This window comes from Blautia sp. MSJ-9, from assembly GCF_018919065.1.
GTDB lineage: Bacteria > Bacillota > Clostridia > Lachnospirales > Lachnospiraceae > Blautia_A.
This window is the reverse complement of sequence record NZ_JAHLQG010000027.1, coordinates 1-102511: the sequence shown is the minus strand read 5'-3', so window position 1 is coordinate 102511 and position 102511 is coordinate 1. Positions and strand designations below refer to the sequence as shown.

Annotated in this window: 95 protein-coding genes, 8 pseudogenes and 1 other annotated feature; of the genes and pseudogenes, 82 read left to right on the top strand and 21 right to left on the bottom strand. The window is 41.9% G+C overall.

Annotation, left to right across the window (positions count from 1 at the left end; translation table 11 throughout):
* The 18 genes and pseudogenes from KQI87_RS07480 to KQI87_RS07395 form a co-directional block, all read left to right on the top strand.
* Window positions 1-321 (top strand): annotated as a pseudogene (locus KQI87_RS07480) (glycogen synthase); the annotation flags it as partial.
* A gap of 498 nt (window positions 322-819) precedes the next feature.
* A complete protein-coding gene (locus KQI87_RS07475; RefSeq protein ID WP_117845444.1) occupies window positions 820-1290 on the top strand; it encodes an LURP-one-related/scramblase family protein in 471 nt (156 codons plus the stop codon).
* A gap of 45 nt (window positions 1291-1335) precedes the next feature.
* Complete coding sequence (locus KQI87_RS07470; protein ID WP_117845442.1) at window positions 1336-1554, top strand: aspartate dehydrogenase; 219 nt, start codon at window positions 1336-1338, stop codon at window positions 1552-1554.
* A gap of 26 nt (window positions 1555-1580) precedes the next feature.
* Window positions 1581-1943: a YccF domain-containing protein gene (locus KQI87_RS07465; protein ID WP_059086556.1), complete on the top strand. Its 363-nt coding sequence runs from the start codon at window positions 1581-1583 to the stop codon at window positions 1941-1943.
* 62 nt (window positions 1944-2005) lie between these two features.
* The gene (locus KQI87_RS07460; RefSeq protein WP_253292411.1) at window positions 2006-2239 is read left to right on the top strand and encodes a Uma2 family endonuclease; all 234 of its coding nucleotides are present in this window, start codon (window positions 2006-2008) and stop codon (window positions 2237-2239) included.
* A gap of 115 nt (window positions 2240-2354) precedes the next feature.
* Window positions 2355-2537: pseudogene (locus tag KQI87_RS07455) on the top strand (LPD16 domain-containing protein); the annotation flags it as partial.
* Window positions 2538-2766: 229 nt separating this feature from the next.
* Window positions 2767-3279, top strand: a complete 513-nt coding sequence (locus KQI87_RS07450) for a class I SAM-dependent methyltransferase (protein WP_216459599.1) — start codon at window positions 2767-2769, stop codon at window positions 3277-3279.
* A gap of 72 nt (window positions 3280-3351) precedes the next feature.
* Window positions 3352-4230 carry an AraC family transcriptional regulator gene (locus KQI87_RS07445; RefSeq protein ID WP_330655734.1) on the top strand — a complete coding sequence of 293 codons (879 nt, stop codon included), beginning with the start codon at window positions 3352-3354 and terminating at the stop codon, window positions 4228-4230.
* Window positions 4231-4361: 131 nt separating this feature from the next.
* On the top strand, window positions 4362-4943 hold the full coding sequence (locus KQI87_RS07440; protein ID WP_216459597.1) for a TetR/AcrR family transcriptional regulator: 582 nt from the start codon (window positions 4362-4364) through the stop codon (window positions 4941-4943).
* A 103-nt stretch (window positions 4944-5046) separates the two neighbouring features.
* Entirely contained in the window at window positions 5047-5586 is a 540-nt protein-coding gene (locus tag KQI87_RS07435; RefSeq protein WP_330655733.1) for a GNAT family N-acetyltransferase, read from the top strand.
* 87 nt (window positions 5587-5673) lie between these two features.
* Window positions 5674-6387, top strand: a complete 714-nt coding sequence (locus KQI87_RS07430) for a lantibiotic protection ABC transporter ATP-binding protein (RefSeq protein ID WP_216459605.1) — start codon at window positions 5674-5676, stop codon at window positions 6385-6387.
* Window positions 6380-7111: a lantibiotic immunity ABC transporter MutE/EpiE family permease subunit gene (locus tag KQI87_RS07425; RefSeq protein WP_216459596.1), complete on the top strand. Its 732-nt coding sequence runs from the start codon at window positions 6380-6382 to the stop codon at window positions 7109-7111. Before KQI87_RS07430 ends, KQI87_RS07425 begins: the two co-directional genes overlap by 8 nt.
* A gap of 1 nt (window position 7112) precedes the next feature.
* Window positions 7113-7871 carry a lantibiotic immunity ABC transporter MutG family permease subunit gene (locus KQI87_RS07420; protein ID WP_216459595.1) on the top strand — a complete coding sequence of 253 codons (759 nt, stop codon included), beginning with the start codon at window positions 7113-7115 and terminating at the stop codon, window positions 7869-7871.
* A gap of 14 nt (window positions 7872-7885) precedes the next feature.
* On the top strand, window positions 7886-8548 hold the full coding sequence (locus KQI87_RS07415; protein WP_216459594.1) for a response regulator transcription factor: 663 nt from the start codon (window positions 7886-7888) through the stop codon (window positions 8546-8548).
* On the top strand, window positions 8536-9912 hold the full coding sequence (locus KQI87_RS07410) for a sensor histidine kinase (protein WP_216459593.1): 1377 nt from the start codon (window positions 8536-8538) through the stop codon (window positions 9910-9912). The genes KQI87_RS07415 and KQI87_RS07410 overlap by 13 nt, the downstream gene beginning before the upstream one ends.
* A 193-nt stretch (window positions 9913-10105) precedes the next feature.
* Entirely contained in the window at window positions 10106-10399 is a 294-nt protein-coding gene (locus KQI87_RS07405) for a helix-turn-helix transcriptional regulator (protein ID WP_330655736.1), read from the top strand.
* A 193-nt stretch (window positions 10400-10592) separates the two neighbouring features.
* Window positions 10593-10966, top strand: a pseudogene (gene tnpA / locus KQI87_RS07400) (IS200/IS605 family transposase).
* A pseudogene (locus KQI87_RS07395) lies at window positions 10929-12026 on the top strand (RNA-guided endonuclease TnpB family protein). The pseudogenes tnpA and KQI87_RS07395 overlap by 38 nt, the downstream one beginning before the upstream one ends.
* A gap of 612 nt (window positions 12027-12638) precedes the next feature.
* Here KQI87_RS07395 and KQI87_RS17220 read toward each other — a convergent pair.
* A pseudogene (locus KQI87_RS17220) lies at window positions 12639-12761 on the bottom strand (helix-turn-helix domain-containing protein); the annotation flags it as partial.
* Between KQI87_RS17220 and KQI87_RS07390 the strand changes: the two are divergent.
* The 4 genes and pseudogenes from KQI87_RS07390 to KQI87_RS07375 all read left to right on the top strand — a co-directional run.
* Complete coding sequence (locus tag KQI87_RS07390; RefSeq protein WP_216459592.1) at window positions 12761-13108, top strand: TnpV protein; 348 nt, start codon at window positions 12761-12763, stop codon at window positions 13106-13108. The pseudogene KQI87_RS17220 and the gene KQI87_RS07390 overlap by 1 nt on opposite strands.
* 157 nt (window positions 13109-13265) lie before the next feature.
* Window positions 13266-14315 (top strand): PDDEXK nuclease domain-containing protein, encoded by a 1050-nt coding sequence (locus KQI87_RS07385; protein WP_118247152.1) that lies wholly within the window; start codon window positions 13266-13268, stop codon window positions 14313-14315.
* 95 nt (window positions 14316-14410) lie between these two features.
* Window positions 14411-14599 (top strand): annotated as a pseudogene (locus tag KQI87_RS17535) (helix-turn-helix domain-containing protein); the annotation flags it as partial.
* Window positions 14600-14632: 33 nt separating this feature from the next.
* Window positions 14633-14818 (top strand): annotated as a pseudogene (locus tag KQI87_RS07375) (conjugal transfer protein); the annotation flags it as partial.
* 65 nt (window positions 14819-14883) lie between these two features.
* On the opposite strand, the gene KQI87_RS07370 reads toward KQI87_RS07375, so the two are convergent.
* On the bottom strand, window positions 14884-15207 hold the full coding sequence (locus tag KQI87_RS07370) for a winged helix-turn-helix transcriptional regulator (protein WP_025579182.1): 324 nt from the start codon (window positions 15205-15207) through the stop codon (window positions 14884-14886).
* A gap of 123 nt (window positions 15208-15330) precedes the next feature.
* On the opposite strand from KQI87_RS07370, the gene KQI87_RS07365 reads away from it, so the two are divergent.
* Window positions 15331-15849, top strand: a complete 519-nt coding sequence (locus tag KQI87_RS07365; protein WP_025579184.1) for a nitroreductase family protein — start codon at window positions 15331-15333, stop codon at window positions 15847-15849.
* An 84-nt stretch (window positions 15850-15933) separates the two neighbouring features.
* Here KQI87_RS07365 and KQI87_RS07360 read toward each other — a convergent pair whose 3' ends face one another.
* Both KQI87_RS07360 and KQI87_RS07355 read right to left on the bottom strand, forming a co-directional pair.
* Window positions 15934-16098 carry a hypothetical protein gene (locus KQI87_RS07360; RefSeq protein ID WP_226825030.1) on the bottom strand — a complete coding sequence of 55 codons (165 nt, stop codon included), beginning with the start codon at window positions 16096-16098 and terminating at the stop codon, window positions 15934-15936.
* Window positions 16099-16856: 758 nt separating this feature from the next.
* Complete coding sequence (locus tag KQI87_RS07355) at window positions 16857-18134, bottom strand: sensor histidine kinase (protein WP_216459591.1); 1278 nt, start codon at window positions 18132-18134, stop codon at window positions 16857-16859.
* 143 nt (window positions 18135-18277) lie between these two features.
* Between KQI87_RS07355 and KQI87_RS07350 the strand changes: the two genes are divergently transcribed.
* The 10 genes and pseudogenes from KQI87_RS07350 to KQI87_RS07310 all read left to right on the top strand — a co-directional run bounded on the left by KQI87_RS07350 (window position 18278) and on the right by KQI87_RS07310 (window position 27570).
* Window positions 18278-18949: a response regulator transcription factor gene (locus KQI87_RS07350; RefSeq protein ID WP_118419853.1), complete on the top strand. Its 672-nt coding sequence runs from the start codon at window positions 18278-18280 to the stop codon at window positions 18947-18949.
* 84 nt (window positions 18950-19033) lie between these two features.
* Window positions 19034-21502 carry an ABC transporter substrate-binding protein gene (locus tag KQI87_RS07345; protein ID WP_216459590.1) on the top strand — a complete coding sequence of 823 codons (2469 nt, stop codon included), beginning with the start codon at window positions 19034-19036 and terminating at the stop codon, window positions 21500-21502.
* Window positions 21503-21555: 53 nt separating this feature from the next.
* Window positions 21556-22500, top strand: a complete 945-nt coding sequence (locus KQI87_RS07340; RefSeq protein ID WP_216459589.1) for a carbohydrate ABC transporter permease — start codon at window positions 21556-21558, stop codon at window positions 22498-22500.
* The gene (locus tag KQI87_RS07335) at window positions 22497-23384 is read left to right on the top strand and encodes a carbohydrate ABC transporter permease (RefSeq protein ID WP_242859357.1); all 888 of its coding nucleotides are present in this window, start codon (window positions 22497-22499) and stop codon (window positions 23382-23384) included. Before KQI87_RS07340 ends, KQI87_RS07335 begins: the two co-directional genes overlap by 4 nt.
* 26 nt (window positions 23385-23410) lie before the next feature.
* On the top strand, window positions 23411-24934 hold the full coding sequence (locus KQI87_RS07330; RefSeq protein WP_118419855.1) for an HlyD family efflux transporter periplasmic adaptor subunit: 1524 nt from the start codon (window positions 23411-23413) through the stop codon (window positions 24932-24934).
* Window positions 24931-26016 (top strand): hypothetical protein, encoded by a 1086-nt coding sequence (locus tag KQI87_RS07325; RefSeq protein ID WP_118591273.1) that lies wholly within the window; start codon window positions 24931-24933, stop codon window positions 26014-26016. Before KQI87_RS07330 ends, KQI87_RS07325 begins: the two co-directional genes overlap by 4 nt.
* A gap of 187 nt (window positions 26017-26203) precedes the next feature.
* Window positions 26204-26368: pseudogene (locus KQI87_RS16970) on the top strand (helix-turn-helix domain-containing protein); the annotation flags it as partial.
* Between the two features lie 332 nt (window positions 26369-26700).
* Window positions 26701-27048 carry a TnpV protein gene (locus KQI87_RS07320; protein WP_216459588.1) on the top strand — a complete coding sequence of 116 codons (348 nt, stop codon included), beginning with the start codon at window positions 26701-26703 and terminating at the stop codon, window positions 27046-27048.
* 157 nt (window positions 27049-27205) lie between these two features.
* Window positions 27206-27361, top strand: coding sequence for a hypothetical protein (locus KQI87_RS07315; RefSeq protein ID WP_216459587.1), 156 nt, complete (start codon window positions 27206-27208; stop codon window positions 27359-27361).
* Window positions 27352-27570: a DUF1016 N-terminal domain-containing protein gene (locus tag KQI87_RS07310; protein ID WP_216459586.1), complete on the top strand. Its 219-nt coding sequence runs from the start codon at window positions 27352-27354 to the stop codon at window positions 27568-27570. The genes KQI87_RS07315 and KQI87_RS07310 overlap by 10 nt, the downstream gene beginning before the upstream one ends.
* A 230-nt stretch (window positions 27571-27800) precedes the next feature.
* Here the strand turns inward: KQI87_RS07310 and KQI87_RS07305 are convergent, their stop codons facing one another.
* The 4 genes from KQI87_RS07305 to KQI87_RS07290 are packed head-to-tail and all read right to left on the bottom strand — an operon-like array spanning window position 27801 to window position 30076.
* Entirely contained in the window at window positions 27801-28208 is a 408-nt protein-coding gene (locus KQI87_RS07305) for a DUF3592 domain-containing protein (RefSeq protein WP_330655729.1), read from the bottom strand.
* Window positions 28205-28846: an ABC-2 transporter permease gene (locus KQI87_RS07300; protein ID WP_216459585.1), complete on the bottom strand. Its 642-nt coding sequence runs from the start codon at window positions 28844-28846 to the stop codon at window positions 28205-28207. Before KQI87_RS07300 ends, KQI87_RS07305 begins: the two co-directional genes overlap by 4 nt.
* Complete coding sequence (locus KQI87_RS07295; protein ID WP_216459584.1) at window positions 28843-29700, bottom strand: ABC transporter ATP-binding protein; 858 nt, start codon at window positions 29698-29700, stop codon at window positions 28843-28845. Before KQI87_RS07295 ends, KQI87_RS07300 begins: the two co-directional genes overlap by 4 nt.
* Window position 29701: 1 nt before the next feature.
* On the bottom strand, window positions 29702-30076 hold the full coding sequence (locus KQI87_RS07290; protein ID WP_120123861.1) for a GntR family transcriptional regulator: 375 nt from the start codon (window positions 30074-30076) through the stop codon (window positions 29702-29704).
* Between the two features lie 554 nt (window positions 30077-30630).
* On the opposite strand from KQI87_RS07290, the gene clpB reads away from it, so the two are divergent.
* From clpB to KQI87_RS07270, 4 genes are all read left to right on the top strand, one after another.
* The gene (clpB, locus tag KQI87_RS07285) at window positions 30631-33222 is read left to right on the top strand and encodes an ATP-dependent chaperone ClpB (protein WP_119243866.1); all 2592 of its coding nucleotides are present in this window, start codon (window positions 30631-30633) and stop codon (window positions 33220-33222) included.
* Complete coding sequence (locus KQI87_RS07280; RefSeq protein WP_008706656.1) at window positions 33223-33396, top strand: DUF4250 domain-containing protein; 174 nt, start codon at window positions 33223-33225, stop codon at window positions 33394-33396.
* Between the two features lie 499 nt (window positions 33397-33895).
* On the top strand, window positions 33896-35335 hold the full coding sequence (locus KQI87_RS07275; RefSeq protein ID WP_019162557.1) for a sodium:proton antiporter: 1440 nt from the start codon (window positions 33896-33898) through the stop codon (window positions 35333-35335).
* A 15-nt stretch (window positions 35336-35350) separates the two neighbouring features.
* Window positions 35351-36352: a cytidylate kinase-like family protein gene (locus KQI87_RS07270; RefSeq protein ID WP_216459583.1), complete on the top strand. Its 1002-nt coding sequence runs from the start codon at window positions 35351-35353 to the stop codon at window positions 36350-36352.
* A 124-nt stretch (window positions 36353-36476) separates the two neighbouring features.
* On the opposite strand, the gene KQI87_RS07265 is transcribed toward KQI87_RS07270, so the two are convergent.
* Window positions 36477-37811, bottom strand: a complete 1335-nt coding sequence (locus KQI87_RS07265; RefSeq protein ID WP_055199617.1) for a sodium-dependent transporter — start codon at window positions 37809-37811, stop codon at window positions 36477-36479.
* 173 nt (window positions 37812-37984) lie between these two features.
* Here KQI87_RS07265 and KQI87_RS07260 point away from each other — a divergent pair, with 173 nt between their 5' ends.
* The 9 genes from KQI87_RS07260 to KQI87_RS07220 all read left to right on the top strand — a co-directional run bounded on the left by KQI87_RS07260 (window position 37985) and on the right by KQI87_RS07220 (window position 51630).
* Window positions 37985-38869, top strand: coding sequence for a LysR family transcriptional regulator (locus KQI87_RS07260; protein WP_022381258.1), 885 nt, complete (start codon window positions 37985-37987; stop codon window positions 38867-38869).
* 233 nt (window positions 38870-39102) lie between these two features.
* The gene (locus KQI87_RS07255) at window positions 39103-39576 is read left to right on the top strand and encodes a MarR family winged helix-turn-helix transcriptional regulator (protein WP_216459582.1); all 474 of its coding nucleotides are present in this window, start codon (window positions 39103-39105) and stop codon (window positions 39574-39576) included.
* A gap of 136 nt (window positions 39577-39712) precedes the next feature.
* Window positions 39713-41875, top strand: coding sequence for an ABC transporter ATP-binding protein (locus KQI87_RS07250; RefSeq protein ID WP_216459581.1), 2163 nt, complete (start codon window positions 39713-39715; stop codon window positions 41873-41875).
* Window positions 41872-43710, top strand: coding sequence for an ABC transporter ATP-binding protein (locus tag KQI87_RS07245; RefSeq protein WP_216459580.1), 1839 nt, complete (start codon window positions 41872-41874; stop codon window positions 43708-43710). Before KQI87_RS07250 ends, KQI87_RS07245 begins: the two co-directional genes overlap by 4 nt.
* Window positions 43711-44022: 312 nt before the next feature.
* Window positions 44023-46080, top strand: coding sequence for a HelD family protein (locus KQI87_RS07240; RefSeq protein WP_216459579.1), 2058 nt, complete (start codon window positions 44023-44025; stop codon window positions 46078-46080).
* A 436-nt stretch (window positions 46081-46516) separates the two neighbouring features.
* A complete protein-coding gene (locus KQI87_RS07235; protein ID WP_216459578.1) occupies window positions 46517-47665 on the top strand; it encodes a hypothetical protein in 1149 nt (382 codons plus the stop codon).
* A 163-nt stretch (window positions 47666-47828) separates the two neighbouring features.
* Window positions 47829-48641, top strand: coding sequence for a class I SAM-dependent DNA methyltransferase (locus KQI87_RS07230; protein ID WP_022380950.1), 813 nt, complete (start codon window positions 47829-47831; stop codon window positions 48639-48641).
* Window positions 48642-48758: 117 nt separating this feature from the next.
* Complete coding sequence (hslO, locus tag KQI87_RS07225; protein WP_008706643.1) at window positions 48759-49637, top strand: Hsp33 family molecular chaperone HslO; 879 nt, start codon at window positions 48759-48761, stop codon at window positions 49635-49637.
* A 58-nt stretch (window positions 49638-49695) separates the two neighbouring features.
* Window positions 49696-51630: an NAD(+) synthase gene (locus KQI87_RS07220; RefSeq protein WP_216459577.1), complete on the top strand. Its 1935-nt coding sequence runs from the start codon at window positions 49696-49698 to the stop codon at window positions 51628-51630.
* A 46-nt stretch (window positions 51631-51676) separates the two neighbouring features.
* Here the strand turns inward: KQI87_RS07220 and KQI87_RS07215 are convergent, their stop codons facing one another.
* Entirely contained in the window at window positions 51677-52114 is a 438-nt protein-coding gene (locus tag KQI87_RS07215; protein ID WP_117845532.1) for an FMN-binding protein, read from the bottom strand.
* Between the two features lie 104 nt (window positions 52115-52218).
* On the opposite strand from KQI87_RS07215, the gene KQI87_RS07210 reads away from it, so the two are divergent.
* Window positions 52219-55593: a PD-(D/E)XK nuclease family protein gene (locus KQI87_RS07210; RefSeq protein ID WP_216459576.1), complete on the top strand. Its 3375-nt coding sequence runs from the start codon at window positions 52219-52221 to the stop codon at window positions 55591-55593.
* A gap of 1 nt (window position 55594) precedes the next feature.
* Window positions 55595-59332, top strand: coding sequence for a helicase-exonuclease AddAB subunit AddA (gene addA / locus KQI87_RS07205; protein WP_216459575.1), 3738 nt, complete (start codon window positions 55595-55597; stop codon window positions 59330-59332).
* A gap of 54 nt (window positions 59333-59386) precedes the next feature.
* On the opposite strand, the gene KQI87_RS07200 is transcribed toward addA, so the two are convergent.
* Complete coding sequence (locus KQI87_RS07200) at window positions 59387-60790, bottom strand: RsmF rRNA methyltransferase first C-terminal domain-containing protein (RefSeq protein WP_216459574.1); 1404 nt, start codon at window positions 60788-60790, stop codon at window positions 59387-59389.
* Window positions 60791-61554: 764 nt separating this feature from the next.
* Between KQI87_RS07200 and KQI87_RS07195 the strand changes: the two genes are divergently transcribed.
* The 5 genes from KQI87_RS07195 to KQI87_RS07175 all read left to right on the top strand — a co-directional run bounded on the left by KQI87_RS07195 (window position 61555) and on the right by KQI87_RS07175 (window position 64218).
* Window positions 61555-61875, top strand: a complete 321-nt coding sequence (locus KQI87_RS07195) for a PadR family transcriptional regulator (RefSeq protein ID WP_020993548.1) — start codon at window positions 61555-61557, stop codon at window positions 61873-61875.
* Window positions 61872-62579, top strand: coding sequence for a DUF1700 domain-containing protein (locus KQI87_RS07190; RefSeq protein WP_253292408.1), 708 nt, complete (start codon window positions 61872-61874; stop codon window positions 62577-62579). The genes KQI87_RS07195 and KQI87_RS07190 overlap by 4 nt, the downstream gene beginning before the upstream one ends.
* Complete coding sequence (locus KQI87_RS07185; RefSeq protein WP_253292407.1) at window positions 62576-63544, top strand: DUF4097 family beta strand repeat-containing protein; 969 nt, start codon at window positions 62576-62578, stop codon at window positions 63542-63544. The genes KQI87_RS07190 and KQI87_RS07185 overlap by 4 nt, the downstream gene beginning before the upstream one ends.
* Before the next feature lie 132 nt (window positions 63545-63676).
* Window positions 63677-63862, top strand: coding sequence for a PspC domain-containing protein (locus KQI87_RS07180; protein ID WP_008706626.1), 186 nt, complete (start codon window positions 63677-63679; stop codon window positions 63860-63862).
* 158 nt (window positions 63863-64020) lie between these two features.
* Window positions 64021-64218 (top strand): small, acid-soluble spore protein, alpha/beta type, encoded by a 198-nt coding sequence (locus KQI87_RS07175; RefSeq protein WP_022380942.1) that lies wholly within the window; start codon window positions 64021-64023, stop codon window positions 64216-64218.
* 64 nt (window positions 64219-64282) lie between these two features.
* On the opposite strand, the gene KQI87_RS17215 is transcribed toward KQI87_RS07175, so the two are convergent.
* Window positions 64283-64429 carry a DUF6783 domain-containing protein gene (locus KQI87_RS17215; protein ID WP_319017431.1) on the bottom strand — a complete coding sequence of 49 codons (147 nt, stop codon included), beginning with the start codon at window positions 64427-64429 and terminating at the stop codon, window positions 64283-64285.
* Between KQI87_RS17215 and KQI87_RS17210 the strand changes: the two genes are divergently transcribed.
* The 4 genes from KQI87_RS17210 to KQI87_RS07160 all read left to right on the top strand — a co-directional run bounded on the left by KQI87_RS17210 (window position 64394) and on the right by KQI87_RS07160 (window position 67799).
* Window positions 64394-64495 carry a DUF6783 domain-containing protein gene (locus KQI87_RS17210; RefSeq protein ID WP_334300728.1) on the top strand — a complete coding sequence of 34 codons (102 nt, stop codon included), beginning with the start codon at window positions 64394-64396 and terminating at the stop codon, window positions 64493-64495. The genes KQI87_RS17215 and KQI87_RS17210 overlap by 36 nt on opposite strands.
* Window positions 64492-65460 (top strand): Gfo/Idh/MocA family protein, encoded by a 969-nt coding sequence (locus KQI87_RS07170; RefSeq protein WP_216459573.1) that lies wholly within the window; start codon window positions 64492-64494, stop codon window positions 65458-65460. Before KQI87_RS17210 ends, KQI87_RS07170 begins: the two co-directional genes overlap by 4 nt.
* 326 nt (window positions 65461-65786) lie before the next feature.
* Window positions 65787-66548: an acyl-CoA dehydratase activase gene (locus tag KQI87_RS07165; protein WP_118409031.1), complete on the top strand. Its 762-nt coding sequence runs from the start codon at window positions 65787-65789 to the stop codon at window positions 66546-66548.
* 99 nt (window positions 66549-66647) lie between these two features.
* Window positions 66648-67799 carry a double-cubane-cluster-containing anaerobic reductase gene (locus KQI87_RS07160; RefSeq protein WP_118569090.1) on the top strand — a complete coding sequence of 384 codons (1152 nt, stop codon included), beginning with the start codon at window positions 66648-66650 and terminating at the stop codon, window positions 67797-67799.
* Window positions 67800-67913: 114 nt separating this feature from the next.
* Here the strand turns inward: KQI87_RS07160 and KQI87_RS07155 are convergent, their stop codons facing one another.
* Both KQI87_RS07155 and KQI87_RS07150 read right to left on the bottom strand, forming a co-directional pair.
* Window positions 67914-68837 (bottom strand): TDT family transporter, encoded by a 924-nt coding sequence (locus KQI87_RS07155; RefSeq protein WP_196002847.1) that lies wholly within the window; start codon window positions 68835-68837, stop codon window positions 67914-67916.
* 93 nt (window positions 68838-68930) lie between these two features.
* The gene (locus KQI87_RS07150; RefSeq protein ID WP_196002846.1) at window positions 68931-69455 is read right to left on the bottom strand and encodes a C-GCAxxG-C-C family protein; all 525 of its coding nucleotides are present in this window, start codon (window positions 69453-69455) and stop codon (window positions 68931-68933) included.
* A gap of 296 nt (window positions 69456-69751) precedes the next feature.
* Between KQI87_RS07150 and KQI87_RS07145 the strand changes: the two genes are divergently transcribed.
* The gene (locus KQI87_RS07145) at window positions 69752-70516 is read left to right on the top strand and encodes a hypothetical protein (protein ID WP_216459572.1); all 765 of its coding nucleotides are present in this window, start codon (window positions 69752-69754) and stop codon (window positions 70514-70516) included.
* 147 nt (window positions 70517-70663) lie between these two features.
* Here KQI87_RS07145 and KQI87_RS07140 read toward each other — a convergent pair whose 3' ends face one another.
* Window positions 70664-71551 (bottom strand): C40 family peptidase, encoded by an 888-nt coding sequence (locus tag KQI87_RS07140; protein WP_216459571.1) that lies wholly within the window; start codon window positions 71549-71551, stop codon window positions 70664-70666.
* A gap of 323 nt (window positions 71552-71874) precedes the next feature.
* Here KQI87_RS07140 and KQI87_RS07135 point away from each other — a divergent pair, with 323 nt between their 5' ends.
* From KQI87_RS07135 to KQI87_RS07055, 19 genes are all read left to right on the top strand, one after another.
* Window positions 71875-72429: a hypothetical protein gene (locus KQI87_RS07135; RefSeq protein ID WP_025579787.1), complete on the top strand. Its 555-nt coding sequence runs from the start codon at window positions 71875-71877 to the stop codon at window positions 72427-72429.
* A 5-nt stretch (window positions 72430-72434) separates the two neighbouring features.
* Window positions 72435-73142, top strand: coding sequence for a LytR/AlgR family response regulator transcription factor (locus KQI87_RS07130; RefSeq protein WP_216459570.1), 708 nt, complete (start codon window positions 72435-72437; stop codon window positions 73140-73142).
* A gap of 3 nt (window positions 73143-73145) precedes the next feature.
* A complete protein-coding gene (locus KQI87_RS07125) occupies window positions 73146-74606 on the top strand; it encodes an ATP-binding protein (RefSeq protein WP_055060196.1) in 1461 nt (486 codons plus the stop codon).
* A 24-nt stretch (window positions 74607-74630) separates the two neighbouring features.
* Entirely contained in the window at window positions 74631-74756 is a 126-nt protein-coding gene (locus tag KQI87_RS16810; RefSeq protein ID WP_256444813.1) for a hypothetical protein, read from the top strand.
* Entirely contained in the window at window positions 74747-75583 is an 837-nt protein-coding gene (locus KQI87_RS07120; RefSeq protein WP_216459569.1) for a DUF4135 domain-containing protein, read from the top strand. Before KQI87_RS16810 ends, KQI87_RS07120 begins: the two co-directional genes overlap by 10 nt.
* 826 nt (window positions 75584-76409) lie before the next feature.
* Window positions 76410-77126 (top strand): ABC transporter ATP-binding protein, encoded by a 717-nt coding sequence (locus tag KQI87_RS07115; RefSeq protein ID WP_330575125.1) that lies wholly within the window; start codon window positions 76410-76412, stop codon window positions 77124-77126.
* A 3-nt stretch (window positions 77127-77129) separates the two neighbouring features.
* The gene (locus tag KQI87_RS07110; RefSeq protein WP_216459601.1) at window positions 77130-80912 is read left to right on the top strand and encodes an FtsX-like permease family protein; all 3783 of its coding nucleotides are present in this window, start codon (window positions 77130-77132) and stop codon (window positions 80910-80912) included.
* Between the two features lie 373 nt (window positions 80913-81285).
* The gene (licT, locus tag KQI87_RS07105) at window positions 81286-82122 is read left to right on the top strand and encodes a BglG family transcription antiterminator LicT (protein WP_216459600.1); all 837 of its coding nucleotides are present in this window, start codon (window positions 81286-81288) and stop codon (window positions 82120-82122) included.
* Between the two features lie 41 nt (window positions 82123-82163).
* A complete protein-coding gene (locus KQI87_RS07100; protein ID WP_216459568.1) occupies window positions 82164-82649 on the top strand; it encodes a PTS sugar transporter subunit IIA in 486 nt (161 codons plus the stop codon).
* Between the two features lie 90 nt (window positions 82650-82739).
* Window positions 82740-84206, top strand: coding sequence for a PTS transporter subunit EIIC (locus tag KQI87_RS07095; RefSeq protein ID WP_216459567.1), 1467 nt, complete (start codon window positions 82740-82742; stop codon window positions 84204-84206).
* Window positions 84207-84400: 194 nt separating this feature from the next.
* Window positions 84401-84636, top strand: a binding site (T-box leader).
* Between the two features lie 130 nt (window positions 84637-84766).
* Window positions 84767-87421 carry a valine--tRNA ligase gene (locus tag KQI87_RS07090; protein WP_216459566.1) on the top strand — a complete coding sequence of 885 codons (2655 nt, stop codon included), beginning with the start codon at window positions 84767-84769 and terminating at the stop codon, window positions 87419-87421.
* Window positions 87422-87433: 12 nt separating this feature from the next.
* Window positions 87434-89458 (top strand): LTA synthase family protein, encoded by a 2025-nt coding sequence (locus KQI87_RS07085; protein ID WP_216459565.1) that lies wholly within the window; start codon window positions 87434-87436, stop codon window positions 89456-89458.
* A 193-nt stretch (window positions 89459-89651) separates the two neighbouring features.
* Entirely contained in the window at window positions 89652-90950 is a 1299-nt protein-coding gene (locus KQI87_RS07080; protein ID WP_216459564.1) for a bifunctional folylpolyglutamate synthase/dihydrofolate synthase, read from the top strand.
* Complete coding sequence (locus KQI87_RS07075; RefSeq protein WP_216459563.1) at window positions 90947-91099, top strand: hypothetical protein; 153 nt, start codon at window positions 90947-90949, stop codon at window positions 91097-91099. Before KQI87_RS07080 ends, KQI87_RS07075 begins: the two co-directional genes overlap by 4 nt.
* Before the next feature lie 10 nt (window positions 91100-91109).
* Window positions 91110-92510, top strand: coding sequence for a tetratricopeptide repeat protein (locus tag KQI87_RS07070; protein ID WP_216459562.1), 1401 nt, complete (start codon window positions 91110-91112; stop codon window positions 92508-92510).
* Window positions 92401-92706 carry a DUF6783 domain-containing protein gene (locus KQI87_RS17205; protein ID WP_334300727.1) on the top strand — a complete coding sequence of 102 codons (306 nt, stop codon included), beginning with the start codon at window positions 92401-92403 and terminating at the stop codon, window positions 92704-92706. Before KQI87_RS07070 ends, KQI87_RS17205 begins: the two co-directional genes overlap by 110 nt.
* A 93-nt stretch (window positions 92707-92799) precedes the next feature.
* Window positions 92800-93114 carry an anti-sigma factor antagonist gene (locus tag KQI87_RS07065; RefSeq protein ID WP_216459561.1) on the top strand — a complete coding sequence of 105 codons (315 nt, stop codon included), beginning with the start codon at window positions 92800-92802 and terminating at the stop codon, window positions 93112-93114.
* A gap of 16 nt (window positions 93115-93130) precedes the next feature.
* Complete coding sequence (gene spoIIAB, locus KQI87_RS07060) at window positions 93131-93559, top strand: anti-sigma F factor (RefSeq protein WP_216459560.1); 429 nt, start codon at window positions 93131-93133, stop codon at window positions 93557-93559.
* A gap of 2 nt (window positions 93560-93561) precedes the next feature.
* Window positions 93562-94275, top strand: a complete 714-nt coding sequence (locus KQI87_RS07055; protein WP_216459559.1) for a SigF/SigG family RNA polymerase sporulation sigma factor — start codon at window positions 93562-93564, stop codon at window positions 94273-94275.
* 89 nt (window positions 94276-94364) lie between these two features.
* Here the strand turns inward: KQI87_RS07055 and KQI87_RS07050 are convergent, their stop codons facing one another.
* From KQI87_RS07050 to KQI87_RS07025, 6 genes are all read right to left on the bottom strand, one after another.
* Window positions 94365-94862, bottom strand: coding sequence for a QueT transporter family protein (locus KQI87_RS07050; protein ID WP_216459558.1), 498 nt, complete (start codon window positions 94860-94862; stop codon window positions 94365-94367).
* A 126-nt stretch (window positions 94863-94988) separates the two neighbouring features.
* Window positions 94989-95603: a stage V sporulation protein AA gene (locus KQI87_RS07045; RefSeq protein WP_216459557.1), complete on the bottom strand. Its 615-nt coding sequence runs from the start codon at window positions 95601-95603 to the stop codon at window positions 94989-94991.
* Between the two features lie 6 nt (window positions 95604-95609).
* Complete coding sequence (locus KQI87_RS07040; RefSeq protein WP_216459556.1) at window positions 95610-95966, bottom strand: SpoVA/SpoVAEb family sporulation membrane protein; 357 nt, start codon at window positions 95964-95966, stop codon at window positions 95610-95612.
* A gap of 183 nt (window positions 95967-96149) precedes the next feature.
* The gene (locus tag KQI87_RS07035) at window positions 96150-97280 is read right to left on the bottom strand and encodes a stage V sporulation protein AD (protein WP_216459555.1); all 1131 of its coding nucleotides are present in this window, start codon (window positions 97278-97280) and stop codon (window positions 96150-96152) included.
* The gene (locus KQI87_RS07030) at window positions 97277-97750 is read right to left on the bottom strand and encodes a SpoVA/SpoVAEb family sporulation membrane protein (RefSeq protein ID WP_216459554.1); all 474 of its coding nucleotides are present in this window, start codon (window positions 97748-97750) and stop codon (window positions 97277-97279) included. Before KQI87_RS07030 ends, KQI87_RS07035 begins: the two co-directional genes overlap by 4 nt.
* Window positions 97751-97847: 97 nt before the next feature.
* Entirely contained in the window at window positions 97848-98267 is a 420-nt protein-coding gene (locus KQI87_RS07025) for a stage V sporulation protein AB (protein WP_216459553.1), read from the bottom strand.
* 163 nt (window positions 98268-98430) lie between these two features.
* Here KQI87_RS07025 and KQI87_RS07020 point away from each other — a divergent pair, with 163 nt between their 5' ends.
* The 5 genes from KQI87_RS07020 to KQI87_RS07000 all read left to right on the top strand — a co-directional run bounded on the left by KQI87_RS07020 (window position 98431) and on the right by KQI87_RS07000 (window position 102334).
* Window positions 98431-99147: a tRNA threonylcarbamoyladenosine dehydratase gene (locus KQI87_RS07020; protein ID WP_216459552.1), complete on the top strand. Its 717-nt coding sequence runs from the start codon at window positions 98431-98433 to the stop codon at window positions 99145-99147.
* Between the two features lie 126 nt (window positions 99148-99273).
* Window positions 99274-100212: a UDP-N-acetylmuramate dehydrogenase gene (murB, locus tag KQI87_RS07015; protein WP_216459551.1), complete on the top strand. Its 939-nt coding sequence runs from the start codon at window positions 99274-99276 to the stop codon at window positions 100210-100212.
* A 13-nt stretch (window positions 100213-100225) separates the two neighbouring features.
* Window positions 100226-101113 (top strand): RNase adapter RapZ, encoded by an 888-nt coding sequence (gene rapZ, locus KQI87_RS07010; RefSeq protein ID WP_216459550.1) that lies wholly within the window; start codon window positions 100226-100228, stop codon window positions 101111-101113.
* Between the two features lie 10 nt (window positions 101114-101123).
* Window positions 101124-102083, top strand: a complete 960-nt coding sequence (gene whiA / locus KQI87_RS07005; RefSeq protein WP_216459549.1) for a DNA-binding protein WhiA — start codon at window positions 101124-101126, stop codon at window positions 102081-102083.
* Complete coding sequence (locus KQI87_RS07000) at window positions 102080-102334, top strand: HPr family phosphocarrier protein (RefSeq protein ID WP_216459548.1); 255 nt, start codon at window positions 102080-102082, stop codon at window positions 102332-102334. The genes whiA and KQI87_RS07000 overlap by 4 nt, the downstream gene beginning before the upstream one ends.
* The last annotated feature ends 177 nt before the right edge of the window (window positions 102335-102511 follow it).

Below are 102511 nucleotides of genomic sequence, written 5' to 3'. Positions count from 1 at the left end.
CCATCAAGATTTGAACCATGTGGACTTACACAGCTTATAGCCATGAGATATGGTGCAGTTCCGATTGTAAGAGAGACCGGAGGACTCAAAGATACGGTTCAGCCTTATAATATGTTTGAGAATACAGGAAACGGTTTTACATTTGACAGATATGAAAGCGGGCTGCTTTACGATGCGATCAACAGAGCAAAGACTCTCTATTTCGAGAACAGAAAATCCTGGGATGATATGGTAATCCGCGATATGAATAAAGATGTTTCCTGGGAAAAGAGTGCAAAACAGTACAAAGATATGTATGTAGGATTAACACCAAGAGATTAGAACGTGTTTGAAAAATGCTTTACGCAAGATTTTTTGGAACAATATTAAAAATGAATAAATGCAAAGTAAGGTGTGAGTCATAGAAATATGGCTTGCGCCTTTTTTTTTGCTCTGAAAGGAGAGCGATTTTTGATTAAGTACAATACAATGGAGATTGTGATGTAACCGGATGGAAAGCTGATCGGACAGATTATCTTGATGGCATAACTGGAGAGGATGAAACACCTGCAGGATATTTTGTGGATGAAGCAGAAGCAGAAGAGTTTGATAAGGGTTTTATTTACAAAGAGAAACTCAAGCTCCCAGGACAACTTTTCTAAACGGAAATTAATCTTAGGATGGTGGGGAGATTTATAGCTATAAATATATGTTTTATCATAATCTGTGCAATAAGATGGGTTAATTTTTCGATTTGCATATTTTTTAAAGTGTTCTGGCATGGTATTATGGTACTTATAAAGAACCAATTATATCTGTTGGAGAGAGTGGTGAAAAGTTATGAAGCTATTGTTTAAACAAAGGTTGTTTTCATGGTTTGACAGTTATGATATCTATGATGAGGCAGGCAACACTGTTTATGTAGTAAAAGGTCAGTTGTCCTGGGGACATAAACTTGTAATTTATGATGCCTATGGAAATGAAGCAGGAATGGTTGTTCAGAAAGTTCTTACCTTCCTTCCTAAATTTGAGATTTATAAAAACGGCAGTTATACAGGATGCCTGAGCAAAGAATTCTCATTTCTGACGCCACATTATAATATTGATTACAATGGATGGCAAATTGATGGAACCATTATGGAATGGGACTATAGCATTCTTGATCAAAGCGGATATTTAATTGCACGGGTCAATAAAGAACTGTTTCATATGACTGATACATATGTCATTGATGTACAGAACCCAGGAAATGCGTTGGATGCTCTGATGTTTGTACTTGCGATTGATGCAGAAAAATGTTCCAGAAATTAAAAAGTTGATCTTGTTGTCGAAGATATTCGGAGATGGGGAGGTAGCATGGGATTATTCAAAAAGAAAATCGTGAAAAAAACATATGACCGAGAACATATGAAACCAGTTATTCGTGTAAGTATATGTACCGGAGAAGAAGTAGCAGGATTCAAAGACATACGGACTGGAAAAATCGAAGAAATCATGCTGATCAGATCTCCAGAGGACTTAGAAAAATTCAAAGAGATATATGAGATAACAGAGGAAATTGCAAAAGAATATTAGACATTGGATAAGGAGGAGATGTTGTTATGAGAACTATAGGTAATATCCTTTGGTTTATATTTGGAGGATTACTGGGCGGACTGGCATGGATTTTTGCAGGTTGCATATGGTGTATTACAATTATTGGAATTCCGGTAGGTCTGCAATGCTTTAAATTTGCAACCTTGGCATTCTGGCCGTTTGGAAAAGAAATCGTATATGGAAATGGCATGTTTTCGTTTCTGGTAAATCTTATATGGATTATATTTTTTGGATGGGAAATGGCACTTGGAAACCTGATAGTGGGTTGTATTTGGTGCATTACGATAGTTGGAATTCCATTTGGAAAGCAGTTCTTCAAGATGGCAAGACTCTCTTTCATGCCATTTGGTGCGAGTGTGATAGGGTAGAATGTGTAAGGCCTTATTGATGAAAAATGAAATAATATTATTTACGGATGGTAATATTAATATTGAAGCTTCTGAAATATCGTTCCGCAGGTGTTAAGGAATACTGGATCATTTCACCAAGAGAGCGGGCTGTAGAAATCTATTATCTGGAAAATGGTAAATATGACTTGAAATACAGTTACATTCTTCAGGATGATCCAGAAGAAGAACATTATAATACAGATACAGTGGTGACACTGAAAGACTTTCCTAACATTTCTATGACACTGGCTGAAATGTTTGAGAATATAGAATGAGTATCATAATTTAATATGAGACAGTATGAAAGCCCTCGGGAGTTAATCCTGGGGGCTTTTGGTGTGAAATCTGGCAGATGCATTGAGACAGGCAGATCAAGAAGGTGTAGAGGATTTGCTGGATGACGGGGAAAAAGTAACTGCTCATTTTGTAGACAGTATCAGTTTTGAACAGTTGGATTCTTTCCTGAATCTGGAAGAACAGGTTCTTGGTGAACTGGCATATGAGGTGGAAGAACGACATTTTGCTATTCAGAGAACAGAAGAAGGATATGATTATTCCTTTTACGATGAAGATTTGTGAGAGAAGATAAAACCAGATAGTAATTGGGGCGTGGGATAAATATCCTGCGTCCTTTTTTGCGTTTTCTTGCATCTTGGTTCATATATTATGCATTTTGGTAATGCTCATATAGACATATAGATAAATATACGATAAAACAAAATCAGATACATAAAATCTATATCAATGTTGTTGCTTCTGCTGTTAAAAATTGTAGAGCAGGTTGAGAAAAAAGGAGAACAAAATGGGATCAGATATCATAAAAATAAGTCATCTAACCAAGAACTTCGGTGATGTAAAAGCTGTTAATGTTCCTTGTGATCTGGCAGATCCGGAATGGAAGAATAAGCTTTTAGCATTTGGGTATGAGAAGGGTTCTAAAGCATTTGGCAGCCTGTTAGGAATCAGTTACTATCTTGAAAAGAGGGACTTCGAGCAGTTAATTAGCGGAGTGAGTAAAGTTATGGAGAGTGAATCCGCCATTTGTTTTGATTACCCATCTGTGGACGAAAGCTCTGAAACAAGGAAAACACAGATGCTGTCAACAGCAGCAGGAGAACAGATGAAAGCACGCTATTCCTATGAGGAAATGGATATGCTTTTGCGGAAGTATGGATTTGAACTGATAGAGCATTTGGATGCTGAGAAAATGACTGATAGATATTTTAAGAAATACAATGAAGCAAATTCAGGATATCAGATGAGGTCGCCTAATGGTATTGGGTATGTGTATGCAGTAAAGAAAACCGAAATTTGAAGAAGTGCAAGAAAAGTCGAGAATGCTTTCTATCCTTAAGCTATAATGGCTTCGTCAGGAGGTAATGATAAAGTGACGGAAAAGGTTTTGGCAGTTCAACAAATGCAGGACTATATCGCAGTGCATCTTTCAGAAAAGATCACTCTCTGTGACCTTTCTTGCACAGCCGGATACTCTCCTTTTTATTGCGCGCGAATATTTAAGGAGTTGACAGGGATTACACCTGCAGCATACATCAGGCGGCTTCGATTGTCCAGTTCAGCATTGCGCCTGCGTGACGAACAGTGCAAAGTGATTGATATGGCATACGATGCCGGCTATGACAGCGGCGATGGGTATCAACGGGCATTTCGCAATGAGTTCGGCTGCAACCCCTATGAATATGCAAAAGCTCCTATTCCACTCCCACTTTTCACCGCCTACGGCGTTAAATTCAAAACACTATGGAAGGAGCAAAAATCAATGGAACATATCGCAAGCGTCTTTGTTCAAGTAGTTGAGAAGCCCGAGCGTAAGGCTATCATAAAGCGAGGAAGAACAGCAAAAGAGTATTGGAGTTATTGTCAGGAGGTAGGCTGCGATGTCTGGGGTATTCTCACCAGCATGAAATCTCTTTGCGGAGAACCGGTTTGTATGTGGTTGCCAGAGAAATATCGGGAACTGAACACATCTGAATATGTGCAGGGTGTTGAAGTAACAATGGACCATACCGGCATTATCCCGGATGGGTTCGATGTCATCACCTTGCCTGCGGCAAAATACTTGATGTTTCAGGGAGAACCGTTCAGGGAGGAGGAATATTGCCAAGCAATCGAAGCAGTGCAGCTTGCAATAGAACGATACGACCCATCGATAATCGGATATGTATGGGATGAAACAAAGCCACGTATTCAGTTGGAGCCTCGGGGCGAAAGAGGGTATATCGAATTGAAAGCAATTCAATCAAAATAAGGGAATACCAAAGCTTCTGTTTATGGTATATCAGGAGATATTTTGTAGATATATGACTTGACAAATAAACGACCGTTTACTATAATTTGATTGTGAACGGTCGTTTATTTTATGGGACAGGAGGTTGGGGTATGTCAAAAACTACAAAGGAAGATATATTGATTGTTGCATTACATTTATTTGCGAGAGATGGATATGAAGCAGTTTCTGTCAGTCAGATTGCGGGTGAGCTTGGTATGACAAAAGGTGCATTGTATAGGCATTATGAGAATAAGAGAGATATTTTTGAACATATTGTAAAAAGGATGGAGCAGGGGGATGGCGAACAGGCAGAGGAATATGATATGCCTGCTGATAAAAAGGAAAATGAATCTGAACAGTATGAAGAGATTTCTGCGGACAATTTCATGGAATACAGTAAATCTATGTTTTCGTATTGGACAGAAAATGATTTTGCATCGTCATTTCGAAAGATGCTTACATTAGAGCAGTTTCGGAATGAGGAGATGCAGGCATTGTATCAGCAGTATCTTGTGTCCGGTCCGGCAGGATATGTGAAGGATTTATTCAAGAGCATGGGTGTTGTGGAGGCAGATAAAAAAGCAACCATGTTTTATTCCATCATGTTTTTCTATTATAGTCTGTATGATGGAGCAAAGGATAAAAAAAGGATAAAAGAGCAGTTTGAAAAAACTATTAGTTGCATTATATAAAGAAATGGAGAAAAAGAAAATGAAGGAAAATATTATCATTCGATTGGAAAGAGAAAATGAATACCATGAGGTAGAAAATCTGGTAAGGTAGAGTTTCTGGAATGTGTATCGACCAGGCTGTCTGGAGCATTATGTACTCCATCAGCTTCGCAATGATCCGGCATTTGTTCCAGAGTTGGATTTTGTCATGACATTAGATGGACAGCTGATTGGACAGAACATGTTTATGAAGGCTGTGATTGCAGCCGATGATGGCAGAAGTATTCCCATTATGACTATGGGACCGATCTGTATTGCACCAGAGCTTAAAAGGAAAGGGTATGGAAAGATTTTACTGGATTATTCTCTGGAAAAAGCAAAAGAGCTTGGATGCGGAGCAGTATGCTTTGAAGGAAATATTGATTTTTATGGAAAAAGTGGATTTAAACAGGCAAGTGAATTTGGTATTCGTTACCATGGATTGCCAGAAGGGGAGGATGCTTCCTTTTTCTTATGTAAAGAACTGATTCCAGGTTATCTGAATGGCATAACAGGTGAATATGCAACACCAGCAGGGTATCTGGTAAATGAAAAGGAAGCAGAGGCATTTGATAGAGAGTTCCCGTATATGGAGAAGAAAAAACTTCCGGGACAGATTTTTTAAAATATAGCAAACTTCATCAAATCTTTATGTTTTTCTGTTAGGTTATATTTCAGTGAGAAATGAAATATAGAAGGAAGGATGGCAAAGATGGAAATGATGTTGCAGACACAAAATCTATGTAAATATTTTGGAAAACAGAAAGCGGTAAATAATGTTTCACTTAATATAGATAAGGGACAGATTTATGGACTGCTTGGACCGAATGGTGCTGGTAAATCTACCACATTGAAAATGTTGACTGGTATGATGAAACCCACTGCAGGAAAGATTTACTTTGATGGAAAACTTTGGGATAGGAAAGATTTATCAAAAATAGGAGCGTTAATTGAGAATCCGCCTATTTATGAAAATCTTTCCGCCAGAGAGAATTTGAAGGTAAGACAATTATTGCTTGGTACAGATGAAAACAGAATTGATGAGGTCTTGCAGATTGTATCACTTACAAACACCGGAAAGAAGAAAGCAGGACAGTTTTCTTTGGGAATGAAGCAAAGACTAGGCATTGCAATGGCATTGCTTGGAGAACCGGAACTTTTGATATTGGATGAACCTACGAATGGATTAGATCCAATAGGAATCGAGGAATTACGAGAGCTGATTCGGTCTTTTCCGAAACAGGGAATCACTGTAATTCTCTCCAGTCATATTCTCTCGGAGGTACAGTTACTTGCAGATAAAGTCGGGATTATTTCAGGTGGAATCTTAGGATACGAAGGAGCATTAAAGCATGGAGATAATCTTGAAGATTTGTTTATGAATGTGGTAAGAAAAAACCAGAAAGCAGGTGAAATCCATGGTTAATATTATAAAAGCAGAACATCAAAAAGCCAAAAGAACCATGCGAAAAAAGTTTATCTGGGGATTTCCTCTTCTTACATTTGTCATGGCATTTATATTTACTCTTGGGATGACAAATGCTTATGCAGAAAGTGTTTGGAACTGGTGGTATACACTTTTGCTGCCGGGGATGATTGCTCTATTTTGTTATCTTTCTGTGGCGCAGGAGAAAAAGATAAAATACTATCATTTAACGACTATTCCCACAGACAGAAGCAAATTGTTGCTGGGGAAAATTGTTTATATTGGGTGCATGATTCTGTTTTCCAATGTGATTGTATTTGCAGGAGCATCGTTTGGAGGTTTTCTTCTGACGACACATGTTCCGGTGGGAGGAGCGTTGATTGCAGTATTGTTTCTGACTGTTTCTGAGCTATGGGAGATTCCGGTAGCTTTGTTTTTAAGCGAACGCTTTGGAATGATTGTAAACCTGATCGTCTGCTTGTTTATTACCGTCAGCGGTGTAGTGATATCACAAACCAGAATCTGGTATGTACTTGTTTCGGCAATCCCTATGCGAATGATGTGTCCGTTACTTCATATTTTACCGAATGGTCTTGCTGCAGAATCGGGGAATCCTTTTTTGAATACGGGAGTCATTGCTCCGGGGATCTGCCTCTCAATGATCTGGTTTGTTCTTGCAACGCTTCTGTTTCTGAAATGGTTTGAGAAAAGAGAGGTGAAATAGGATGCTTGGAAGGTCTCTGAATGCAGACTTGCGAAAGATGAAAGGAACATCTGTGATTCTGGCACACTTACTGATTCCGATTATAACCAGCGTTATATTTTTAATATATTACCTTTTTTCACCATGGAATGAAAATATGAAAGTGATTGCATTTTATCAGGCAATAGGAGCAGGACTTCCGGTACTTGTTGGAATTTTTACAGCAAGTGTGATGGAACAGGAACAAAATGCAGGTAACTTTCAGAATATGTTATCCTTATCGAAAAAAGGAGTGGCATTTATATCGAAGCTGCTGCTGTTACTGATGCTTTGTCTTGGCTCTGTCTTACTGACTACTTTGATATTTGGAACTGGATTTGGAATGATATCAGCAAGTGGTAGCTGGAGTAACAGCAATATGGAAATTGTAAAAATATGTGTTGTTGCTGCATTGCTGCTGTGGGGAAGCAGTGTTCCACTTTATCTGTGGCAGCTGATTCTGGCTTTTCAGTTTGGAAAAGGGGTATCCATTGGAGCAGGGATTATATCAGGACTGATCAGCGCATTGATGCTTACCGGACTTGGAGATTATGTGTGGAAATATGTATTTGTCTGCTGGACAGGAAGAATACCATATACTTATCTGCAAGCTGCGTTTGGGGAAGCCGGTGCAGGCGAATGGGTGTCTTTCATACCGGGATATTTAATGTTTACAGGGATTAGTATGATATACTATTTTTGGTGGGCAAGCCACTGGGAAGGAAATCGAATATCGGAATAGAATTGAGGAAAACTATGGCAAAAATATTGGCAGTTGATGACGAACCGGCAATCCTTGAAATGATAGAAAGCATTTTGACTAAGGATGGACATCTGGTTACAAAAGTAAGTAATCCGCTAAAAATTCATATGGAAGAATTGCATCTTTATGACTTGATTTTACTTGACATTATGATGCCAGGAATAGATGGATTTGAATTATGCAAAAGAATCAGGACGCTTGTGGATTGTCCAATTTTATTTCTTACGGCAAAAACGGAGGAAAGCAGCCTGGTGAACGGGCTTTCGTTGGGAGCAGATGATTATGTTTCAAAGCCATTTGGAGTGATGGAACTTCGGGCAAGGATCCATGCACATCTTAGAAGAGAGCACAGGGAACATTCTGTGCGTATGGTTTTAGGGAGAGTCTGCATTCAGATGTCTCAAAAGAAACTGTTGATGGATGATAAAGAACTTCCACTTACGAAAGCAGAGTATGAAATCTGTGAATTTCTGGCTAAAAACAGAGGGCAGGTTTTCTCCAAGGAACAGATATTGGAAGCGGTCTTTGGTTTTGATAGTGAGAGTAATGACAGTACCATTATTACACATATCAAAAATATAAGAGCAAAATTTGCGGATTATGATTATACACCGATAAAAACAGTCTGGGGGATTGGATATAAATGGGAAGAGTAAAGAGAAGCAATGCACTCAGCAGGATTTTTATGAGATATGTACTGGTCATGCTTGGATCATTAGTAGGTTTGGTGATTGTTGCTTATCTGCTGCTTTACCTTTTGATTAGAGTGGGCTGTATCTATCCGGCGAATTATGCGGAGCAAAAGATTAATGAAGCATATGATACGATTTTACGTGCGGATAAAGTGACTGCTGAGATGATTCCCGCACTTTGTGATTATGTAATCTTTTCAGAGAATGGAGAGAAAATAGGTGGAGATCTGTCAGAACAATACGAACAGATAGCATGGAATGTTGCAAAGTACGGAAACGCATCCGGGAAATATTTTTATAAAGTAATTGTAAGGGAAAATGAATATGTTGTATTGCAATATCGCCTGACACCTCAATATCATTCAGCTTTTTTGAGGGAGCATTTTATAGGACCACAGAATGTGATGAGTATTATGTCTGTGATTGGCGCAATAGCGATTATCATCATTCCGTCCATACGTTTTGGAAAAAGAATCAAAAGGCAGATGCAGCCTGTGTTAGATGCCATTGATCAAATAAAGAATCAGAATTTGGAGTATGAGACATCTGGTTCCGGTATCAAGGAGTTTGATGATTGTTTATCGGCAATCGATGATATGCGAGATGCATTGCGGGAATCTTTAGAAAAACAGTGGAAAACAGAGCAGGAAAAGAACCGGCAGATGTCTGCTTTGGCGCATGATATTAAAACACCTCTTACGATTGTACGGGGAAATGCAGAACTACTTTCAGAGACTGAACTGACCACAGAACAGAAGAATAATATCACTTATGTTTTGAACGGCACAACACAGATACAAAGTTATGTAAAACAGTTGATAGATGTCACAAAATCATGGAATTGCAGTGATGTTACCTATACAACGGTGAGGTTAGAAGATTTTTTCGCAGATATAAAGGAACAGGCACTCGGACTGGCAGAAATCTATCACCAGAAAATAGATTGGAAGGCGGGACAAAGTGATAAAAAGGTGACGATTGCTTATGATCCAATGTTTCGATCCGTAATGAATGTGATTCAGAATGCAGTGGAGCATACAAAAGAAAATGGAATCATTTATATTGACGCAAAGGAGCAGGATGGTCGGCTGACATTCATTGTGGAGGATAGCGGATCAGGATTTACAAAAGAAGCATTATTGCATGGCACAGAGCAGTTTTTTATGGATGACACAAGTAGAAATGGCGAAGTACATTATGGGATTGGGCTATTTTTTGCAAAAACTGTGGCTGAAAAATATGGCGGAGGGATTAAACTTTCAAATTCTGAAAATACAGGTGGGGCGAGGGTAGAAATATTTTTCCTGAGTAGTCAGGAAACACGCTAAATAGAACGCAATTAAGCTATGTAAAAGAAATTTTACATGCTTTTATCTAATATGTAAAAGCCTTTTGATAGACATTACTACTACGTTTGCTGTAATCTCATAGAAGAAAGGGGGCATACAGAATTATGATAGCTGATAAAATTAAAAATGCTCGTACTATAAAAAACTTACACAGGAACAGGTTGCTGAAGATATCAATGTTTCCAGGCAGACTATTTCTAACTGGGAAAATGGGAAATCACTACCTGATATTGTAAGCATTATAAGAATGAGTGAATTATATGATTTAAGCCTGGACGAATTATTGAAAGGAGATGCGACATTGCTTAATAAAATTGAAAGAGACATGAAAGTAGCCAAAGCTGAAAATAACGTTATCAAATTTGCATGGATATCTATCGTAAGGAAGGCCACTAAAAAAGTCCTTTTTGCGTATAAATTAACACAAAATAAAGTACATCAATCAACTTTGAGACACTGTATATAGTATGAAAAAACAGTTTTTCAGTGGCGTCCTTCAGGTGGTGAGAAGAATTGCACATTTGAGCATATCTGCTCAAAAAAGTCCTTATAGTACCAAAGAAACACTTGTTCTCTATCCCCTGATATAGTATACTGAAAAAGAACAATTAGTTCGTAAATACATATCAGTCGATATAAGAAAAAGAGTGATAAATACAATAGAATCAGACCATAATTCCAATTCAGTATTTCTGCTATATTATCACCTTGGTTATAAAATACAGAAGAAAAGTACTGAATGACGAAATATCCGAAAGAGCAAAAGAGATCTTTGAGTATATCGCACCCGGATACGGGATCGTACTGGAAGAATGGAATCACGATACAGACCATGTTCATGTGATGTTCTGCGCACAGCCAAAGACGGAACGCCGTAAATTCATCAATGCCTGTAAAAGTGCCAACCACAGACTGCTGAAGCTCTTGTCTGCTCAGTGCAGGCGGGGCGCCGATTGAAACGATACGGCAGTATATAGAAAGCCAGGGTGAAAAAAATGAACCGCGCCATAAAAATAAGGATTTATCCAGATAAAGAGCAGAGAATTCAGATAGAGAAAACAATCGGCTGCAGCCGCTTTATCTATAACCAGATGCTTGCGGACAAGATCAGCTATTACCAGAAAGAAAAAAAGATGCTCAGGAACACACCGGCCGGATATAAGAAGGAATATCCCTGGCTGAAGGAGGTGGACTCCCTTGCCCTGGCGAATGCGCAGCTGCATCTGGAAAGTGCGTTCCGGAAGTTTTTCCGGGAACCATCCTGCGGATTTACCCGCTATAAATCAAGAAAACATTCAGGAATTTCTTATACGACCAATGCAGTAAATGGGAATATCCTTTTGCAGGATACCCATTTGAAGCTTCCAAAGATGTCTGCCGTAAAAATAAAACTTCACCGCCAGATCCCGTCAGACTGGAAACTGAAATCGGTAACGATAAGCCGTGAGTCATCCGGGAAATATTATGCAAGTCTTTTGTTCTGCTGTGAGAGCCAAACAGTGGAAAAAAGACGGGCAGAGAGATTTCTCGGGATCGATTTTGCCATGCAGGGAATGTGTGTATTTTCTACAGGAGAAAAATCCGGGTACCCTATGTTTTACAGAAAAGCAGAGAAAAAACTTGCAAGGGAACAGAGAAAGCTTTCCCACTGTGAAAAAGGAAGCCGGAACTATCAGAAATAGAAGAAAAAGGTAGCTTTATTTCATGAAAAGATAAAGAACCAGAGAAAAGATTTCCAGCATAAGCTCAGCAGGGAGCTTGCTGAAAGATATGATGCAGTATGCGTGGAAGATCTGAATCTGCAGGGAATGTCCGGAGGGCTGCATCTTGGGAAAGGCGTGCAGGATAACGGGTATGGGCAGTTTCTGTCCATGCTGGGATACAAACTGGAAGAGCGCGGAAAACATCTTATAAAGGTAGACCGTTATTTTGCATCGAGCAAGATTTGCAGTGTATGTGGACATAAGAAAAAGGAACTGGCATTGTCGGACAGAATGTATGTCTGTGAATGTGGAAACAGGATGGATCGGGATGTGAATGCAGCAGTCAATATCCGAGAAGAAGGAAAAAGGATTTATAAAGAATGTGCCTGACGGCGCAAGAAAAAAATCCGTAACCGGATGAACATAAAAAACAAAACCGCGGGACACGTGGGGATAGCCTGTTTTAGCTTTGCCTTAAAAGGCAATCGAGCAGGAAGCCCCCACTTCAAAATCGTAAGATTTAAGTGGTGGGAGCATGTCACTTGAAAGGGACAAGCTGCGTCAGTATATTGAAAATCCATATCTTTATTCACGAGTACAGCATACGCAAACACTTCCACAGGAACAACGTGGGCTTACTATACCGGCGGAAATGAGTTCCTTGTTTCCAAAATCCAGTATTCTTTGGCAAAAAAAGGTAAATCGATATGTAACTTTTTTGCTGAGGGAAGAAGTGACAGCTGGTTTTCCCAATAATCTCTACGAACACTTATCACATATTCAGGAATCGTACCGTACCGGTGCAATCATCAGCCGCTTTTTGCTCTGTGCACAGGAAAACGGAAAAATATATGATTTTTATAAGACGTTTGTAGAAATTATATGAGGTACAATATTTGTAGTTACTGTGAAGGCACAGACCAACTGCGAATGAGTTTAAGAAGACCGAAATTCAGAGTATGATGGTGAGTTTCGGTCTTTGGATTATTTGTATGAATTTTTTCACTGCTTTGACGGTTCCCGTTTACCGCAATCATCACAAGTCTGCGGCCAGTTGATTTTCCATTCAAAATATTCATCTCTGGTAATCTCGCCGGATTTTAGTTCTTCTTTTCTAAGAGTCCATGAAACTGACTTATACAAATGTGAATGGATATCTGATTCCGAACCTTACTTATAAATCAGGTAATCAGATGGAGCAGCTTGGCAAGTATGGATTCTTACGCAGAGATTATCTGAAGAACCATCGTAATTCCCTGTATCAGGTGATGCTTTTGCAGGATACGATTGGTGAGCATCTGCTGGAAGTGGACAAGGCAGCCAGGGAACGAGAAGAAGTCATTCTGAAACAGTTAGAGGAAAAAGAGCCTTTGCCGGATAAAGAGAAAGATCAGATGGCATGGGTCAGAGCTGCCAATCAGCACAGAGCTATTGCAGAAGAGATTATCCTGAAAGAATTGATTTATCTTTAAATGAATGTGATGAGGTCGTGGAATGCGACCTCATTGTTGTATGAGAATATAAAATTGCAGTAGGCAGAACGAGAAAAATAGGGTAATATAACAATAACCTGTTGGTACGATTTTGAAATGCCAAGTTGGTATTTTAAATTATAGAAGGGAATCAATAATGAAAAAAGAAATAATAGTAGCAAATAATATTGATAACATTTACGATGAAATAAATGCATTGATCAGAGAAAAGAAAACGGATGTAAAGAAAGTTGTGAACGATGCCATTATCTCACTTAACTGGGGAATTGGGAAAAGACTTAGTGCGGAGTTCACCGGAGATAATAAGCCTGAGTATGGAAAAAAAGTTGTTGCAGAAGTCAGTAAACGTTTGGAACAGGAGTATGGTTCTGGATTTGATAAAACATCAATTTCGAGAATGATTAAATTTTATCAGGAATTTCCTGACTTCGAAAAAGTTGCGACACTGTCGCAACAATTGACCTGGTCACATTTTGTAGAGATTTTGCCAATACACGACGAGTTAAAGAGAGACTTTTATGCTGCAATGTGTATGCAAGAGAACTGGTCAGTGAGGACATTGCGTGAAAGAAAAAAATCTATGCTTTATGAACGCACTGCAATATCGAAGAAACCAGAAGAAACAATAAAAAATGAGATTGCCGAATTACGGGATGATGGAAAAATGAGTCTGGATCTTTTTTACAGAGATCCATACATGCTTGATTTTCTTGGTTTACGTGATACTTATAGTGAAAAAGATTTGGAAAATGCCATTCTTGCGGAATTAGAAAAATTTATTTTGGAAATGGGATCGGATTTTGCGTTTTTGGCAAGGCAGAAGCATTTTGTGCTGGATGGTAAAGACTATTATATGGATTTATTGTTTTATCACAGAGGTTTGAAAAGGCTGGTTCTTGTTGAGTTAAAGCTTGGAGAATTTGAACCGCAAGATAAAGGACAAGTTGAACTGTATTTGCGATGGTTGGAAAAAAATGAAAGAGTAGAAGGTGAAGAAAGTCCGGTTGCTCTTATATTATGTGCAGAAAAATCGCAGGAAACCATAGAATTAATGCAATTGGATCATGGAAATATCCATGTGGGACAGTATATGACTAAAATGCCTCCAAAAGAACTTTTAGAACAGAAGTTATCCCTTGCTATTGCAAATGCGAGAGAGCTGTTGGAACAGAGGAAAGAAGAATAAAGGTTTTCAATTTAATAATGAAATTCAGAACAGGCGTGAGTCATAAAAAATATGACTTACGTCTTTTTCTTTTTGCAGAAAGAAAGTGAGAGATAATGTCACAGATTTTTCGTGTGGAGCGAACAAAAAATTATACGGTAATGAGTAACCATCATTTTAAAAACAAGAGTCTGTCATTAAAGGCAAAGGGGGTGTTGTCTCTGATGCTGAGCCTGCCGGATAACTGGAATTATAATATCTCCATTTCGGAACTGAACCGTATCTATGAGCAGTTAGAAGAATTACCAGATTACCTGTTGGACGACTTGGACAGTTTCGTGCTTGCTCCTGTATCCGGCGACTATGTATTTTCAGAACTGGTAAACCCTGTCTTTACCAAAGATGGCGACAATCTCAAAGTCAGTGTGCCCGTAAAGTATCTGGATAACAAGTCGAAAATGACACAAATCTCACAGTATGAGCTTGTGCTTCATAAGGACGATAACTGGAAGATTGTAGGATAAGTTTGTAAAAAATGCTAAAAGAATGTCATGGTAAATAATTTATAAAAAGTTATTTACCATGACATTTATTTTTGAATCAAATATTGTTCTCCCCAATTACATAGTTCATCAAGAATGGGTGTCAGTGTTTCCCCGAATTTTGTTAAAGAATACTCTGTTTTTGGAGGAACAACTGGATAAACCTTACGGTTAATAAGTCCATCTTTTTCAAGCTCTCGAAGCTGTTGAGCTAGCATTTTATCAGTTGCTTTCGGAATTAGTTTATGAATTTCATTGTACCGTAACGTTTTGTTCATTAAATGCCATAAAATAACAGCTTTATATTTTCCACCAATAAGTTGAATGGTTGCCTCAACTGGACAGCTAAAACCACAACAATTATTTCCCATAATATCTTCACTTCCTTTTTGGGTAGTATATTACAAAATAGTGCGTTCTTGTACAAAAATACTATTTCAGATAGAATTATAGTATAGGTTGACCTAATATACAAGAATTAAGGAGATTTTAATATGTCATTATTAGATATTGCTAAGAAAAGATATTCTGTTAGAAAATATGAAGATAAACCAGTTGAAAAAGAAAAGTTAGAAAAAATACTTGCTTGTGCTCATGTTGCACCAACTGCGGCGAATTTACAGCCGGTTAAATTGTTAGTGGTACAGGACAAAGAGCGATTAAAAAGCATTGCTAAAGCTGGAAATATTTACAATGCTCCACTGGCAATTATCGTTTGTGCAGACCATTCAAAGGCATGGACAAGACCTTTCGATAATAAACAGACGACAGATATAGATGCTTCTATCTTAACAGATCATATGATGTTGCAGGCGACAGAATTAGGATTAGGAACTGTATGGGTATGCTTTTTTAAACCAGATGTAATCAAGAAAGAATTTCAGTTACCGGATAATTTAGAGCCTATCAATATTTTGGCTATCGGTTATGGAAAAGGTATTGCAGAAGATTCAGAACGTCATTCAGAAACACGTATTCCTATGGAAGAATTAGTTTCTTATGATTATTTATAAATTTGGACAGAGATTATAGGTTGGGACAAAAGGCTTGCGTCATACTCTATATAGTATGCTCCGCAAGCCTTATTTCCATATATTCTATTTTGTTGTAGCTTTAAAAAGTCGTTCTGTACCGCTAATTTCAGCTAAGACAATATCCGTCATACGTTGTAGATTGGCAACATGATACGGATTGACCTGTTTTTCCCATTCGTTCGTATCTTGTTTTTGAATACCAGAAAGATACTGCTGTAAAACTGTCATACACTTTTCCAGCAGTATCTTTCGTTCTTCTTGAAAAAGCTCATAATTACAATGGGCATATCGAACGATATTAACGGAAAAGTTGACAAAGTACATTTCTAGAAAGATGAATTGAAACACCATATTTTGATAGAATTAGGAGTCAAAAGATATGATAGGGATTAAAAAAAGAGATTATAAACAGTTACAGTTAAATATGAATCAGGGAATTAAGGGCATTTAGGGCAAAATAAGCAAAAAGAAATGTTACCGGAGCAGGAGAAATAACAAAGATAGCTGCCAGAGTACATAAAATTTTACTTTTTTACACTGACTGCCCTTTTTTATGTATCAACATTTTAGCTGATACAAATATAAGTTTTCCCGAATTTGGGAGAAAGTCAAAAATAAACATTAAGAAAGTATAACGGCATTCCGATATAACATCATGAGAAGCTTGTTCTATTATCTGAACCGGAGAAGCCAGAAGAAAAGCTATAATTGGATAGAATTTCTAAATATGCTGGATAACAGCTATCCACTGGTAAGACCCCGGATATATGTCAATATATACGAATGATAATGTGAACGATTCGTTTCGCAAAGAGCCGGATGCGGGAAAGCCGCACGTCCGGAGTTCTGTGAGGGGTGTACGACCGTAAGGGGTGCACCTACTCGACCTATGAATCCATCAGAGGAATGAATATTAGAAAACCGGAACGAATATGCGGGGAGGCCGTATGTTCGTTCCGGTTTTTATGTTACAGAAAATTACTGTGTTATGCCAACGGCAGAGAAATCTGAAAAGTAGAACCACCGCCCGGGGTATCCAGTACAGAGATTGTTCCTTTATGAAGTGAAATGATCTCATACGCAATACACAGTCCCAGACCAAAATGCTGCCTGTTATTTCTGGCAGAATCTGCCCGGTAAAAACGCCGGAAAACAGAAGTCTTGGCAGAATCCGGAATACCGGGTCCGTTGTCTTTGACGCGGATAAGAAAGTGCGTTTCGGTTTGTGAAAGGGAAAGAATAATTTTCCCGTTTTCGGGGACATAACTGATGGCATTGTCAAGAAGGATTCCAAGCACCTGACTGATCCTTTCCGGGTCACAGGGACAGGGAGGGATTTCCTCTTCCGGAAGTTCAATGAAAAATTTCATATGGTGGTCCTGCATCAGGGGTTCATATTTTTCGTAGGTATCCAGAAGTAAAGTATCCAGTTCACAGGAAATCGGATGCATTTTCCAGGAATGGTTATCTGCATTTGACAGAGAGAGCATATCATTTATCAGGAGGGACATTCGCGTCCCTTCTTTTTCTATGACTGAAAGAAAATGTTCCTGTTCTTTCGGATCTGCCTTTTTCATGGCAGAGATTCCGGACAGGATTACTGCCAGAGGGGAGCGAAGCTCATGGGAGGCAGCAGCGATAAATTCGGTCTGTTCCTGCCTGCTTTTTTCCAGGGGAGTGATCATTCTTCCGGTAAAGAACCAGGAACAGATACTCAGAGCCAGAATTGCCAGAAAAGCTGCGCCGGAGAATGCAAGTCTCTGTAACAGAATCTTGTGTTTTACAGAATCCAGGGAATACAGGATGATCATACTGACGGTTCCGTGGCTCTTGGGGATCAGAGCAGTGGAAACATAGAAATCTTTCATCTGAAAAAAGATCCGTTTTGTCAGTTTACTGACCGCACCGGGATTGGAAAGATCAAGTGCATAGGAATCAGCAGAGATTTCTTCTGCCTTCCGGAAAATCGTTTCATCCAGAGAATCCGTCTGTAGTTTTTTCAGATAAAGAGAATTTCCGTTGTCTCTGATATCCATGGAAATATCATAATTTTTTTCTGCCTGCAAAATCCAGTCACTGCTGATGATACTCTGCGTTTCCAGATGAGAGATACAGGAGATGGCGTTGTTCTGAAAGGTATTCCACGCATTCTGGCGTGTGCTGTTTTCTGCGATGAAATTACAGGCAGTTGTCATAATAAAAATGACGATGCCGATGATCAGAGCAGAGAAAAAAGTCATTTGAATATGAAGTCTGCGAAACATGAAATATTTACTCCTTTATGAGATTGTATGGTAATTGTATCATGAAAACCTGTAAATAATCTCTAAAAAAATTCCTGTAACCGAGTATAGAGACAATTTAGAGAAAACTCATGTATAATGAAAGATCAGGAGGATGAAAACAGATGAAAATTTTACTGATAGAGGATGACAGGGAACTGGCAGAGAGCATGAGATTTCAGCTCGAAAAAGAAGGCTATGAGACAGATATCTGCGATGACGGAGAAGAAGGGCTTTATTATATGAAAGAACGAAGCCATGATCTGGTGATTCTGGACCGGATGCTCCCGTCCATGGATGGCATCACTGTTTTGCAGGAAGCCAGAAAGAATCATGTTTCCACACCGGTGATCATGCTGACTGCACTGGGAGAATTACAGGATAAACTGACCGGACTGAAAGGCGGCGCAGATGACTATATGGTGAAGCCGTTTGCCTTCGAAGAACTTCTGGCAAGAATACAGTGCATGGTTCGAAGACCCGGAAGATGGGAGAACACGGCAGTATTATCGCTCGGAGATCTTATTTTTGATCCCGAAAGCGGCAGACTGGAAGGAAACGGAAAGGAATGTACCCTTTCCAAACGGGAAGGAGCACTTCTGGAGCTGATGCTTCGAAACGCCGGTCAGACACTTCCGAGAGAGGTGATCCTCAACCGTGTCTGGGGAGCAGACAGTGAGGTGGAGGATGGAAATCTGGATAATTATATTCATTTTCTGAGGCGAAGATTAAAAAGTGTCAGAAGTACACTGAACCTGAAAACCGTCCGGGGAATTGGATATCGGCTGGAAAATTAGAGAAAGTTTAGAGATTTGCCTGTTACAATCCATTTATCCTGAGAGGGACAGAAAGAAAATAAAAACATGGAGGTATATCCTGATATGAGAAAAATAAAAAGATGGAAACAGGGAATCGCCGTTGCCGGAGTGATCGCACTTACCGGCAGCCTGTTTGCCGGATGTGGCGGTGCAGATGGAAAAAATTCCGGAAGCAAAGGAAAAACAGGAAGCAGCAATCAGGCAGGAAATGCAGATACAGCAGATCTTGTGAATGTAAATACTGACAATTCAGATGGTAAAAAAACAAAAGATGAGAGCACAAAAGCAATGGGACGTTTTCTGGAAAATGATCTTACAGTACCTGAAAATAGCCAGTTTCTGAGAGATGTCAAAGTACTCGACTCAGGTGCATTGCGCATGGTTTATTACAGTACAGCAGATAACTGTTATTATGCAGCAGATTCTGCAGATAATGGAGAAACCTGGACGAATGGAAAAAGTCTGGAAGAACTGTTGGGGCTTAAGGAGAATCTGGGAGAATATATCAGCGTTGTCTCTGCAGCAGCGGATGGAAGTATATTTGTCGGGGCAGATCTGTCTCCTGACAGGGACAATGAAAATGCACAGACAACAGCCGACAGTGGGGAAGAGGATTCTGCGTATGACAACCTGAAAATGGAATTTTTCTATCTTTCCCCTGATGGAAATGTACAGAAAGTTGATACCGGAGATACGATTCAGTCTTCCTATACATTTCAGGCATGTTTCACAGAGAATGGGACAGTTCTTATCGTAGATCCCGGCAATGGCGTAGCAGAGATCAATCCTTCAGATGGAAGTCTGGTGAGAAGATATGAGGAAGGAATCAGTGTTGATTTTATCGGAACAGCAGGAAAAATGTTGTTTACCATTCAGGATCAGACTCTTCACGGATATGATCTGGATACTGGAAAACCACTGGACAATATCAGCGCGCTTACAGAGCAGATCCAGTCTGATGAGCAGGATGTCAACTGGACAACAACCAGCAGTTTTCCGCTTATGTTCTTAAAGGGAGATGAGGATAACAGCCTTTTTTATATTGATCATACCGGTGTTTACAGATATGTTCTGGGAGGCAGCACAGTGGAACAGATAATCGATGGTTCCTTGAATTCGCTCAGTTCACCGGATACAGGAACTGTAGCATGGGGACAGGACAGCGATGGAAATTTCTATGTGGGCTGCAATGCAGGCGAGGATATCAGAATTTATTCCTATGTATATTCCAAAGATACCCCAACGACACCGGATACAGAGCTGACAGTTTATTCCCTGAAAGACAGTGACTTCATAAAACAGGCAGCAGTGCTTTTCCAGAAAAAATATCCGGATATTTATGTGAATATTGAGGCGGGAATGTCAGGAGATGATTCCGTCACAGATACGGATGCGCTGAAAGTGCTCAATACAGAGATCATGGCCGGAACAGGACCGGATGTTCTGCTGCTGGATGGAATTTCAGAGGATACCTATATAGAGAGAGGAATGCTGGAGAATTTAAGCGGGGTATTAAAAGACGAAGATATCCTGCCAAATATCAAAGATGCATATACAAAAGAGGATGGAAGCATTTATACCATGCCTGTCAAGTTCGGCATTCCGATGATAGAGGGAAATAAGGATATCATCGCCGGAATTACGGATCTGACAACAGAGGCTGATGCAGCGGAAAGCCAGAAAGACAGCTATGGAAAACTGAAATTTTTCAGCTCTTTTTCCATATCACCGTCCGGGCTGATACAGGGAACCATAGACAATAGTACACCGGCATGGATGAACGAGGACGGAACCCTCAAAGAAGATGCACTGAAAGAATATCTGGAGCAGGTAAACAGGATCTGGCAGACTCAGAAGGATGCGATAGAAGAGACAAAGAAAGCTTACCAGATGGGTGATGACTGGGCGAATTCAGATCGTTCCGGATATACAAATATTGCAGGATCGATAACGGATCTGCTTGTAAAAGTCAATACAGTGGCGGCAGGCGGTCTGCTTTCACCGGAGGGTCTGGTGTATCTGGATTCTGCAAAAAAAGTAGATCCGGATCTGGATTACAGACTTCTAAACGGACAAAGCGAGAATTGTTTCTATCCAAGGAGCATTGTGGGAATCAGTGCAAAGGCATCTGAAAAAGAAGCGGCAGAGAAGTTCGTAAAGTTCCTGTTTGAAGAGGAATCCCAGAGAGCAAGCAATGATGAAGGACTGGCTGTAAACAGCAAGGTTTATGAAGATATGGCTTACTGGAAAATGGGAAAATCCAGTGGAGATACCATTGGCTCGATCGGAACCTCTTATGATACGGGAGATGGTAATATCAAACAGCTTGAGATGGACGAGATCATTCCGGAAGATGAAGCAATACAGAACATCATGGATCTGGGAAAAACACTTACTGTACCTGCAAAGAGTAATCAGATCATCCGAAATGCAGTAACGGAATCCGGTGAGAAATACCTCAATGGAGAAACGGGGCTGGATGATGCTGTGAAAGAGATCATGCAGGAAGTAAATCTGTATTTATCTGAATAAGCGGCTGTCTGCTGCTGATTACCCAATACTGCAAGGTAAGGGAGTTTAAGAGAATGAAGATTAATTTAAAAGAACACTTATCTTTAACAGAGAAACGGAACGCAAAATCAGATTTGCTGTTTAGTCGGAAACGAAATCGCAGAAGATGTGCAGCTTTCAGAAATACACAAAAAGGTCTGGCTTTTATTCTTCCGAGTTTTGCAGGTGTCTGCATTTTCTGGCTGATCCCGTATGTGGATGTGATCCGCAGATCTTTTTGCGGGGCAGTGAATGGAGAATTTGTGGGGATAGAGAACTACAGGACGATATTTGCAAACAAAGCGTTTCGTCTGGCAGCAGGCAACACACTTCGGTTCTTCGGAGTGTGTGTGCCGCTGCTGGTGGTATTGTCTCTGATCATAGCAGTCCTGCTTGCAGGGCAGAAAAGATTTACGAAGATTCTGAAAAGTTTCTTTCTTCTGCCAATGGCAATCCCTGTAGCATCAGTGGTACTTCTGTGGAGACTGCTTTTTGACGATCAGGGCTTATTGAATCACCTGCTTCATATGTTATCTGTTCAGACGACTGACTGGATGAATACAGGTGCTTCTTTTTATGTACTGGTGATCAGTTATATATGGAGAAATCTTGGATATGATGTAGTGCTCTGGATGGCAGGATTGTCTGCCATTCCGGCGGCACTTTACGAGGCGGCAAAAGTGGACGGGGCAGGGGAGTGGAAATGTTTTACGAAGATCACACTCCCGAATCTGCTCCCGTCCCTTTTTACGATCGTGGTACTTTCTGTACTCAATGCATTTAAGGTTTTCCGTGAGGCATATCTGGTGGCCGGTGATTATCCGCAGGAAAAAATGTATCTGCTTCAGCATTTGTTTAACAACTGGTATAGGGACCTGTCGCTGGATAAGATGTCGGCTGCGGCAGTGGTGACCGGACTGGTGATTTTTCTGCTGATCCTGGGATTGTGGAAAGCCTGGGGGAAAGGCGGGGCAGAATGAGAAAAGTTATGCAGATATTCCGTATCAGGAAGATAGGAAGCCTGCTCCTTGTACTCCTTGCACTGGTGGCAATATTTCCGGTATTTTTTTCAGTTACAGGATCACTGATGGGGCAGAAGGAATTAAATGATCTTCTGGGGGCGGTACTGACAGCAGACAGTGGATCTGCTTCCGGTCAGGCAGTCAGTTATGTATTCTGGAGAGTACTTCCACTTTATCCGACGCTGAGATCCTATGTGAAAGTCCTGCTGGATTCTCCGGAGTTTTTTGTGATGTTCTGGAATTCCGTAAAGATTACTGTCGGAGTTCTGGCAGGGCAGATCCTGGTGGGAGTACCGGCAGCGTGGGGATTTGCCAGATATCGTTTTCCGGGAAAAAATCTGCTGTTTATGATCTATGTGGCATTGATGATGATGCCCTTTCAGGTAATGATGCTCAGTAATTATCTGGTTCTGGATCAGATGAAACTTCTGGATCATCTGTGGGGGATTATTCTTCCGGCGGCCTTTTCCACGTTTCCGGTTTTTATCATGTATCGTTTCTTTGAGAGTATTCCGGAGGCACTGATGGAATCTGCGCGGCTGGACGGGGCGGGTGAGCTGCTTATTTTTATCAGAATCGGAATCCCTCTGGGTTCTGCGGGTATCATTTCGGCACTGGTTCTGGGATTTCTGGAATACTGGAATCTGATCGAACAGCCAATGGCATTTCTGAAGACCAAAAGTCTGTGGCCGCTGTCTCTGTACCTTCCACAGATCGATATCTCCCAGACAGGAAAGGCATTTGCGGTATCTGTTCTGGTTCTGATCCCGGCAGTGATCGTTTTTCTGGCAGGGCAGGATTATCTGGAACAAGGGATCATATCCACGGCAATCAAGGAATAGAGCGACAGAAACGAGAGGATTTATCTATGAAGAAAATAAAACTGATAAAAATTCTGGCAGGATTTTTTGCCCTGATGCTTTTATTTACTTTTCTGTCCAGGGCGGCAGATTCGGTGAATGTAGCACAGGTAGAGACAAAAACAGCTCAGAATCAGGTGATCACGCATGAGGTGACCGGCACAGGTAAAGTGATGGGAACCAGAGAACGGGCAGTTTTTACCCAGGAGGGACAGAAGGTGGAGCAGGTTTATGTGCAGGAAGGACAGAATGTGAAAAAAGGGGATGCGCTGCTGAAGTTTTCTGTAAAATATCTAAAAAAAACCATAAAGGAAAAACAGGATGCCATAGATGTTCTGCAGGGGAAGATCAATGATCTGATCAGTGCAGAGTCTGTGAATCAGCAGAAGAGAAATAATGAGTTTTCAGATGCACAGGAAAATTATAACAGTGCGGTTTCCAGCGGAAATTACAGTGTGCAGGCGGCACAGAATGAGGCAGCCATAGCCAGACAGAAGCTTCAGGATTATTACGCACAGCGGGATGCGGCGCAGAATGACGTACAGGATAAGATACCGGATGAGGAGAAGTTCAGTGATTCCAGCGAGTTTGATGATCCGGGAAATACAGACGATTTCGGGAATACAGATGATCCGGAGAACTCCGATGATTCCGGAAATACGGATCGCACAGATGGCGAAGGGAATAAAAATACATCAGGAAACGGCGACAATTCGAATGCGCAGGACAATTCTCAGGAGCAGGCATTGATTGATGATATCCGGACGAAAGAGGAGGCGGTCAATGAAGCCATGCTCAGCCGCAGAAGAGAACTTCAGTCAGCAGAGCAGGCAATCCGGGATACGCAGATCGGTGATGCTTCGGATTCCACGCTGGAGAATACGCAGGCGGAACTTGAGACTGCGCAGAAAGATCTGGAAACGTTGCAGAAAGTGCTGGCACGAAAGGGAAAAGTGAAAGCACCCTGTGATGGTGTGATAAAGAGTCTGAGTGCAGTGACAGGAAGCCAGACAGGAGCGGAAGCTGCGGTTGTCCTTTATGAATCCAAAGGAACCTTTCGGTTTCAGGCAGAGGTCAGCAAAGATGATCTGAAATACATAAAGAGTGGCGGAGAGGTAATTTTAAAAGGTGCGGATGAAAAAGAGATTACAGGAGCGAAAGTGGAGTCTGTGAAAGAGGACAGCAGTAATGAAAATCAGTACATTCTTTCTGTACAGGTACCGGAGGGAACTCTTTCCATAGGAGATACTGCGGAATTTACAATTTCTCAGGATGCAGGTCCTTTTAATGTCTGTGTTCCGCTGAGCGCATTGTATGAGGAAAATGGCAGATACTATGTTTATGTGACAGATACACAGAACACCGTCCTGGGTGAGGTATTGGTAGCGCGAAAAACGTATGTGAATGTGAAAGATAAAAATTCTTCCACTGCTGCGCTGGAGAACGGGGATTTATCAAGTGACCAGAAAATCGTGACTTCCAGTGACAGAGAGATCAGCAGCGGCAGCCGGATCAGGCTGCTGGAGGAATGAGTGTCAGAAGTCAGAGTGCCTTTTTAAGGAAAGCCGGTACTCTGACTGTGTGGCTGATTATTTTCTGTATTTATTTTCTGGGAGTCTATAATTATGTGCAGATCAGAAATGATACAGCAGTATCGGTGTTTCTGTCCGCAGCTTATCCTGACAGGAAAGGAGCAGAAAATATCCTGAAGCAGGAAAGAAAAAGTGAGAAGCCTTATGATGTATGTTTTTATGCAGATGCAGGGTTGAGGGAGATTTCTGCGAAAGAAGGAAACCGGCAGGCACAGGCGATGACTGTGTATCTTAAGGGAAATCCCGCAGGGTATGACTGGCAGGCAGCAGCTCTGACAGAAGGTGATCCGGATGGTTGCGTGATTGATGGTACAACTGCCTGGGAGCTCTTTGGCAATAAGGTTCCGGGTGGTCAGATTCTGTTTCAGGGACGTACTTATACTGTCAGGAAAGTTGCGGACTGGGGGCAGAAAATTTTGGTTTTCGGGGCGGCTTCTGCGGATGATACCGAGACGGAACTTTTTTATAATCGTTTGTTTATCAGAAGGAGAAATGGAGAAACCGAAGAAAGTACAGTGAACGGATTTCTGATGAAATACGGACTTCAGGGAACTGTGGTATCCTCGACTTTACCGAAAAATGCAGGACTGGCGGCATTACTGCTGCTTCCGGCGGTTCTTTCTGGCAGTCTGTGGACGGAAATAAGCAGAGAAAAAAAGAACTATACAGTGAAAGATACAGAGTACTGGTTCTGCAACCTGCTGTACAGTGTAATGGCAGGGACGGTGGTCTGGCTTCTTTTTACACATCTGACCTGGCCGGAGGGATGGATTCCGTCAAGGTGGTCTGACTTTGGGTTCTGGAAAGAAAAGGTGGATCAGGCTGTGGCAGAATTTAAGCTGTATCTGATGCTTCCGAAGACGGTATCCCAGACGGAAGGTATGATTCTTGGCGGGAAAACGGTTTGTGCAGGAGGGGGTTCCTGTTTTCTGTATTTGTTGTGGAAAGTATATGAAAAGGGATATGACAGAATCTCTGACAGAGGAAGGCGAGGGAAGGATTTTCCAGTGGAGCAGAATTAAATCCGTGAAAATGTCAAAAAAAGAACTTAAACTTGAATTATTCACGGAACAGTATCTGAACTGATAACTGTACCATGAATCTAAAAATTGATCCATAAAGGTGGCTTGCGTCTTTTTCTGTCTGGAAAGGAAGTGGGGGAGAATAGCACAAGTCTTTCGTGTAGAGAGAAACAAGAACTTTACGGTAATGAGCAACCATCATTTCAAGAACAAAGATTTGTCATTAAAGGCAAAAGGACTGTTATCCCTGATGTTAAGTCTGCCAGAGGACTGGAATAACAACATGCGGGGGCTGGTATCTCTGAGCCGGGATGGAATTGATTCTGTAAGGTCAGCGATTAAAGAACTAGAACACTACAGGTCTGTGGCTGGGTGATTTTCCATTCAAAATATTCATCTTTGGTAATCTCATCGGATTTCAGTTCATCCATCCGAACTACCCATTCTTTCAGAAAATCATTCAGAAATTTCCGAGGGGCACAAATTCTTTACAAAATATTAGCATTCGCCTCTTGATAATGGAAGTCGATTTTTGTCCTGTCTTGTGTATCCCGGAAGTGCCTGTTTTACAGGCTTTCCGGGGCATCAGCCATTTTGTCTGGTATTGTAAAGCAGTGTCAGATTTGTCGTAAATGTCGTAAATTTGTGGTCAAAAAATGATGAGAAATGGAGAGTGCTAATAAAATGGAATTAACGTATACAAATGTAAATGGATATCTGATCCCGAATCTCACCTATAAATCCGATGAGCAGATGGAGCAACTTGGCAAGTATGGTTTTCTTCGCAGAGATTATCTGAAGAATCATCGAAATTCAACTTATCAGGTGATGCTTCTGCAGGACACCATTGGAGAGCATCTTCTGGAAGTAGATAAGGCAGCCAGAGAACGGGAAGAAATGATTCTGAAACAGTTGGAAGAAAAAGAACCACTGCCGGATAAAGAAGCAGATCAAATGGCATGGGTAAGAGCTGCTAATCAACACAGAGCGATTGCGGAAGAGATTATTCTCAAGGAATTGATTTATGTTTAAATGAAGGTGATGAGGTCGTGGAATGCGACCTCATTATTATATGTGACCATGAAAAAGCAGTAGGCAGAATGAGAAAAATAGGGTAATATAACAGTAAGCAGTTGGGACAGTTTTGAAATGCCAATTTGGCATTTCAAGTTATAGAAGGGAATCGATAATGAAAAAAGAGATATTAATAGCAGATAATATTGATAATATTTATGATGAAATAAATGCGTTAATCAGGGAAAAGAAAACTAATGTAAAAAAAGTTGTGAATGATGCCATTATTTCTCTTAATTGGGGAATTGGAAAAGACTTAGTGTGGAGTTAACTGGAAATAATAAGCCTGAGTATGGAAAAAAGGTTGTTGCAGAAGTCAGTAAACGGCTGGAACAGGAGTATGGTTCGGGATTTGATAAAACATCAATTTCAAGAATGATTAAGTTTTATCAGGAATTTCCTGACTTCGAAAAAGTTGCGACATTGTCGCAACAATTGACCTGGTCGCATTTTGTAGAGATTCTGCCAATAATGGCATAGCTCCGCGTTGATCGTCCGGCTTTTGTCTATTTATAAGTATATTCCAAAAGAGCCAATGGACTACAATTTCTCATAGTTCATCGGCTCTGTGACTGTGTGTCAGGCTCTTTGATAATTATTTTTTCTTATTGTTCTTCCATATTTTGTATATAACATTGGAAACAGGAAGTAAAACACATATAGCTACAAACCAATCTGGAAAATGTGGCATAATCTCAATCCTCCTTATCTTATACAAGATTGAATATAGCCGCTGCAATGCAGATAGCAGCAACAATAAGTGATACAATAATTCGTAAAATAGAAAAACTATACAATTTTTCCGGATTTTGCATGTCATAACGCACGGTAATGGTTGTTCCAATCTGTGACGCCATTGGTACTTGTATGCAGTTTTGGGACTGATACGTTCTTCCATTCACTTTATACGAAACGGTCGCCCATTTTGAATTACGAAATTTTGAGTTTTCTGGATTTATTGTTTTGAAAGAAATAATCGTACCGACGGTTTCTGCCGTTTTGTTTCTTTTTAAAAAAAATTGAAAACAGTTTATCAATCCAAAACACAATGTTATCACAGTAATGACATAAAGAAAAATAGTATCCCTATCCATAGTCCCACCTTCTTTCTTTATCACGCCAAGTCTGCTTTATCGTAAATCTTTATAGACAAAGATGCTGATATTGCTAAAATCGCAAAACCAATAAGGACAATACCGCCATAAACAAGGTATGGTGAAAACATAGAGAGGAAGTTTAAGTTTAGACTTCCCGCTCTCATAAGCAGTGGCAGAATAAATGGCGAAGCCATAATAATCACACCAAAGGCAAATTTTGTTTTTTCATATCCAAACTTATACTGTATTGGCAAATAAATACCAATAAAAACAGATACTATAAGAAACATAAATGCAAACAGCTTTATATCTGATGTTCCTAATTCGGGCATAAACAAGGTTTCAAGTTCAAAAACGATACAACAGATTGCATATATAGCCATGCAAAAAATGTATTTTGATGAAACTATTGCTTTCCGTGAAAATGGTGTGGCACATAGTAATGTCACAGCTTTTGGAAATTGATACTCTTTTAGGGATACATATTGCAACAGCATGAAAACGCCAAAAGTGACAGAAAGAATAAATCCAAAAACTCCCGTAAACTCCGGTGTCCGCCAACGCATGACAGGTGGGATAAGCGCAATAACTACAAGCATAATCAGCACATATTTTTTTACAATCAGAAAATCCTTTTTTAGTAGGGCGAACAACATCATTTTTCACCTCCGATATTTCCAAGCATAATATCCTCAATCGTCGGACGCTCAACCATAATGTTGGGAATATAAGACCGTACTTCGGATATTTGCTTTGTAATTCCTGTAAATCCAAAATCAGTTTCCGATATAGATAAAAAGAGCTTGCGAGCATCAGTTGTTAAAGCCCCGCTATCACCTTTGACAAGCCGATATGTGTCAAGCAAGGTATCCTTTTCCTCTCGAAAGACGATACGCCCGTTATCAATCATAATGAGCATATCGGCAATCTTATCAAGGTCAGAGGTGATATGTGTCGAAAAGAAAACACCTTTGCCGCCATTTTCCATGTACTCAGTTAAGATTTTCAAAAGCTGCCCCCTAACTAAAGGATCAAGTCCGCTTGTCGGCTCATCCATAATCAAAAGTTCTGCGTTATGAGAAAGAGCTAAAGCAAGAGCATACTTCATTCTCATACCTTTGGAAAGGCTATTGATTTTTTGCTTCGGGTCAAGCGAAAACATATCCATGTACCGCTTAAAATCCTGTTCAGACCATGAAGTGTACGCAGATGAAATAATTCCTTTCATTTCACCGAGCGAAAGTTCTTCGTAAAATCCCCCACCGTCTAAAACTATACCAATACGGTCTTTGATTTCTCTTTCATTCTTATCCATGTCAAGACCGAAAAACTGAATTTTGCCGGATAGCTTGTTCGTCAGACCTAAAAGCGTCCGCAGCGTTGTTGTTTTACCTGCGCCATTGACACCAACAAAACCTGTGATACACCCCTCTGGCAAAGAGAATGTCACATCTTTCAAAGAAAAATCGTCATACGACTTATTTAAACCGCTGACTGTCAAAATATCGTTCATTTCAAGCCTCCTCGTAAAGAATATCCATCATGGAATTAAGTTCTTCCTTACTGATTTTCAGTGATTTTGCTGTTTGTATCATATCCGTCATTTTTTGTTCTACAAGCCGTCGCTTGGAGTCGCGGAGTAATTCAAGATTGCTTGTAGATACAAATGTCCCAATTCCTACTTGACTTACAATAAATCCCTCCTGTTCTAACTCCTCATATACCCGTCGAATTGTTAAGACGCTCACTTTCAAATCATTAGCAAAAGCCCGAATAGAGGGAAGTGCGTCCCCTTCAACCAATTCTTCTTTTAATATGGCGTCCTTAATCTGGTCTTTTATCTGTTGGTATAAGGGAGTGTCAGAAGTATTTGAGATTAGTATTTTCACAAAGCCCCTCGCCCCTTTCTTTTAGTGTGATGTAACTACATACACATTATAAACAACAAGCACATTATTGTCAATATAATACTGAAAACAAACAGATAGAGAGGAATTACAGGATTTTTCTTTACTCTCTTTTGGCAAATGGGGCTTTCCGTTGTAGTAGATAACAAGGGATAAAACTTTCATAGCAAGCATAGGAAATGAGTACCCACTTCCGTATTTTGCCCTGCAAAATTGCTTGTTGGGAAGTGTCCCAAACCCTCGATACGAAAGGAGCGCTTGGATAAAATTAAATATACAGTGAATAAAAGTATTATATGGAATTGCATTGATAATTATTGGTACAAATGTGGTCAAATCAAGAAAAACGAGTGCGAAAGTAAGTGAAAAATCCCTGTGAAGCCCGTTAAATCAAGGCTTAACAAAATCTTCACAAAATAATTAGCACTCACCTCTTGACAGTGCTAATAACGTGTGTTATATTACATGCAGAACAAAGAAAACAACATATTTCTCCCGTGGGAGAGATATTTCTCATATAAGAGGAGGGTTAGCCTATGAATATCAGTAAATTTACACAGAAATCCGTACAGGCTGTCCAGGATCTGGAGAAGGTTGCTTATCAGTTTGGCAACCAGGAGATTGAAGAGGAGCATCTTTTATATGCTCTGCTGGAACAGGAAGACAGCCTGATTCTTAAACTGATCGAGAAGATGGAGATAGATAAAGATTATTTCAGAAATTCTCTGAATCAGGCACTGGATGCTAAGGTTAAGGTATCCGGCGGTGAGCTTCGTTTCGGACAGTATCTGAACAAGGCTCTGGTCAGTGCAGAGGATGAAGCCAAGGCAATGGGAGATGAATATGTCTCTGTAGAGCATCTCTTCCTTGCTTTATTAAGATATCCAAGTCCAAGCATGAAGAAACTGTTTCAGGAATTTGGTATTACCAAGGAACGTTTCCTGCAGGCACTTTCTACAGTACGAGGCAATCAGCGTGTAGTCAGTGACAATCCGGAAGCTACTTATGATACTTTGAATAAATATGGTGAGGATTTAGTCGAAAAGGCACGTAACCAGAAGCTGGATCCTGTGATCGGACGTGATGAGGAAATCCGTAATATCATCAGAATCCTTTCCCGTAAGACCAAGAACAATCCTGTACTTATCGGTGAGCCTGGTGTAGGTAAGACTGCAGCAATCGAGGGCCTTGCACAGCGAATCGTGGCAGAGGATGTGCCGGAAGGTCTGAAGGATAAGAAGATTTTTGCCCTGGACATGGGTGCTCTGGTAGCAGGTGCCAAATACAGAGGTGAGTTTGAGGAACGTCTGAAAGCAGTCCTTGAAGAAGTAAAAAAGAGTGAAGGAAACATCATTCTTTTCATTGATGAGTTACATCTGATCGTCGGTGCAGGTAAGACTGACGGAGCCATGGATGCCAGCAATATGCTGAAGCCTATGCTTGCCAGAGGTGAGCTTCACTGTATCGGTGCCACAACTCTGGATGAGTACCGTCAGTATATTGAGAAAGATGCCGCTCTGGAACGTCGTTTCCAGCCTGTTATGGTAGATGAACCTACAGTGGAGGATACCATTTCCATCCTTCGTGGTCTGAAGGAGAGATATGAGGTCTTCCATGGTGTTAAGATCACAGACAGTGCGCTGGTTGCAGCGGCTACACTTTCACATAGATATATCACAGACCGTTTTCTTCCTGATAAGGCCATTGACCTGGTGGATGAGGCCTGTGCCCTGATCAAGACAGAGCTGGATTCCATGCCTTCAGAGCTGGATGAACAGCGCCGTAAGATTATGCAGCTGGAGATTGAGGAATCTGCACTGAAGAAAGAGACAGATAATCTGAGTAAGGAACGTCTGGAAGCACTTCAGAAGGAGCTGGCAGAGCTTCGTGATACCTTTAATACACAGAAAGCACAGTGGGATAATGAGAAGCATTCTGTAGAGAAATTACAGAAGCTTCGTGAGCAGATTGAGGATGTGAATAAGCAGATCCAGAAAGCAAAACAGAACTATGATCTGGAGAAGGCTGCACAGTTACAGTACGGTGAACTTCCGAAATTACAGCAGCAGCTGGAAATCGAAGAGAAGAGTGTCAAAGAAAGTGACAGAAGTCTGGTACATGAGGCAGTTACTGATGATGAGATCGCAAGGATTATTTCCAGATGGACCGGTATTCCTGTAACAAGACTGACAGAAGGCGAGAGAGCGAAACTCCTCACTCTGGAAGATCAGCTTCACAAGAGAGTTGTAGGTCAGGATGAAGGTGTGAAGAGGGTTACAGATGCAATCCTTCGTTCCAAAGCCGGCATCAAGGATCCGACCAAACCTATTGGTTCTTTCCTGTTCCTTGGTCCTACAGGTGTAGGTAAGACAGAGCTTGCCAAAACTCTGGCAGAGAATCTGTTTGATGATGAGCAGAATATGGTCAGAATCGATATGAGTGAGTACATGGAGAAGTATTCTGTATCCAGACTGATCGGAGCGCCTCCGGGATATGTAGGATATGAGGAGGGCGGTCAGCTTACTGAGGCAGTCCGCCGTAAACCATACAGTGTTGTACTTTTCGATGAGATTGAGAAAGCACATCCGGATGTGTTTAACGTACTGTTGCAGGTACTGGATGATGGCCGTATCACAGATTCTCAGGGACGTACAGTTGACTTTAAGAATACGATTCTTATTATGACCTCCAACATCGGTTCTCCGTATTTGCTGGATGGTATTGATGAGAATGGGGAGATCAAACCTGAGGCTCAGAGTCAGGTTATGGATGACCTGAGAGGTCATTTCCGTCCGGAATTTCTGAACCGTCTGGATGAAATAATTATGTTTAAGCCCTTGACAAAATCTAATATTGGTAAGATAGTAGATTTGATGGTCAGCGAGCTTGACAAACGTCTTGCAGACCAGGAGCTTTCCCTGGAACTGACAGAAGCAGCTAAGAATCAGGTTATCGAGAATGGCTATGACCCGGTATATGGTGCACGTCCGCTGAAGCGTTATCTGCAGAAATATGTGGAGACTCTTGCGGCACGAAAGATTTTGTCCGGAGATGTTCATGCAGGTGATACTCTGGTGCTGGATGTTCAGAATGGGGAATTCATTGTTACGGTAAAGGACGGAAACTAAATGATACCCAAAGATCCAATGATTCTGCTGAGTTATGTGAATACTCAGCTCAGGGATTACTATGATTCCCTGGAAGCACTCTGTACATGCAGAGGACTGAAGAAAGACGAACTGGTGGCGAAGATGCATTCCATCGACTATGAGTATGATGAGGCAACCAATCAGTTCATATAAGAAATATGCGAAATGCTCTCTGACAGCGGGAATTGCTGTCGGGGAGCATTTTTCGTGTTATAGGAAATATGTCGCTGAAGCGACCCGTCGCAGGCGGAGAATCCTGCAAGCAGGATTCTTTCTTATATAAGAAAGTTTACTGCGCTAATTGCGAAAAAAGTAATAAACTGTGGAGCTGTTATTGGGTTATGTGTTTCAAAATCAGTACAATTTTAAAAAATATATAAGACGGAGTGGAAAATAGCTGAAAAACAGATTATCTTGTTAAAAAATAAACGAAATTTATCAGATAATATGTTAAAAATGCATAAAAAAACAGGGAATAAAGTATAAATATTCAATATCCCTACAATTGATTTTTGTATGCTGTATGATATAATTGCATCTGTAAAAAATCGAATGCATTTATAATAGGAAGAAACACCTGTTTCAAGTCGAACCATTTTTCTGACTGCTATATCTGCATTGAGCGAAAAAATAAAATATGGAGGTGGCAGTTTTGAAAAAGTTGGTGACCGTACTGGGTGCTTTTTTTGCAGTTCTTCTGGCTTGTCCGTTGAGTGTATTTGCGGCAGAAGGCAGCAAAGCACCATCTACAGTACCTGTATGGCTTTGCATTCCCTTTGCAGGGCTTTTGTTATGTATTGCAGTGATGCCTCTGGTAAAAGCGGAGTGGTGGGAGTCTCATCAGCCACTGGTTGTTGCCTTATGGATCATTCTGATGGTGGTTCCATTTGCTTTCGTTTATGGAGCCGGAAAGACTGCAGAGACAGTTCTGGACTGTATTGTGAATGATTATCTTACATTCATCATTCTGTTATTCGGCCTGTTCTGCGTATCAGGTAATATTACCATGGAGGGTGATTTCGCAGGTTCTCCCCGTGTTAATGTAGGTCTGCTTGCACTGGGAACTCTTCTGGCAAGCTGTATCGGCACTACAGGTGCCAGTATGCTGATGGTACGTCCGGTAATTAAAATGAATTCATGGAGAAAGAGAAAAGGACATATTATGATCTTTTTTATCTTCATGGTTTCCAATATGGGTGGATGTCTTACCCCGATCGGAGATCCGCCGCTGTTAATGGGATTTATGCGAGGTGTTCCATTCTTCTGGAGTCTGCATCTGTTCCCTGTACTGATCTTTAATATGGTCATTTTGCTGTTTGTATTTTATCAGATTGATAAACGTTCCTACAGAAAGGATATTGCAAATGGACGTAAACCGGATATCCGTAAACCGGGTACTCAGTTCCGTCTGGATGGACTGCACAATATCATCTTCCTTGTGATGATCGTTGGCGCGGTAATTTTAAGCGGTGTACTTCCGGGAATGTCCGCATTCCAGGATGCAGCAGGCAATGTAAGAGGCATTCATCTCTTTGGAGAAGTAACCCTGACATTCCCGGCTCTGATCGAAATCGTGATCATTCTGCTTGCTGCTTTTCTTTCCTTTAAGACAACAGATAAGCAGATCCGTATCAGAAACCATTTTACCTGGGGGGCGATCCAGGAGGTTGCGGTTTTATTCATCGGTATTTTTATCACTATGCAGCCCGCATTGATGCTTCTGAAAGCTGTAGGGCCGAATTTGGGAGTTACTGAACCGGCAGAGATGTTCTGGGCAACCGGTGCGCTTTCCAGTTTCCTGGATAACACACCTACTTATCTGGTATTCCTTACAACAGCAGGAACGCTGGCATTTACCAATGGAATCACAACCACACTGGGAACTGTACCTACCAAGATTCTGTCTGCCATTTCCTGTGGTGCAGTATTCATGGGTGCCAACACTTATATCGGAAATGCCCCGAACTTTATGGTAAAGGCAATCTCTGATGAGAACGGTGTGAAGATGCCATCATTCTTCGGATATATGCTCTGGTCTGTTGCATTTCTGGTTCCGGTGTTTATTATCGATATGTTTGTATTCTTTTTATAAGGAGGGAGGATCATTATGCAGGATAATCAGGAAAAATGTAAAGAACTTGCAATACGCATTTATAACCTGGACGAAGAAGTTTATAAATGTGTGGGTTCCTCTCTGGGACGTACATTTACAGGACAGAAAGAAACAACCATCCGTCATCTGGCAGCACTGATGTATACCAAGCCGGACGGACATCTGCTCAGAAGTGAACTGGCGCTGATCAGTAACATGGCTCGTACCATCAGGGATAAGAGCGAGAGAAGACGTCTTATGATAGAGTATGACAGTATTCTGAAAGAGATCGAAAGTCTTCCGGATACATTTGGACAGACAGATATTGTAGATAAAGAACGTATCAGTCTGAATAATCTGATCGCAAGACGACAGAATGAGATTTCCGAAAATGATCATCTGATCATCTGTATCAGCCGTACACAGGGAAGTGGCGGTAATGATATCGGATTTGAACTGGCAGATCAGCTTCAGATCAACTATTATGATGCAGAAATCTTTGATCAGGTTATGAAGCGTCTGCAGGCAGATAAAAGTGTAGTTAGTGATACAGGTAATTTTGAGAAATTTGATAAATACAGAAAGAAAAAACATACAGATCTGAAAACCTGGTTCAGGGAATTCAATCGTTATCACGGACTTCCGAAACAGGATGCGGTTTTCTTTAATATGAGTGATTTGATCTGTGAACTGGCAAAAAGTGAAGACTGTGTGATCATGGGGCGCTGTGCAGATATGATTTTGAAGAATAATCACATTCCGCATATCAGCCTGTTTATCAGTGCTCCCTTCCAGGTTCGTGTGCAGCATGTTATGGATATCCGTAATATGAATCTGAAACAGGCAGTACGTTTTCTGAAGCAGATGGATAAGCAGCATAAGAAATATTATGAATTTTATACCGGTGAGAAATGGGGAAAACCGGAGAATTATGATTTGTGTATCAACAGTGCCAACTATGGACTGAAGGATACAATTGAATTGATCCAAAGAATGCTGGATCAGAAAGTTCACTGATCAGAAGGAGATTTATCTGTCTGATTTAACCGAATCAAGTAAATAGCGAAGCGGATTGCGAATATCCGCCTGACAAAGAAAATAAGCTCTGTGGATAAAAGAAAAATCCACAGAGCTTATTTTTTTATTTCCAGTTGAATGTGAACATTCCATAAATATAGATAAAGGCAATCATAATCGGAAGTACAAACCGGAAGAGCGGTTTCATCCAGCTTTGTACTTTTAAACCCTTACCGGTATTGCTCTCTTTGATAAAGTTATCCCATCCCCAGCCGAACTTATTACAGCAGAAGAGTGCAAGGATGAGAGAGCCAAGGGGTAAAATATTGTTGGAAACAATAAAATCCCAGAAATCAAGCCAGGTAGTTCCTTCCGCAAATGGCTGGAAGTGGAAAACGCTGAAACCAAGGGCTGTGGTAAGTGCCAGAAGAAAGACACCTGTGCCGCAGACCACGCTGCCTTTTGGACGGGACCAGCCGGTAAGCTCACGTATCATTGCCAGGATGTTTTCGCACACTCCCAGAACTGTTGACATAGCTGCAAATACCATGAACAGGAAGAATAAGGAACCCCAGATGCGACCTCCGGACATGTTGTTAAAAACTGCTGCCATTGTATCAAACAGAAGGCTCGGACCTGCATTTACTTCCAGATTAAAGGTAAAGCATGCAGGGAAAATAATAACTCCTGCCAGAAAAGCAACCAGTGTGTCCAGTGTGATCACATGAATAGCTTCCCCCATCAGAGAATGTTCTTTACCAATATAGCTGCCAAAGATAGCCATGCCACCCATACCTGTAGACAAAGTAAAGAATGCCTGATTCATTGCCCCTACGATCACCGAACCATCAATCTTTGAGAAATCCGGTTTCAGATAAAAGGTCATTCCCTCACCAGCGCCTTTCAGAAAAAGACTGTGCACAGCGAGAGCAAGCATCAGTACCAGCAGTGCAGACATCATATATTTTGTCACACGTTCCAGTCCTCCCTGAAGATTGAAGGAAAGGATGAAAAATGCAATGACTACAGTGACCAGTAAGAAGAATACATTCACAGAGGGAGAGGAAATCATAGCTGAAAATCCCAGTGAACCGTTTTTACCTCTGAGAAACTGTACAAAATAATAAATGATCCAGCCGCAGACAACAGTGTAAAATGCCATCAGGGCAATGTTGCCAAGCAGACAGAACCAACCGAAAATCCCCCATTTCTGTCCTGGCTTTTCCAGCTTACGGTACATGAAAAGGGGACTTGTCTGAGCCGCTCTTCCGATGGAAAATTCCAACACAAGAGCCGGGATTCCCAGGATGACCAGACACAGAAGATAGATCAGCATAAAGCTGCCGCCGCCATTTTGCCCGCACATCCACGGGAATTTCCATACATTTCCGCAGCCAATGGCGCAGCCGGCGGAAAGCATAATGAAGCCAAGCCGGCTTCCAAGCTGTTCACGTTTCATAAGATAACGCTCCCTTCAGAAGTTCATATAAGGGATATTATAAGATAAAAAACAATATTTGTAAAATTGATTGTTTTGTTGTATATTATTGAAAATATCGTTTATATAAGAAAAATAACGCTTCTGCGTTTTGATGGAAAAATATTGAAAAAAATATGGGAAAGGAACGAGAAATGGATACAAATGTGTTAAAAACTTTTATTGCAGTATGTGAATATTCCGGATTTTCGGCTGCTGCAAAGGAACTGGGATATACGCAGTCTACAGTTTCTTCACAGATTAAACAACTGGAAAAGGAACTTGATGTCAGGCTGTTTGACCGTTATTATCATAAAATCAATCTTACGGAAAAGGGTGTTTTAGTTTTGCAGCAGGCTCGAAACATTCTGAAGGCACAGGCGAAAATGCTTGATTCGCTGAATTCGGCTGAAAGCATTGAAGGCGAGATCCGGTTGTCTATGTCTAGTTCTGTCTGCAGCAGATATTTTAAAAATGATTTTCTGCGTTTTCATCATCAGTATCCGGAAATAAAAGTGGAGATAACAGAAAACGGTACAGAGCAGATGTTTGATAAATTACGGAAGAACGAAACAGATCTGGTTTTTACTCTGGACAGGCATATTTATGATTCGGATTTTATTATTTGTGCTGAACAGGAAGAACAGGTTCATTTTATTGTAGCGGCTGATAATCCTGTTGCAGGCTGTTCATGGAAATTAAGTGAAATCTCTCAGAATGAGTTTGTGTTAACAGAACAAGCCATGAGCTACAGAAAAATACTGAATGAAACCCTTGCGTCCCAATCACTGGAAATCCGTCCGGTTCTTGAAATCGGAAATCCGCTTCAGATATGTGAACTGGTAAAAAACAGCAGCCTGCTTTCCTTTCTTCCGGATTTTATTTCGGAGAAATATGTGAAAGACGGACAGATTAAAAGACTGGATGTTGCCGGCTGCCCGGTAACTGTATGGACACAGTTGCTGCTCCACAAAAATAAATGGCGGTCTCCGGCAATTAATGTGTTTATAGAATTTTATAAAGAAGTTATGCAGAGATAGAGCTTGAAGAATATTGGAAATTTTATTCGACCTGGGATGAAAAAAATTAGCCGGGCAAAATAAAATAGAATATTTATAAATTGGAAATATCAAAGTTGAATCTAAAATAATTATAAACTGCACAAAAAACACTTGCATTTTTTGTCTAAAAGTATATTATATATGATTAGTCAGGCTAATTAAAGAATAATATCAGACCTGAAAGAGGACAGAGGCCGGAAAGGAGTGAAGTTATGTGGTGCCCGGAAGATGAGAAGAATGAGAAAGAGAAACGGGAAGAGAAAAGCATGCCTGCTCTCTTTATGGAAATCAACCGCCAATATGGTATGAGATGTATGCAGCGTATACGGGAAATCGGTATCCAACAGGGACAGATGCCGATCATTATGATCGTATACAGACATAACGGCTGCAGCCAGAAGGAGATTGCAGAGTGGATGGGTGTAACACCGCCCACTGTAAATGTAAGTATCCAGCGTCTGGAGAAAGCAAACATTGTCTGCAGGAAACGTGATGATAAAGATCAACGCATCATGCGTGTATATCTGACAGAAAACGGAAGAAAAATCGTGGAGGAGCTCCAGCAGGAAAGCAAAGCTGTGGAGAAAGTGATGTTCAGCAATTTCAGCGAAGCGGAACTATGTCTTTTACGAAGGTTTTTTGGGCAGATTCTGGATAATATTTCGGAGATACCTGTCAACAGGTAGAAACTGAAAAATACATGATGGAGCAGATTGAGAAAACTGTATCAGCATGTTCAGATAAAAATATTGTCTGTGAAAGAACTGACCTATGAGTTTGACACAGACATACATTAAAAATAGGAAAAGAGGGAATCAAGCAATGATTAAACTGATGAAATATCTGAAGAAATCAGCGGGATACATTGTCCTGATCATAGCACTTCTGTTTCTGCAGGCGTACTGTGATCTTTCCCTGCCGGATTATACCTCCAAGATCATTAATGTAGGTATCCAGCAGAAAGGTATTGAAGACAGTGTGCCGGATAAGCTTCGGGATTTAACCTTGCAGAATCTTCAGATTTTTATGGAAGAGGATCAGAAAAAGGAAGTTTCACAGAATTATACACAGAAAGATGATACCTGGGTATTAAATGATGATATTTCCAAAGAAACCAGAGAGAATTTAAATGAGGATTTCTCCAAGGCAATGATGATGGTATCTGCCTTTTCCGAAGACAGTGAGCAGGGGCAGGCAATGGTTGCACAGATGGGTCTTCCAGAGGGAACAGATCCACTGACAGCACTGGCGCAGATGCCGGAAGAAGCAGTACAGCAGATCATGAGTCAGGTGGATGAGAAGCTGAAAGATATGCCGGAGTCTATTGTGACACAGGCTGGTGTTTCTTTTGTTGCTTCAGAATATGAAGCACTGGGAACAGATGTGGATGCCATCCAGATGCGTTACATCCTGATGTCAGGTATCAGAATGCTTGCTATGGCATTGGTAATCATGCTGGCAGCCATCAGTGTTACATTTATTTCAGCCAGAGTGGCAGGCAGACTTGGTCATGACCTGAGAAACAGCATTTACCGTAAGGTTATGAGCTTCTCCAGCAGAGAATATCACAAATTCTCCACAGCATCCCTGATCACACGAAGTACCAATGATGTGCAGCAGGTACAACAGGTTATGGCAATGATGTTCCGTATTGTTCTGTACGCGCCGATCCTTGGTATTGGTGGTGTGATTAAGGTATTGAACACAGATTCTTCCATGACATGGATCCTTGGTGTGGCAGTTGGCCTGATCCTGATTGTGATCTTTGTGCTGTTCCAGGTGGCAATGCCTAAATTCACTATCTTACAGACTCTGATCGACAGACTGAACCTGGTATCACGTGAGATCCTGACAGGTATTCCGGTTATCCGCGCATTCAGCCGTGAAAAGCATGAGGAAGAGCGTTTTGAGAAAGCAAACCTGGATCTGACAAAAACAAACCTGTTTGTCAACAGATGTATGACTTTTATGATGCCTATTATGATGCTGATCATGAATGGTGTATCTGTACTTATTATTTACAGTGGTGCCCATGCAGTAGACAACGGAACCATGCAGGTTGGTAATGTTATGGCATTTATCCAGTATGCAATGCAGATCATTATGTCCTTCCTGATGATCACTGCAATGTCCATTATGCTCCCGAGAGCAAATGTTGCAGCGCTTCGTATTGATGAGGTTCTGAAAACAGAGGTTTCCATTCAGGATCCGGAAACTCCGGTACATCCGTCAGAAAGTGTGAAAGGTGAGATCGAATTTGACCATGTATCCTTTGCTTACCCGGAAGCAGGTGAGAATGTACTGACAGACATTTCCTTTAAAGCAAAGAAAGGTCAGACGATCGCAGTAATCGGAAGTACAGGAAGTGGTAAAAGTACCCTGATCAATCTGATCCCAAGATACTATGATGTGACAAAGGGTTCTGTTAAAGTGGATGGTGTGGATGTCCGCGACATGACTCAGAAAGAGCTTCGTGATAAGCTGGGATATGTGCCTCAGAAGGGTGTACTTTTCTCAGGTACTATTGATTCCAATATCCGCTATGGTAAGCCGGAGATCACTGATGCACAGGTGAAAGAAGCAGCAGAGGTTGCACAGGCTACAGAATTTATTGATACCAAACCGGAGAAATATAAATCCCCTGTATCACAGGGAGGTACCAATGTTTCAGGTGGACAGAAACAGCGTCTGTCCATTGCCAGAGCCATTGCAAAGGATCCGGAGATCTTTATCTTTGATGACAGCTTCTCTGCCCTTGACTTTAAGACTGACAGTCAGTTAAGAAAGGCATTGAAGGAATATACCAAAGATGCAACTACTGTGATCGTTGCCCAGAGAATCAGTACCATCCTTGGTGCAGACCAGATCATTGTACTGGACGACGGACATATGGCAGGCATTGGAACTCATAAGGAACTGATGGCAAATTGTGAGGTATATCAGCAGATTGCAAGATCTCAGTTATCAGAGGAGGAACTGGCATGAGCGAACAGAGAAGAAGAGGTCCTATGGGAGGACATGGACGTATGATGTCCGGCGAAAAGGCGAAAGACTTCAAAGGCTCCATGGCTAAGCTTTTCCGCTATATGGGACGATATAAATTCCGCTTTATACTGATGTTTATCTTTGCAGTAGCGGGAACTGTGTTTAGTATTGTAGGGCCTAAGATTTTAGGTAAGGCGACAACAGAGCTGTTTAACGGCCTGGTTGCTAAGGTAAACGGAACCGGTGAAATCGACTTTGGAAAGATCGGGATGATCCTGTTATGGACACTTGGATTGTATGTGTTAAGTGCATGCTTTTCCTTTGTACAGGGATTTGTAATGTCAGGAATCTCCAATGATGTCACCTATAATCTGAGAAAAGATATTTCAAAGAAAATCAATAGACTGCCTCTGAATTATTATGAGAGCAGAACAAACGGTGAGATCCTCTCCCGTATCACCAATGATGTGGACACTTTGCAGATGAGTCTGAACCAGAGTCTGACACAGCTGATCACATCAGTGACAACCCTGATCGGTGTATTTATTATGATGCTTTCCATTAATGTGTGGATGACTCTGGCAGCACTTCTGATCCTGCCGGTTTCCATGTTCATCATCCAGACTGTCATGAAGCATTCCCAGAAATATTTCCAGGATCAGCAGAGCTATCTGGGTAAAGTAAACGGTCAGATCGAAGAAAACTTCGGTGGTCATAATGTGGTCAGAGTTTTCAACAAAGAGAATGATGTAGTAGAGGAATTTGAAAAAGACAATCAGAAGCTTTATGAATCTGCATGGAAATCTCAGTTCTTCTCAGGAATGATGATGCCGATCATGCAGTTTGTAGGTAACCTTGGATACGTAATGGTAGCTCTTCTGGGCGGTGTGTTTGTAATCAAAAAAAGTATTGAGGTCGGTGATATCCAGTCCTTCTTCCAGTACATCCGTAACTTTACACAGCCAATCCAGCAGATCGCACAGGTCACTAACCTGTTACAGTCCTCTGCTGCAGCTTCCGAGCGTGTATTTGAATTCCTGGAGGAGCCGGAAGAGAGCCAGAATGAGAAGAACCCTGTAGATATTGATACACTTACAGGAGATGTTCAGTTTGAGCATGTAAAATTCGGTTACAATCCGGATAAGATCATTATCAATGACTTCTCCGCAGATGTGAAGGATGGTCAGAAGATTGCCATTGTAGGTCCAACAGGTGCAGGAAAGACAACGATGGTGAAATTGCTTATGAGATTCTATGATCTCAATGGCGGAAGTATTAAGGTAGACGGTTATGACATCAAAGACTTTAACAGAAGCAGCCTGAGAGAGATGTTTGGAATGGTGCTTCAGGATACCTGGCTGTTCTCGGGAACCATTATGGAAAATATCCGTTACGGACGTCTGGATGCTACAGATGAAGAGGTGATCGCAGCAGCAAAGGTAGCCCATGTGCACAACTTTATTATGCAGCAGCCGGGCGGCTATGATATGGTTCTGGATGAAGAAACCAGCAATATTTCCCAGGGACAGAAACAGCTTCTCACTATTGCCAGGGCAATCCTTGCAAATAATAAGATTCTGATTCTGGATGAGGCAACCTCTTCTGTAGATACCAGAACCGAAGTGCGTATCCAGAAAGCCATGGACAATCTGATGAAGGGCAGAACCAGCTTTGTGATCGCGCACAGACTTTCTACCATCAAGGATGCAGATCTGATCCTGGTTATGAAAGACGGTGACATTATCGAGCAGGGAAATCATGAAGAGCTTCTGGCTAAGAAAGGCTTCTATGCAGACCTGTATAACAGCCAGTTTGAGAATAAGGCAACTGCATAAAGTTATTATAAATCCCTCAGGGGTATTTGTGAAAGAGAATATATTCGGCTCCAGGTTAATGCAGATATTTCCTTTGCCAGAAAGATATAGGATCACACAGATACCGGCTGAGGGATTTTTGTCTGTAAATTCACCTGTAAATTTGCCGGATTTTTGCCTTTTCTGTTAGCTGGTAATATGTTATAATTAAAAACTAACTTACGAAAAATGATAAATTTTATCATAGAAACAGAAGAAAATGATAACAATAATAAGGAGTATTGTAGCTGTGAAGTTACTGAACAGCTGCAAATATCAGAGGATATTAACAATATGACAGATAAGAAAAACGGCAGAGAATATCTGGGCTATGTGCTGGAAAAATTAAAAGAACGTATCACAGAGATCAGCCTCTCTCTGGTGGAAGGCCAGAAAGAGATTGAGGGAATGCATGAGTATTACTGGGAAAATTATACAGAGATGGACCAGTATGGCTATGAGAATTATGATAATCAGCAGGCATTGTTCCGCCAGATTTCCGCAAATGAAGAGCAGCTGATTCTGAAACAGAGATTTCGCAGAATGGCAGATTCTCCATTCTTCGGAAGAGTGGATTTCATTTACGAAGGAGAGGACGAACCGGAGATCTTTTATATTGGAATTGGAAATTTTGCAGAGAAAGCAGGGCATATTCCATTAGTATACGACTGGCGTGCTCCGGTAAGCGGTCTGTTTTATGACTATGACAAAGGACCGGCTTCTTATGAGGCTCCCATGGGTGAAATCCATGGTGAGGTTGCTTCCAAATGGCAGTACAAGATCCGCAACGGAAAAATGATCTATGAATTTGAAAGTGATGTAAAAATTGATGATGAGATCCTGAAAGCAGAACTGGGAAGTAACGGTGAGGTACAGCTTAAGAACATCATCCGTACCATTCAGAAAGAGCAGAATGCCATCATTCGAAATACCAAAGACAGGATCATGGTAATCCAGGGTGCGGCAGGAAGCGGGAAAACTTCTGTTGCACTTCACAGGATTGCCTATCTTCTCTATCATGACAGACAGAATCTGAAGTCTTCCAATATTCTGATCCTGTCGCCAAATGGAGTGTTTTCCGATTATATCTCCCATATCCTTCCTGAACTGGGAGAAGAGAATATTAAGGAAATGAGCTTTGATCTTTTTGCCTATAAGCAGCTTAGGGATACAGTTTCTGACTGCGAAGACCGCTATGATGAAATTGAACGCAGAATCCGTTTTCCGCAGAAAGCTTCTCTTGCAGAGGAGAAACAGTCCATGGAATTTATAAATCTTATGGAACGCTATCTGGTGGAACTGGAAGACCGGCTGATGAATTTTAAAGATGTGGAATATAAGGGATTTGTAAAGACAGAATCAGAGATTATTGAATTGTTTTATTTCAAATTTCAGGATTTTCCGCTTCTTTCAAGAATGGATGCAGTTGCAGATTATTTTATTGACGAGGTGGAAACCCTGCGGGATCGTGATCTGGCGGATGATGAGAAAGACCAGATCCGTGAGAAATTCATGAAACTGTATGTGACCGGAGATCTTTATGTGATCTACAGTCAGTTCCTGAAAGAGAACGGATACAAAGGACTTCCGCGTGTTTCTTATGAGAAAAGAAAGCTGAAATATGAGGATGTTTATCCTGTTCTTTATCTGAAATATCGTTTGCAGAGCCAGCAGGGAAGAAGCAATATCAAGCATCTGGTGGTAGATGAGATGCAGGATTACTCAAGGCTTCAGTATGAAATCCTGCAGAGGATTTTCTCCTGCAAAATGACGATCCTGGGTGACCGGGCACAGACTATGGATGACAAACAGCAGGATGTGCTGAAATTTCTGCCGAAGATTTTCGGGAGAGATATCCACAAGATCATTATGAATAAGAGTTACCGTAACACCATAGAGATTGCGTCTTATGCAAATCAGCTTGCGGGTATTGAAGATATGGAACTCTTTGAACGTCATGGTGCTCCGGTGGAGGAGAAAATATTTGCAGATATGAGCCATGCTGCGGAAGAGATTGCAGAAACTCTGAAACTCGGCGAAGAAGAATATGAAACAGCAGCGGTTGTCCTGCGTACAGAGAAAGAAGCAGAACATATGTGGCTTCTTCTGAAGGAAATTCTGGGAGAAAAAGGATTTGATGTAAAAGAACGCCTGTCTTATCTGGACAGAAACAGCACAAGCTTTAAGAAGGGTCTTACAGTTACGACATTCTATCTGGCAAAAGGTCTGGAATTTGATCAGGTATTTGCAGTATTTCCGCAGAAAGACCAGACACCGCTTGTGCGTCAGGCGAGATATATCGCTGCAACAAGAGCCCTTCATGAACTGCATATGTATGAAGTGGAAAAATAAAAAAGTAATCTTCCAGTTACAGAGAAAAAAAGATAAATGGTATGATGAAGCAGAAAAATGGCGTTATGATAGACTGTTACTGTTCACACGCCACTATCCCGCGAGGTGTTTTGGCATGAATATGCCAAAATCCCGAGACATACAAGCCAAAATTCCATTGCCGCAGGCAATCTGGAATGAATTTTGGCTATGTTACTGTGAACGGAGTGAACAGTAACGATAGACTATGTAAAACGCAGAAGGCTGAGAAATCGACATTGACATCTATGTAATGAAACTGTAAAATATATAATGTCAGTGGCAAAATACCTTTTGTCCCTGACACCATATTTTATAAAGTACGGAACAGTTATAATAATATCAGAGAGAGGTTTCCTCTCCTGACCTGATATCAAATATTACCTGAAGACTATATATCTATTCTAAGGAGGATATTATGAAAAATAAAAGAGTACTAATGTTATTGGCCTTAACAGCTGTATTATCTGTTTCCATGACTGCATGTAACTTTGGAGGCGGCAGTGACGAGGATTCAAGTGTGGTACAGGTAACTCCTACACCGGAGCCAACCAAAGCAGCGAAAGCAACTCCTACCCCTGCATCGGCCAATGCCCAGAATACTACCTATACATCTAAGAACAAAGCAGTATCCATTAAACTTCCGGATGCGACATGGGCGAATAAATCAGATTCTGACGATATGTTAAGCTTCGAGTCACCGAAACAGGGCAAACTCCTGATCCTGCATGGTTCCGGTGATGAGGATATGTCTGTGGCGATCATTCCAAGCTCACAGGATACAGCCTCTGCACTTGTAAAGGCAGATAATCTTGTAGAAGGTACAGATTTTGAGATCCAGGATTATAAATCAGAGGAAGTCAGCGGTGTAAATGTTTACAGCTATACAGTTCATTACCTCACTGATAAGAGTGACTATAAATATGTTGTAAATAAATATTTCACAGATAATACAACAGAATTTTACAGTGTTGCAGGTTCTGTAAAGGATGAGAAAGCACTGGCAGGAATCAAGACTTCTGTTGATTCATTCACTATTTCCGGTGATTCTGTACTGAAAGTAGCAGCAACAGGAAAAACTTCAGGAACTACAGCAGGTACAACTGCGGACGGCACTTCAGGAACTACAGGAACAGCGGCTGCAGGTACAGACGGAACAGCATCCGGCAGTTCATCAGATGGAAGCTCTTCAGCAGGCACAGACGGTTCTTACAGTGATACTTCATCGGGCGGTTCATCAGATTACAGTTCTTCAGACTATACTTCTGATGGCAGCAGTGACGGATCTTATGATTATGACGATGGTTCTTCCAATGGATATTATGCAGACGGAACACCTGTAGGAACAGATGATCCGGACTATGATACAGATCAGACAAGAACTATTTACAGAAACTCCGACGGATATCCGCTTGTAATTTATCCGAACGGTGACGGTACATGGTGTGATGATGACGGAAATACCTATGATTTTGCTAATGGTGAGGACGTTTATGATGAGAATGGCGTTGACTATTACTATCATGGAGAGCCGGCATATGTCCGCTATATGCCTAAGAATCAGTAACAGAAAAGTTGAAAAGGACGGCTGCTGTAAAAAAACAGTCGTCCTTTTTTGCGCTGACAGAGAACAACCTGTTATTTACATAAGAACGGATATTGTGATAGAATAGCAGAGAAAATATGTGTTGCTGTGAACAGTAAAACAGGTAGATAATGAGGGCTGATGAATGGAATCATATGGAAGATTTGCCGGTGTTTATGATGTTTTCATGGATAATGTAAACTATCGTGAATGGGCAGACTATATTATAGAAACACTGGCTCAGGACGGGATCAGGGATGGTCTGGTTCTGGAGCTGGGATGTGGAACAGGTACTGTGACAGAGATGCTTGCAGATGCCGGATACGATATGATCGGTATCGATAATTCTGAGGAGATGCTTGCAGAGGCTATGGAGAAGCGGGCGGAATCCGGTCATGATATTCTGTATCTTTTGCAGGATATGCAGGATTTTGAGTTATATGGTACGGTTCGTGCTGTGATCAGTGTCTGTGACAGTATGAATTATCTGACGGACGAGGAAGATCTGGAGTATCTTTTTGCGCTGGTAAATAATTATCTGGATCCGGGCGGACTGTTCATTTTTGATATGAATACGGTCCATAAATACCGGGATGTGATCGGCGATACGACTATTGCTGAGGACAGAGAGGACGGAAGCTTTATCTGGGAGAACAGTTATGACAGGGAAAATGCCCTGAATGTATATGAACTGGCACTTTTTCTTCCAAGAGAAGACGGATTGTATGAGAAGTGTGAGGAGGAACATGTACAGAAAGCATATTCCATAGAAGCAATCAAGGCTATGATTGTGAAAGCAGGAATGGAACTGGTGGCAGTCTGTGATGCATATACTCATAATCCGGGTGATGAGAATTGTGAACGTCTGACTTTTGTTGCAAGAGAGCATGGAAAAAGTGCACAGAACGGATATCATGGAAGGATTCCGGAGAAACCTGAGACACATCGCGCGGATTGATGCGATTATAGCAGGCCTCTTAATTAATGCATTATTTACGGGAATTGCTATTGATTTGACGTTAAGCCATGGACAAAATGGAAATAATATGAAAGAAATAACAGGAGTAATAAACGAATGAACGATTATATTATTAGAGCAATTGCAGCGAATGATCAGATTCGTGCATTTGCGGCAGTTACTACAGAAACAGTAGAAACAGCGAGACAGGATCATAATACAAGCCCGGTAGCCACAGCAGCACTGGGACGTCTTCTTACAGCAGGTGCCATGATGGGTACCATGATGAAGGGGGATAAGGACATCCTCACACTTCAGATTAAGGCAGGAGGTCCTCTGGAAGGAATTACTGTGACAGCAGATTCCAAAGGTCGTGTAAAGGGATATGTGGGAAATCCTGATGTATGTATCCCGGCAAACAGTAAGGGAAAACTGGATGTTGCAGGTGCTGTCGGTGTAGGATTTATGAACGTGATCAAGGATATGGGACTGAAAGAGCCTTATGTTGGACAGGTTGCGCTTCAGACTAGCGAGATCGCAGAAGATCTTACCTATTATTTTGCTACAAGTGAACAGGTACCGTCAGCAGTTGGTCTTGGAGTTCTTATGAATAAAGACAATACGGTACGTCAGGCTGGCGGATTTATCGTGCAGCTGATGCCGTTTGCGGAAGAAAGCACAATTGCGAAGCTTGAGGAAAATGTGCAGAAAATCACATCTGTCACAAATCTTCTGGAAGAGGGGCATACTCCTGAGAGTCTGCTTGAGAAAGTCCTGGAGGGCTTTGACATGGAGATCAATGAGAAAGTTCCTACGGAATTTTACTGTAACTGCAGCAGAGAAAGAGTGGAGAAAGCCCTGATCAGCATCGGAAGAAAAGAACTCAATGAAATGATTCAGGAAGGTAAGTCCATCGAGATGAACTGCCATTTCTGTAATAAGAATTATGAATTTACAGTGGAAGAACTGAAAGAAATCCTGCGTAAATGTAAATAAGAGATGTAAATGTACTGACAGATGGATCTGCCGGAGCACAGGGAAGAAGAGGTAGAAAATGAAAAACGGTTATATCAAAACAGCGGCCGCAACACCTTATATCACAGTTGCAGACTGCAATGCCAATGGAAATGAGATTATCAGACTGATCCATGAGATGGAAAAAGAACATGTGAAGGTTATGGTTTTTCCGGAGCTTTGTATCACAGGCTATACCTGTCAGGACCTTTTCCTGCAGAGACGTCTTCTCGACAGCGCCTGGGAAACTTTGCTGAAGATCACAAAGGAAACTGCTGATGTGGATGCCCTTGTTTTTATAGGTGTGCCTTTCAGAAATCATGGAAAATTATATAATGTGGCAGCGGTTTTAAACAGAGGTGAGATCATTGGGCTGGTTCCGAAAACTTATCTTCCAAACTATGGAGAGTTTTATGAGCAGCGCCATTTTGCATCAGGTCTTGGATGTCTGGAATATGTGGATATTGAGGGAAAGAGAGTTCCTTTCGGAACAGATATTCTTTTTATCTGTGAGGAGGAGCCGGAGCTTGTGGCAGCAGCAGAGATCTGTGAGGATTTATGGGTGACACTGCCGCCAAGCGTTCTCCATGCACAGGCAGGAGCGAATCTGATTGTGAATCTGTCAGCCAGCAATGAGATGGTCGGAAAGGACAGCTACCGCAGAGATCTTGTTTCCGGACAGTCTGCACGTCTGGTGTGCGGATATGTATATGCAAATGCAGGAGAAGGTGAGTCCACACAGGATCTGGTCTTTGGCGGTCAGAATATGATTGCAGAGAATGGAGTGATCCTTGCGGAAGGAAAACGTTTCCACAATGGTATTGTATACAGTGAGATTGATGTGCAGAGGCTGAACGATGAGAGAAGAAGACTGACTACTTATCAGCCGGCTGACGACAGTGATCACATTAAAGTGTGCTTCCATCTGAATGTGGAAGAGACAAAACTGACCAGAAAATATTCGCAGTATCCTTTCGTACCTTCACGAAAAGAAGAAAGGGATATGCGTTGTGATGAAATCCTGAATATCCAGGCAATGGGACTTAAGAAACGTATGGATCATATCCATTGCCACAAGGCAACAGTGGGACTTTCCGGAGGTCTGGATTCCACACTGGCACTGCTTGTGATCGCAAGAGCCTTTGACCTTTCCGGCGCGGACAGAAAGGATATCCACTGTATTACCATGCCATGCTTTGGAACCACAGACAGAACTTATCAGAATGCCTGCAAATTAAGTCAGTGTCTGGGTGCGACTTTAAGTGAGATCAATATCAAAGAAGCAGTAAATGTACATTTCCGGGATATTGCTCATGATCCGTCTGTGCATGATGTGACTTATGAGAACAGCCAGGCAAGAGAGAGAACGCAGATCCTGATGGACAGTGCAAATCAGGATGGCTCGATTCTGGTGGGAACAGGAGATCTGTCTGAGCTGGCTCTGGGATGGGCAACCTACAATGGTGACCATATGTCCATGTACGGCGTGAATGCTTCAGTGCCGAAAACTCTGGTGCGTCATCTTGTACGTTATTATGCGGATACCTGCAAAGATGAGAAGCTGACAGAGGTTCTTCTTGATATTCTGGATACACCGGTAAGTCCGGAGCTTCTGCCGCCTAAGGATGGCAAGATCGCACAGAAGACAGAAGATCTGGTGGGACCTTATGAACTTCACGATTTCTATCTGTACTATATGCTTCGTGCAGGATTTGAACCGGAGAAAATTTACAGGCTGGCATGTGAGACTTTTGAAGGAATGTATGATAAGGAGACAATCTTCAAATGGCTGAAAACCTTCTATTGGAGATTTTTTGCACAGCAGTTTAAACGTTCCTGCCTTCCGGATGGCCCGAAGGTGGGAAGCGTTGCGGTTTCACCGAGAGGTGATCTGAGAATGCCAAGTGATGCAAGTGCAGGAGTATGGCTGGAGCAGCTTGAGAATATGGATATTTATAGCAATCCTCGTAAATAATGCATTATTTTAGAGGATTGCTATAGAATCACAAAGCGGAGAACGATCAATTGTTCTCCGCTTTTTTCAGTGCTGTTTCAATTGCATTCAAAAGAATCATGGAAGTATACTTCTGATCTTCGGAATATTGGATATTTTCCAGCGACTGGGAGGTATAGATCTGGCTGGCCAGTGATTCCAGAGCCGGTTCCATGAGAGGAAACATGGCTGCAGTGCTTTCACTTAAATTTACCAGACGGATGGAAGTTACCCTGTCAGAGTCAACGGTTACTTCCAGGTCAAAGGTGTTTTCATTCAGGTCGATGGAGGAAGTATAAATTCCCGGTTTGTACCGGCTTTTGGCATCAGCTGAGGTACTTTTTTTCTGACCGGGTCCAAACATGAAAAAAAGTACAATAGCCAGGATGACAGCAAGAAGGAGGAAAATGCCAGTGTATATAACTTCCTTCATATGTAGGACTATGATTTTTGTTTTTGCACTCATGGTACACGCCTCCTGGATGGTTTTGTATATTCTATTACAGAAGTACTTAAATTATGATATACTGAAGTACTGAATGTTGAGTAACTGACAGTAAGGAGAGAAGAATGTCATTAAAGTTTATAATCGGCAGCTCCGGAGCCGGAAAATCATATTTTGCATATAAAAGGATTATTCAGGAATCACTGCAGCATCCGGAGAAAAATTATTATGTGATCGTACCGGAGCAGTTTACCATGCAGACACAGAAGACGTTGGTGGAAATGCACCCGGGAAAAGGAATCCTGAATATTGACATCCTGAGCTTTGAACGTCTTGCGTACCGTGTATTTGAAGAAACCGGCGGAGATAACAGAAAGGTTCTGGAAGATACGGGAAAAAGCATGGTGCTGCAGAAAATGGTGCAGCAGCACAGAAAGGAACTTGCCTATCTGGGAAGTCAGATGAATAAGCCGGGATATCTGGATGAGGTGAAGTCTCTGGTTTCAGAATTTATGCAGTATGATATCAGAGAAGAGAATCTGGCAGAAATGAAAGAGAAGGCCAAAGATCAGCCATTACTTGAAATGAAGCTTAAGGATGTGGGAATCCTTTATCAGTCATTCAGGGAATTCCTGAAGGGGCATTATATGACAGGGGAAGAGGTGATGGATGTCCTGCTTAAACAGCTTCCTTTTTCCGAGAAACTTAAGGGAGCGGAATTTCTCTTTGATGGATTTACCGGATTCACGCCAATTCAGGTCAATGTGCTCAGGGAACTTCTGGTCATTGCTGACCGCATAAGTGTTACTGTGACTATGGACGAACGGGAGGATGCTTTTTCTGCGGGAAAACCTTATCAGCTTTTCTTTATGAGCAAGCAGATGATACGGACACTTGCAGGGCTGACCAGAGATCTGGAGGATCCGGTGTATCTGAAACCATCCGGACAGTCCCGGTTTGCACAGGCACCTGCCTTACAGTTTCTGGAGAAAAATATCTTCCGCTACAGAAAGGGCGTGTATGCCGAAGAACAGCAGGAGATAAAAATATTTACTGCGCCATCCCCCCTGGAAGAAATGCGGGAGGCTGCCAGAAGGATGTCAGAACTTGTGCGTACCTGCGGATACCGCTATGGTGAGATTGCAGTGATCACAGGAAATCTGGAAGAATATGCAAGACTTGCAGCACAGGTATTTGAGGAGGCGGATATTCCATATTTTATTGACGAGAAGCATTCGGTATTGATGAATCCTTTTGTGGAGTATCTGCGTGCTGCCATGGAGATGGCAGTGCAGGGCTTTCCTTATGAGAGCGTTTTCCGTTATCTCAGATGCGGGATGTCAGAAGTTACCAGAGAACAGGCTGATAAGCTGGAGAATTACGTGCTGGCGCTGGGAATCCGGGGATATAAGAAATGGTCTGAAAAATGGGTTCGTGTATACAGAGGAATGGAAGCGGAGAAGATACAGGAACTGAATGAGATCAGAGAAATCTTTGCGGAAGAAGTAAGGGAACTTGCACAGGGATTTGGTTCCGGGAAGAAGACAGTGGAAGAGTACTGCCGGATTCTCTATGAGTTTATCCAAAAAAGCAATGTCTGGCAGAAACTGAAACGACAGGAGCGAAAGTTTAAAGAGTCAGGCGATAAAGCAATGGAAAAAGAATATAACCAGATTTATGGAATTGTGATGGACCTGCTGGATAAGATGGTTGAGATTCTTGGCGAAGAAACGGTAAACAGACAGGAGTTCCGACAGCTTCTGGAATCAGGACTTTCTCAGGCAAAAGTAGCGCTGATCCCGCCGAGCATAGATCAGGTAATGGTGGGTGATATGGAACGATCCCGTTTAAAGGAGATTAAGGCGTTGTTCTTTGTTGGCGTGAATGAGGGTAATATTCCAAAGAGTACACAGACAGGAGGAATCTTATCAGAGCTTGACAGGGATTTCTTCCAGGAGCAGGGAGTGGAACTGGCACCGGGGCCTAAAGAACTGATGAATATGCAGAGGTTCTATCTGTATCTGAATATGACGAAACCGGGAGAAAAGCTGATCCTTTCCTATAGTGATACTAATGCAAAAGGAGAAGGCATAAGTCCGGCATATCTGGTTGGAAGCATACGCAGTCTGTATCCGAAGCTGGAAATTGAGGGTGGAGCCGGGGTCAGACCCCATAAAAATTCTATAAACAATTATTGTTATCCGGAAAATCCGGAAGCTGGGATTGATCTGTTTCTGGAGAAGCTGGTACAGGAGACAGAGAAAGAACATGAGGATATTCTGGAGCAGGCAGATGAGACGGATGCAATGTTTGGAGAGCTTTACAGCTGGTATCTGCGGAATCCGGAATACAGAAGCAGAGTACAGAAGCTGGTACAGTCGGCTTTTGCCGGAAAACCAAAGGACATTATCAGTCAGAGTGTGGCGAAGGCATTATACGGAGAGGTTTCGCCTTACAGTGCTACCAGACTGGAACGTTTTGCAGCCTGTGCATTTGCACATTTCCTTCAGTATGGAATGAAGCTTACCGAGCGTGTGGAATATGAGTTTAAACCTATGGATATGGGAAATGTTATGCATGAAGCACTGGAAAGCTTTGCAGAAGAAGTGCGAAAAAGAGGCATGAAATGGACAGAGCTGACAGAACAGGAACGGAATGAGATTGCGGACCGGTGTCTGGATAATATTGTGGCAGATTATGGAAATACAGTACTCAAAAGCAGTGCCAGAAATGAATATATGATCGAGAGAACAAGGAGAATCCTCAGAAGGACGGTATGGGCACTTCAGAAACAACTGGAACAGGGAGAATTTCAGCCGGAAGGATTTGAGGTAACCTTCGGGGGAGGAAGAATTGACAGAGTAGATATTATGGAAGATCAGAATAAGGTGTATGTGAAGGTGATTGATTATAAAACCGGAAATACATCCTTTGACCTGGTTTATCTGTATCATGGCCTGCAGTTACAGTTAATGATCTATCTGGATGGTGCCTTGCGTGTAGAACAGAAGAAATATCCGGATAAGGAGATTATTCCTGCGGGAGTTTTCTATTACAATATCAAGGATCCTATGATCCAGGAGAAGATAGATGCGGATGTGGAAGCAGTCAGTGCAGGTCTTATGAAAGAACTGAAGATGAATGGGCTGGTTCAGGCAGATCCGGAGCTTGTGTACAGGATGGACAGCAGTCTTGGCTCCATTCCTGTCGCATTTAATAAGGACGGAAGCTTTCGCAAAAATTCTTCTGTGGCAGATAGAACACAGTTTGCAGTGCTTGGACGGTATGTAAGGACGAAGATTGAGAAGATAAGAAGTTCTATTCTGGAGGGAGATGCAGAGGTTTCTCCCTATGAGCTCGGAAAAAAGAATGCGTGTACTTATTGTCCGTATATGACGGTATGTGGATTTGACCGCAGGCTGTCAGGATATGAATTCCGCAGACTGAAAAACTTCTCTGATGAGGAATTATGGAAAGCATTTGACAGGGAGGCAGAATAAGATGGGCGTACAGTGGACAAAGGAGCAGCAGGAGGTTATACGGCTGCGGGACAGAAATATTCTGGTCAGTGCGGCAGCCGGGTCCGGAAAAACGGCAGTACTGGTAGAACGTATCCTGAGTAAGATCACAGATAAAGAACACCCTGTGGATATTGACAGACTGCTGATCATGACATTTACAAGAGCGGCAGCAGGTGAAATGAAAGAGAGGATCTCGGCAGCTATTGAAAAAGCACTCTGTGAAGATCCCGATAATGAGCATCTTCAGAGACAGACAACCCTGCTTCATACTGCACAGATTACAACTATTGATGGTTTCTGTGCCTATATTATCCGAAATTACTTTCATCTGATCGGACTGGATCCGGGATATCGGACGGCAGATGAGGGGGAACTGAAGCTTCTGCGGGGAGATGTTGTGAAAGCGTTGCTTGAAGAATATTATGCCAGGAAAGATGAAAAGTTTCAGAAATTCGTGGAATGCTTTGCAACGGGAAAGTCAGATGAAAATCTGGGAAACCTGATACAGAAATTATATGAAATGGCTATGAGCAATCCTTTTCCGCAGGAATGGCTGTCCAGCTGTATGGATGATTACAGGATTGATTCCCTGGAAGAGTTAAGAGAGACTGAGTGGATGAGGATGCTCTGGGATGCAGTGAAGGATGAACTGCAGGAATCGAAGCTTCTGGTGCAGGAGGCTCGAAGAATCTGCTCAGAGCCGGATGGTCCGTATCTGTATGATGAGGCACTGAGCAGTGATCTGCTTCTTATAAGGAGTCTGCAGGAACTGGCAGAGAAAAGAGATTATAATACAACTGCAGAAATACTTATGAAACCCTCATTTGCCCGGCTGAGCACAAAGAAGGCTTCGGATGTAGATGAACAGAAGAAGCAGAGAGTGAAAGATCTCCGGGATGAGGAAAAGGGGATTCTGAAGGAACTGGGGCAGCGATATTTCCAGAGTACAGAGAAGGAACTTCTGGAAGTGATCAGATATATCAGAGGCCCAATAGAGATGTTAGTTGAGCTGACTGTGCAATTTAAAGAGCAGTTCGGAGAGGCAAAGAGAGAAAAGAATATTCTGGATTTTACGGATATGGAACATTTTGCCCTGCAGATACTGATGACGAAAGAAGGGGAAGAAATCCATATGTCCCAGGCTGCGAGAGAACTTTCCGCAAAGTATGATGAAGTCCTGGTGGATGAATATCAGGACAGTAACTTAGTACAGGAGCTTCTGACAACAGCAGTATCCGGGTGGATCAACCAGAAAAAAAATATCTTCATGGTAGGAGATGTAAAGCAGAGTATCTATCGTTTCCGTCTGGCAAGGCCGGAGCTTTTCATGGAAAAATATAAAAGTTATTCCACAGAAGAAGCACAGGAGCAGAGAATTGACCTGCACAAAAATTTCCGGAGCAGGGAACAGGTTCTGGAGAGTGTAAACTTTATTTTCCGACAGATCATGGGGGAAGACCTGGGAGGGATTACCTATGACAAAGATGCAGCCCTTTATCCCGGAGCTTCTTTTCCGGAAGGAGAGTCAGAGGAATTTGTAAAGACAGAGGTTCTTCTGGTCGAGAGAGACGGAGAAGAACTGTCTGATGTACAGGACTATGAAGACGCAGGTGCATCGGGAAACCGCAGGGAAATGGAAAATCAGACCGGGCAGGAACTGGAGGCGCTGGCCATTGCACAGAGAATTAAAGAAATTGTGGGAAAAGAACAGATCGTAGATAAAGAGAAGAAGGAATACCGGTCTGTGGAATACGGGGATATTGTAATCCTGCTGCGCACTGCCTATGGATGGGCAGAAACATTCAGGGAAGTGCTGGCATCTCAGGGGATTCCCGTATATTGTACATCAAGAACCGGATATTTCTCTGCAACCGAGATTGTGACTGTATTGAATTATCTGAAGGTGTGTGACAATCCGCTGCAGGATATTCCGCTTATGGGAGTGCTTCGTTCACCGATCGTCGGATGCACTTCACAGGAACTGGCAGAACTTAGAATACAGTATCCTGATGGTCTGCTCTATGAGAGTGTTTCTGCATATGCAGGAGAAAATGAAAAGAATTCCCTGAATATTAAATTAAAAGGATTTCTGAGCCTCCTGGAAAAGGTAAGAAATATGGCTGCATATACGCCGGTTCACGAACTGATTCTTTATGTGCTGAAAGAAACCGGGTATGGAGATTATGCAAGGGCACTTCCGGGAGGGGAGCAGCGTTTTGCAAATCTTACCATGCTTGTGGAGAAAGCTATGGACTATGAGAAGACAAGCTACAGGGGTCTGTTTAACTTTGTTCGTTATATCGAACAGCTACAGGCATATCAGGTGGACTATGGAGAAGTCAATCTGACAGGAGCGGGCAATACCGCAGTGGAGATCATGACGATCCACAAGAGTAAGGGACTTGAATTTCCGGTAGTATTTGTGGCCGGTATGGGAAAACAGTTTAATTTTCAGGATATGAATGCAGGTCTTTTGCTTCACCCGGAACTGGGAATAGGGGCTGATGCTATCATACCGGAGAAACGGGTGATCGCATCTTCGCTGAATAAGCAGGTGATCAGAAGACAGCTTCTGAAAGAGAGTCTGGGAGAGGAACTGAGGGTACTTTACGTTGCCATGACAAGAGCAAAAGAGAAACTGATCCTTACAGGAACAGTTGGAAAGCTGGAAAAGCAGATGTTGTCGCTGTCGCGTTTTCTGGATGAGGAAGAAGAACTGCTCCCACTGGGAACCAGAATGAAAGCAAAGAATTACTGGGCTTTTGTACTGCCTGCGCTGGTGCGGCATCGGGCCATGAGTGAACTTCTGTGGGAATATGGAATCCTCATGAAGAAACAGCCGGGGATTTACGATGATATCTCTGAGTTTGTGATAAAAAAGATCACTGTCCGTCAGATGACAGAAAAGGCAGTTCTCATCCAGGCAGGAAACCAGATGCAGGAGGAATATCTGAAGAACTGGGATGAAAATAAAGTGTATGATGAGGCTGTGAAGGAAGAGATAGAGAAAAGATTTTCCTTTGTATATCCGTATAAATATCTGGAAGATATTCCGGTTAAAGTCAGTGTTTCGGACCTGAAAAAGAGAAGCTGGCATGATGAAAGTGAACTGGAAGAGAATATCAGTGTGTCTGCCGAAGAGCAGGAGGAAGAACAGGAAGCACCGGTTCCCGCATTTATGGCAGAGAAGCAGGAAGAGTATAAGGGGGCTGCCAGAGGTACTGCTTACCACAGAGTAATGGAATGTCTGGATTATGCAGAAGCAGATACAGAGGAACAGCTTCGGGCTCAGTTAAAGAGACTTCTGGAGAGCCAGAAAATGACAGAGCAGGAAGCGGAATGTATTCGGATCCGAGATATCAGGAGGTTTGTGGAGTCCAGACTGGGGCAGAGAATGAAGAAGGCTGCCATGAAAAAACATCTTTACAGAGAACAGCCTTTTGTGATCCAGAGAAATGCTTCTATGCTCGATGATGGTTGGAAGAACGAAACAGTGCTGGTGCAGGGAATTATCGATGCCTATTTTATGGAAGAGGAAGAGATTGTTCTTGTGGACTATAAAACGGATAGAGTGAGGAGAGGACAGGAACAGAAGCTGATCGATCTGTATCATGTGCAGCTTGAGGATTATGCCCGGGCATTGGAGCGGATGACGGGGAAAAGAGTGAAGGAAAAGATCATTTATTCGTTTACATTGCAGAAAGAGATATTGCTGTAAGCGGAATAAAAATTATTATTGTGAATTCAAATATCCGGCAGGGATAAGCGCGTGTTATACGCGCCACCCTGCCGGATATTTGTTTTTCAGAATCTGGTTGACCAGTTTGCCGAAGCCAATGGGATATCCATCTGCACAGAGGAGATGCCAGCCTTTTTTGTGAGCTGCTTCTTCGGGTTCGATATTTAAGGTTTCGCCCTTTAAATATCTGGTAATCCTTTCGTCAGAAGTGGAGAGAGAGATGACTGCTTCTGCTTCATTTTTGCGGATTGCCAATGCAAGTGGCTGAGACGGCTCGAAGCGGTTTTTCTTCAGGTCACCGAGATAGAGACCGTTTCTTAAGAAGGTGATGCCGCGGAAGTTGTGGGCAACAGGGGGAAGATAGTAGGCTTTATCACCGCGGATTTCCACACGTTCCCAGTCAAACGGCTGGCCACAGAGAGTTTTCAGACCGATTTCGTTCAGAAATTCCTCAATCAGTGGAAATGCGTTTTTGTCCGGTTTTGTGTGAGGACGGGAGTTTTCCCGGATTGCCTGTCCTTTTTTACGGAAGAGCGCAAGGAAGTGTCCCTCTCCGTTCATTTTGTGTGGGAAAATCCGGATGCATTTGATAAGTTCAGGATTTTTGTTTACCCATTCAGGAACTCCATGGGAGAAGCCTTCATAATCTTCCATTTCTGCCAGTTCCATGTCAGGACGGTTTTCCAGAAGCCAGGAAACAGTTTGTTCGTCTTCAGCAGGCGCGAATGTGCATGTAGAGTAAAGCATCAGTCCGCCGGGACGGAGCATATCGGCTGCCTGGAGGATAAGCTCTTTCTGGATTTCGGAAAGCTCCATGGATTTTTCAGGAGTCCAGTCTTTGGCAAGGGCTTCTTCTTTACGGAACATTCCTTCTCCGGAGCATGGAGCATCCAGGATGATCTTGTCAAAGAATTCGGGGAATGCTTTGGTTAACTTTGCAGGTGTTTCGTTTGCTACGAAGACATTTGGGATGCCGAAGAGTTCCAGGTTGCGAAGGAGGGCTCTGGCGCGGGAAGTGCTGATATCGTTTGCTACCAGAAGTCCCTGTCCCTGAAGTGCTGCGCCTGCTGCAGTTGCCTTGCCGCCCGGGGCTGCACAGAGGTCCAGGACTCTGTCACCCGGCTCGATGGGGATGCGGGAGGCGGGGGTCATGGCGCTGGGTTCCTGAAGGTAGTAGAGGCCGGCCTGGTAGTATGGGCATCTGGAAGGACGGATGTCTTCATCGTAGAAGTAGCCGTTTTTGATCCATGGGATCTGACGGGTTGGAAATGGAGACAGGTTTTCGAAGTCTTCGCAGGTGATCTTGGAGATGTTTATGCGCAGGCCGTAGGTTCGGGGGGCGCTGAAGCTGGAGAGAAAGGCGGGGTATTCGTTGCCGAGCATTTCTTTCATTCGGGTGAGGAAGGCTGGGTGGAGGGGTGTTGTATTTTCGTTCATAATGGGTTGGGTTCCTTTGCTGTAGTTTTGATTGGTGGGTGGGGGACGCGCAGGAAAATATATCTGTCTGAGTGCGGTTTCGGCATCTAAGATCTTCTAAGTCGGTAAAAATCTGCTAAAAGCATGGAGAAAAATGCAAAACTCGCTTCGCTGCAGGCTTCGCTCAGACAGGTTGCGATTTTTCTCCATAACGCAGATTTCTACCGGCTAAGAAGATCTAAGATGCCTGCAAATGCACTCAGACAGATATATTTTCCTGCGCTGTTTACTGAAAATAACTGTAGTATAACGTGAGGTTTATGGAATATTAAGTTTATGAAATACTATAGCAATGCCATAAAATAATGCAATCAAGACAGTTCAGCAGGACTTCACGCTATGATGGACTGGATTGTTTGCAGTAATTTATGAAATAAGAAATTGATATATAGCAATGCTTTTAAATACATTATTTATGAGGAGTGCTATAGTAAACCGGAAGACGTTAATGAGGTATTTTCGGTAAAGGTATCAAAATGATTATAAAGTATAAATGATTTTTACTAAATAGTATTGACAAAATCATATTATACATCATATAATATCGTTAACAAAACAATATTGATGTTCTGTATAGTATGTGAACAGGATGGAATAAATGTATCAGATGTGAAATGGCGTTTACCTTTGGTATAGTCTGGAGCATTTTTCAGACACGCTCTAAGGCTGGATTGCAGAGATGATGCTGTCTGTACAGAACATAATTGAAACGAGGGAGTGAGCATATGGTTTTTAATACGGGTGCTGCGCTTCTGGATGCGGTTGTTCTGGCGGTTGTTTCTAAGGAGAAGGAAGGGACTTACGGGTATAAGATCACGCAGGATGTGCGTGGAGTTCTGGATGTTTCGGAGTCTACTTTGTATCCGGTGCTCAGGAGGCTGCAGAAGGATGATTGTCTGGAGGTTTACGATATGGCGTATGCAGGACGTAACCGGCGTTATTATAAGCTGACGGACAGAGGTGCTGCGCAGCTGGAGTTTTATAAAGCTGAATGGAAAATTTATGCATCCAAGATAAGCGGGATGTTTGAGGGAGGAATAGGATGATGGACAGGGCGCAGTTTATGCAGGAGCTGGAGAAGCTGCTTGCTGATATTTCCGAGACAGAGAGGCAGGATGCCCTTGATTTTTATAATAGTTATTTCGATGATGCAGGAGCTGAGAATGAAGCTTCGGTGCTCAGGGAACTTGGAAGTCCCGAGAAGGTTGCAGCGATTATCAAGGCGGATCTGAAAGGTTCGGCAGGAGGCTATGAGTATGGAGAATATACGGAGCATGGCTATGAGGATGCCCGGACTAAAGAGAGAGGTCAGATGCCTGAGAAATATGGAGAAGAGTCGGGAACAGGGAAGCGTTTTTTCAGAAAGGGGAATCAGGCGGTGCTGATCCTTGCGGTGATTCTGCTGGTTTTTATCTCTCCCTTTGTTAAGGGGGCTGTTGGTGGGATTCTGACATTTGCAGTTGGAATCTTACTGCTTCCGTTCTGGCTGATCGTTGGATTGGGTATAGGCGCTGTGGCTTTACTGGTTGGCGGGCTTGCAGCTGTTGTGGCTGGAGCAGGGCTTTTGACTGTAATGACCGGAACCGGGATCATGACAATAGGAATTGGATGTCTTATGATTGCTCTGGCAATCCTTATGGTATTGGGGCTGATCAGTGTCGCAGTACGTATTGTGCCGAAGTGGTTTCGGAAGATTACCGACTTTTTTAACAGGGTACTTTACAGAAAGAGAAAGGAGGCGGTTAAATGAAGAAGTTTACAAAAGGAATGTTGATCGCAGCGGGGATTTTTGGTGCTGTGGGAATCGGGCTGACAACTGCCGGTGGTGTTATGGGAGCCAGTATGTCGGAACTGACAGGGGTGAAAAGTCTGAAAAGGGTGCTTCTGGTGGCAGATGGGGATTATGATTATGATGACAGCGATGATTATGATGACGATGATGATTATGACGATTATGATTATGATGACAGCGATGACTATGACAGCGATGATTATGACGACAGCGACGACTGTGACGACAGTGAGGATTATGCCCGCGCTGTTGATGAGAATGAGGAAGATGGCACTGTATATCAGTTGAAGTATCAGCCCACAAAGCTGGATATAGAGCTGAAGTACGATGAGCTGATTCTGGAAGAGGGCGACAGTTTCTGTGTCAGAGTTTATGATGACAGTGGGAAGAATGTGACAGTGAAGGAGAGTTCGGATACTCTTAAGGTCAGAAGCACGAAAAAACTGTCTAAAAACAGAAAGGTGTGTATCTCCTATCCGGAAGATGTTAAGCTTCAGGAGCTGGAGATTGAGATGGGTGCAGGTACTGTTTATCTGAACAGAGATATTGAGACAGAGAAGCTGAGTGTGGAGATGGGAGCCGGGGAATTTGAAAGTAAGAATCCGGTGACTGCAAGGGAGGCAGATCTGGAAATCGGAACCGGAAGTATGACATTTGCAGATCTGAGCGCCAGGAAGACAGATGGAGAATGTGGTCTGGGTGAACTGGATCTGACACTGACCGGTACGCAGGAGGATTATAATTATGATCTGGAATGTGGAGTGGGAAATCTGGATGTAGGTTCTGATTCCTACAGCGGACTTGGACGGGAGAAAAGCATTTCCAATAAAGGCGCAGACAGGAAACTGGATCTGGAGTGCGGTATGGGAAATATATCAGTAGATTTCTCCGGGAAAGAGCACAGAGATTTGCAGATATCCTGAAGAGCATATACTCTGACGTGCAGAAATAAAAGTGGTATTTAACCGAATCAGGAAGTTATTCGGTGTAGAGTAAGTAGCGAAGCGGATGATTTTATCTGCTTGACTAATCTGGGTTTAAGGAGGAAATGGAACATGGGTGACAAACGTTTATACAAATCATCAGAAAACAGTATGCTTTGCGGTGTATGTGGAGGAATCGCAGAATATTTTGATATTGACCCTACGCTGGTGCGTCTGGCATGGGTGATCCTTACCTGTTTTGGCGGTGCGGGAATCTGGGCATATATCATTGCGGCAATTATTATTCCGAAAAGATAACAGAATCTCAGAATCCAATCTGTAATAGACAGAAGTTTAACCGAATCAAGCAAGCAGCGAAGCGGATTGCGAATATCCGTTTGCATGAAATACAGTGAAATACAGTATAAAAATTAAGAAAACAGCCCATACTCCAAAGAAAAGGAGTGTGGGCTGTTTTGGATAAAGAAAAGGAAATAAAAGCTTATCTTGATGGAGAATTATTGCCGGAGGTCAGAATGAAGTATGAAATTGCAGAGGAAATGGGACTGCTGGACAGGGTATTGAGTGATGGATGGAAAAGTCTGTCTGCGAAAGAGACCGGAAGGATTGGAGGGTTGATGACGAAACGAAAAAAAGAGAAACTGAAAAAATAAATGAATGATATGGGATAAATATATAACGGAATAAACTTGTTCTCCGGGCGATGATGCTGTAAAATTAAGAATAGGTATTAGAGCGTGTTTGAAAAATCATTCCCACAATCTGCACGCCCCATTTTGAGGTATATTTTTCCCGAATTCGATTGTCGTAGCCCGCTATGACGCCCTTATTCGAACAAAATCTCCCACAAATTGTGACGCACATCTTGCAAAAAGCCTTTTTCAGACACGCTCTGGAGTAGCGAAGAAATATGGGAGGACAATAAAATGAAGTTAGGTATTCTGGGAGCAGGAGGTATTGCTTCTACTATGGCGAAAACAGTGGCAGGAATGAAAGGTGTGGAGGCGTATGCGGTTGCTGCCCGTGATCTGGAACGTGCCCGGGTATTTGCACAGAAATATGAAGTAAAAAAAGCATATGGATCCTATGAGGAAATGCTGGCAGATGATGAGGTTGGACTGGTTTATATCGCAACTCCTCATTCACACCATTATCTGCATGCAAAGATGTGTCTGGAAGCGGGAAAGCATGTGCTTTGTGAAAAGGCATTTACTGTAAATGCAGAGCAGGCACAGAAATTATTTGATCTTGCAAAAGAGAAAAAGCTTCTGATCACAGAAGCAATCTGGACAAGATATATGCCGTCCAGAAAGATGATCAACGATATTATTGAAAGTGGTGTGATCGGAGAAGTTACGGCAGTTACCGCGAATCTCAGCTATACAGTAAGTCATGTGGAACGTATCCGTAAACCGGAGCTTGCAGGAGGTGCTCTTCTGGATGTAGGCGTATATCCAATCAATTTTGCCTCCATGGTGCTTGGCGATAAGGTAAAGGATGTAAAGGCTACTGCAATCTTTCAGAATGGAGTGGATATTCTGGACAGCATTGCCATGGTGTTTGAGGGAGACTGCATGGCAACCCTTCAGTGTGGAGCAAGGGAAATCTCAGACAGAATGGGAAGTATTTTCGGAACCAGAGGATATATGCAGGTGCAGAATATCAATAATCCGGAAAAGATTACAGTGTTTGATACCGAACATAAAGAAGTGGCTTCTTATGTTGTGCCGGAACAGATCTCAGGATATGAATATGAGGTAGAATCCTGCATGAAAGCAATTCATGAGGGAAAACCGGAGTGTCCGGAAATGCCTCATGCAGAGACAATAAGGATTATGAAAATCATGGACAATATCCGTAAATCCTGGAATTATGAGATTCCCTGTATCGAATAAAAAGTGTGGAATAATCTTATAAAAAAGACCAGTAATGTTTTTGATATATACCCGAAACGTTACTGGTTTTTCTTTTCTGCTATAATGGAAATGTAACAAAAATCTATTGTGTCTTGATTTTACCAGATAAATTTATAAAGAGGATTTTATCATTATCTGTCGTGTATCATTGCTTGTTCGTGGGGTAAAAATCATTTATAGCTTTTTTAAATAAATCTCCTGCTTTTATTGTATTTTTGAATTTTTGATTATTAATGGGAAAGGGTATAATAGAAGTTACAGTAAACAGAATGGATAAAAATACCAAAAAAAGCAGGTGAGAAAAGTTGTATTATGTTGGAATTGATATTGGTTCGACTGCTTCGAAGACAGTTGTGACTGGTGACAGGGAAATGAAATTTGTGCTGCCTACAGGGTGGAGCAGTAAGGAGACGGCTTCGGAGATTGCTTCAAGGCTTCTGGATCAGGGGATTGATGTAATGAGTGAAGGGGTTCGTGTAGCAGCTACAGGATATGGGCGTGTAGCTGTGGATTATGCGGATTTTGTGATTACGGAGATTACCTGCCATGGAAGAGGTGGCAGAGAACTGGCGGGAAATGAATGTGCAATTATTGATGTAGGTGGTCAGGATACGAAAGTAATCTTGATAGATCAGGGAATGATCCAGGATTTTCTTATGAATGATAAATGTTCTGCCGGAACCGGGAAGTTTCTGGAGATTATGGCGAATCGACTGGGAGTTACCATTGCGGAACTGTTTGACCTGGCAGAACAGGGAACTGTGGTACCGATCAGTTCGTTGTGTACGGTATTTGCGGAATCTGAGGTAATCAGCATGATTGGTGAAGGGCGAAGCAGAGAGGATATAGCTGCGGGAGTGGTAAATTCTGTAGCGGAGAAAGTTGCGCAGCTTGCCAGAAGAAAGCAGCTTCCGGGGACAGTGCTCCTTACGGGAGGATTGAGTGAATGTCCGTATTTTGCAGAAATTCTTTCGGAAAAACTTGGATGTGCTGTTGAAGCTATGAAAGACGGAAGATATGCAGGAGCGTTTGGGGCATCATTGCTTGCCGGAGAAAAAAAGAAATAAATAATCAACTGTAGAGGATAATAAGGACTGCAACAGTTGGCGAATGGTATGAAAGAAGTAAAAAATAATATAAAAACGATAGAAAGATGAGGCACAAAGATGGAAATAATTAAAGATTTACCAGAAGTATTTGAGGAGTTTGCGGAGCAGAGGAAGAATTCATTTCTTGCTATCAAGAAGATTAAGGATCAGAATATCCCGGTAATTGGTTCTTACTGTACATATTTTCCACAGGAGATTGCAATGGCCATGGGAGCTGCTTCTGTAGGTTTATGTTCCATGTCTGATGAAACAATCCCGGTAGCCGAGCAGACATTGCCGAAAAATCTCTGTCCACTGATCAAGGCCAGTTATGGGTTTGCAGTGACAGATAAATGTCCATTCTTTTATTTTTCAGATGTTGTAGTTGGTGAGACTACCTGTGACGGAAAGAAAAAAATGTATGAATTTATGTCCGAATTTAAGGATGTATTTATTCTGGAGCTTCCTCATAAACAGACAGAGGCTGCACTTCAGTACTGGAAGAGTGAGATTATCCGTTTCAAAGAATATCTGGAGAAGAAATTTGAGGTGGAGATCACAGAGGAGAAGCTTCGTGAGGCAGTCCGCATCAGCAATGAGGGACGTCGTGCTTTGAAAGATTTCTATGAACTGATGAAACAGGATCCGGCTCCAATGAAGGGTGAGAATCTTTATAATGTATTGTATGGAACTACCTTTAAGTTTGACCGTTCCAAAGTCCCGGCAGAGATTGATGCACTGACAGTGAAGCTGAAAGAAGAATATGCAGCAGGCAAAAACGAAGGAAAGAAACATCGTATTCTGATCACCGGATGTCCAATGGGCGGAGCTACCATGAAAGTAGTAAAAGCAATTGAAGAAAATGGCGGTGTGGTAGTTGCTTTTGAAAACTGCTCCGGTGCAAAGAGCGTAGACAGACTGATTGATGAAAATGATCCGGATATTTACGAAGCAATTGCAAGACGTTATCTGAATATCGGCTGTTCTGTTATGACTCCGAATCCGAACCGTTTTGAACTGTTAAATGAACTGATCGATGAGTACCAGGTAGAAGCTGTTGTGGAAATGACTCTTCAGGCCTGTCATACTTATAATGTGGAAGCCGGTAAAGTTGGCAGATTTGTAAGAGAAGAGAAAAAGATTCCTTATCTGCATGTGGAGACAGATTATTCTCAGTCTGATGTTGGACAGCTAAATACACGTATTGCAGCTCTGATAGAAATGTTATAACTGTGAAGATATTATAAGATTATAGAAAAGGCAGGTATTTTTCATACCTGCTTTTTCCTGTAATACTCAAAGTTAAAAAAGAACTACATTTCTATGACTTACGTTTTTTCTTTGCTATTTTTTCTGTCCAAACAGGAATCCCATATAGCGCACAAACGTATATACTACTAAAAGTACTGCAATTACTGTTTCAATCAGCACTACATATTTTAAAAACGGAAGAGGTTTTCCCATGTTTGCAGCGCATGCCATAGTCTGTTTGGATGCAATTGCACTGATTACAAATGGGAATGTAAATGCAGCATAGCTTGGGTAAAACGGCATTTTCAGATATGTAATTGCCTTTACCAGTGAAAAAATATAAATTGCGGTTGCTGCTGCCAGCATTCCTGTAAGAAAGCCATATGACTTCGGCATTACTGACTGTACATATCCGGCAATACAAAGACTTGTCGGTGCTGCGTAAATGCAGATGAGCGGTTTTGCGGGATCTGGTACTTCTTTGAATTTTACGTATCTGTAGGTTATCAGAATCAGAAGCAGGATCAGTGTGACAAAACCAAACCAGAATGCTGCTGTTCCGATAGAGGCTGCCTTTTCATAAGCAGGGGCTGTAACAGATGCTACTACAATTCCTACATATACAATAAAATAGCTTGCGAAAACTTTTGGCATCTGTAATTTCAGTAAGAATTTTACTGTAAAATATATGATCAGAATTATATGGAGACAGATTGCCAGAAGCCAGATAAAATAAGCTGCTTTGCCGATAAATGGTTTTACATAAACACTGAGAAGCATTAAAGCCATGGGAAATGTTCCGGATACGCTTGCCATGATGGGATTCTTCATGTCTTCCCTGACCATTTGTGGAAACATGATTAATTTCAGTAAAACAAGTATGAGCAAAAATGCTGCCAGGATTCCGCAGATATAGCGGATTCCTTCTGAGTAACTCTGTAAGAGATTTCCCAGTGCCGCCAGACCAAGCATTACACCGCAAAGCGGGATAGGAATTTTTTTAATTGTGTTTTTCATTGTTGTCTTATCCTTTCCTGTTATATAAGCAGATATTTGTGATTAGTTTTGCTGCTTGATCATAGTCAAATATCTGCCCGCAGTCTGATTTGACTAAATTTCTTCAATGGTACGTCTCTCTGCCGGTTCATCAATCTCATCCTGATTTTTGATTCCCAGCTCGCGACAGACAATCTGGGCTACTTTCCATGCACATAACCCTGTAAAATAGATACACTGTTCTTTGTGTTCGCCCTGTCCCATATTGAATTCTTTTGTCAGAATACGACAGCAGATTGCATTTTTTCCATTTGCTTTTTTAAACCAGTCGTGAAGTTCATGTGTCAATTCCATACATTTGATACTCTTTGGATCTGTTGGACCATTTTGTCCGGTTCTGCCAAAAAACATTCCCAATGCAAGAATTCCTCCGTTAAATGCACCGCAGATACATCCTGATTTTCCTGCTCCTACTGCCATACCAGATGCCATTGCGATAACTTCTTCGGGAACGTCAAGTTTGAATTCCTCTCTGATCGCACTGATCAATGCTTCGCAGCAATAATAGCCGCCTTTAAATTTTTTTTCTGCTGCCCGCTGAATTGCTCTTGGACTTGCTTCTGTTACTCCGATTTTCATAAGTAACTTCCTCCCTTTTTTATTTACAGTACTTTTCTGATATTCCGTATTTTCCTAAAAATATTTAAGGTACTGCCAATAAACTTATTATACTCAAAACTTGTCTGGATTTGAAATTCATTGTGCAAATAAATACCAGTGTTTTATTTGTTTTATCTATAAATAATAATGTCCTTTTTATGACAGATAAGGGACATATGAGGCATCGAAGCCTGTGAAGTATGTCATAATGAACAGGAAAAGCACATTATGATAAAGGCAGTGACATTTTTAGTAAATGTAGAAAGGACAACAAAATGAAGCAGAAAAAGATTGTAATTATTATGGCAGGGATTTTAGCAGCAGCGGCTGCTATGACTGGCTGTGCGGAACAGAATAAAACAGCAACACAGGTTGATTATACGCAGAACGCACAGGGGAAATCCGAACAGGCAAAACAAAAAACAGCAGAAAAATCTCAGCCGGATAAAAAACAGGTAAATAAAAGTACATCCGGTGGAAAAGAAAATTCAAATCAGACTGCGGATAAGAAGACGAAAGTATTTGCCTCATCCAATAATGCGGGCGATGTACAGAATTCAGGGAATGGAACAGACGGCACTGCAGGAACTGATACAGACGATTCCCAGACCACAGGGGTGGACACTTCTGCATCTGAAGATAATGGTTCAACAGGTAATGGTGGTACTCAATCTGACCAGAGGGCAGATCAGGCAATGGTATATGACAGTGAGGGAAATGGAAGGCTGATTTCTCAGGCTGACGATGGAAACTGGTACGACAGTGACGGAAATTATTATGGAAGCTGGGAGGATATTGGTGATGCTATGGTGAATGGGGATGGTGTCACGGATCAGGATGGCAATAAATACTACTGGACCTGGACCGCACCTGATGATGCATCAGAAGAAGTAAGTGATCCGTATGACCTGTATTCTTGGGATCCGGGAACTAATTCCTATATACACTTTCAGGCTGCGGAAACTGATTGCGGTCCTATAGGCAGAGGAAACGGTTGGTATTATTATGATGAAAACAGCGGTGAATATGTTCCGTGGTAGAATGTAAAAATGCGAAAAGAAGCAGTTTTGAGACCATTTTAATGGGGGTCAAAATTGCTTCTTTTTGTTATATACAAGAAATAGTGAAGGGGGTATATCCGGCAGAATCAGAGGAAAGGATTCTGCCGGATATTTATCTGCCAGAAATTAGTTGATAAGTTTCAGGAAAGTGTTTCTGTCACAAGTTCCGGAAACTGTTAAGCCCTGTGCTTTCTGGAATGCTTTTACAGCTGAAAGAAGACCAGAGCCAAAGGTACCAGGAATTTCCACACCATTTGGATCATAAGCACGTAAAAGAAGGAGAATCTCAGCGGCAGTTACCATATACTGGGTTTCACCGCTTTTTACGTAATGTTTACCAAGGGCGTTGCTTGTGTTAGTTCCCCAGATACCGTCTACATCCAGACCGGCACCATAATCTTTGTTCAGAGCTGTCTGAAGAACTTTAATAGCTGCTTTCTTAGTGGCAGCATCTCTTTTCCCGGTAATGGAGATGCCAGTATTGGCAAATTTATTGGCATAACTCTGACCTTTGCGGATTTTGGCATTTCCAGTAGTTGGCTGTGGTTCTGGATCCGTAGATGTAGAATCTTCATTATAACGAAGAACACAATCCCACGGGCAGTTGTAGTAATTCTGGATTTTAATTTCGTTGCCATTCTGGTCACCCGGAGTACCACCGTGGGCTCCACCATTTTCATTTATACTGGCAGAAACTACTTTGCCGTTGCCGATATGCATAACTGTATGGCGTGCAATGTTTAACAGTACATCACCGCGTTTCATACCGCTTCCGTTGTCAAGATTAACACTGGAAGTAACGTCTTTGAATCCGCAAGACAGGAAAACAGACTTCATACTTTTGGTATTATAAGCTCCTTTTGTTTTTACAGGTACACCAGCCTGCTGCCATGCAGAGATTACCAGTGAAGAACAATCGTAGTCCGGTCCCCATCTGTTATCCTGATCATATCCGTGTGCCGGATCGTTTGCGATTTCAATTGCCCATGTTACTGCTTTTTCTGTTTTTGTCATTTTTTTATCCTCCTGAAATTTGATTATTTATTTGCTCACCGGTGATACATCTTATAAAGAGTGAGAAAAGGGAAAAATGTAAACATGAAACAGAAAAAAATAAAAAGCATTTCCTGATTGTTGCTTCGAGGTCAGAAAAATGCTTTTCGAGGACAAAAACACGAAAATTGTCGAATTGTAATTATATTTAATCCTGATTTTTCATAAATAAAAATCCTTTCCTTTGATAAAGTTTAACAGACGGAATTAAATATGTATAAGGATATAAATGACAAGCGACTAATCAAATTTGATATGTTTTATGACAGGAGGAATATAGGAATATGGACGAATATACAAAGGATTTGTATACCATGATGTTTTCTTTGCAGACTTTGCAAAATCAGGGAATTACAATCAGAGAAACTGTATATAAAAGCCTGGACAAATTACTGTTATGGAATAAAGAATCTGAAAACAGTAAATATCTCGAATTAGCGTTGCTTCATATGCAGGCTTATGCTAATATGGGATTTGCTTTAGATGAAGAAAATAAGACAATACGTGAGATATTAAAAAAGACAGGAAAGACCAGAGAAGACTTTTTCCCGAAAGGATATCTTCTTGGAAAGAGAATTAAACTGACCAAGTCACAGGTTCGTGGTATGATTGGAAGATGGAGACCTTCCAGAGACAGTCCGATGACAATCGGAGAACTGGTGGATGATATCATCAGAAAGGTAAAAAACCATGAGGAAGGCAGATACATTTATCAGTATCACAGAACTGATGTGACAACCAAAGGGGATATCGAGGTTTATGAGCTGGTCATCAATAAGGATGAAAGTTATTTTTATGATGTGAAGAAATTCAGATTTTATACATTCATGGAGGAATAATTGCTATGATAAGAATAATGATTCTGGATGATGACGAAATGTATCTGAAAAAAGAAAAGGAGATTACAGAACAGTATTTTGCAGAGAAAAATATAGATTGTACGGTAACGACATACCAGAATGTGGAATGGTTTCTGCTGGGATTGAAGGAAGAAAAATTCGATATGTATCTTCTGGATATCCGGATGCCGGGAGAAAACGGAATAGAGGCAGCAAGAGAGATACGCAGACTTTATCCGGATCCGGTTATTATATTTATTACAAATTTTGTGGATTATGCAATAGAAGCATATGAGGTAAACACCTATCGTTATATCCCCAAAGAGTGTCTGAAGGAAAAACTTCCGCAGGCTTATGATGCGCTTCTTCCTGTAATTATGGAGAAAGAAGAGCGGTACTATATCATAAATAAAAGAAACGAAGTTGAAAAACTGGCATATTCTGATATTTTCTATATGAAAAAAGAAGGAAAATATGTGATTTTTGTGCACAGGCGTGGGGAAGTAAAGATCAGAGCAAGTCTGTCAACAGTAGAAAAAGAACTGAATTCAAAAGAATTTATTATATCTGACAGAGGATATCTTGCAAACATCCAACATGTGATGAAGATGAAAGGAAGGGATCTTTATATGCGGGACGGTAATATTATTACAGTTGGCAGAGAAAGATTCAAAGGTGTCAGAGAAGCAATTCTGAATTACTGGGGGGTATGAAGAATGCTGAAAGTTTTATTGTATGGACTGGCAACGTTTATGGAGACTGGGATAGGTGTCTGGATATTTGGACAGATGTTTCCGAAGCGGAAGCTATTGGAAAAGAAGCATTATATTTCGAAAGGAGTGATGTACACTTTATTGTTTGTTGGTGGATATACTTTATCATGTCTTTTTTGGGGAAAAAACAATGTAGAAAAACTAAGAAATTGTTTCATATTTTTATATATAAGTTTTGGAATGATTATGTGTTTTTATAAAAGAATAAAAAAGAATTCGAGAGCATGTGGAACATTTTTGTTTATAGCTATGGTCGTTTGGATTGAAGGACAATACTGGGATATGTATCAATCTATTACGATGATTGGATTAGGAAATATTTTACCGGTATTGTATTTATATTTGTTTTACGAATCTACATTATTGCAAGCTTATATATGGGAAGTTTTTTATTTGGCAAATATTGCAATTGCTAAAGAAGTATACATTGCTTATGTTGGAATATTTGAACAAAAAAAATTTGTGGATTTTTTGCATTACCCGAGATCACATTCGTATAGTGAAATTATTTATTTGATTGTATTGTTTTGCATAATGCTTATTATGAATAAGATATTTGAAATATCAAAAGTAATGAAAAATGCGTTATGTTTTAATAAAAGCATTGTTTGGGGCATTGGTATGTTGGAAATCGGGATATTAAGTGTATTCATTTTTAGTGAAGATAAGATATATGAAAGTAATTTAAAGGGAACTTTAATTATCTTTGGAATTCTGATTTTTTTATTTTTGTCCTTGACTATGAGATACCAGAAAAAGATGAATGATGCTCAGTGCGAAATTTTAAATATCCGATATGAAACTATGCAAAAACAGTATGAAGAATTAAATTGTGCTTATAATAAGTACAGATGTATTATTCATGATGAAAAACATTTGCTTTCATTTTTGGAAGAATGCCTTGAAAACGATAAAATAGAAGAGGCGTTGATGTTCATTAAAAATTTTCAAAATAATAATTTTACTTCCGATAATTTAGTTTGGACGGGAATACCTATTGTAGATTTTATGTTAAATATCAAATATAGGAAAATAGAAAAATATAACATTGCATTTAAGGTAAATGCTGATTTTGAGAATATTCCTTTGGAAGACTCGGATGTTATCATGATATTGGGAAATTTATTAGACAATGCAATAGAAGCCTCAATGAAAAGTAAAAAGAAAGAGATAAAGTTATATATTGCGAATAAAAATGATATGTTTATTTTGAAAGTTATAAATACATATGAAATCGAACCAGTGACAAAAGGTGAGAGGTTTATAAGTAACAAAAAAGAAAAAAATAAACACGGATGGGGAATTGAAAGTGTAAAAGAAATCGTTAACAAATATGAGGGAATGGTTGATTTTAAATTTCATAAAAATATATTTGAAGCAAATCTCATGATTGAAATCAAATGAGTATCTAGCTGGGAAGGAATTATTATGGACGAACAAAAGATGAATGGAGACATTTTAAAGGAACTAGAAGAGATAGAAAAAATAGAAACAGAGGATATAGAAGCTGTACATAGTATGGGGCTTGGTGTAGTATCAATTATATGTTGTTAGAAAAATCAATATATTGCAATGAGGAAATATTAAAAGAATATCTTGTGATTCGTATAAAAATTTTAGATATTTATGAACAAAAGGTAAGGGGAAATCTAAAAGGATGTACGCCAAAAGAACAATATGATTATTATGAAAAAAAATATCTTAACAATGCAACATATGTAAAATCTTTACTGCAGGAATATCCCGAGTTAAAACGTCTGCTTGAATTAAAAAATAACTCTATCCAGAGAGCAGAATGTGAAATCAGGAAATCTCTTTATGCAGAAAAAGAACAGATACAAAAAATATTCTGTGATGGAAGAAAGTTTTCCGGGACTGTGGGAATTTACATGTCGAAAGGCGATACACACAGAGGAGGACGAAGTGTGGCGAAGGTAGAATTGGATAATGGAACAATTCTGTACTATAAGCCACATAGTCTTGATAAGAATATAAAATATCAGGAACTTTATAACTATTTATGCAGAAAAACAGGAATTTCCTGCAGGACGGTACAATATTTATCTCATGATTCCTATGGATGGGAAGAAAAAATTGAGAATATTCCCTGTAAAAACGAAAGTGAGGTGGAGCATTATTATTTCAGAATGGGCATACATCTGTTTTTGGGATATGCCCTTGGAGCAACAGATCTTCATGGTGAAAATATTATCGCACATGGAGAATATCCTGTGATTATCGATATGGAGACATATCCGGGATATTTAAAACAACAATCAGAAAAAGACGGAAGTAGTGTAGAAGAAAAAATAAACAAAAGTACAGAAATAAAATTGGCAAATTCGGTTATACATACAGGAAGGGAAAAGCCTCACTTTTAAGTCGGCAAAGGTAAAAGGCACATAGGGATATATTCTGTACAGATATGATGAAAATGCCTGGAAGTAAAGAAAAATCAAAACTATAAAAAATAGGAGTGTTACATCTTATATAGATGAAACCGGAAAATTAAATAAGAATGAAAATTATTATGTAAGAGCATACTATACAGCTAAAGATGGTACCAGATTATATGGATGGTACTGGGCGTAATATCTTAAGGCGGTGTATCTGAAAACACACTCGGATAATTTGAGCTGATGCAGAACAGGTTCAGACAAATGTTTCTGAATTTAATCCTGCAAGAGCGAACCTTATTCGTTCCGGGATTCAGGTGACAATCGAGTATTATGTAAAAGACGGAGTAAATATAGCCACAAAATTAACTTCAGATGGGGATGAAAAAGAACCTTACGGAAATTAGGTAAGAATAAAAATAAAGATTCGAGGTCAGATGATGCATGTTTATTCCTTTTTTATATTTTCTGCATCAGTTTAATGTAAAATAATAACGGGTAAAGAAGATATAAGATGTTCTGGTACATACAATTAAGAAGAAAGGAAGCTTGTGCTGTGCATAGTCAAAATGATGAACCGCTTGAGATGATCAGGCGGTTTTGGAATATCTGGATTTTTTATGAATATTTTATTTTGAATTATAAGTATAATGTGTTACAATAAATATAACCATTAAGACTACCAGGCAGGTCAGAATTTGACCTGCCTGTAAATAAATACGGAAATAAATCGGGGTCAAAAGAATCGTTAATAATTGTAACAAAATAAAATTACCAGTGTAGCAAAAATAAAATTACAGGGGAAATGCGGATGAATGAGATGACAGATGCATATGTAAAACTGGATAAGGTTTCCAAGATATATGGAACAAAGGAAGTAAAGATCGTTGCAGTGGATGAGATCAGCTTTGAGATTGCCAAGGGAGAGTTCGTAGTGATCGTTGGTCCCAGCGGTGCGGGCAAGACGACAGTGCTGAACATTCTTGGGGGTATGGATCAGGCTACCAGCGGAGAGGTTCTGGTGGATGGAAGGAATATTGCCAGATATAACAGCAGGCAGCTTACCGGTTATCGGAGAAATGATATTGGATTTGTATTCCAGTTCTATAATCTGGTGCCTAATCTTACAGCGCTGGAGAACGTAGAACTGGCATTGCAGATCTGTAAAAATCCGCTGGATGCCAGGGAGGTTCTGGAGGAAGTGGGACTGAAGGACAGACTGACCAATTTCCCGGCACAGCTTTCCGGTGGTGAGCAGCAGAGAGTTTCCATTGCCAGGGCACTGGCGAAGAATCCCAAGCTCTTACTGTGTGATGAGCCCACAGGTGCACTGGACTACCAGACTGGTAAGGCAATCTTAAAGCTTTTGCAGGATATGTGCAGGGAGCGTGGAATGACAGTGATTGTCATTACCCATAACTCGGCGCTGACACCTATGGCAGACCGTGTGATCAAGATCAAGAACGGCAAGGTTTCCAGGATGACAATGAATGACCATCCTACACCCATAGAGGAGATAGAATGGTAGGTGATGAATATGAAAGCAATGCATAAAGATTTCTGGATGGAGATACGCAAAAGTAAGGCCAGGTTTATTTCCATATTTATGATCGTTGCTCTGGGAGTTGCATTCTTTTCCGGAATACAGGCGTCGTCACCGGATATGCGCTTCTCAGGTGATGCCTATTATGATGAAACCAATCTTATGGATATCAAAGTAGTGGGAACTCTGGGACTGACGGAGGATGATGTAGCTGCCATTAAGCAGGTGGATGGAGTAGAGAATGCAGAGGGCGCCTATGGTACAGATGTAATGTGTGGAGAAGGCGAGAAGCAGAAGGTACTTCATGTGGAAGCTGTGGATCAAACCATGAACCGGATCTCAGTGACAGAGGGAAAAGCTCCGGAAAAAAGCGGAGAGATTTTCCTTGATTGTATTTTTGCTGAGAGCAATGGATATAAGGTGGGTGATCAGATTACCCTGAAAGAGGGCGGAGACAGCGAACTGCTGAAAAAGACAGATTACACAGTTGTGGGTTTAGGTGAGAGTCCGCTTTACATATCCTATAACCGGGGAAACTCTACTCTTGGTTCCGGTGAGGTTAATGGATTTGCTTATGTGCTCCCTGAGGATTTTGACCAGGAGGTTTATACACAGATCTATGTGCAGGCTCATGGGGCACAGGATCTGATCAGCTATACAGATGCTTATGATTCCCTGATAGAGCGAGTGCAGGAGCGAGTGGAGGGGATTGAGGCAGAACGGTGTCAGGTCAGATATGATGAGATTGTAGAGGAAGCCAATGACAAGCTTGCAGATGCCAGACAGGAACTTGAAGACGGAAAGAAGGAAGCTAATGAGAAGCTTGCGGATGCCAGACAGGAACTGGAGGACGGCAAAAAGAAGTTAAAAGATGGCAAGAAGGAATATAAGGATGGCAAGAAAAAGCTTGCAGATGCAAAAAAGGAACTGGAGGACGGAAAAGCCCGGCTTGCAGATGCAAAGAAGGAGTTAGAGGATGGCAGATCCCAGCTTGCCAGTGCGAAAGAGCAGCTTGCCAGTGGCAGAGCACAGATCGCATCTGCAAAGGAACAGCTGAATGCAGGATGGGCGGAGGCTTCAGAGAACCAGGCAAAGCTTGATGATGGAAAAGCACAGCTTGAGGATGGCAAGAATCAGTTAAGCGCCGGTGAGAAGCAGATTGCGGATGCAAAGACGCAGCTTACCCAGAGCCAGCAGGAACTTGACAATGGAAAGGCGCAGATTCAGTCAGGCAGAGAGCAGATTGCAGCAACCAGACAGGACTTAAATGCCAAAAAGGAAAGCTGCAATCAGGGACTTGCCCAGATTGAGCAGCAGGAGGCCCAGCTTTCCGAAGGAGAGGCTCAATTAGAGAGTGCCAGAAGTCAGCTTGCAGCATTGCAGGCACAGTATGAGCAGGCACAAGCTTCAGGCACATATTCTGAGGAAGACCTGGCGGCTCTGGCAGCACAGGTTTCTGCTTATCAGGAGCAGGTGGACAGTCAGGCTGCCCAGCTGGAAGCATCCAGAAACCAGATCGCAGCAGCGAGAAGTGAACTGGAGAGTGGGTTAAGCCAGGTGGAGAGCGGACTTGCCCAACTTGATACAAAGGAAGCGGAATTAAACCAACAGGAGGCTGCGCTTCCCGATGCTCAGGCAAAGATTGATGCAGGATGGAAAGAAGTAAAGGCTCAGGAGAAGAAGCTGGAGCCTGCTAGAAAAGAGATTCAGGAAAAAGAAGCCCAGCTTGAGTCAGCACAGGAACAGATCGATGCTGCAAGAGCAAAATTAAATTCCAGTCAGGCTCAGTTAGAGGAGAAGGAGGCAGAACTTGCTTCAGGAGAAGCACAGATCCGGGAGAATGAAGGGAAGCTTGCTTCCGGTGAGAAAGAGATTGCCGACAATGAGCAGAAGCTGAGGGATGGCGAGAAGGAAATCTCAGAGAACGAGCAGAAGCTGAAGGGTTCCAGAAAGGACATCAAAAAAGCGGAGAAGGATCTGGAAGAAGGTAAAAAAGAATACGAAGACGGTAAGAAGGATGCAGAGAAAGAAATCGCAGACGGTGAGAAGAAGATTCAGGATGCTCAGGATGAAATCGATGATATCAGTATGCCGGAATGGATGGTAACGGACCGCAATGATCTGCCGGAATATTCAGATTATGGGGATAATGCAGACAGAATGAGAAGTATCGGACAGGTTTTCCCTGTTATCTTTTTCCTGGTGGCTGCACTGGTAAGTCTGACTACCATGACACGAATGGTGGAGGAACAGAGAACCCAGATCGGTACAATGAAGGCTCTGGGATACGGCAAGTATGCGATTGCATCCAAATATCTACTGTATGCCTTTCTTGCCACTGTGGGAGGCAGTATTCTGGGAATTCTGATCGGAGAGAAGATCCTGCCGTTGGTTATTATTAACGGGTATGGCATTATGTACAAGGGCATGATGAACAATATCCAGATCCGTTATGAGTTTAAATTTGCAATGATAGCAGCAGGTGCGGCAACTGTGTGTACTGTCGGAGCCACCATTTTCTCCTGTTACAGGGCACTGGCGGAAACTCCGGCATCACTGATGCGTCCTCCTGCTCCCAAAGAGGGTAAGAGAATCCTGCTGGAACGGATCCCGCTTTTCTGGAAGCACTTGAATTTTACATGGAAATCTACTCTGAGAAACCTTTTCCGATATAAAAAACGTTTCTTTATGACGATTTTCGGTATTTCGGGAAGTATGGCGCTGATGCTGGTAGGTTTTGGACTCAGGGATTCTATTATGGATATTGCCAGACGGCAGTATCAGGAGCTTCAGCATTATACAGGAACGATCATTGATGATGAGGAGGCAACGGATAAGGAGAGACAGGAGCTGGATGAGTTTTTGAAAAATAACAGTCAGATTGAGAGATATACTCATGTCCAGTTTACCAAGATGAGTGTTCCCAGAAATAAATCCAATATTAGCGTATATGTTTATGTGCCTGAGAATCTTGAGACCTTTAATAAGGATGTAACGCTTCAGGACAGAAAGACAAAAGAGAAGTATAAGCTGACGGATGCAGGTACAGTGATCAGTGAGAAGACGGCAACCCTGACAGGACTGAAGGTCGGGGATACCATGACCATCACAAAGGATGGAAAAAATTATGAGACAAAGATCGCAGCAGTGACAGAGAATTACATGGGACATTATATTTATATGACAGGAAATGTCTATGAACAGACCTTCGGGGAGAAGCCGAACTATTCTGCAACTGTATTCACGGTAAAAGAGGAATATAAAGAATCAGAATCTGAGGTGGGAAATGAGATCCTGAAGTATCCGGCTGCGTTAAGTATCAGCTATACCAGCAGTCTGGAGGCCCAGCTTCATAGAATGCTGGGAGCATTGGATACGGTGATCATAGTGCTGATCATTTCTGCGGGAATGCTTGCTTTCGTAGTCCTGTATAATCTGAACAATGTCAATATTACGGAACGCCAGAGAGAACTGGCAACCCTGAAGGTACTGGGATTCTATGATAACGAAGTTTCTGCCTATGTATACAGGGAGAATGTTATCCTTACCCTCATCGGCGTGCTGACAGGGGCTGTATTCGGAATCTTTTTGCACAGATATATTATCCGTACTGTGGAAGTGGATGCGGTCATGTTCGGAAGAAATATTAATCCTGTCAGTTTCCTGTACTGCGGACTGCTGACAATTGGATTCTCCATGATCGTAAATCTGTTTATGCATCAGAAATTAAAGAAGATTGACATGGTAGAATCCCTGAAAAGTGTGGAATAAACGATTTGTCACTTTATTGCAGGAAAGAAGAAATAGAAAAATACAGGATAAAATGTGAAATATATCAGATAAAACACAAAGAAGAATGAAAATACAATAGCGATTTTTGACAAAATAAAAAAGTGGGGTTGACGTATTTTTGTAACTTTGTTATAATGGCTTTATTAATTAAAAACATACGGATTGTTACTGTTAGGCAGGCAAAACCAGAATCTATGGCTGAGAAAATCAGTCTGTAAATTCTGGTTTTTTTATGTTACAGGGAAATTACTTCGTAATGTTCCTGTAAGCAGGATTCTTTCTTGTTACGTTACAGGGAAATTACTCCGCTGTCAGGAAACATATCGTTTGGAAAAGGAAAGACATGGATAATATCATAATTGAAAAAGTGATCAATAACAATATTATCTCGGCATATGAGAAATCCGGTGCAGAAGTAATTGTGATGGGACGGGGAATTGGTTTCAAAAAGAAACAGGGAGAAGTGGTTCCTGCTGATCAGATCAGTAAAATCTTTCGCATTAAAAGCCGGACACTGGCAGAACAGTTCAAGGAACTGCTGGCGAATATGCCGCTGGAACGTGTGAGGATTTCAGATGAGATCATCTCTCATGCAAAGGATCATCTGAAATTAAAACTGAATCAGAGCATTTATGTGACACTGACGGATCATATTAATTTTGCAATTGAAAGAGTGAGTCAGGGAATAGAACCGCAGAATGCATTATTGTGGGAAATCAAGCGCTTTTATCCTCAGGAATTCCAATTAGGAATTTATGCATTGGAGCTGATCCAGGACAGACTTGGTATTCTTTTGCCGGAGGATGAAGCAGGATTCATTGCTCTTCATTTCGTAAATGCAGAATATGGTACAGATATCCGGGATGCAGTGAAGTTTCCGGATCAGATGCAGGCAATCGTGGATATTGTGGAACGTGATCTGGGAATACTGTTGGATGAATCATCTTTACATTATGAGCGCTTTATGACACATATCAAGTTTCTGATACAGCGGATTTACCGGAAGGAGCTGCTTTCCAGCGAGGACAGAGAGCTGTCCCTGTTGATGCAGCGGAAATATCCCAGGGAATATCAATGCAGTGTAAAGGTTGCAGAATATATCATGCAGGCAACCGGCAGCAGATTGTCTGAGGAAGAAATTATGTATCTGTCTGTGCATATCCGCAGAGTTACTACTATAGATTTATAAAATGATAATTATAAATGTAAAAAAGAAGGAGGCTTTTAAGTATGTTTGATTTTTTTAAGAAGAAAAAGGCACCTGAACTGATCATTGGATCTCCGGTGAAGGGGAAAACAGTTCCTCTTTCCAGTGTAAATGACCCGACCTTCAGTGAGGGGATGCTGGGAAAGGGTGCAGCGATCCTTCCGTCAGACGGAAAAATTTATGCGCCTGCAGACGGAACAATTGAAACACTGTTTGATACCCTTCATGCATTCAGTCTTACTACAACTGATGGTGTGGAGATTCTGGTCCATGTGGGTCTGGATACAGTCAAAATGGGCGGTGATGGATTTACAGGCCATGTACATTCCGGTGATGCAGTAAAGAAGGGAGATCTGATTCTGGAGATTGATCTGGAAAAGGTCAAAGCTGCAGGATATGATATCAGTACACTTGTTGTTATCTGTAACACAGATGACTATGGAGATGTCCGGGGGCTGGATAACAAAGAGGTACAGCCCGGTGATGATGTGATTGTGATCACAAAATAATAATCATGTATTTTTTCCGGAGGTGTCCGGATAAAAATAAATAAAAGGGGATTTGAAAGAGTAAATCATTCTATCTAAGGAGGAAAAAGTATGAAGTATTTACAGAAATTAGGAAAAGCCCTGATGTTACCGGTAGCTTGTCTTCCAATCTGCGGTATCCTCATGGGTATTGGTTATTTGCTTTGTCCTGCAAGTATGCAGGGTGGTGATATCACCGGATTTGGTCCGATGGTTGGTATTTTCCTTGTAAAAGCCGGCGGTGCCCTGATCGAGAATATGGCACTGTTATTCGTAATCGGCGTAGGTGTGGGTATGTCAGATGACCACGATGGTACAGGCGGTCTTGCAGCCCTTGCTTCCTGGCTTATGATCACAACACTGTTAAGCACAGGATTTGTTACCACACTGTTCCCGTCTATCGCAGACAATGCAGACAAAACACTGGCATTTAACAAAATCGCCAACCCGTTTATCGGTATCCTTGCAGGTGTGATCGGATCTACATGTTACAACAAATTCAAAAGCACAAAATTACCGGACTGGCTTTCTTTCTTTAGCGGTAAACGTTGTGTAGCGATCATCGCAGGTGTTGTATCTATTCTTGTATCCGTAGTTTTACTGTTTGTATGGCCAATCCTCTTCGGTGTACTGATTTCCATCGGTAACGCAATTTCCGGAATGGGAGCTCTTGGAGCTGGTATCTATGCATTCCTGAACAGACTTTTAATTCCTACAGGTCTGCATCACGCATTAAACAATGTATTCTGGTTCGATACGATCGGACTTGGCGACCTGACTCATTTCTGGGCAGGTGAGACATCTGCAGATGTAAGCTGGAGCCTTGGAATGTATATGTCCGGCTTCTTCCCATGTATGATGTTTGGTATTCCTGGTGCAGCTCTGGCAATGATCCAGTGTGCAAAGGACAATAAGAAAAAAGTTGCCATTGGTCTGGTAGCTTCCGCAGCAATCTGTTCATTTATCTGTGGTGTTACAGAGCCATTCGAATTTGGTTTCATGTTCCTGGCTCCTGGACTCTATGTTATTTATGCATTATTATATGGTATCTTTACCGTTGTCACAGTATTATTAGGATTCCGTGCAGGCTTCTCATTCTCAGCAGGTGCAACAGACCTTCTGTTCTCAGCATCTCTGCCTGCAGCACAGAAAACATGGCTGATCATTCCTCTGGGAATCGCAGCATTCATTGTATTCTATGTGGTATTCAGATTTGCAATTCTTAAATTTGATCTGAAGACTCCTGGAAGAGAAGATGATGATACAGATGAAACAACTGTAAAGCTTGCAAACGATAACTTTACAGAAGTTGCAAAAATTATCTTAGAAGGTGTTGGCGGAAAAGAAAACGTTGCATCTATTGATAACTGCATTACAAGACTTCGTCTGGAAATCAAAGACTATACAGCTGTTGATGAAAAGAAAATCAAATCAGCCGGTGTTGCCGGTGTGATCAGACCTGGTAAAAATTCTGTTCAGGTTGTAATCGGTACGAAAGTTCAGTTCGTAGCAGATGAGTTTAAAAAGCTCTGTAAATAATATAGCAGATAAAAATCCCTTTTTAAAAAAGAACATAGTTAGGATTTCTTTTACAGCGAGTAAACAAAATGTTTGCTCGCTGTTTTTATGAATTCTTGCGGAAAGTATTTTTTAAACACACTCCGGCATAAATTTGTGAAATCCCATGAAACATCCTTGACAAAAAAAGCTTTTTTCATTATAGTAGAATCCAGAAAAAGGCTGTGAAAAAGAGGAGTAGGCGGTAATGCCCCACAGAGAGGGAAGCTTATAAGCTGGAAGGTTTCCCGGGAACAGAAGCGCTGAAGGTAGCTTTGGAGCCGGGAGGCTGAAGTGAGTGGTATGATAATACTGAGATTTATATACGCGCATGGTAGGCTTTCACGTATCCCGCGTTAAGGGAATGAGAGATATAAACTAAGGTGGTACCGCGATCTATGTCGCCCTTTGCACGTATAATGCGTGCAGAGGGCTTTTTTAATCGAACAGGCTTATTTAATAATGATAGAGCCGTGGGCTGCTTTACAGCGGAGTGATCCGCAGATACTTTTATTACAGATATAGAATATCAGGAGGACATTATGAGCAAAGAACTTGCAAAAACTTACGATCCTAAGGGAATCGAAGAGCGTCTTTACACAAAATGGATGGACAATGGATATTTCCATGCAAAAGTAAATCCGGACAAGAAACCGTTTACTATTGTTATGCCGCCGCCAAACGTAACCGGTCAGCTTCACATGGGACATGCGCTGGATGAAACTATGCAGGATATCCTGATCCGTTTCAAGAGAATGCAGGGCTATGAAGCATTATGGCAGCCGGGAACTGACCATGCAGCAATTGCTACAGAGGTTAAGGTTATCGACAAGCTGAAAAAAGAAGGTATCGACAAACACGATATCGGCCGTGAGGAATTCTTAAAACATGCATGGGCATGGAAAGAGGAGTACGGTGGAAAGATCATTAATCAGTTAAAGAAACTGGGGGCTTCCGCAGATTGGGAGAGAGAACGTTTCACAATGGATGAGGGATGTTCCAAAGCAGTACAGGAAGTATTTATCAAATTATACGAAAAAGGCTATATCTACAAAGGTTCCAGAATCATCAACTGGTGTCCTGTATGCCAGACTTCCATCTCTGATGCAGAGGTTGAGCATGAGGATCAGGACGGATTTTTCTGGCACATTAATTACCCGATCGTAGGGGAAGAGGGACGTTTCGTAGAGATTGCAACTACACGTCCGGAAACCCTGCTGGGTGATACTGCTGTTGCCGTAAATCCGGAAGATGAGCGCTACAAAGATCTCATCGGCAAGATGCTGAAGCTTCCTCTCACAGACAGAGAGATTCCGGTGATCGCCGATGAATATGTAGACAAAGAATTCGGAACAGGATGTGTAAAGATCACACCTGCTCATGACCCTAACGACTTTGAGGTTGGACGCCGTCACAATCTGGAAGAGATCAACATTATGAATGACGATGCGACCATCAACGAGCTTGGCGGAAAATACGCAGGTATGGACCGTTACGAAGCACGTAAGGCAATGGTCGCTGATCTGGATGCACTTGGACTTCTGGTAAAAGTAGTTCCGCACAATCACAGTGTTGGAACACATGACCGCTGCGGTACAACGGTAGAGCCAATGATCAAACCACAGTGGTTTGTAAAGATGGACGAGATGGCAAAGGCTGCGATCAAAGCTCTGGATGACGGAGATCTGAAATTCGTTCCGTCCCGTTTTGACAAGACATATCTTCACTGGCTTGAGAATATCCGCGACTGGTGTATTTCCAGACAGTTATGGTGGGGACACAGAATCCCGGCTTATTACTGTGATGAGTGCGGTGAAGTAGTTGTTGCAAGAGAAATGCCTGAGAAATGCCCGAAATGCGGATGCACACATCTTCATCAGGATGAGGATACACTGGATACCTGGTTCAGTTCTGCATTATGGCCATTCTCCACACTTGGCTGGCCGGAGAAAACACCGGAACTGGAATATTTCTATCCGACAGATGTACTTGTTACAGGATATGACATTATCTTCTTCTGGGTTATCCGTATGGTATTCTCTGCTCTGGAGCAGACTGATCAGGTTCCGTTCCATCATGTACTGATCCATGGTCTGGTACGTGACTCCCAGGGACGTAAGATGAGTAAGTCTCTTGGAAACGGTATCGATCCTCTGGAAGTTATTGATAAATACGGCGCAGATGCTCTTCGTCTTACTCTGATGACAGGTAATGCACCTGGAAATGATATGCGTTTCTACTGGGAAAAGGTAGAAGCAAGCCGTAACTTCGCAAACAAGATCTGGAATGCTTCCCGTTTCATCATGATGAACCTGGAAGGCAAGACAGTGACAGAGCCGGAGAACTTAAATGATCTCTGTGCAGAGGATAAATGGATTCTGTCTCACTTAAATACAGTGATCCGCGAAGCTACAGAGAACATGGAAAAATATGAACTTGGTATTGCAGTACAGAAAGTTTATGACTTCCTGTGGGATGAACTCTGCGACTGGTATATTGAGATGGCTAAGGTTCGTCTGTGGAAGGCAGAGGAAGATCCGAAGGCTGCAAACGATGCACTCTGGACATTAAGAACTGCACTGACAGAAGGTCTGAAGCTTCTTCATCCATATATGCCATTTATTACAGAGGAAATCTACTGTACACTTCTTCCGGAAGAAGAGTCCATTATGATCTCCGACTGGCCTGTATACAGAGAAGAGAGAAACTTCCCGGATGCTGAGAAAGCAATCGAGGGCTTCAAAGAGGTTGTAAGAGGTATCCGTAATACCAGAACAGAAATGAATGTTCCGAACAACCGCAAGACAAGTCTGCATATCGTAGCAAAAGATGCTGACACAGCTGCTATGTATGAAAGCAGTAAGAAATCCTTTGTAAATCTTGCATTTGCAAAAGAGATCCTGGTACAGACAGACAAGAACGGAATCAGCGATGATGCAGTTTCTGTAGTTGTTTCCAATGCAGTTGTATACATGCCGTTAGAAGACCTGATTGACAAAGATAAAGAAATCGAACGTCTTACAAAAGAAACAGAACGTCTCACAAAAGAGATCGCAAGATGCGAAGGTATGCTGAATAATCCGAACTTCGTAAACAAGGCACCTGCTGCCAAGGTGGATGCGGAGAAAGACAAGCTTGCAAAATACAAAGAAATGATGGATAAGGTTAAAGGACAGTTAGAGCAGCTTAAGAAATAAGGGAGTGTTTAGATGAAATTGTACAAGATTTGTAACAAAATCTCCCTTTTACTCCATGTACTTGCCAGCGCAGCGGGATATTTTGTTATGGAGGCAATCTGCCGTCACTCGTTTATAGAAGCATGGAATTATATGACACAGAAACCATTGGTTTTTGCATATAATACAGCATTCATTTTTACCTCGTCACTGATTGTTTATCTGTTTCACAGGAGAGTATTCTGGAGAGTACTGGTTACGCTGTTCTGGCTGATACTGGCCATTATTAACGGTGTTCTCCTGCTGAACCGTGTTACACCTTTTACCGGACCGGATCTGCATCTGATCACAGATGCAATGAAGATTGCCAACAAATACCTGCCTGCTGCAGGTGTTGTGGCAGTCTGCATCCTGTTTGGAATTTTGGTTATTTTACTTCTGATCCTTTTGATCAAGGGACCGAAGTATAAGAATAAGATTAAGTATCGTTATAATATTCCTCTGATCCTGCTGGCAGTTGCTCTTTTTGCAGGAAGCACACAGCTGGCACTGGAGAAGAGGGTACTTTCCAATTACTTTGGAAATATTGCTTTTGCATATGAGGATTATGGTTATCCTTATTGTCTCGCAACTACAATTTTTAACACAGGTATCAGCTGTCCGAGGGATTACTCTGAGAAGGAAATCCAGAGGATTGAGAAGACGGAAAAGAATCTCCCGGAGACACAGGAAGAAAAGCGCCCGAATATTCTGTTTTTACAGTTGGAATCATTTTTTGATCCTACATTGGTAAATTATCTGAATATTTCTGAAGACCCGATTCCGACATTCCGTAAGCTGATGAAAGAATATTCTTCCGGATATTATAAAGTTCCGTCTGTCGGTGCGGGAACTGCAAATACGGAGTTTGAATCTATCACCGGAATGAGCATGCACTATTTTGGACCGGGTGAATATCCGTATAAGAGTATCCTGAAAGAAACTACCTGTGAGAGTGCTCCTTATGTACTGAAGAATCTGGGTTATACCACTCATGCAGTTCATAACAATGAGGCGAATTTCTATGGAAGAAGATCGATTTTCCCGAACCTCGGATTTGACACCTTTACTTCAGAAGAGTATATGGCAAGAGAAGATGAGAAAAATCCAAATGGCTGGGTGAAGGATGAAGTTCTGACAGATGAAATTCTGAAGTGTCTGGATTCTACAGAAGGACCGGACTATGTGTATACGATTTCCGTGCAGGGACATGGAGCATATCCGGATGAGCAGATTCTGGAGGATCCGGAGATCACGGTTTCCGGTGCACCTACAGAGGAAGAGAATAACAAGTGGGAATACTATGTAAATGAGATCCATGAGATGGATAATTTCGTCAAAGAGCTGACAGACAAGCTGGCAGATTATCCTGAGGATGTGGTTCTGGTTATGTATGGTGATCATCTGCCGACTATGGGACTGACCGTTGAGGATCTGGATAACAAATATCTGTTCCAGACAGAGTATGTGATGTGGGATAATTTTGGACTTCAGAAGAAGGATGAGAATCTTGCAGCATATCAGATGGCAGCAGAGGTTATGGATCGTGTAGGTATTCATGAGGGAACGATTTTCCGTTATCATCAGGCAAGAAGAAACACCAAGAATTATCAGGTGGATCTGGAAACTTTACAGTATGACCTGCTTTACGGAGAGCGTTATTCTTATGGCGGCGAAAGCCCTTATCTGCGTACCAGAATGCGGATGGGAATCTATGATGTGACTCTGGATTCTATTCAGTGCATCTCAGAGGCGGATCATACATACTACATTAAGGGAACGGAATTTACGCCGTCCAGTGAAGTGAAGCTGAATGGAGAATGGTATGATACGGTTTATATCAATCCGACCACACTGATGATCACAGGTACGGAACTGAATGATTTCGACAGGCTGGCGGTAATTCAGAGAAGTAACAGTTCGACCAGGAAACCGTTGAGCAAGAGTTATGACCGTTCCTGTTATGCACTTTATTCAAGTAATAAATGGAAATTAAGTGAAAGTACGGATGCGGAATAAATATTCGTCTCCAGATTTTGTCGGATAAAATATTACGATTGGTACTGGACATCTTCCACCACTATTATATAATGTTAGAGTAACTAGAAAAGTTGCGGGGGTTACCCCGATATCTACGGATTGCTCCGTTGTTAAAACAGTTTTGCAATCTTGGATATCTCAAATACATTATAGATAAGTGGTGGAATTTTTTATGAATTACGAAGAAGCAGTTGCTTATATTGATGAAACTCCGAAATTTACAAAGAAGAACAGTTTGGATCACACAAAGGAATGCTTAAGGAGACTTGGCAATCCTCAGGATAAATTTAAGGTGATCCATGTAGCAGGTACGAATGGAAAAGGCAGCACATGTGCATTCCTGACTTCCATTCTGCGTGAAGCAGGATATTCCTGCGGACTGTTTACTTCTCCTCATCTGGTTGAGATCAATGAGAGATTTCAGATCAATGAGGTAAATATTGACAATGATACATTCCTGAAAGCTTTCGAGAAAGTAAAAGCACTTTCTGATGAACTGGTTGCAGAGGGAAGTTATCATCCGACTTACTTTGAAATGCTGTTCCTGATGGGAATGGTGATCTTTGCAGAGGCAGGTGTGGATTATGTGACTCTGGAAACAGGACTGGGCGGCAGAATGGATGCGACTACAGCAGTAGAGAATCCGGTGGCATGTGTCATTACTTCTATCAGTCTGGATCATATGCAGTATCTGGGTGATACTGTGGCGAAGATCGCAGGAGAGAAAGCGGGAATTATCGTACCTGGCGTGCCGGTGATCTATGATGGAAATGATCCGGATGCGGCAGCCGTGATTAGCGCAAAGGCAAAAGAACTGGGAAGTCCGGCTTATGAAGTAAAGAGAGAAGATACGGAAATTATCAGAAATACTTCTGCAGGCATTGATTTTTCATTCCATAATGATTATTATGGGGATACAGTTTTTTCTATTCCGTTTATTGCAAAATATCAGGTGATGAACAGTGCACTTGCATTAAAGACCATCGAGATTCTGCAGAATGTAATCCCGGTATCTATGGATAAGATCCATGAGGGAATTGAGAGAACACGCTGGCAGGGAAGAATGGAGACTGTACTTCCTGGCGTGATCGTGGATGGTGCGCATAATGAGGATGGGGTAGAGAAGTTTGTGGAGACAGCAGAGCATTTCCAGAAAGAATGTCCGCTGACTCTGCTTTTCTCAGCAGTGGATGACAAAGATTTTACAGATATGATACATACGATCTGCAGCAGGATCACATTCCGCCATGTGGTTGTAACTTCAGTAGGCGGATATCGTGAAGTTCCTGCGGAGAGATTTGCGAAGCTTTTTACAGAAGCAGGTGCAAAATCTGTGGAAGCAGTTGAGGATATTGAACAGGCATTTGCCAGAGCTCTGGAAGCAAAGGGGGATGACGGTATGCTCTTCTGTGTGGGTTCACTGTATCTTGTTGGTGAGATTAAAGATGTGATCAGGAGAAATAAGAAATGATAGATTACGAAGAAGAATTGAAGAAATTTGAGCCATGTCTGGATGTAGCAGATGCGGAAGGGGCGATTTATGAGAGAGAACTGACAGATATCCTGGATGTTCTCCAGGAAGTTCTCCGTGAGGCAAAGAGCGGCAGACGGGTGAAATAAGGAGAAACACATGAATTGTATGAATTGTGGTGCGTTCCTGGTGGACAAGGATCTGGACTACTGCCCGAAATGTGGATGTAATGTGCTGATACAGAAGAAAGTGGATTATCTTTCCAGACAGTATTACAACCAGGGGCTGGAGAAAGCCAGTGTCCGTGACCTGTCAGGTGCGATCAATTGTCTGAAACAGAGTCTTATGTATAATAAGCATAATATTCAGGCAAGAAATCTTCTGGGTCTGGTGTATTTTGAAACCGGTGAGGTTGTGGCGGCGCTCAGTGAATGGGTGATCAGCAAGAATCTGCAGCCGTCCAGAAACCTGGCGTCGGAATATATCAATAAACTTCAGGCAAATTCCAATAAACTTGAGGCAATTAACGAGACGATCAGAAAGTATAATGATGCGCTGAATCTCTGCAGAGAGGGTCATGAAGATATGGCAGCGATCAGACTGAAGAAGATTCTGACTCAGAATCCGAAGCTGATCAAGGGCTACCATTTACTTGCTCTGGTTCAGATGAAAGAGGGAGAGTACAATAAGGCTCGAAGAACTCTTCGAAGAGCAGCAAAGATTGATAAGACCAATACAACAACTTTGCGCTTTTTAAGTGAGATTGATGAGCAGACCGGAGTATCGACTCGTCTGGACCGTCAGAAAAAGAGTCGCTTTGGAAATAAAAATTCCGAGGAAAAGGATATTGGAAGTATCAGCAAAGACATGGTGATCCCGACGGCTCCATATAAGGAGAAGTCAAGGGTTTCATTGTTCTTTACACTGGTTGCCGGATTTGCTGCAGGCTTACTGGCGTTTTATCTGCTGGCTGTTCCTGCGATACGACAGGGAATTTACAGAGAAGCAAATCAACAGATTGTGAAGTACAGTGATGCAGTATCCAGCCAGGGCGCAGAGCTGACAAAAGCACAGAGTCAGGCGCAGGAATCCGGAGATACGGTTGAGGCTGCTTCCAAACAGATCGAAGAAGAGAAGAAGAAAAGCAGCAGCTACGAGGCACTTTTGGAAGCATATGCGGCATTTCAGCAGCAGAATATGGATGAAGCTGCACTTAAGATTCAGAATGTGTATGCGGATTTACTGTCTGCAGACCTTAAAGGAATTTATAATACGATCTGTAACAGCACAGGAACAACGGGAATTGAGGGAACAACAGACAGCACATCGTCAGATGCGTCATCTGATGGAACGGATAGTACAGGTGGCACGGATAACGGAGACAATGCAGATGTTGCAGGCGATGTGTATTCAGATTCCGGAGATGACGGAAGTTATGATGACAGTTCTTATGATACCTCAGGTTATGACGATAGTTCCTATGATAATGGATCTTATGACAATGGGGATTATGATGGTGGTTATAGCGATGATAATTCCTATGATGATTCAGAGTACTAGAGAGTGTTTGAAAAAGCATTCCCGCAGTCTGCACGCCTCACTTTGCGGTATATTTTGTACGAATTCGGTTGTCGTAGCCCGCTACGACGCCCTCATCCGAACAAAATCTCCTACAAATTGTGACGCACATCTTGCAGAAAGCCTTTTTCAAACATGCTCTAGTGGACAGATTAAGACTGGGATGTTTGTTTCATGAAAAGAGAATATTAATAATGAAGATACAAAAGAGATGCATGAAATTCATGTGTCTCTTTTTTCTTACAAAAAATCAGTGAAAAGGAGGAGTTTTATGGAGAACAGATTTGAAATACAGGGAAATTGTCTGATCATTCACCTTCCAAAGGAAGTAGATCATATGGTGACAGACGAAATACGGAGAGATTCTGATGAGATTATCCGAAAGAAATATATTCGGACAATTACGTTTGATTTTTCGGGGACTGCGTTTATGGACAGTTCGGGAATTGGACTGATCATGGGACGATATCGGGCAATGGGAATGCGCGGCGACTGTATACAGGCAACAGGAGTAAGTTCATACATAGAGAAACTGCTACATTTGTCCGGAGTATACAAATTTGTTGAGATATGTGGGAAAGTTTGAGGAAGGGGGAGGGAATATGAAGCAAAACACCAATGAAATGAAGCTGGTATTTGACAGCCGCCCTGAGAATGAAGGGCTTGCGAGGGTTACAGTTGCAGCTTTTTGTACGCAGATGAATCCTACACTGGAAGAAGTGGCAGATTTAAAAACAGCGGTATCTGAGGCGGTAACAAACTGTATTATCCATGCTTATGAGGGAACCGTACAAAAAATAGAGGTTTGTTGCAGAATGCAGGAAGAAACACTCTGGGTGGATGTAATTGATCAGGGAGTTGGAATCAGTGATATCCCGAAAGCTATGGAACCTCTTTTTACAACCAAGCCGGAGAAAGACCGCTCAGGAATGGGATTTACGTTTATGGAAGCATTTATGGATGAAGTGACCGTAGAGTCACAGGTCGGAAAAGGAACCATAGTTCATATGAAGAAAACAATCAGGAGGTAGGAATGGATCATACTCTTGCTCTGATCATAAAATCGCAACAGGGAGATAAAGAGGCAAGAGATACAATATTTGAGGAAAATGCAGGGCTTGTGTATAGTGTGGCAAAGAGATTTCTGGGACGTGGAGTAGAGATGGAGGATCTGGTGCAGATCGGGAGTATTGGACTACTTAAGGCAATAGATCATTTTGACAGATCTTATGATGTGAGATTTTCAACCTATGCAGTTCCTATGATCCTAGGAGAGATAAGGCGTTATCTGAGGGATGACGGAATACTGAAAGTAAGCAGAAGTCTGAAGGAAAACTGTGTCAGGATTTATTCGGCAAGGGAGAAGCTGGAGAAAGAACTGGGACGTGAGCCTGTGCTGGAAGAAATTGCGGCAGCTGCGGAGCTTTCTGTGGAGGAAGCACTGATATCGCTGGAATCCGGAGCTGAAGTAGAGTCATTACATAAGATTATCTATCAGGGCGACGGAAATGATATTTCATTGATGGACAGGCTTCAGGAAAAAGAAAATGGACAGGATCTGGCATTGAACCGGATTTTTCTGGATGAGATTTTACAGAAACTGAAGGTAAAGGAACGACAACTAATTTACATGAGATATTTCAAAGATATGACGCAGACGGAGATAGCAGCAGAACTGGGAATTTCACAGGTCCAAGTTTCCAGAATGGAAAAAAGAATTCTGAAACAACTAAAAGAACAGTTATAGTGAACGACGAGAACATAACAGAGCGGGGGAGATATAAAAAGAGTGTGCAGACAGGATGATCTGCACACTCTGTGATCTATGGATCAGCTTTATAAGGCTTTCTGTGATCTGAAAATAACATTCTTGTATTTCAGAAGCGCGGTCTGAAGAATCAGTCCGACAATTGCACAGGAAACTACTTCACCGATACCTACAGTCAGCATCATAAGTGGGATTGGAAGATTAACTCCGTATCCAAAGCGAAGTACAAACGGCACGATTATGGCATTTGCTGCGATTGGCGGAATTGGTGCAAGGAAGCGATTACTGTTGCGAAGCTTGTAAGTGAATACTGCTCCGATCAGAGTTGCAATGCTTCCGAAAATGATATCTACCGGAATCGCACCTCCAAGAAGATTGGCAATGATACATCCGATAAACAGTCCGGGAATTGCTGCCGGGGTAAAGAATGGCAGAATAGTCAGAGCCTCAGAAAAGCGGATCTGAACTTCGCCAAAACTTAGTGGTGCAAGCAATAAAGTCAGAACTACATAAATTGCTCCGATCGCTGCTGCTTCTGTCAGAAACTGGGTACCTTTGTTTTTCATATTCAATAATCTCCTTTAGTATTTTTTTTACGAGTGGAAGGTCTCGAACACTCGGTTACCAGATTTAAAAGGACCTTATTGGCTGATGCGGTATGTTCATCAGAAAATCCGGCATCTGACAGTGTATCACTTTTGTTTCATGCGGTCAATATCTTCGATGATAGTTGTGTTAACATCGTCTTCGTACAATCGCATCTGTATCTGCATAGGCGTCGGATCTGTAGTGATCTTCATATGACCGAAATGGTTAAAGAAGAACAGGACACCAAGACCGATGCCAATGGAATAGGTGATCTCCAGAACAGTAAAGTTATTAGAGGGTTGTCCGGTGACCTGAGTATAGATGCCTGAGAACAGGCTGCCCAGATCTACATCGTTGTTAAAAGTCATGATCGAGAATCCTGCACCGAAAAAGGTTGCCAGTCCGACGAAGATGATTTTGCACCACTGCCAGATAAGTCTGGGGCCGGGTTCGTTTTTGTATGTGATGATAAAATTAGATTCTCCGATAGGATTGATTTCGAGGTCGGGTTCTCTTTTCTGGATTTCTGTGATCAGATCCATAACGGACATTACATAGCGGCCTGGTTTATCAGGAGAAAGATTTGCAACAGGCATTACCCGAAGACGGTTCAGGACTTTGCTGTTGCTGCAGGAGAGGCTGGCAATATCCTGAAGATAGATATGAGGATGTTCTACCTGAATATTCTGATCTAACTGTAAATAAAGAGTGTCACTCATTTTGAATCATCCTTTCATTTTCGGCTTGAAAACCAGACTTGCAAGATAGGAGAAGATAAGCGCTGCGGAAACACCTACTGCGCATGCAGTGAAACCGCCCATGAAGAGTCCGATCAGACCGTTTTCGTCGATGGCTTCTTTTATTCCTTTCCATAATACATTACCAAATCCCAGAAGAGGAACAGATGCACCTGCTCCTGCAAAATCTGCAAATGGCTGATAAATACCGATGGCGCTGAGGACAGAGCCGGCGCAGACCAGAAGAACCATGATCCGGCCGGGCATGAGCTTTGTCCTGTCAAGTAGGATCTGGACCAGGGCACAGATGAGCCCGCCAGTCCAGAATGCGTTAAAATAATCCATGAATACTACCTCCTGGTATCAATTTATAAATTATATTTTAATCAAATCAAGTAAGTCCTCTGCTGCAATTGTGAGAAGCAATAAGCAGTTGTTAGGTTATGAACAGGCCGCAAAGAGGATGATTTTATCCGTTTGATTCGAGTGAAGTAAGCAATGGCTGCGGAGTGAAACTATATACATGATTCAGGGAATATTTGGAAGCTGATACTGTTCAATAATAACCGCATGTGCAATGCCGGGGATAGAATCGCCTTCATTAAAGCTGACCTTGGATAACAGTGCACCTGTAGGTACAAACAGAATCCGTTTCCATGTTCCGTTTATAATATTCGGCAGGATATGGCCTGCCAGAACAGTTGCGGCACATCCACACCCGCTTCCGCCGGAATGGGTATCCTGAGTCTGCGGATCATAGATCAGCATTCCACAGTCCTGATGTCTGGAAGAAATATCGAAGCCTTTTTCTGACAGGAGATCAAAGAGAATCTTCTGTCCTACCATTCCCAGATCCCCAGTGAAGATGGCATCATAATCTTCAGGTTTACGATTGAAATCTTTAAAATTCTGTGCAATGGTATCGCAGGCAGCAGGTGCCATACAGCCACCCATATTAAAAGAATCTTTGAAGCCGAAATCAATAAGCCTGCCTGTGGTAAGGCCGGTTATGACGGCGCAGGTATTGTTGTCTCTGAGAGTGCCGGGATATCTGACAGAGTTTCCGGCAGAAGTTGTATCGGAAGCTGATCCGGATATTTTGGCAGAGTCGCGTGTCGGCGGATTGCATCCGAGTACACAGGCTCCGGCGCCAGTGACTGTCCAGGTAGCAGATAAGGGTCTTTGATTCCCGTATCCCAGGGGAAAACGGAATTCCTTTTCTGCGCTGGCAAAGTGACTGGAGGTTGCACATAAGATATGACTGCCATACCCTCCGGCAATACACATGGAACCCAGAGAAAGAGATTCGCCCATAGTAGAGCATGCACCGAACAGTCCGTAAAATGGAATCCCCAGTCCGGCTGTTCCAAAAGATGAGGCAACGGTCTGTGCCAGCAGATCGCCTGCAAACAGAAGACGGATATCTCTGTTTTGAAGACCTGCTTTCTGAACTGCCAGTGTAGCAGCCTGCTTCTGCATCGTACTCTCAGCTGCTTCCCATGTGTCTGCTCCGAACATGGGATCTTCATTTATAATATCAAAGCATGTTCCAAGCGGTCCCTCACTTTCTTTCTGGCCGGCAACACAGGCACAGCTCTGGATAAAAACAGGATTTCGAAAAGCGATGCTTGAGGCACCGCATGTCATTTGTCTGTTCATAAAAGGCCTCCTGCAAATTTGAAAATATAGTAGATAACACCGAGAATCCAGGAACACAGGATCCCGTAAAGGATCACAGGTCCTGCAATGGTAAAAATCTTACAGCCGATGCCGAATACCTGTCCCTCTGCTTTGTATTCAATAGCAGATGCTGCGACGGAATTGGCGAATCCGGTAATCGGAACAAGTCCTCCGGCTCCTCCGAATTTCCCGATTTTGGAATAGAGATTACAGCCGGTGAGGATGACACTGATAAGTATCAGGATAAGAGAACACCAGGAACCGGAAGTCTCTTTGTCAAGCCCGAGCTTTCCGGCATAATTTAGGATAAACTGCCCCAGAACACAGATGATCCCGCCTGTGAAAAATGCTTTACACATGTTAAGGCCAAGGCTGTGGACGGGAGTGATCTTTTTTACATAGTCTTCGTATTGCTTTTGTTTCTGCTGAGATGAATGATTGTCTGACATAAGAATGTTCCTTTCTTTTAGGCTGGCAGATATGATTATCCGATTTGCTGTCTGATCATATTAAGAATATTTGCCTGACGATAAATTCAACTGGAAATTATGGAATCCATCCATTATAATAGTAAATCAGCGAGCCGATAGTCTTTCCGAATGCAACGCACAGGATTGTAAAGGAAAGTCCGCGCTGGAAACGGATCCTGCGTGCAAAGATGGGAAAGATGTCTGCCATTTCTGCAAGTGCCATGATCCATCCTCCGAGAAAGATTCCGGAAAAGAGTCCATACAGGATCAGAAACGGAGTACCGAGAGGGATTTTCCAGTGAAAAAGGTAGAACAGATTTCCAAGTTCTGTCCCGAGCAGAGTGATATCTTCATACAGCATCATATGGTCAGCAGTATGAGTAATGCCTGCATATCTGGGAACAATAGAAAGACCGATCAGAAGACCGACCAGTCCTCCTGCAATGATAAAACCGGAACAAAGTCCGAGAAATCCGAGAAAAATCTGCTGTAGCATAGCTGCCTCCTGAGTTGTTCTGACTAAAAGATTGTGATATGTATTATGGCGGAATTATAAAATAATATGCGTCAATTCTAAAGAATCTATGAAGAACTGTACTTTTGAGCACAGAGATAGTATAATGTCCTATACAGATAATGATTCGTAGGAGGTTTTTTGTATGCCGGATGCTTTTTCCAGAATGGAGATGCTTCTTGGAGATACAGGTGCTGATAAGCTGAGCCGGGCAAGGATCGCTGTTTTTGGACTTGGCGGGACCGGCTCTTTTACTGCAGAGGCTCTGGCCAGATGCGGGGTTGCGAGTCTTGCGCTTGTAGATAATGGAACGGTGTCTGTTACGGACATCAACAGACAGCTGTATGCACTGCGGTCCACTGTTGGCAGAAGCAATGTTCAGATTGCCAAGATGAGGATCAGAGATATTGATGAAGGTATTTTGGTACACACATATGAGACGTTTTATAATGCCGAGACTGCAGGGATGTTTGATCTGAAAAATTATGATTATATAATAGATACAATGAATACTGTAGAGTCTAAGGTTCTGCTGATCGAGAATGCGAAGGCCTGTGGGGTGCCTGTCATATCCTGCATGGATCTGGAGGATAAGCTGGATCCGTCAAGGCTGGAGATTATGGATATTTCCAGAAGCAAAATGTGTCCAATGGCAAAACGGATAAGAGCGGAGCTGCGCAGAAAAGGGATCCGCAGAGTGAAAGTGCTGTGTTCTAGGGAGAGAACTGCGGATGTACAGACGCATGGAAGTATTTCTTTTGTACCGGGAACAGCGGGGATGCTGCTTGCAGGTATGGTAGTCAGGGAACTGCTGGGAAAATCAGGAAGCATATCCCGGATAAAATACAGGAAGATAAGATGATGTAGACAATACAGGAACTTAAAAGAGCAGAAAGCTGCTGTTTTCAGGATATTTTAGCTGTGAATGATAATAAAAGAATATAAAACAGAACAGGAAATAAGATAGAAAGATAGAGGAATAAAATCTGTGAATCAGAATGTAATAGAGAAATTTAATAATCTGCTGGGAGAAGAGAAGGTTAAAGCAGATGAACCAATGAAGCGCCATACAACATTTCGCATCGGCGGTCCGGCAGATTACTTTTTAATGCCATCTTCTCCGAAAGAGGTGAAAGGGATCATTGAGATATGTAAAGAAGAATCACTGCCGTATTTTATCCTTGGCAATGGAAGCAATCTTCTGGTCAGTGATGAGGGATACAGAGGTGTGATCATACAGCTTTACAGAAATTACGGCGATATTTCTGTTGAGGGAAATGTGATCCGTGCAAATGCGGGTGCTTTGCTTTCCCAGATAGCATCAGCGGCTAAGAATGCATCACTTACAGGTTTTGAGTTTGCAGGCGGTATTCCAGGTACACTTGGCGGTGCGGTCGTGATGAATGCAGGTGCATATGGCGGAGAGATGAAAGATGTGCTGAAAGAAGTTACGGTTATGACTGGTAACGGAGAGATTCTTACTCTTCCGGCAGAGAAGCTTGAGATGGGATACCGCACAAGTGTTGTAAAAACAAACGGTTATCTGGTGCTGGGAGCAGTAATCGAGCTTGAAAAGGGTGACCAGGAAGCAATAAAGACCAGAATGAAAGAACTGACTGAGCAGAGAGTCGGCAAACAGCCTCTGGAATTTCCGAGCGCAGGAAGTACATTTAAGCGTCCGGAGGGGTATTTTGCAGGCAAGCTGATCATGGATGCAGGTCTGAGGGGATATCAGACGGGCGGTGCACAGGTGGCTGAGAAACACTGTGGATTTGTGATCAATAAAGACAATGCAACTGCAGCAGATGTGTGCAGACTTATGAAAGATGTACAGGATAAGGTAAAAGAACAGTTTGGTGTAACTCTTGAACCAGAAGTGAAGTTTCTGGGAAATTTCGGAGATGCATTTGGACTGAATATAAAGTGACAGGAGATAAGAGATGCGTTTTGTAATAGTTACAGGAGTATCAGGGGCAGGAAAAACAGCAGCTTTGAAGATGCTGGAAGATGCAAATTATTTTTGCGTAGATAATCTTCCGATTCCACTGCTGGAGAAATTCGCGTCACTGATGCCGGAGATACATGGAGAGGATGTGCAGAATGTGGCACTGGGGATCGATGCGAGAAGCGGTCGCTCCCTGGATGAACTGGAAATTGTTCTGGACAGAATGAAAACCGCAGGATATGATTTTGAGATTCTGTTTCTGGATGCAGAGGACAGTGTGCTTGTCAAGCGATATAAGGAAACACGAAGAAGTCATCCTCTTGCCATGGGTGGAAGAGTAGATGACGGCATTCGTCTCGAGAGAGAGAAGATGCGCTTCCTGAAGAATCGTGCAGATTATATCATCGATACCAGCCATCTGCTGACAAGAGAACTGAAGCAGGAGATTGAAAGGATCTTTGTAGACAATCAAGAGTTCTGTAATATGATGATCTCTGTATTGTCATTTGGTTTTAAATATGGAATACCGGCAGATGCAGATCTCGTGTTTGATGTGCGTTTCCTGCCGAACCCATATTATGTGGATGAACTCAGACCGCTGACCGGTTTGGATGACCGTGTTTTTAATTATGTAATGGACTGCGATACAGCGGTGGCATTTGCGGATAAGCTGGAAGATATGATCACTTTCCTTATTCCAAATTACGTAAAAGAGGGAAAGACAAATCTGGTGATCGCAATCGGGTGTACAGGCGGCAAACATCGTTCTGTTACACTGGCACGGGAACTGTATTCCAGACTTTCAAAGAATACGAAATATGGATTCAGGCTGGAACACAGAGATGCGGAGAAGGACCGCCTGCTAAAAAAACAGGAAGGATGATACAGGAGAGATGTCTTTTTCGGGGATGGTGAAAGAAGAACTTTCCAGACAGATTGGAAATGCCAGGCACTGCAGGATCGCAGAACTGGCAGCTATCATAGGTTCCTGCGGGAGAATGGGGTATTTTCCACAGGGAGATATACTGAAGATCCAGACGGAAAATGAAGTAGTTGCAAGAAAGTGCTTTACATTATTGCAAAAAACATTTAATATAGAGACAGAAATATCTGTACGTGAGAACAGTCAACTGAAACGGGTAAAGGTATATGTAATTGAAATATCTGAGCCTAAAGAGATCCAGGTAATCCTTCAGGCTTTGAAACTGACCACGGACAGTGTTGACCACGGTACGCTTATAGTGGCAGATATGCTGGTGGCACAGCAGAATTGCTGTAAACGGGCGTTTATCAGGGGCGCTTTCTTAGCGTCGGGTTCAATCAGTGATCCTGAGAAAGGATATCACTTTGAGATTGTTTGTCCTGATGTAAGGAGAGCGGAGCAGTTACAGACGATCATCCGCAGTTTTTCGGTAGATGCTAAGATCGTGCAGCGAAAGAAATCACATGTGGTCTATGTGAAAGAGGGTGCACAGATTGTTGATATGCTTGCTGTTATGGAAGCCAATGTAGCATTGATGGACCTGGAGAACATCCGCATACTGAAAGAAATGAGGAATTCCGTAAACAGAAAAGTTAACTGTGAAACTGCGAATATTAATAAAACAGTAAATGCAGCTGTCAAGCAGATGGAGGATATTAAGCTGATTCAGCAGAAACTGGGATTTGAACAGCTTAATGAAGGACTTGCACAGATTGCAGAACTCCGGATGCAATATCCGGAAGCTACATTAAAAGAATTAGGAATGATGTTGAGCCCGCAGGTGGGCAAATCGGGAGTCAATCACCGTTTGAGAAAACTGAGTGCAATGGCTGACGAACTGCGGGAGAAACAAGGAGGAGAATTATTATGATCAAAAAACCAGTCACCATTAATTTATCCACAGGTCTGGAGGCACGTCCTGTAGCACAGCTGGTACAGGTTGCAAGCCAGTTTAACAGTGAGATTTATGTAGAGATTGGAAAGAAGCGCGTAAATGCCAAGAGTATTATGGGCATGATGACTCTTGGACTTGATGCAGGAGAAGAGATTACATTATCTGCAAATGGTGATGACGAAGAAGCTGCAATGACAAGTATTGAGCAGTATTTAAGCAATCAGTAATCAGAATTCAGATTTCTTGGAATATAAGACACATCCGAAAGGGAAGACCGCTTTTCGGGTTACTGTTCAGAGGTATGCATAGGCCATTGTAAAAAATGACGAAATTTATATTTTTATTTCTGTGGAAATATTTCCAGGTCAGCAAAGTTATGTGGATAGCTTTGCTGACTCTTTCTT

Excerpts from the sequence above, each read along its gene's own strand:
- KQI87_RS07185 (WP_253292407.1), top strand. The coding sequence starts at position 62,576 with ATGAAGAAGTTTACAAAAGGAATGTTGATCGCAGCGGGGATTTTTGGT.
- KQI87_RS07320 (WP_216459588.1), top strand. The coding sequence starts at position 26,701 with ATGGAATTAACGTATACAAATGTAAATGGATATCTGATCCCGAATCTC.
- KQI87_RS16810 (WP_256444813.1), top strand. The coding sequence starts at position 74,631 with ATGGACGAACAAAAGATGAATGGAGACATTTTAAAGGAACTAGAAGAG.
- KQI87_RS07070 (WP_216459562.1), top strand. The coding sequence starts at position 91,110 with ATGAATTGTATGAATTGTGGTGCGTTCCTGGTGGACAAGGATCTGGAC.
- KQI87_RS07325 (WP_118591273.1), top strand. The coding sequence starts at position 24,931 with ATGAGTGTCAGAAGTCAGAGTGCCTTTTTAAGGAAAGCCGGTACTCTG.
- KQI87_RS07345 (WP_216459590.1), top strand. The coding sequence starts at position 19,034 with ATGAGAAAAATAAAAAGATGGAAACAGGGAATCGCCGTTGCCGGAGTG.
- KQI87_RS07255 (WP_216459582.1), top strand. The coding sequence starts at position 39,103 with ATGTGGTGCCCGGAAGATGAGAAGAATGAGAAAGAGAAACGGGAAGAG.
- KQI87_RS07260 (WP_022381258.1), top strand. The coding sequence starts at position 37,985 with ATGGATACAAATGTGTTAAAAACTTTTATTGCAGTATGTGAATATTCC.
- KQI87_RS07000 (WP_216459548.1), top strand. The coding sequence starts at position 102,080 with ATGATCAAAAAACCAGTCACCATTAATTTATCCACAGGTCTGGAGGCA.
- KQI87_RS07075 (WP_216459563.1), top strand. The coding sequence starts at position 90,947 with ATGATAGATTACGAAGAAGAATTGAAGAAATTTGAGCCATGTCTGGAT.
- KQI87_RS07355 (WP_216459591.1), bottom strand. The coding sequence starts at position 18,134 with ATGTTTCGCAGACTTCATATTCAAATGACTTTTTTCTCTGCTCTGATC.
- KQI87_RS07245 (WP_216459580.1), top strand. The coding sequence starts at position 41,872 with ATGAGCGAACAGAGAAGAAGAGGTCCTATGGGAGGACATGGACGTATG.
- KQI87_RS07065 (WP_216459561.1), top strand. The coding sequence starts at position 92,800 with ATGGAGAACAGATTTGAAATACAGGGAAATTGTCTGATCATTCACCTT.
- KQI87_RS07055 (WP_216459559.1), top strand. The coding sequence starts at position 93,562 with ATGGATCATACTCTTGCTCTGATCATAAAATCGCAACAGGGAGATAAA.
- KQI87_RS07200 (WP_216459574.1), bottom strand. The coding sequence starts at position 60,790 with ATGAACGAAAATACAACACCCCTCCACCCAGCCTTCCTCACCCGAATG.
- hslO (WP_008706643.1), top strand. The coding sequence starts at position 48,759 with ATGAACGATTATATTATTAGAGCAATTGCAGCGAATGATCAGATTCGT.
- KQI87_RS07195 (WP_020993548.1), top strand. The coding sequence starts at position 61,555 with ATGGTTTTTAATACGGGTGCTGCGCTTCTGGATGCGGTTGTTCTGGCG.
- KQI87_RS07020 (WP_216459552.1), top strand. The coding sequence starts at position 98,431 with ATGCCGGATGCTTTTTCCAGAATGGAGATGCTTCTTGGAGATACAGGT.
- KQI87_RS07220 (WP_216459577.1), top strand. The coding sequence starts at position 49,696 with ATGAAAAACGGTTATATCAAAACAGCGGCCGCAACACCTTATATCACA.
- KQI87_RS07270 (WP_216459583.1), top strand. The coding sequence starts at position 35,351 with ATGCAGGATAATCAGGAAAAATGTAAAGAACTTGCAATACGCATTTAT.
- KQI87_RS07030 (WP_216459554.1), bottom strand. The coding sequence starts at position 97,750 with ATGTCAGACAATCATTCATCTCAGCAGAAACAAAAGCAATACGAAGAC.
- KQI87_RS07090 (WP_216459566.1), top strand. The coding sequence starts at position 84,767 with ATGAGCAAAGAACTTGCAAAAACTTACGATCCTAAGGGAATCGAAGAG.
- KQI87_RS07110 (WP_216459601.1), top strand. The coding sequence starts at position 77,130 with ATGAATATGAAAGCAATGCATAAAGATTTCTGGATGGAGATACGCAAA.
- KQI87_RS07150 (WP_196002846.1), bottom strand. The coding sequence starts at position 69,455 with ATGAAAATCGGAGTAACAGAAGCAAGTCCAAGAGCAATTCAGCGGGCA.
- spoIIAB (WP_216459560.1), top strand. The coding sequence starts at position 93,131 with ATGAAGCAAAACACCAATGAAATGAAGCTGGTATTTGACAGCCGCCCT.
- KQI87_RS07190 (WP_253292408.1), top strand. The coding sequence starts at position 61,872 with ATGATGGACAGGGCGCAGTTTATGCAGGAGCTGGAGAAGCTGCTTGCT.
- KQI87_RS07425 (WP_216459596.1), top strand. The coding sequence starts at position 6,380 with ATGGTTAATATTATAAAAGCAGAACATCAAAAAGCCAAAAGAACCATG.
- whiA (WP_216459549.1), top strand. The coding sequence starts at position 101,124 with ATGTCTTTTTCGGGGATGGTGAAAGAAGAACTTTCCAGACAGATTGGA.
- KQI87_RS07135 (WP_025579787.1), top strand. The coding sequence starts at position 71,875 with ATGGACGAATATACAAAGGATTTGTATACCATGATGTTTTCTTTGCAG.
- KQI87_RS07095 (WP_216459567.1), top strand. The coding sequence starts at position 82,740 with ATGAAGTATTTACAGAAATTAGGAAAAGCCCTGATGTTACCGGTAGCT.
- KQI87_RS07475 (WP_117845444.1), top strand. The coding sequence starts at position 820 with ATGAAGCTATTGTTTAAACAAAGGTTGTTTTCATGGTTTGACAGTTAT.
- KQI87_RS07160 (WP_118569090.1), top strand. The coding sequence starts at position 66,648 with ATGGAAATAATTAAAGATTTACCAGAAGTATTTGAGGAGTTTGCGGAG.
- KQI87_RS07415 (WP_216459594.1), top strand. The coding sequence starts at position 7,886 with ATGGCAAAAATATTGGCAGTTGATGACGAACCGGCAATCCTTGAAATG.
- KQI87_RS07045 (WP_216459557.1), bottom strand. The coding sequence starts at position 95,603 with ATGAGTGACACTCTTTATTTACAGTTAGATCAGAATATTCAGGTAGAA.
- KQI87_RS07265 (WP_055199617.1), bottom strand. The coding sequence starts at position 37,811 with ATGAAACGTGAACAGCTTGGAAGCCGGCTTGGCTTCATTATGCTTTCC.
- KQI87_RS07440 (WP_216459597.1), top strand. The coding sequence starts at position 4,362 with ATGTCAAAAACTACAAAGGAAGATATATTGATTGTTGCATTACATTTA.
- KQI87_RS07085 (WP_216459565.1), top strand. The coding sequence starts at position 87,434 with ATGAAATTGTACAAGATTTGTAACAAAATCTCCCTTTTACTCCATGTA.
- KQI87_RS07340 (WP_216459589.1), top strand. The coding sequence starts at position 21,556 with ATGAAGATTAATTTAAAAGAACACTTATCTTTAACAGAGAAACGGAAC.
- KQI87_RS07115 (WP_330575125.1), top strand. The coding sequence starts at position 76,410 with ATGAATGAGATGACAGATGCATATGTAAAACTGGATAAGGTTTCCAAG.
- KQI87_RS07215 (WP_117845532.1), bottom strand. The coding sequence starts at position 52,114 with ATGAGTGCAAAAACAAAAATCATAGTCCTACATATGAAGGAAGTTATA.
- clpB (WP_119243866.1), top strand. The coding sequence starts at position 30,631 with ATGAATATCAGTAAATTTACACAGAAATCCGTACAGGCTGTCCAGGAT.
- KQI87_RS07300 (WP_216459585.1), bottom strand. The coding sequence starts at position 28,846 with ATGATGTTGTTCGCCCTACTAAAAAAGGATTTTCTGATTGTAAAAAAA.
- KQI87_RS07410 (WP_216459593.1), top strand. The coding sequence starts at position 8,536 with ATGGGAAGAGTAAAGAGAAGCAATGCACTCAGCAGGATTTTTATGAGA.
- KQI87_RS07035 (WP_216459555.1), bottom strand. The coding sequence starts at position 97,280 with ATGAACAGACAAATGACATGCGGTGCCTCAAGCATCGCTTTTCGAAAT.
- KQI87_RS07235 (WP_216459578.1), top strand. The coding sequence starts at position 46,517 with ATGAAAAATAAAAGAGTACTAATGTTATTGGCCTTAACAGCTGTATTA.
- KQI87_RS07360 (WP_226825030.1), bottom strand. The coding sequence starts at position 16,098 with ATGACAGTTTTACAGCAGTATCTTTCTGGTATTCAAAAACAAGATACG.
- KQI87_RS07420 (WP_216459595.1), top strand. The coding sequence starts at position 7,113 with ATGCTTGGAAGGTCTCTGAATGCAGACTTGCGAAAGATGAAAGGAACA.
- KQI87_RS07470 (WP_117845442.1), top strand. The coding sequence starts at position 1,336 with ATGGGATTATTCAAAAAGAAAATCGTGAAAAAAACATATGACCGAGAA.
- KQI87_RS17215 (WP_319017431.1), bottom strand. The coding sequence starts at position 64,429 with ATGTGCGTCACAATTTGTGGGAGATTTTGTTCGAATAAGGGCGTCATA.
- KQI87_RS07430 (WP_216459605.1), top strand. The coding sequence starts at position 5,674 with ATGGAAATGATGTTGCAGACACAAAATCTATGTAAATATTTTGGAAAA.
- KQI87_RS07145 (WP_216459572.1), top strand. The coding sequence starts at position 69,752 with ATGAAGCAGAAAAAGATTGTAATTATTATGGCAGGGATTTTAGCAGCA.
- KQI87_RS07330 (WP_118419855.1), top strand. The coding sequence starts at position 23,411 with ATGAAGAAAATAAAACTGATAAAAATTCTGGCAGGATTTTTTGCCCTG.
- KQI87_RS17205 (WP_334300727.1), top strand. The coding sequence starts at position 92,401 with ATGATACCTCAGGTTATGACGATAGTTCCTATGATAATGGATCTTATG.
- KQI87_RS07390 (WP_216459592.1), top strand. The coding sequence starts at position 12,761 with ATGAAACTGACTTATACAAATGTGAATGGATATCTGATTCCGAACCTT.
- KQI87_RS07295 (WP_216459584.1), bottom strand. The coding sequence starts at position 29,700 with ATGAACGATATTTTGACAGTCAGCGGTTTAAATAAGTCGTATGACGAT.
- KQI87_RS07130 (WP_216459570.1), top strand. The coding sequence starts at position 72,435 with ATGATAAGAATAATGATTCTGGATGATGACGAAATGTATCTGAAAAAA.
- KQI87_RS07240 (WP_216459579.1), top strand. The coding sequence starts at position 44,023 with ATGACAGATAAGAAAAACGGCAGAGAATATCTGGGCTATGTGCTGGAA.
- KQI87_RS07280 (WP_008706656.1), top strand. The coding sequence starts at position 33,223 with ATGATACCCAAAGATCCAATGATTCTGCTGAGTTATGTGAATACTCAG.
- rapZ (WP_216459550.1), top strand. The coding sequence starts at position 100,226 with ATGCGTTTTGTAATAGTTACAGGAGTATCAGGGGCAGGAAAAACAGCA.
- KQI87_RS07050 (WP_216459558.1), bottom strand. The coding sequence starts at position 94,862 with ATGAAAAACAAAGGTACCCAGTTTCTGACAGAAGCAGCAGCGATCGGA.
- KQI87_RS07140 (WP_216459571.1), bottom strand. The coding sequence starts at position 71,551 with ATGACAAAAACAGAAAAAGCAGTAACATGGGCAATTGAAATCGCAAAC.
- KQI87_RS07170 (WP_216459573.1), top strand. The coding sequence starts at position 64,492 with ATGAAGTTAGGTATTCTGGGAGCAGGAGGTATTGCTTCTACTATGGCG.
- KQI87_RS07210 (WP_216459576.1), top strand. The coding sequence starts at position 52,219 with ATGTCATTAAAGTTTATAATCGGCAGCTCCGGAGCCGGAAAATCATAT.
- KQI87_RS07385 (WP_118247152.1), top strand. The coding sequence starts at position 13,266 with ATGAAAAAAGAAATAATAGTAGCAAATAATATTGATAACATTTACGAT.
- KQI87_RS07025 (WP_216459553.1), bottom strand. The coding sequence starts at position 98,267 with ATGCTACAGCAGATTTTTCTCGGATTTCTCGGACTTTGTTCCGGTTTT.
- KQI87_RS07370 (WP_025579182.1), bottom strand. The coding sequence starts at position 15,207 with ATGGGAAATAATTGTTGTGGTTTTAGCTGTCCAGTTGAGGCAACCATT.
- KQI87_RS07155 (WP_196002847.1), bottom strand. The coding sequence starts at position 68,837 with ATGAAAAACACAATTAAAAAAATTCCTATCCCGCTTTGCGGTGTAATG.
- KQI87_RS07250 (WP_216459581.1), top strand. The coding sequence starts at position 39,713 with ATGATTAAACTGATGAAATATCTGAAGAAATCAGCGGGATACATTGTC.
- KQI87_RS07100 (WP_216459568.1), top strand. The coding sequence starts at position 82,164 with ATGTTTGATTTTTTTAAGAAGAAAAAGGCACCTGAACTGATCATTGGA.
- KQI87_RS07465 (WP_059086556.1), top strand. The coding sequence starts at position 1,581 with ATGAGAACTATAGGTAATATCCTTTGGTTTATATTTGGAGGATTACTG.
- KQI87_RS07080 (WP_216459564.1), top strand. The coding sequence starts at position 89,652 with ATGAATTACGAAGAAGCAGTTGCTTATATTGATGAAACTCCGAAATTT.
- KQI87_RS07040 (WP_216459556.1), bottom strand. The coding sequence starts at position 95,966 with ATGGATTATTTTAACGCATTCTGGACTGGCGGGCTCATCTGTGCCCTG.
- KQI87_RS07335 (WP_242859357.1), top strand. The coding sequence starts at position 22,497 with ATGAGAAAAGTTATGCAGATATTCCGTATCAGGAAGATAGGAAGCCTG.
- KQI87_RS07125 (WP_055060196.1), top strand. The coding sequence starts at position 73,146 with ATGCTGAAAGTTTTATTGTATGGACTGGCAACGTTTATGGAGACTGGG.
- KQI87_RS07180 (WP_008706626.1), top strand. The coding sequence starts at position 63,677 with ATGGGTGACAAACGTTTATACAAATCATCAGAAAACAGTATGCTTTGC.
- KQI87_RS07120 (WP_216459569.1), top strand. The coding sequence starts at position 74,747 with ATGTTGTTAGAAAAATCAATATATTGCAATGAGGAAATATTAAAAGAA.
- KQI87_RS07315 (WP_216459587.1), top strand. The coding sequence starts at position 27,206 with ATGAAAAAAGAGATATTAATAGCAGATAATATTGATAATATTTATGAT.
- KQI87_RS07365 (WP_025579184.1), top strand. The coding sequence starts at position 15,331 with ATGTCATTATTAGATATTGCTAAGAAAAGATATTCTGTTAGAAAATAT.
- KQI87_RS07350 (WP_118419853.1), top strand. The coding sequence starts at position 18,278 with ATGAAAATTTTACTGATAGAGGATGACAGGGAACTGGCAGAGAGCATG.
- KQI87_RS07230 (WP_022380950.1), top strand. The coding sequence starts at position 47,829 with ATGGAATCATATGGAAGATTTGCCGGTGTTTATGATGTTTTCATGGAT.
- addA (WP_216459575.1), top strand. The coding sequence starts at position 55,595 with ATGGGCGTACAGTGGACAAAGGAGCAGCAGGAGGTTATACGGCTGCGG.
- KQI87_RS07450 (WP_216459599.1), top strand. The coding sequence starts at position 2,767 with ATGGGATCAGATATCATAAAAATAAGTCATCTAACCAAGAACTTCGGT.